Below are 94,646 nucleotides of genomic sequence, written 5' to 3'. Positions count from 1 at the left end.
GATTCATATTAAGCTTTACGAGGGCGTTGTATCGTCTGACGAGACGTGTATCAAGATGGGAGATATTAAATTGAAGAGCATGCTCTTCAATTTAACCCAAAACTTGGGATTTGTGTAGATACCTATGCCCAATGGGAGAGGGAGCTTTCAAAGTGAATAAATACTTAAACGATTTTTTGGATATCCCCCCTCTCCTTTTAGGAGATAAGCAGCAGTGCTGCGCAAGGGAGAGGTAAATATTTAACTTTTTAAAGCTATGTGAAAAACACCAAAGTCATTAATAATTGATAGCATCTAGCCTACTAAACTCATCATAATTTGAACTATAACCATCTATAACTTTTATAAATCCAGATAAAAATATACAACTAAAGAATTTACAGCCTGCTTAAAACTGTCATTCCAATATGCTAAGGTAAATGAAAAATTGATATAAATCATATTTCAACAGAGGGTTACATCATGTCAAAACAAATTCTTATGCTCGTGGGCGACTATGCTGAAGACTACGAAACAATGGTACCTTTTCAATTTTTAGTTGGTCTTGGTTATACCGTTCATGCCGTTTGTCCTGACAAAAAAGCTGGCGACAGCATTGCCACAGCCATTCATGATTTTGAAGGTGAACAAACTTATAGCGAAAAACGCGGTCATAACTTTGCGATTAACTATGACTTTGATGCAGTTAACTCAGAAAACTATGTCGGCTTAGTGATCCCGGGCGGTCGTGCGCCTGAATATTTACGTATGAATGCACGTGTGATTGAAATCGTACGCGAATTTGACGCGGCGAAAAAACCTATTGCAGCGGTTTGTCATGGTGCGCAAATTTTGGCAGCAGCCGATGTACTGAAAGGCCGTACCTGTTCGGCTTACCCAGCATGTGCAGCCGAAGTTAAACTGGCTGGTGGTCAATATGCAGATATTGCAGTCACGGATGCAGTGACCGATGGTCATTTAGTTACTGCACCTGCATGGCCTGCTCATCCTGCATGGATGGCGCAATTTGTTAAAGCATTAGGCGCAACGATTACCATTTAATGCTCTAGCCACCAAACTAAAGCAAATTGGATCATCATCCATTTAGGGTGAATCCATAAAAAATGCTCCTTGTATAAAAGGAGCATTTTTTATTTACTCAAAATAAAATTAACGAACCACACCTAACTTATTCCAAATTTCTGGGGTTAAAAATTTGGTCACCAATTTATTCAAATCGACATAACGCAGTACGCCCTGTAACTGTTGTTTAATTTCAGGTTTTTTTAAAATTTCATCGCCTGTAATACTACCAAGCTCTTGAAAACTTTCCCCTACCGCTTGCATGCCTTCAGCTTGAATCACGGCTTTGGTTTGTGCCGAACATTGTTCCACCAAGATGCGCTGTAAAACTTGGGCAAGATTTTTATCCAATTGTGTTTTTTGTGCCTCAGTAACATTACTGTATTGTTTTAAATCTGGATGTGCTGCCAAAGCAGAAAAGGTCCATTGTAGAACCGCCGTTTTATCTGCGGCAGTGGTCGATTTTACTAAACATTGACTAAGCTGATCGACCGCCGGACTCGCTAAACTCACTTGCGTCGTCCCAAGCATCGTGAGCGTCAATAAAGTCAAACCTGCTGGTCGTGAAAAACGTAGATGTAATTTTTTAGATAAACCGTAAGCCATAGACCAAACTCCCAAAACTTGAGTCACCTTTGTATCATGAAGTGCTGTATTTGCTGTTTGGTCTATGTAACTCAACTATTCATTTTTGCTAGTAGCTGCATAGATGAGAGGATGAATCGTTGGCCTTCTATTCCAATACCAGTAAAAATGCCCATGGATATCGAGCAAACTATGGGTGGTCAATGTCGATTTATTACTATCCCCTCGCCAGCAGGCAAGTGCTGCATTACGATTATTATGTAGGTCAATAAACTCTGGATTCGAATATTTGGGTTTCGCTGGAATGTATAAAGCATCTCCGGGATTGACCCATAAATCTGCCAAGTAAATCTTACCTAGATTTGGAAAATAACGTCCCACTGAGATGACCAGAGGCAATTGATCCTGATCTGTCGCGCTAAAAATATGCGGAAAGTCATGGTGTTCTAAATCAGTAGCCACATAAGGAAATAAGGTTTTTCCACTACAGTCAGGCTTACCGCCATCTAGATAGGCAAAACAATGACCTGCCATCATGCCGTATTCATATTGAATCTCTGACAGTCGTTTTTGATTTGAATGAATCTGAATCGCTTCACCTGCCTGAACTAAGGTGATACCAAAAGCTGCAGCGGTTTCTCTGGTCGCAACCAATGGCATAAACTCGAAGTGTTGCCCTTCAAATTCAAGCTCCGTTTGCTCCCCCCAATTGGTAATTTTAGTCGAAATTTCGGAAGGCACATCGTAGGGATTTCCCATCGTCATTTTCGCATTGGTGGCTGACTCGGTAATTAAATGAATTCCTGCCCCAAGTGATGCTAAATATGTTGGATGCCCACGATCATTCAAAAAGAAGGGTGTTTGCTCGATATTGACTGTAATCTCTGTTAATTCTCGGTCAAATAATGGTGCATTAAAATAAGTTTCATTTACTGAACTCATGGTTTTTCCTTATTATTTTTTAAAATTTTATCTGAGTACATCATTGGATCAGGATAAAAGCTTATTTCCCCAAATGGCTTTTATCCTGTTGAAGTTTATTTCATACGATTCAACATATTTTTTGCCCCTGCGTGGTTATAGTTGGTCGCTAAGTTTTGTAGGATGCCTTTTGCTCTTGCATTGGCGTTTGGATAACTTTTGCTATATGCAGGCACTGAGGTTAAGCATTTTGCAACGAGCATACCTGATTCAGCATAGGCTCTATTGGCATTTGCACCATTTAATTTGCCATAGCTATAAGCGCGCTGTGCATTATTACAAGCGGTGACTTGGTTTTTTCCTGCATTTAAGTCACGTCGTGCATTGACATATAAGCGCATTTGTATCTGTTGCGATGTTTCTGCAACTGGTTTCACTACAGGTTTATTTTCAGGCTCTTTGGCTTTTGTTTCTTTTTTAGTCTCTACTTCTTTTTTTGCTTCCTCTTTCGCATTGCTTTTTGTTGTCGTTGCTTTTGCTTTGCTTGGTGTGGCTTTTTTAGCTACAGTTTCTTCTTGTTTATTATAGTTTTTGCGACGTTCTTCGGGTCCAATAATTGCTGTATACAAACTCACTAAGCGGGTTTCAGAACGGTCATTCGATTTACGCTCTGAAACGGGTTCAATAGCAACCATCCAACGTTGTCCATCTGCCTGACTACACTGAAACACACCTGTGCTCTGTTTTATACTGCTATAGGTCGCTAATAATTTACGACTCCATGCATTTTTGACTTGGTTCAAATTGCTTTTATTCAGTTGAATAAATTTGCCATTTTTGGCTTGGCAGTAACTGCTCATATTTTGCTTGGGTATAACTGATTCTGCTTCCATATTTTTCTTTTGTGGCCCCCAATCATAGACGTATTCTTTCGCCTTCCCATTTGAGCTATTTAGCCCTTTTTGATTAATCACTTCTTGTGGTGATGCATAATGATTAAATGAATTTGGGTTTAAACTCTGCATGGTTGTACAACCATGTAATGCAAATCCAATACTCCCCACCCATAAAATTGCCTTTAAATTCACAGCAAAAATCTCAAAAAATTCACCCTTAAAAAATAGCGTAATTTAGTGCCTTTCACAATTTTATAATCTTGATTTTATTTATTATTTTTATAAATTTAATCACTAAAATCGTACACGTTTGAGATGTGTGCATATGTTGTTAATTTTAATTTGATGAATTTCACATTTTATTTAAGTGTATTTGTTTATCCTTGGTGAACGGTCATCATCGTTCCCTTTTAGGTTATTTCGCAAGCATTTATGTATCGCTATGTGCTTATCAAATCTGCCATCAGAACAAGCCTCTATTATTAATAATAATATAAAGCTGGGCCTATCCATGATTCGAGCGACAATATGGAATCGAGTAAAAAAACAGCTCATCTAAAAATATTAATCTATTGATTTTATTGAAATATATTAACTTAAAATTAAAGTCATAAAAAAACCTGCATTTTAGTGCAGGTCTATTTTAAACTTATAAAATCAATTATTAATTTTTTCTTCAAATGCTCTTAAACGCTTATAAATAGAAATCAGTTCGATAATGGTTGTCCATGAGGAAATCAGGTATTGGAAGGAATCACGTACACGCCCAAAGACATTTAAAATTTGCATTAATATACCGAGCGTAATTGTTCCCGCAGCAATACTTGGAAACAAAATAAAATATCCATAAATATTATCCAGTTGCATGTACCAAATACGAACCAGATTGAAATAAGCGTAGTGGAAATACAGTCTAAAATAATTAAAACGAACTTTAGTAAATAATTCTTTTAATGTGAAAGGGTCTGCTCGATCTGCATGATCTTCACCATAAACTAACTCTTTACGATATGCCGCTTCGACTTTCTGATTATTAAACTCCAAACCCGGTAGTTTATAACCCACCAGCATTAAAATAACCGTCCCTAAAACCGCCCAAAGGACTGCCGCCCAAACCAATGCATAGGCGATTTCCCCCACGACAGGTAATTTCTTTACATGTGTTGATAAAGTTAGCAGCACAGGTAGAAATGCAATTAAGGTCATCACCGATTCAACTAAGCTAACCCCAAGTCCTTCTGTGGTTTTTGCAAAGCGCATCGTGTCTTCTTGAATACGCTGTGAGGCACCTTCGATGGTTCTCAGTTTTTCCCAATGCGCAGTATAAAAGTCATTCATTGCAGTACGCCAACGAAAAACATAATGACTGACGAAAAACAGGTTCAATACAGCCAGTGTGACATACACCATGGCCACATAGAGAAAAGTCAGTATCTCAGAATATAGCATCGTCACTTCGCCCCCACCACCTGAAAGCATTTTCTGGATCAGGTCATAGAATGGGTTATACCAAGCATTGATCACGACATTACATTCCACACTAAACCAAACATTAAATAGAATAAGTGCGGTTCCCCACACTGACCATCGCTGCCAAGGATTATCTGATTTAATCTTCCAAAAGGCTGCAAAAAGCGCCGTTGCTACAAAAAACCAAACATAGAACCATAAAAATTTGGGACTCCAAAATCGGCTGACAGCAATTGGCAACTCTGCAAGATGATAATTTGCAGGTAAACCGAACATCGTCCCCCAACTATGACCACCGCTATACCATAAGGCGATATTAATTATGAACCATATAAGGAATGATCCAAAAAACCATTTTGGATTTGGAAAAAAAGATTTAAACATTAGTCCTACATTTCCCTGAATCTTTGTTTTTAGTTTGAGTTGCTGATGATAAGTTTTATTTCATTAATTTTCTTGTTCAGATTGAATATTTAACGCTGTTTAATCTGAAATTTAACAATCAAATACAAGACGACACATCATTCTGTTAGCTTAAGCATGAAAACTGAAGTTCACCTTAAATTCATTATTAATCATGCCCTTTTGATGATCTGGTCATTGTTTGTGGAACAAAAGACGCATCTTAGGACATATAATTACAGTTAAAAAGATTGTCATATTTTAAAATTATTTTTGATATCAATAGATTAAAAAACCATAATTTATTTAACCATTATTTAAACTTAAGTTATGGAATTCTCTAAAATATTTTCTGCGATGTAGCTCACGTCATTTACAAAACATGTTTCTTCACCAATAATATGCTAAGTTCAATTAACAACCTATGCTTGGGGAAGTAAAATGGAAAGTGCAATTGTTGAATTACTCAAACCAATTACATTAAATAAAGAAAATTGCAGTCCTTTGGTTTTTGAAACTGGTACCGTTCTAAAAGTGATTATGCAAACGCCAGAAGGCCTTTTGGTAAGTAATGATGACAAATTTAACTTTGTGATTTCATTGAAAGATAAGAATGAAGTTTGGCGCGAAATTTAATTTTCGCCTCACTTTGTGATTTGTTTTTAAATCATATTTATTCTAAGAAATTTAATCATACAATTATTGAATAAACAGGATAAGGTTCTTAAATTCCATAAAAAAAGAATCCTCCTTTTAAGCAAATATTTTTCATAACTTAGCTTAACGTTTAAATCCGTAAATCATATTTTTCTAAAATCGCATTGGTTTTCTGATGCAATCCCTCAAAATAGACTTTACTCACCAGTGCTGAAGGCTTGTTTTTTGGCAATGGACGAATTTCATGTGCGTGCGGAAAACGTTCAGTAAAATCAAATCGTTTAACCACTTTTTTAAACTCATCAATCACAAGATTTTCATCTTTACAAAAAACATCGTAGGCTTGCTGTTTTTCTGCATCCCAAAACTGCTTAAATGCATCTTGAACACTTTGGCCATTCAGCATTCGTGGCATTTGTTCATCAATAAATTTCTGAATCAAATCCATTTTTTTATACATTTTTCGGTCATTACTGAGTAAAGATTGGAGTTGTTGCTGCTGTTTCGCTCTTTGAATCGAGGACGGTGGCGCAGCAGCAATCATATTTAATAATGTATAAATATAATCCTGATTTACATAATCACTAATAATAAAATCTAAAGCAAAATTCACGTCACGTAGCACTGAATCTTTTTCAACTGCTGTACCTTTATTTATTCTGTCATATAAATCTTTATATTTAGATTTATAGTCTTCAAGTTCTTGCGGCACTATAACTGCGTTATCAACATCAAAGTCTGTATACATTTTCAGTTGTGAATGTAGACGAATCACATCACGAAAAGCTTGAATAAACTGCAACTGCTGACTTTCGAGTTTTAGATCATCTACTGACTGACACTCAGGTGTTATTTTTCTTAATTCACTAACACACTTATTAAATTCTGCTAATTGTTGATCCAACGGTGGCACAATCACTTGCTCAAAATTTTGGTCGTCTGCAAAAGTAGAAAGAGCTTTATCTGTTGCCTGCTTTAAATTTCTAAAACACACGACATTGCCAAAAGCTTTTGTTGGCTTATAAATACGGTTTGTACGCGAAAAAGCCTGAATTAAACCGTGATATTTTAAGTTCTTGTCGACATAAATCGTATTAAGTGGCAATGAGTCAAAACCTGTCAGGAACATATTCACCACCAACAGCAAATCAATTGGTGGCCCTTTAAGCTCCCCAACTTCTTTAGGTGGTTTAGGTACTTTGAAGTACTTAACTCGATCACCTAGATTTTTATAATATTCATAAAATCCTTCGTCACAGTTATAGCTAGTCAGATGGCGCGTATTGAATTCTGCAATGATCCGTTCAAGTTGTGCTTTACGCCCCATATCAACTTGACTCGGCTGTTCTAGTTCTTCTTCAGAAATCGTACCTGTTGTGGAGTCATTAGCGTCGTTTGTCGTATCCTGCGCTCCAAAAGAAAAAATCGTACCAATCACTAAAGGGGTATAAATTTCTTCCTTCTTGTCCGCTTCTGCAACCAACTCTGCTTGGACTCTGGTAAATATTTCATAATATTGAAGTAGGACATCTACTGAGCTGACACAAAACATTGAACAAAATTCGCGTTTTGCCGTTTTTTTGTCATGATTTTTTAAAATATAACGTACAATTTTTTCTAAGCGCTCAGGGTTGTCATACAGCTCTTTAGTATCGATGCCTTGTATTTTTTCATCACCTGCATTCACCTGATGAGCGGTAAATTGTCCTACGTAATCAATTTGAAATGGTAAAACATTTTTATCTGCTATCGCATCGACAATCACATATTTATGCAGTCGTTTAGGGAATAGATATTCTGTGGTGTATTTCACGCCACCAATGCTTTGACAGTTCACAGGAAAAATAGGCGTGCCTGTAAAACCGAACATTTGCGCCTGTTTAAAGAAGCGTTTGATATTTTGGTGAGTATCACCAAATTGACTGCGGTGGCATTCATCAAAAATAAATACGACTTTTTTATCTGCCAAATCAGCGATCAATTCTCTGAATTTAGGGAGTGTAATTGCGTTATTCAGCTTTTGAATGGTCGTCACGACCAATTTATCTGTAAGTAAATTGCTTTCATTTTTTCGTGAGTTCAGCCGTTTACCGATGAGCTGTTCGACCAATGTTTTGGTGTTGGTCGTTTGGTCTACGCAGTCGGGAACAAAGGCATTGAACTCTTTAGTGGTTTGATTATCGAGGTCTTTGCGGTCCACAACAAAAATTACTTTTTCTATTTCTGGCAACTGACGCATGATTTCACTGGCTTTAAATGCCGTGAGTGTTTTCCCCGAACCCGTTGTATGCCAAATATAGGCATGATCGGTTGAGGTTTTCACATGCTGAATCATGTTTTCAACTGCATAGACTTGATAAGGTCGCAGCACCATTAAGCATTCATTGGTTTGATGCTGAACGATGTATTTACTGATCATTTTCGTAATATGTGCGGCGTTTAAAAATGCTTCGGTAAATTTACTCAAATCATTAATTGCTTTGTTGTTTTCATCGGCCCATGGAAATGTAAAATCAAACAGTGGCGTACCGTGTGAATAATATAAGCAATTTACGCTGTTGCTAATGACAAAGAGCTGGATGTATCCAAACAGACCTTGTCCAGATGTATAGGCGTCTTTACTGTAGTTATGCACTTGGTGAAACGCTTGTGCGATTTCTACGCCACTACGCTTAAGTTCAACTTGTACCAACGGAAAGCCGTTGATCAATAGCGTGACATCAAAACGGCTGGTTTCTGTACCGTCATCGCCATATTGAACAGTCACTTGATTGGTGACCTGAAAGATGTTTTTTGTTGCGTCATCGCTTAAAAAACGCAGTGTTTGGGTCGTACCATCATCATGTTTAAGCTGATATGAACCACGCAATAGTTTGGCTTTGCCGAAAATCGTATGTTCGCTGCTCAGGTAATTCCACACCTGTTCCCATTGCTCATATGTGAGTGGTGCAGTCAGTGCGTTAAATTTTTCTATTTGATTTTTTAAGTTTGCGAGTAACGCTGTTTCGTTTCTGTACTGAACACGTTCGTACCCTAAAGTTGTTAAGTGCGCTATAAATTGGTTTTCGAGTTCAAGTTCTTTTTGGGTCGACATTTATAATACTGCTCAGTTTTTAACTATTGGTATGTATATCTTTTGATTCTAATAGATTTATTATATTTTTCAATCTCTTAAATTCATCAAATAAATATCTAAACTGATGATACAGATCACTGTTTTTTCTTTTAGGAATCCTTCAGTACTTTCTTAAATAAAAAAATTCCCACCTATGAATAAATGCAGGAATTTTATGAAGCAATATAAACAATCAGACAAACATTTGCTGTAACAAGCCTTTTTTCCACTGTTTGACTTGTTCAATTTGCTGTGCAACAGTTTCAATTTTTTGGTCAATGGCAGATAAGAAATCTGCGATTTTGGTTTGTTCTTCTAGGCAAGGAAGTTGAATCATACAAAAACCAATTTCACCCAAATTAATCTTCTTAGGAAATGCTACATGAATAGTTCTTTCATGCAGTTCTCTTTGAAAATTTTGCGATTTAATGTACTGATCAATAAACGAAGAATTATCTCCATGTTTTATCTTAATGAGTGCTAAGCTTACATAAAAAGAAGCCCTTACATCCCAATCTATCAATCGACTCGTACCAATATCACCAATGCGAGTCATTAGAATGTCACCTTTTTGTAAACTTACGCGCTTTAACTCAGATTGATATACATCTTCAGCAATAAATTTCGTATTTGAGAAATCATTCGCTGTTACATGCTCAACACTATAAAAAGGCACACCTTGTTCAACATAATTTGGAGTTTGATGTGTACCATCATAAACATCAGCAATATCTTTGAGCTGATAATTCTTGCATTCCCCAAATTCACTCCCATCATCCGCTTTAAAACGAATCTGCTGGCTAAACAGCTTTTGCATCATGCCCTGTTTATATTGGCTCAGCAGTTCATGTTTTTGGCTCAGTTGACCAATCCTTTCATCCACGACGGAAAGGAAAGAAGCGATTTTGGTTTGTTCTTCAGCAGTTGGTAAATCAATCTTTAATTCTGCAAAATTTGATTGCCCAAGAGTTTTGTTTCGACCTGCACCACCTGGTGAAGCAAATTCTAAATAACTTTGCCCTTTATCTGTTATAAACATATAGCGTAAAAAATTAACATCAGATAAGCCATCTTTGGGTGCATACATTGGAAAACGATGTGAAGCAATTAATCCATTTTCTTTATCTGATGTAACAGCGATAGCTCTTTCCCAAGCGAATACAATGTTTACTACAAGAGCATTTGGCACTACCCAAAAAACTCTTTTATTACCAAGTTCTTTACCTGTTACTGACTCTTTATGAAAAATACCTTTACCATGGGAGCGAATTCCGATTTGTATATAATTTTGAGTACCTACCACATTAACTGGATTAGATATACGCTCAAGAAAAGAATCTAATCTTTTCTTGCTCCAATTCCCCTCAAACTCTTTAAACCGTAACTTAGGCGAAGCCATTACTTCACCTCCGCAAACGGAGAATCAATCCCTAACTCTTTACAAAAACCTGCAATCACCGCATCAGTTTTTAGACTTTCAACTTCTAAGGCTTGAAGCTGTTTCGCTAATGCATCTAAATCAATTTCAGCTTCCGCTTCAAAAGTATCGACATAACGCGGAATATTCAAATTGTAATCATTGTCAGCAACTTCTTGCAGACTCGCTACATATGCATATTTTTCAATATTTTGACGGTTTTCAAATGCACCAACAATATTATCTAAATGCTCTGGCAAGAGCTTGTTTTGATTCTTTTGCTTATCAAACTCGTTGCTCGCATCAATAAATAAAATATTGTCGCTATGCTCACGGTTTTTCTTCAACACCAACACACAAGTTGGAATAGTCGTGCCATAGAAAATATTAGCAGGCAAACCAATAATCGTATCAATCACATTTAACTTTTCAATTAGATGCTTACGAATATGCCCTTCACTCGAGCCACGGAACAAAACCCCATGCGGCAGTACGATGGCCAAAGTGCCATTTTCATCTAACTGATAAAGCATGTGCTGTAAAAACGCCATATCGGCCTTAGAACTTGGGGCTAGCTTGCCAAAATCACGAAAACGCGGATCACTTAAGTATGACTCACTCGCAGACCATTTAGCCGAAAATGGTGGATTCGCTACAATCGCATCAAATTTCAGTTCCATATGCTGTGGACGTTTTAAAGTATCTTCCTGCTTAATTTCAAACTTTGAATAATGCACATCATGCAAAATCATGTTCATACGTGCCAAGTTATAGGTCGTACGATTCATTTCTTGACCGTAAATCGCATCCACATCGCCGACTTCACGCTTTACACGTAGCAATAAAGATCCTGAACCACAAGTCGGGTCATATACACTGCGTAGACGTTCTTTACCTAAGGTGACAAGTTTTGCAAGCAAAGTCGAAACCATTTGCGGTGTATAAAACTCACCTGCTTTTTTACCAGCACCTGAAGCAAATTCACCAATGAGAAACTCATAAGCATCGCCTAAAATATCAGACTCAGTATTCGACAAATCAAAATTAATATCGTCTAAATGTACGATCACACGGCTAATCAGCTCATTGCGGTCATCAGGCGTATTTCCTAACTTGGTCGAACTTAAATCCATGTCTTCAAACAAATGCGAAAAATCATCTGCCGCATCTGTACGCAGCGTACTTTGCTCAATTGCCTTAAGGGTTTTAATTACATCATCCAAAATGTATTTTTTTGCTCGAGCCAATGTTGCCATACTATGGAACAATTCTTGTGGCGCTAAGAAATAGCCCATACTGGCAAGACATTCTTCACGAACAGCACTCAAATATGCTTGATTAATTTCAGTATCTTCAACCAATTCTGCAAACTTAATTTGATCAGGCGCCAAAATGTCGTTGGCATTATTTTGAATTTTTTCAGACAAATATTTGTAGAAGATCAAGCCCAAAATGTAATCACGGAATTCATCTGCCCCCATTTTACCGCGCAAAGTATTGGCAATATTCCAGAGTTGTTTTTGCAGTTCTTGAAGCTGGACTTGAGTCATTGTTGTACCAAAAAATGTTTTTAATTAATCATAAAAAAAGCCGAACCCGAAGGTTCGACTTTTTAGAATTTTGGTGGAGATGGCGGGAGTTGAACCCGCGTCCGCCAGCACTACGCTCGAGAATACTACATGCTTAGATATCGTCTATTGATTTAGCTCTTTGTGACCCGACGAACAGGGTACAAATCGCGATCCTTTAAGATTTAGTATAAGACCCCAAGGCTTGATCTTATACGGACTTGTGTGCGTTCGCTTCAGTCGGGACCCCTAACCACAAGTATTCAGGGATGCGGACAAGCTGCCCTTAGGCAGCTAGAGCGTAAGTTTCGTCGTTTGCGACTAAAATATGCAAATTTGATTTACGAGAGAAAATGCGCTCTCGACATGTATCTATGAGTTTCATCACCAGCGTCGAAGCCAGAAACATCCCCAAAGTAGCGTCATCATAGCATAACTGCAAAAAATTGCGATGCAATTTCGAAACAATTACACATTGATCTGCGCTTAATTACATAATTGCGCTAATATTTTATTTTTCAAGACCGCAAAAGAAAAATATATGAGCTATTTATTGGCACTCGATCAAGGAACGACTTCAAGTCGTGCGATCATTTTTAACGAACATGGACAAGTTCAAGCTACAGCTCAACGGGAAACCCATATTCAAACCCCACATTCGGGTTGGGTGGAGCAAGATGCTCAGGAAATTTGGAGTACCCAAATTGCCGTCGTACAACAAGCGCTCGCCTCTGCTCGCATCCTCGCCAAAGACATCAAAGCCATTGGCCTGACCAATCAGCGTGAGACCACTGTGGTTTGGGATAACCGAACAGGTCAACCACTTGCTCCTGCAATTGTTTGGCAAGACCGCCGTGCAACCGAGTGGTGTGGGCAACTAACTCAACAAAACCTCAATGACCTCATTCACAAAAAGACCGGTTTACGTATCGACCCCTATTTTAGTGCTGGGAAATTGGTCTGGTTATTAGAACACACTCAAGGTCTACGTGAACTCGCTGAGCAAGGTCATGTGGCTTTCGGCACAATTGATAGTTGGTTGGTGTGGAATCTGACGCAAGGTGCAGAGCATGTGATTGAAGCCAGCAACGCCTCACGAACCATGCTAATGAACTTGCAGCAACAAGCATGGGATGAAGAACTCTTAGAATTATTCGATATTCCCCTTTCGGTCCTTCCTAAAATCATCAGTTCAGATGAATATATTGCAGATACCGCGACAGGTTTACTTGGCGCAAACATTCCCATTACCGGCATTTTAGGTGATCAGCAATCTGCGTTATTTGGACAATCATGCTTTGAAGCAGGAACAGCAAAAAACACCTATGGTACCGGCTGTTTCATGCTCTTTAACACCGGCACTGAAGCTCAATATAGCCACAATAAATTACTCTCGACACTTGCATGGCAAGCTCAAGGTCAAACCCATTATGCACTAGAAGGCAGTGTATTTATGGCTGGCGCAATCGTGCAATGGCTAAGAGACGGTTTAGGGATTATTCAAAAAAGCAGTGATGTTGAAAAACTCGCGTGCCAAGTGGAGCATACCGATGGCGTGGTTTTGGTTCCTGCCTTTACTGGGCTAGGCGCTCCGCATTGGGATAGTGATGCCCGTGCCCTCCTCTGTGGAATGTCACGTGGTACAAATAAATCCCACATAGCTCGTGCCGCCTTAGAGGCCATTGCCTTTCAAGTGTCGGATGTATTGACCGCCATGCAGTCAGACCTGTCTAGTCCACTTAAAGAACTCAGGGTCGATGGCGGTGCCAGTAGCAATGATATGCTGATGCAATTTCAGGCCGATATTTTAAATGTGCCTGTACTGCGTCCTAAACTTTTAGAATCAACAGCATGGGGCGCTGCCGCAATGGCCGGACTCAAAGCGGGTGTGTTTTCAAATCTTGATGAAATTGCTGCATCATGGCAATTAGAACGTGCTTTTGAACCAAAAATGAATGCTGATCAACGTGAATTTCATTTGGCTCAGTGGCAGTCTGCACTCAAACGGGCGCGCTCGGACCTTTAATTTTTTTCAATCAACACCGTATGCAATAAAAAAAACCGCTCATTTGAGCGGTTTTTTTATACTTGATAATATTTAATGTGCATGACCACCACCCACACCTGCTTTAGGTCGCGGACAGAGCCAAATGATCAGTGCAGCGAATATAAAGACACCCGTCAAGACTAAAAACACATGATTGGCTGAAAGCGTTAAGGCTTCTTTATCCACCAAACTGGAGATATATCCCAAAGCAGCTTCTGAACTCATTCCATGATTCACCAAGGTGTTTTGTACCTCAGTAACATGTAAATTACTGACCATTTCACTGCGTGCGACTTTGGTGTGATCATCCCAAATGGTAACAGCAATCGATGCGCCAATAGCCCCAGCCATGGTTCTTAAGAAGTTCATCAAACCTGCCGCAGATGCCATGTCTTGTGGCAGTACAGATGCTAAGGCCATATTTGACAAGGGAATGAAGAAAAATGGCACGGCAAAACCTTGTAATATTTGCGGTAAAGCCAAAGCCATAAAGTCCGCATCCGTGGTCCAAAAGGCGCGCATAAGGGTTACACCGCCCAAGATACTTAAACCAAAACTCGCTAAAGCACGTTGATCGTATTTGGTTGCAAGCTTCGCAACAATTGGCGACATGGTCAGACTACCGACGCCCATCGTTGCAGTGAGATAGCCTGCCCACGTTGCGGTATAGCCCAAGTTGATCTGTAACCACTGCGGAATCAGGACAATACTCCCGAAGAAGGCACCAAAACCAAAGGCCAAAGCCAAGACCGAAATGGTAAAGCTTCGGTACTTAAACAGCAGTATATTCACCACAGGATGCCGCTCAGTCAGCTCCCAAATCGTAAAAACGATCAACCCGACAAATGCCGTCAGTGCCAGTACCACGATAAATGGATTATTAAACCAATCTCGTTCATGACCCAAGTCCAACATCAATTGCAAGGCACCGATCCACAACACCAACAGCAGTAAGCCACCGCGGTCTATTTTCAATTTCTGCGTTGGAGTTTCAGCCGTTTTCAGTAAGCGCATCGCTGCGATAGCACAACCGATCCCGACAGGAATATTGATAAAGAAAATCCAATGCCAAGATAAATTATCACTGATCGTACCACCCAAAATTGGACCTAAAATGGGACCAACGACGGTAGTCATTGCCCACATCCCCATGGCTTGGGATTGCTTTTCAGGAGGGAAAATGCGCATTAACAACGTTTGGCTCAGTGGCATAATCGGGCCACCAAACAAGCCTTGCCCAATTCGGCAAAACACCAACATTTCCAAACTGGTCGATAAACCACACAGTATCGAAAATACTGTAAAGCCAAACAGGCTGATCACAAAAACCCGTACAGAACCAAAGCGTCCAGCGAGCCAACCGGTTAATGGCACACAAATCGCTTCTGCCACAGCATAGGAGGTAATGACCCATGTCCCTTGGGATGCCGATACTGCAAGGCTACCGGTAATATGCGGCACAGATACATTGGCAATGGTCATGTCGAGCACAACCATAAAGTTCGCCAATGCCAAGACCAAGGCAGCGAGAATCAGACGACCACCTTTTAGGTCAGTCATTTGCATTTGCTGATTCATAGGCAATTACTTCGATTTCAGGTCAATCGTCGCTTCCATAGACAGCCCCACACGGAGTGGATGTTCTGCCAACTCTTTTGGATCTAAACGAATCCTCACAGGTAAACGCTGAACCACTTTAATCCAGTTCCCTGTGGCATTTTGCGCAGGAATCAAGGCAAATGCTGAACCTGTACCACCAGAAAAACCAGTGACTATGCCATTAAATTTAACTTTGTCACCATACAGATCAGACGTCAGTTCAACTTTTTGACCCGCTTGCACCCCTGCCAATTGGCTTTCTTTAAAGTTGGCATCGACATATAACTGAGAGACTGGCACCACCATCATTAATGACGTTCCCGGTGCAATGCGTTGCCCAACTTGAATATTACGACGTGTCACCACACCATCAAAAGGTGCTTTGATTTGTGTACGTTCTAAGTCCAACTGAGCTTGTTGTAGACGTGCTTGTGCAACTAAAACATCTGGGGTTGAGTTTTCATTGCTATCTTGAATTAATGCATCATTCGCCGCTTTATTACTTTGTGCCGCTTTTTGACTAGATTTGGCTTGAGCGAGTCCTGCTTGAGCCACATCAAAACTGGCTTTAGCCGTATTCACAGCACTCTGCGCTGTGCTTAATTCTTCTTTAGAAATCGCACCTGAAGCTGCCAATTGTTGACGACGTTGTAATTCATCTTGAGCTTTATTCAGATCGGCTTGTGCCTTGGCGACTTGTGCGCTTGCACTTTGAATTGCATCATTACTGACAAAGATTTGCGAGTTTAAAGAACTACTATTCGCCGCAGTTTGTTTGTATTGGCGTTTTGCTTTAAGTAATTCAGCCTGTGCCTGAGCTAAGGCAATTTCAGCATCACGAGCATCAATGCGAACAAGCACATCGCCTTTTTTCACTTGCTGCGTATCACTCACCAAAACATCTGCCACTTGCCCCGTGACCATCGAGGTAATCGACGCTGTTTCTGCACCGACATAGGCATTATCGGTACTGACGGAATGATTTAGAAATATTGACCAAATCAAATACATCACCAAAGCAATCACGATCAATACAGCCACTATACCAAGGCCTTTTTTTCTGCGTGCTTTTAATTCCTGATCGGTGGGCTGCTCTGTAGATGGGGTTTCTGGCAGGTTACTAACGGTATCTGTCATAGATTTGTCCTAAATCTAGCAGACTTGGTCATGGCATCATGAGCTTTGCAAAGCATGTCAACTTTGCTGTCAGATAATGGTGTCGTGAGAAAGTCTATCTTCTTCAATTTTCCGGCATTTTAAAGCTAAAAAATCATATCCTGAGAATAGAAAATGTAACTCGTCAGTCTTTTTTTCGTCGGCAACAGGATAAAATCATGCCCTGCTGCCAATACTGGACTTTATTTTTTCATCATTTTGAATGTGTTAACTTAAAAATGGCTTAATAAGCATACGATGCAATCGCCGTTGCAATCGCTTTACCTTCATCATTGACCATGGTCATACGCATAGTGCAACCCTTACGGCCTAAACGTAAGGTTTCAGCTCGTGCAACGAAATACTGTCCACGTCCTGGCGCCAAATAATCCACACGCATATCGACGGTCGCTAAGCGAGATACCTTTTTACTCGTTTCTGCTAGATCTTCAGCTGTGGCCTTTTTATACAATTCTGCCATTGCAGAGATACCACCGATACTGTCGAGTAAAGTTGCCGCAACACCACCATGTAAAATTTGGAATGCGACATTTCCTATTAGATTACTGGCCATGTCCACACGTGCTTCGATCTGACCATCGATCACCGTCATTTTCATTGCATTGTGTACAAAAAATGGGGAGCTGTTAAATGCTTGAGCAATGTTATTTAATAAAGTATCGATTTCATTCTTCGAGTTTAGGTCAATATTACCGGTCCAACTCTTATTTACATCTGTCATAGCCTACTCGAATCGCTGTCATTGAATAAAAAAATAATACGGGGTGCGCCAAACCCTCATTATGCGTCTACAATAGTCAAAGTTTAATACTGATCAATGAGATTGTTATGACCTATACGTTCAATCGTCCAGCTTTTCCTGCCACTCGCATGCGTCGCATTCGTAAAAATGACCAGCTTCGCGCTATGGTGCGTGAAACTCAACTGACGACTGATCATCTCATTTATCCAGTATTTGTGTTGCCAGGCCAGCAACAAACTCAAGATATTCCAAGCATGCCAAACGTACAGCGTCTATCTGCTGACTTGTTACTAAAAAAGGCAGAACGTTTACTCGAATTGGGTATTTCAAAATTAGCTTTGTTCCCAGTTACACCACAGGAAGATAAAAGCTTAACGGCTGAAGCAGCTTGGCATGAAGATGGCTTAGTCCAAAGCACCATCCGTTTATTAAAAAAAGAACTACCAGAAATGGTTCTCATCACTGATGGTGCTCTCGATCCATACACCACACATGGTCAAGACGGTATCATTGATGATACCGGCTATGTACTGAATGATGAAACCGTTGAATGCTTAATTAAACAAGCACTCAGCCATGCCGAAGCGGGTGCAGATGTGGTTGCACCAAGTGACATGATGGATGGTCGTATCGGCGCAATCCGCCAAGCGCTTGAAGCCAATGGCCATATCTATACCAATATCATGGCCTATTCTGCAAAATATGCGTCTAGCTTTTACGGTCCATTCCGTGATGCGGTAGGTTCTTCAAGCAACCTCAAAGGTGGCAATAAATACAATTACCAAATGGACATCGGTAACCGTGCAGAAGCTCTACATGAAATCGCACTCGATATTCAAGAAGGCGCCGACATGGTGATTGTAAAACCAGGTATGCCGTATTTAGACATCGTCCGTGAAGTTAAAGATAACTTCGGTGTTCCAACCTTTGTCTATCAAGTAAGTGGTGAATACGCCATGTTGGCAGGTGCCATTCAAAATGGTTGGTTGTCTGATAGCGTGATTATCGAGTCGCTTATGAGCTGCCGCCGTGCAGGTGCAGATGGGATCTGGACTTACTTTGCTGAAGATGCAGCACTCATGTTGAAAGACATGAAATAACCTGCAAAGCCTTCCTGAAATGGTGACGTTCAGGAAGGCTTTTTATATCTGTAAAAGTCAAAAACAGTCATGGAAGAAAAACTTCGGCATAGCTGAAGTTTAGATCAAACTTATACATTCATCGGTTAAAAGAACATGAATATTGCCATTATTGGGGCGGGTGTAAGTGGTTTACTCACCGCATTGGAATTGGTCGAACGTGGTTGTACGGTGACAATTTTCGACAAACAACGCACAGGTTCTGCTGCATCATGGGCCGGTGGTGGCATCCTCTCCCCGATGTATCCTTGGCGATATCCCAATGAAGTCAATGCGCTCGCACGTTATGGCAAGCAGAGCTACCAAAAATGGAATGAAAAATTAAAACCTATGACTGGGATTGATTTTGAAATTCATGAAACTGGCATGTTGATTTTTGATGAAGATGATTTTGAAATCGGTTTAGATTATGCCCGTTTGCACCAAGACCCAATGCAACAGGCGGAATATTTACAATCCGAGCAAATTGAGCAGATTAATCCTCACATTTCAGCACGCTTTGCACATGGCATTTATTTTTCGCAATTAGCCAACATCCGTAATCCGCGACTTTTGCAGTCATTAACGGCTTATTTACAGCAGCATCCTAAAGTTCAGATTTATGAACATTGCCCGATCCACCAATTAAACCGTTCGGACAATCGTATCCAGTCCATCACCACCGCAGATGGTACACAACATACAGCTGATCAATTCGTTATTGCCACGGGCGCTTGGTCAGCCGCATGGAGTGAACAACTAGACATTGAGATACCCGTACAACCCGTACAAGGACAAATGCTTCTCTTTAAAACTCCGCAGAACTGGTTGCCGACCATGTGCATGAATAAGGTCATGTACTTAATTCCACGCCAAGACGGTCATGTGGTTTGCGGCTCAAGTATGCGCCAATGTGGTTTTGATACTCAGACCACAGATGCAACCTTACAGCATATTCAAGAATCTTGCTTTGACATGGTGCCAGAGCTTGCCAACTTTCCGATTGTGAAGTCTTGGGCTGGCCTGCGTCCATCTTCCCCTGAAGGGATTCCGTATATTGGGCAGATGCCAAATTACGACAATCTATGGGCAAATTTTGGGCATTTTAGAAATGGTTTATGCATGGGACCAGCTTCAGCTCAGTTATTGGCTGAACTGATGACTGGGGAAACGCCTTCATTCAATGCAGACCACTATAGTCCGACTCGCCTGTTTCAAGATGCGTTATTAAGCGTCGACTAATGGTCAATAGGCCAATTTCAATTAAGCCAATAAATCCTGTAAGGCTTCTTTTAACGTCGGAAATTTAAACTCAAAGCCTTGCTGTAATAAAGCAACTGGCTGAACCAATTGACCATTTAAAATTAATTGCGATTGCTCACCCAATAAAATTTTAAAGATAGTTGCAGGCACATTGAGCCACGGCTTTTTGGCTAATTGACGTGCTGCAATCTGCGCAAACTGAGCCTGCGTCGTTTTTTCAGGCGCAACCAAATTGAAAATATGCGGATCGATTGGCGTGGGTTCAAGCAATGCATGTTTTTTCTCTGCTTGTTTCATTAAAAACAGCATACTTCGGATCACATCTTGTATATGTATCCACACAAAAGGCTGCCGACCGGAACCTATTTTGTTGACCAAATTGAGCTGAATCGGTCGCAGCATTTGCGGTAAGATTCCGCCACCTTCAGCCAAGACCACACCTAGTCGTGTGATAATGGTATTTTGTTCAGGAAATTGGCGTGTGACTTGCTCCCAACTTTGGCATAGCTCTGACATAAAAATGGCTTGTGGTGCAGCATTTTCATCGCACACTTTTGTCCATTGTTCTTCAATATCAATACCATAATAGCCAACAGCCGAACCTGAAATAATGCATTTCGGAAAAATTTTACGTTTACGTAAATATTGATACAGCGCTTCTGTGGTTTTGACCCGACTTTCTAATAATTGCTGTTTACGCGTCTCTGTCCAGCGACCTTTGCCGATACTTTCACCTGCAAGATTAATCACATAATCAATTCTGTCATGAGGAATTTGATCGAGCTGCTGTACCCAAGTTAAATGTGGTGATTTAGAAATACGCCCAGCCTTACGACTGAGCCCAATCACTTTATAATCCGCAGCTAAAAGTGCCTTGATGAGATGTGTGCCAATAAAACCGCTGCCACCCGTCAGCAGTACTGTGGGCTGATGCATAATTTGTTCTTATCTATAATGAAATAATACTGTTATCTATAGAACAAGATCACCAGATGATCAAGCTTTATGCGCCAAACTTTTGAGAAGCCATCCGCTGTGCTTGCGGACCATAAAACCAATAGGTGATTAAATACAAAGGGATAGCCATCAGTAATAACATGATCACCATTAAACTCATAAACTGAGGATGTTGAACATAGAGCATTAAATTTTGCCAAATTTCAGGATCTTTTCTTGAAAAAATTGCGATACCCAAAAGTACAAAACCAAAATTATATAACCAAAAAATCAGGCTAAAACCTAGGGTAAATTTTTTACGTTCTGCCTGTGTCGGTGCTCTCTGATTTTTATTTAAAAACCGAAATAACACCACGATCATGGCAATCAGATAGGGTACGACCGTTAAAATAGCACCCACACCCTGTGGCAATAATGCTGCGATCACACCGCAAATACAGGTCATGATTAAACAAATGAAAAAAAACAAGAAAAAATAACGTGTTAAAGACACCATGACCCTAACCCAAGAAGAAGTTGACACCTAGTATAAAAAAAAATGCATTTTTTTTCATTTTCATGTCAACCAATCTGTAATCAGCTACGTTATATAGGGTACAAGGTCTGTAGCAACCGATGATTTGGACGGCATCCACAATGTTTCGGTGACCTTTTTAAAAGCAATAAGTTTCATTTTGAATTTAAGTATGAACAGCAGCCATCACTTAAATTTGAAATCGATTTTTTGACCGACGATTTCATCATCACTCGAATCGTCGGTCTTTTATTTTGTGCCTTATGTATTCAGCATTTAATTTTTATATTCTACACCCAAAAAAATCAGCCGATAAAATATCGACTGACTAAAAACTTGCTGCAACTTTAAAATAAGTCACAACAGCAAAGCCATGTTATGCAGCACAATAGCGATTACGCCCCTGTCTTTTCGCTACATAGAGGTTTTTATCGACCTGATCCAAAAATTGCATTCGATTATCTAGATCTGATGGAATAATGGTTTTTACCCCCATGCTGAGTGTGACGAGTTCAGACACCGCTGAAGCTTTATGCGGTAATCGTGCAGCACGCACGGCCTCCATAATTCTATCGGCCATCACTGCTGCTGCTGCCTCATTGGTTTCTGGTAAAATCCAAGCAAATTCCTCACCACCAAAACGCGCGACTAAATCACGAGGTCGTGTACAACAAGATTCCAAACTTTTCGCAATTTGACGCAGACATGTATCCCCAATCACATGACCATTCAAGTCGTTGTATTGTTTAAAATAATCCAAATCGATCAGAATTAAACTCAGTGGCTTTTGTGTGCGTATCGCGTTCAACCATTCGCGTTGATAAAAGTCATCAAACAAACGTCGATTGGCAATACCGGTTAAGCCATCTTTATATGAATATTCTTCGAGCTGACGTTGCAATTTTTGTAACTGTTCTTCTTGTTTTTTACGTTCGGAAATATCAAACATAAATCCAACGAGGCAATCTACATCACCATTTGGTTTACGCACGACATGCACAACATCACGTATCCAAAGATATGAACCATCCTCTTTAAGTGCGCGATAATCTGCCTCATGATCTATACCAGCCATCGACTGCGAAACACAATAATTCAGCACAAAATCACGGTCTTCCTCATGCATACGTGATGCCCAGTCCTGAACGGTGCGCCAAGTATTTTGCTTCCAACCGAGCAACTTTTCAATTTGCGGTCCAATATAGCTGAATGTTTTACTGTCCCAATCAATACACCAAGGAATGGCTAATGTAGACTCTAATAAAGTCTTATACACCATACTATTTGCAAGTTTTTCTTCATCAAAAGGATTATTTGGCATGTTGCATCTCCTGCTACCCCAAATGCAGGTAATACACCTGCTGTACAACAATTGATCTATATACAGGATTAGAACAACATTTTATATTCCTAGTTCTTGGTATTTTTTAGCCTAATTTCAAATCTCTGCTATTTGAAATGTGCAATCCATCAAACAAAGAGTAATAACAATGAACCAGCTCTGCTATTTTGAAATTCAAAGCTCCGATCCAAAGCGTGAAGTTGCCTTTTATTCTGCGGTTTTCGGTTGGTCATTTATCCCAGTTGAAGGGCTACCGATTCAATACTTCCGTATTGAAACTCAAGGCATTCATGGTGGCCTGTTAGAGCGCCCTGCTCAGACTCCACCAACGCACTGCGGCACCAATGCATTTACCTGTAGTTTTGAAGTTGAAGATTTCGACCATATCGCTGAGAAAATTTTGGCGCAGGGTGGTCAAATTGCCATGGAAAAATTTGCGATTCCTGGTCAATGTTGGCAAGGCTATTTCTTAGACCCAGACCACAATACCTTTGGCCTCGTACAAGTCGATTCAAATGCACAGTAACAGCTTAGATTGATGACCTTGTAACTGTCGAGAACGACTTAGTTTGACGTATGAATGATTAATCACCCTCGAAAATGTGAACATCTGTGATACTTTAGACCCCAATCAATTTTTTTGATTTTTGGGGGCTTGCATGACTGTTCGTTTTTTTCATACTTCTGATTGGCATTTAGGACAATTCTTCTATAACCACTCACGTGACTACGAACACGAACAGTTTCTTCATTGGTTACTCGAACAAATAGAACAAAAGCAGCCGCATGCCCTGCTGATAGCTGGCGATATTTTTGATGTCATCAACCCAGCTTCCAAAGCGCAAAAACAGCTCTATCAATTTTTAGCCGATGCGCATGTGCGTGCCCCGCACATGCAAACCCTGATGATCGCAGGCAATCATGACTCAGGTTACCGTATTGAACAAGTTGAGCCATTATTAGAAAAATACCATGCCAAAGCTGTTGGCGTGGTCCATAAAAATACTGAAGGTCAGCTCGATTTAGACCGATTACTCGTGCCTATTTATGATGAACACAAAAATATTGTGGCATGGTGTCTAACCTTACCTTTTTTACGGGCTGCCGAGATCACCGGATTCAATGATCAAACCACCAATAGCCAAAACGCTATTACCTATGTGCATCAGCAATTAATTGCGGAAGCCAAAGCACGTAAAACTTCAGATCAAGCCTTAATTTTAATGTCACATGCCCACATGCAAGGCGGTGAAACGTCGGACTCAGAGCGCCCGATTATTATTGGCAATGAAGAAGCGCTTTCGACTGCCCTATTTGATGATGTAATTGACTATGTCGCACTTGGGCATTTGCATAAACCGCAAAAAGTCGCACAGACCCATATCCGTTATAGCGGCTCACCGATTCCCCTGTCATTTAGTGAAATTAATTATAAGCACCAAGTGCTTGAGATCAGTATTGATCCAACTCAAACAGATGAATCACGCTTTCAAATGGGGTCCTTAGCAATTCCGCGCAGTGTGCAATTGCATCGCATCAAAGGCACAATTCCAGAAGTTTTGGCACAATTATCTGCTTTGGCGAACGGTGAAATTGAAGATATTGATCAGCGTGAATATGTCGAAATTGAATACCATACCGACACCCCGCCTGCACCTAATTTAAGACAGCAGTTTGAAGAGGCTTTAGCACCGAACCGTTATCGGTTGGTGCGCATCAGCCGCCGTTATTTAAACTCAGATCAAAATAATCAGCAACAAGCCGCAATCAACCTTGATCCACCTACGCCTGAAAAATTATTCCAAAACCTTTGGGAAAAACAAGGCTATGGTGCTGATGACACCGTAATGAAAGATTTTTTAAGTTTGGTCGATGAAGCACAAAAATCACTTGAAGATGATGTGAACGCTTAAGGAATTGCCATGAAAATTTTATCTATACGTATTAAAAACTTGGCATCTTTAGCGGGTGAACATTTTATTGATTTTGAATCTGAGCCTTTAGCCAGTGCAGGCTTAGTAGCAATTATTGGCAAAACTGGTGCAGGTAAATCAACCATTTTAGATGCCATGTGTTTGGCGCTGTTTAATCGTGTGCCACGTTTAAAAGACAGCGATGGTAAACTGATCGATATCGATGGTTCAGAGTTGCCAACCAACTCACCGCAAACCGTATTACGCCGTGGCACAGGTCAAGGCTTTGCCGAGCTCAGCTTTGTTGCCCAAGACCAAAAAGTCTATTCAGCGCGTTGGGAAATTAAACGTGCCCGTGAAAACCCAAATGGCAAATTGCAAAGCGTACAGCGTTCACTGAAATGCTTAACGGATGGCAGTGTCGTTGCAGATAAAACTAAAGCGGTTGAGAGCCAAATTTTACGCATTACTCAACTCAGTTTTGAGCAATTTACTCGTGCTGTTTTACTGGCTCAGTCAGAAGTGACCGCTTTTTTAAAAGCGCGTGATAATGAACGTGGCGAGCTATTGGAGTATCTAACCAATTCCAGTATTTTCGGGAAAATTGGTCAATTGGCCTTTGAAAAAACCAAGCAAATTGCCAATCAGCGTAAGGCTTTGGAAGTTCGACTCGGTGATATTGAAATTTTATCGGATGAAGATCTTGCCTTATACACGGCGAATTTTCAAAGTCATACAGAGTCTTACCAAAAATTCGAAAGTGAAAAGCAGCAATTGCTCAAACAGCAGCAATGGTTTCAACACAAAAATAAACTGATTGCGGATATTCAGCAACGTGAGCAATATTTGGCTGTTCAACAGCAGCAACTCGATGCACTGCAGCCGCAGAAGCAGCAATTGCAGCAACTGGAAAAATTCGCCTCAATCCGTCCAAGCATCATTCAACGCAAGAATTTAAGTACTGAAATAGCAACGCTGCAGCCTCAATTGGCTCAAGCACAGCAGCAGTTCAGCGCAATTGAAATTAAGTTTAATCATGAAAAAACTCAATTTAAACAACTTGATCTACAGCAAAAACAGCAGCACCAATTTGAAGTTGATCATCAAGATCAAATTGATTTAGTACGTGCGCGAATTGCCGACCGCCGAGTGCTAGGCGATCAGCTAATTGCTGTAAAAGATGAACTCAAAAAACTGCAAGATCAGCATGCCCCGCTGCTTCAAGCCGAACAGCAATTGTTACAAGTACAGCAGCAGTTAGAACAAAATATAGCGCAGCAAAATACCCTACTCTCGCAAACAGCACATTTTCAAATTTTGGATGAAGCACTGTCTGCACATCTCAGCCCTTTACAGCGTTTTATTCAAAGTTATGTGCAATTTGAGCAGCAATATGGTGATGTCGCTCAAGCCACGCAACAAGTGGCACAAAAACAACAGCAACTTGACCAGCTCATTCAGCAATTTGGGCAAGACCAAGCACTTAACTCGAAAATTACGGGCTTGCGTACAGCGCGTGAAGACTTATTAAATCGCATCAATCAATTAGATATCACCAAGAGTCATTGGCAGCATTACCACGCCATTCATGTTGAACATCAGCAAAAATTGCAAGACCAGCACCAACTGCAAAGTGATCTCACACAGAATCAGCAGCAATGCAGCATGGCTGAAACTGAATTTCATGCACAAAAAGCAGCTCGAGAGAATTTGCAAACTGTACTGCAGCAGCAGCGATTACTGCATGCAGAAAATATTGAACAGCTCAGAGCAAATCTGGTTGCAGGTGAAGCATGTTTGGTCTGCGGCAGCACCGAGCACCCTTATACATATAACCAAGATGTGCTTTCCCATGAACTATTGAAACTGCAAGTACAGCAGGAACAGCAAGCACTAGCGCAGGAAAAAATAACGTTTGATCTGTGGCAGCAACTGCAAAAAAAATACACACAGCAGTCCACTGCCTTTGAAGCCAATGCACAGCAACTCACCGCAATCAGCACGCAACAGAGCAATACCCAAACCCAGCTTGAGCAATCACTTAATGCACTGAATATTCCATACGATTTGCACTCAGATTTGAGCTTGCTTGAAACGGCTATAACGCATCATATTGCACAAACACAGCAATCTTTGCAGCAAACAGAAGCTGATTTAAAAACCCATGAACAGGCGCAGCAAAACAGCTATACTTTGACTCAATACATTCAGCACACGACAAAGCAGCTAACAGAAATACAGCATGCGGAACAAAATATTCAACCTATTTTGTCTTTATTGGATGACACTGAAAAATACGCATGGCAGCAGTCAACCCGCACCGCTGCTGAAGAAATTTATATTCAATTACAGCAACGTCTTAACACCTTAAAACAACGTAATGAACTAAATGCTCAGCTGAATCAAATAACACAGCAGCTGGAACAGGCAAAACAGCGCAGTAAATTCAGTCTAGAGAATATTGCTGCAACTGAAAAACGCATTTCGACACTGTTAGAAGAAGGTAAACAAAATAGCGATCTTGCAATCCAAGCTATTTTTACCATGACTCAAGTAACTGTTGAAAAACCGCATGAATGGTTATTACAGTTTGAGCAAAACCGACAACAGCTGCAGACTCAGTTTAATACGGTACGTCAACAATTTGAGCAGCGACGCCAAGCCTTTGATACGGCACAAGCAACACTGCAAAAATATCAGGCACAGCAACTACAGTTGCAAACTCAACAAAATGCAGCCGCGTTGAGTATTCAACAGTGGTTAGCGCTGCATATTGATTTTAATGACGCCTTGTTACAGCAGCTCAGTGAAATTACACATGAGCAAGAGCTGCAACTGAAACAGCAAATTAGCTCGGCTGAACGTGCATATAGCGATGCTCAATCTGCTAAGAAAACATTGGATGAGCAACTACAGCAGCACTTAGTGCTGCAGCCTGAAATCGAATTTGAAGCACTACTCTCACAATTACAAAGTTTGGTTGAACAAATAACCCAAGTGATGGAACAGCGTGATGAAGTGAAACTCAAACTCGAAGTACATCAACGCAATGTAGCAAAACAGCAGCAATTTACCGATCAGATTCAACAGATACAATCTGAGGAACATCGTTGGAATAAGATTTCTAGCTTAATGGGCGATGCAACGGGCAAGAAATTCCGTGATTTGGCACAGCAATATAACCTCGAAATTTTAATTGAATATGCCAATCAGCAATTGGCGATGCTTTCACAGCGCTATACCTTAAAGCGCCTTGAAAACTCATTAAGCCTAGCCATTGTCGATCATGATATGGATGGTGAAACCCGCTCGGTCTCTTCGCTTTCAGGTGGTGAGTCGTTCTTAACAGCACTCGCTTTATCCTTAGCCATTGCAAGCATGGCATCAGGAACAACGAAAATCGAAAGCCTATTTATTGACGAAGGATTTGGCACGCTAGACGCTTCAAGTCTGCACATGGTGATGAATGCTCTGGATCAGCTACAAAACCAAGGGCGTAAAGTCGTGCTAATTTCTCACATTCAAGAAATGCACGAACGAATCCCTGTGCAAATTCAAGTCAATCCTGTCGGAGCAGGTGCAAGCACCATCCAAATCGTATCTTAAAAAAAGCCTGCTTAAAGCAGGCTTTATAATTTTTGATTCTCTAGATCATTACGTCCCGAGTGGACGTAGCGTTAAAATCTGTTCACTACGCCCAAATGGGCCATGGACATCATGCAATACAGAACTACTCAAACCAACACCATCCGCTCCATACTGCTGCACGGTTTCCAGACCTAACCACTGTCCCTGTGGTAAACGGTGCAAATGGATTTGTAGATCCAGATTTGGAAAGCCCCAGCCAAATGGCCAATCCTGACGCGGAACAATACCATTGGCGGTATCAACCATGCCCATTAAACGGACAAAATCAGCAGTCGGCTCACCTTCAACCATGTCATGCTGTGTTCTCAGCCACACAATACCTTTACCAGCTCGTCGCTCATGACTTCGAGCTTCAATCGACTGAATAAACCCGCCCGGCCATTGGTGTATCTCTTCCCAAATGGGCGCATTTTCTGGCCCCCAAACCTGATGATCTTCAACTCCAGAAATATCTATTGAGTTTTGCGTCATCATTCGCCATGTCCTTGCGACAATACAGCTTTTGCCCTGCGCCCGCATTTCAGATTCAATCAACTCAATAGTTTTTCCAGGACGGATCACTTGCGTAATTATTTGAAACTCTCCAGCAGGAATTAAGCCCAAAATATCTAGGCTGATGCGCCCGATTCGCATGCCTTCACGTGGCGAAAATTGATTTAATTCAGCACAAATAATTCCTGTAGCAGGCGCCATGTGCTGTTCATGTGCATTCCATGCACCTTGTGCTAAATCGGTCGAACGGTAATGTGCCGTGACACAGCCTTGCGCATCTACTTCGCGTTGAATCAACTGATAATATGCCGTCATGAACTTCCCTATTTGTCCTAGTGTTGAATTACTTCAAAATCAAAAACATCCTGATTATTTTGTACTCAACTTTAATGGAAAGTTCAAATTAAAAGGCTCACTTTGAACCCATAGGTTTCATCCATTGTGAAAACTTATCTGCTGTGCTTACACTTTATAAGCTTGGTTTTTGAAAGCAGGCTGAATCTTCTGTCCTATTTCGAATAATCACGTGCACCAAACAATGCTGTTCCCACGCGAACCATGGTGGATCCCGCAGCAATCGCATCCACCATATCACCTGACATCCCCATACTTAAGGTATCCCAATCTTCAGGTTTCACATGCTGTGCTTTGACGTGTTCAAAGAGCGCTTTGGCATCAGCAAACGCTTGCGGATTGTTGGGTGCAGGAATCACCATCAATCCACGTAAGCGTAAATTCGGTAGTGCAGAAATCTGAGCGACCAAATCTGCAACTTCATTCGGCTGACAGCCATCCTTCGTATCTTGCGCATCAATATTGACTTGTAGGCAAATATTCAAAGGTGCTTGGCTTGCGTCTCGCTGGCTTGATAAACGCTCCGCAATAATCAAACGGTCTACCCCATGCACCCACGCAAATTTTTCAGCCAAATGTTTGGTTTTATTGCGCTGCACATGGCCTATAAAATGCCACTCAATTTCTAAATCTGCCAAAGCCTCAATTTTTTCAAGCGCTTCTTGCAGATAGTTTTCACCAAATGATCGTTGCCCCGTTGCATACATTTCTCTTAGCATTTCAGCAGGATGCGTCTTTGATACAGCCAATAATTCAACCGACTGCTGTGGGCGACCCGCAAGTTGGCAAGCCTGCTCAATTTGCTGCAAAACTTGATTTCGTGCTTCTTGAAGTTTATTCATTGACGGGGTTCTCATTTCATTCATCTTTTTTTGCATTGCCCTGCAACTAAGTGTTGGTTAAGCTGTGGGAAAGCCTTATTATTCTATCAAAATAATTAAGATTTAATTTTTATCTCGGGGATTTTATGGACATTACAGAACTATTGGCCTTTGCTGCCAAAAATAACGCTTCGGATTTACATTTATCTTCTGGTATGCCACCAATGATTCGTGTGGATGGTGAAGTTCGTCGTATCAACCTTCCTGCTCTTGAACACAAAGAAGTGCACAAATTGGTTTACGACATCATGAACGATAAACAGCGTCGTGATTACGAAGAAAAATTAGAAACTGACTTTTCATTTGAAGTCCCTGGTGTGGCTCGTTTCCGTGTGAACGCATTTAACCAAAACCGTGGTGCTGGTGCCGTATTCCGTACCATTCCTTCAAAAGTACTAACCATTGAAGATCTTGGCATGGGCCAAATCTTCAAAGATATTTGTGAATATCCACGTGGCATCGTATTGGTGACCGGTCCAACAGGTTCGGGTAAATCAACCACGCTTGCTGCGATGGTTGATTACATTAACGACAACCGTTATGACCATATTTTAACGGTCGAAGACCCGATAGAATTTGTACACGAATCTAAAAAATGTTTGGTCAACCAACGTGAAGTACACCGTGATACCCACGGCTTTAACGAAGCACTTCGTTCCGCACTGCGTGAAGACCCGGATATTATCTTAGTCGGTGAGATGCGTGACCTTGAAACCATTCGTTTGGCACTGACAGCCGCTGAAACAGGTCACTTGGTCTTCGGTACACTCCATACAACCTCTGCGGCAAAAACCATTGACCGTGTGATTGACGTATTCCCTGCTGAAGAAAAAGACATGGTTCGTGCCATGTTATCTGAATCACTTCAAGCCGTAATTTCACAAACCCTACTCAAGAAAAATGGCGGTGGTCGTGTAGCTGCGCATGAAATCATGATCGGTATTCCTGCGATCCGTAACTTGATTCGTGAAAACAAAGTTGCGCAAATGTATTCAGCGATTCAAACGGGTGCCAACTACGGTATGACCACACTCGATCAAAGCTTAAAAAACCTTGTCGCAAAAGGCATTATTAGTACGCAAACTGCACGGACTGCAGCAAAACAACCCGAATCTTTCTTGTAATTTTTTTATTTTTCTGGGGCGATCGTTATGGATTTTAACGGCTTACTTGATTATATGGTGGAGAAAAAAGCATCGGATTTGTTTATTACAGCCGATGTTGAACCCTCGATTAAGATCAATGGGCAAATTTTGCCAATTGGCTCGACTAAGTTACCGGGCCCGACTGTCGGTCAAATCTTACATTCGATTATGTCTGACAAACAGCGTAAGGAATTTGCCGATACGCGCGAATGTAACTTTGCCATTAGTAATACCAGTAAATCTGCTCGTTTTCGTGTCAGCGCCTTTCAACAACGTGACCAGCCAGGTATGGTTCTGCGTCGTATCGAAACCGTTATTCCAACGATGGATGAGTTGAAATTACCGCCGATTTTAAAAGAATTAGCGATGACCAAGCGTGGCATTATCATTTTCGTAGGTGCAACGGGTACAGGTAAATCAACCTCTTTGGCATCTTTGATTGGCTATCGTAATGAAAATAGCAAAGGTCATATCATTACAATTGAAGACCCGATTGAATTTGTACACCAACACCGAGGCTGTATCATTACCCAACGTGAAGTGGGTATTGATACCGACTCCTTCGAAGTTGCCTTAAAGAATACGCTACGTCAGGCACCTGACGTGATTCTGATTGGTGAGATTCGTTCACGTGAAACCATGGACTATGCGATTGCCTTTGCTGAAACCGGTCACTTGGTTTTTGCAACACTGCATGCCAACAACGCCAACCAGGCCATCGATCGTATCATTCACTTCTTTGAAGCAGATCGTCATAGTCAGCTATTCATGGACTTATCTTTGAACTTAAAAGCAATGGTTGCGCAGCAGTTGATTCCAACCATTGATGGTAATTCACGTCGTGCTGCCATTGAGATTTTGATCAACTCACCTTTAATTTCAGACTTAATCCGTAAGGGTGAAGTGCATGAAATTAAAGACCTGATGAAGCGTTCTCGTGAACTAGGTATGCAAACCTTTGACCAAGCCTTATATGACCTTTATAAAGCCAAGCAAATTAGCTACAAAGATGCGCTCAAACATGCCGACTCACCGAACGACCTGCGTCTACAAATTAAATTGTCTGAAGAAGGCGGTGAGCATTTACTGCGTGCAAATTCAAATATTACCTTTGATGGTCAACATTAATTTTGCTTAAACGCTTTCGGAAATAAAAAACAGACTTCACATGAAGTCTGTTTTTTATTCATTCTCATCCGCATCGGATTATTTTTTACGATATGCTTCTTGGCATTCAGGCGCATCACAATAGCCATAAAGATTTAATGAGTGACCTGTAAGTTGGAAACCAAATTTTTCTGCCACTTGATGTTGCTCATGCTCAATCACATCATTAGTAAATTCCACCACTTTATTGCAGTTTTGACACACAATATGGTCATGGTGATCTTCTTGCATAATCTCAAAAACAGAATGATTGTTTTCAAAATGATGGCGTTGAATAATACCTGCAGCTTCAAACTGTGTTAACACGCGATACACAGTTGCTAAACCCACATCTTCACCCTGTTCAAGTAAAGTCTTATAAATATCTTCTGCGCTTAAGTGATGTTGTCTTGAATTTTCAAGCAATTCCAATATTTTAATTCGTGGAAGTGTAACTTTAAGTCCAGCTTTACGTAAATCTTGATTTGAAATAGGCATGAAAAAAGGTCTCTCAACAAAATTAAAGTTGGAATATGCAACAAAGTTTAGATGCAGTATGATCTATCCTTGGATCAAATGCATCATAATTAATTTGGGATAGTTTAGCAAAATGCAAAAAATCATGCTGACGTTATTTGTCACTTCATTGCTCGTAGGCTGTTCAACCTTGGGCGTTTATAAAGTTGATATTCCACAAGGTACACCTTTAACTCAAGCACAAGCGGCTAAAATTCAAGTGGGAATGAGCCACCAACAAGTTCGCTTTTTGCTAGGTAGTCCAACTGTTGCCGATCCAATGAATCCGTTACGTTGGGACTACATTTATAAGTATACCCCAGGAACATATGCTAAAAAAGCCAAGATTCCTGCTGCACATGGTCAACACTTAAAAATCTTCTTTGACCAAAACGGTATCGTTCAAAAAATTGAAGGCTTAGAAACCATTCCAGAGTCTCAACCTGGCTTACCAGGTTCTAAAGAAGCGATTTTAACTGCGCCACCACTATAGTCGCTTTCAGATAAAAATAAACCCCTAAATTTAGGGGTTTTTTTTATAAGTACAATTGCTTGAAACGATTGCCTCGACAATAACGACCAACGGGATTTTTCTTGGCGCGATTACGACGAATATCTTTCGGATTAATGGTTAATGCACGATAGATTTCGACACGATCACCTGCTTCAAGTAACTGAGATGAATCGCTTACACGCGCCCCGAAGATTCCTAGTGTTAATACTTCTGGTAAATCTACTTGTTTTCGAATGCCACTTTGCACAATAGCATCTTCAACCGTCATACCGGGATTAAAGATTAGAGGAATTAATATCTGCTGTTCCACGCTCGCATAAGCCACCCACACTTGTAACTGAGCTGTCATTAGAATAACTGCCCAATCACAGCCACCAATGCCAATATTATTGACAAGGGCACTACGATACGTACAGCAATACGCCAAATATTATAAAAGGTTTCATGACTGAAGTTCATTGACTTACGTAGATGACTAATCTTCATAATCCAACCTGCGAAAATCGCATAAATCAGACAAATAATTAAGCCCCAAATCAACAAGGCAATATTAAATACTGGAACAACAGTGCTCAGTGCCCATACAAAAACCGCAACCAATAAAATCGCCCATTGCACCACTATGGCCAATTGGCGTTGTTGTAATTGTTCACGTGCCATTTGAATCAGCAATGCTGAAGCTGCGACTAAACCCACAACCAGTGCTAAAGCAGATACTTGTGCTTTTGCTGCGAAAAAGGCAAAAGCAACCACTGCCAAAAGTTGAGCGATCCAAATCGGAAATACCGTTTTGCTTGCAATCTCTTGTTGCTTCACGGCTGGTAAACTTGACTGCCAATACAAGCCCATCCCCAAACCACTTGCTACGAGCGCCAAGACAGTTGCATTGCCCCACTCACTAAATTCGAGCGCAGTCATTTTCCACTCTGGTAAGGCAGTTCCCATAACATTCGCTAAAACTACTGCAGCAATCACACCAATAGCGGTCAAAATCACTAAAAATTGGCGTGGTACAAACGACAATGCAAATGCAATGACCGCAAGGACAGCCAAAATAATGCTATAGGCAAAGCCATTAGCTGTAAAAATTGCCACATATTGCGACGCGGCTGAAAGCATGGCACCTGCTAAAAATGGAATAAATACTACGGCAAGCCAACCGACTATACGCCATTTGGGTGAAGCATCCGCATCACGTGTTAGCGAAGACAGTGCTTGAACTGCTGTAATTTTTGAACGTTTTGCTAAAGCAATTTCCAAATAACATAGCGGTAAAGCTAAAATAAGCATTGTACCTAGCCACAACAGCCAGAAATCTAGCTGACGTTCAATTTGAATACCTGTTACCGGTGCTAAAGTTGCAATAATGATAAAAGATAAACAGAACGCCATCAGTGGCGATAACCATTTCGACATCGCATTGTCCTGCATGACAAATTCCTTTGAAAATTCTAGCGCTATTTTGCCTTGCTGTGCCTTGAAAATCAAAAACAAAAAGCAAATCACCTTAAAGGTGATTTGCTGCGCAAATGATATTATTAGAATTTAATTGTTTTTATTTCATTTTTTGAGGTTATGAAAAGAAACGTGCAAACCAATTTTTGCCTTTTTTCTTTTCTTTTTCTTTGATGATACCCATCATATTTTCTTTAACCGCACCGACATAATCAGCATCATCGTGCTGAATATGGTTAATCAGCCATTTTGAAAGCACTTCATGTAATTCATTTTCAATCGCATGCCCCATTTCAAAACGGTCACGGTAAGATTCAATTTTTTTAATAAATAAATCATGTACGCGTTTATGTGGCACACGATATTTATAACCCGCTTCTTCTTGTAAAGATTCTTCGAAGGTAAAATGTGATTGCGTGTAATCAATAATGTTTTCCAGAATTTGTTTTACACGATCACGATCTGTATTTGCGTCAATGCCATCAATTTCATTGATGTAGTCAAGAATCCGTTTGTGTTGATCGTCAATCACATCGATACCAGTATTGTATTCTGGAACCCATTTCATTTTCATTACGACCACCTATAAATATGAAGGACTTATCACGTAAATTTCATCATATAATTAAAGAACTTAAATAAAAATGAAGTAAAAAGGTTGGTTTTAATTGAAATACTGCCATTTATATTGTAATCAATTGTTTTTATTATGTTAATTTATTTAATCCCGAGTATAAAGCTAAGATATTTTTTAATCAATTCAATATCTTAGAAAACACCCTTAATTCAATAAAGTGTAAGATATTCATTTTTATAATGAATATCTTTCATTCAAAATTAATACTGATCTGCACGTGTGACACGTTTTAAAGATGGGTCCAGCCGCTCACGTTCTAAACGTTCAACAACCGTCTTTGCAGCACGAATTGGACGACCATGTTGAAATAAAATCATTTCACCCGGCTCAAATGCTGTCCAAACTTCGTTTTGCGTTAGGGGTTCAGTGGTAATCACGGCAACACGGTCTTCAGGCGTAGTGACTTCACTAAAATCGACTTCAACATCAATATCAATCAACTGTGCAGGCTGAAATGGAAACTCTCGAACCAGCCAATGCAGCTTGGTAATCGCATAACTAAATAGCGCCTGCCCATTCGACAAACAAAAATTAAAGGTGCCATGTTCTGCAATTTTAGGAGAAATTTCTAATAACAGATCAAACACCTGATCGAGTGTAGGTTCGGTATAACCAAAACGTTTCACCATTTGCTCGAGCAAATAGCAAAAGGCCAATTCACTGTCGGTATTGCCGACGGGGCTGAAGCGCCCTGTGAGCTCAGGCTGAAAGCCATGTAGGTCGCCATTATGTGCAAAAATCCACTGTCTGCCCCACAATTCACGACTAAATGGATGTGAGTTTTCAAGATTAATTTTGCCTTGTGTCGCTTTACGAATGTGTGCAATCACATTGCGAGATTTAATCGGGTAGTTTCGGATCAGCTCAGCAATCGGAGACTCTACAGCAGATTGATTGTCGACAAATAAACGACATGCTTTATCTTCAAAAAAAGCGATACCAAAGCCATCACAATGATCTGAGGTAATTCCTGCTCGCTGCGAAAATCCCCGAAACGAAAAAGTTATATCGGTAGGAGTCGCACAATTCATTCCGAGCAGCTGGCACATATCGATCATTTCAGCAGTAAATCTATGATTTCTCTATTGTGCATGACAGTTTTAGTTGTTGTAAATCTAAAATCGGCGCCATTGTAAGAGTTTTTATAATCCAACAGGGCAAATACATTATTTGATCTTTTCAAAAGTTACTTAGCCAACTGATAAATAATAAAAAAGCCTCAAAAGAGGCTTTTTTATATCAAAAAATGCTAAGTATCTTAAGCTTTTTTCACATTGGTTCGATTGGTGATTAATGTACCCACACCATGATCCGTAAAGATTTCAAGTAATGTTGCATGAGGTACACGACCATCAACAATATGTGCGCTGATTACGCCGCCTTTGACTGCATCTAATGCACAGCCAACTTTCGGAATCATGCCGCCATAGATCACGCCAGTTTCAATCAAACGATCGACTTCTTGGGTGGTTAACCCAGTCAGCAGATTTTTATTTTCGTCTAAAACACCCGTGATATTGGTCAATAAAATTAGCTTTTCCGCACCCAATGCTTCAGCCACTTTACCTGCAACCAAGTCAGCATTGATGTTATAGGTGTTGCCGTCTTCGTCTACACCTAATGGTGCAATCACAGGAATAAAATCGCTTTGGGTAAACATTTCAAGTACGTCAGTTTTCACACCAACCACTTCGCCAACTAGACCTAAATCAATCTGTTTTACTGAACCATCTTCGGCTGTTTTTTCCATCAATAATTTTTGCGCACGGATCAAATTACCATCTTTACCCGTTAAACCAATTGCACGGCCACCGTGTTTATTGATTAAGTTCACAATCGATTTGTTCACGCTGCCGCCCAAGACCATCTCGACAACTTCCATCGTTGCAGGATCAGTCACGCGCATACCGTCGATACGATCAGACTCACGGCCTAATTGTTTGAGGAATGAATCCACTTGTGGACCACCGCCATGAACCACAATCGGATTTAAACCAACCGTTTTCAGCAGCACGATATCACGTGCAAATGAGCTCTCAAGCTCAGGATCGGTCATGGCATTACCACCATACTTCACTACCAGCGTCTTACCCGCAAAACGTTGAATATACGGCAAAGCTTCCGTCAGGATTTGTGCTTTGTCGATGCCAGTATGTTGATGTGGCATTTGCCTCTCCTTATTGAGCATCTGGAATGTCATGAGCAATGTCTGGATAGTGCTCAACTAACATGGAAACAAACAGATCTCGTATTTCTTTTAAGCGTGCTGATGAGTTGGCATCAAAGCGTAAAGTGAAATACTCACCTGTATTCGATGCTCGAATGATGCCAAATCCATCATCAAAATCAAGGCGTATTCCATCAATTTTACTGATTTGTGCCAGAATTCGCGTAGAATTGGCTTCAACCTGCTTTAAAACTTCCGCTGGATCATGCTGATGCGTACTGACATATAAATCTTCGGTACTAAAGCGCTCTGGATATTTCGCCAAAGCTTCTGACAATGTCAGCCCCTGAGTTTGAATATATTCTAAGACCCTTAAGGCAGCATATAGACCGTCGTCATAGCCACCACCACGACCGTCATTAAAAACATAATGCCCTGCGTATTCACCACCAAAAACCGCTTTGCCTTTAGATTGGGAAATATATTTTCGCAAGAAACTACTGCCCGTTCGAATCATGACAGGCTGCGCATCTAAATCGCACACGGTATCCCGAATCATTGTTGAACATTTCACATCAAATACCACCTCTGCATGTGGTTTTTGAGTCAAACAAATTTCAGCAAATAAACACAATAATCGATCTGCAGAAACGACTTTGCCAGTTTCATCAATCAGCACTAAACGATCACCATCACCATCTAAAGCAATGCCAATATCGGCTTTTTGTAGCTGTATGGCTTGGCGGAGATGGGTTAAATGTTTGAGCTGTGATGGATCTGGAGCATGATCAGGGAAATGTCCATCAGCTTGGCAACGTAATGCCAAAACTTCACAGCCTAATTTATTTAATAATAAGGCTGCACAATGCCCAGCTGAACCATGCATGCCATCGATCACAACTTTAAGTGGTTGCTGTAAATGAATGTCATCTAAAATAAATTTCTGATAGGCCAAACAATATTCAGGCTTGATTTCGTGTGGCTCAATTTCAGTCATCAAATGCACACGTTCCGATGAAAAACAATTTCGTGCTTCGACTGCAACGTGTTGAATCATCTCTGGACAAGGTGGCTCACCTTTGATAATCCACTTGATACCATTATCTGATTTTGGATTATGGCTCGCCGTCACCATAATGCCATTGCCTTGAAATTGTCCCGCAATAAAATACAACATCGGGCTTGAGCAGCAGCCAATAATTTCCGCTTCAAGGCCAGCCTCATGGCAGACTTTTTGAATTATTTTTGCATAGGTTGGACTGGTTAAACGCGCATCATAGCCAATGGCAAGTCTCTTTTGCCCTACATCTAAATATTGTTTGACTAAGCCACAAGCAATTGACTGAACTAAATCAGCATTTAAGAGCGATATTTTCCCGCGAATGTCATATGCACGAAAAATATGTTGCGGAAAGTGACTAAACAGTGAACCCATACTATGTTCTTCTAATTACATCTTTATTAATTAAAAAATCTTAAATTCTATTTAGAATTTAAGCTTTTAATTAAAGGATAAAATCCTGAAAAAAAGTGTAACTTTTTTATAACAATTTTAGTTAATAATCAATTAATAATATTTAAACACTGATCAAAAACTTAAAATCAATCCAAAAACACCTATTATCTCTAAATTATTTTTTTAAATAAATCAAGACTTTACAATTTATAAAATATCAAACCACGCGTTCATCTATATTTATTTTACTTTTCAAACATTTTTAAACCCCTCTTCCACTCTGTACAAATATAGTAAATTGATTAAATTTAAATCAACAAACAAGGCTCAATTTATTCTTCTCTATTAAAATATAAACCGAGTAATTTCATCAGAATTAAATTTTTCGAGATAAGCCTATAAACGATATTGATAAAAGCCTAAACACTCTAAATATAGGTTTGATTTTTAATAAATTAAAATGATATAAATAAAAACCATCACGAGGATGGTTTTTATTAGCTACTTGATTGTAGGCATTTACTTGTCAACACACTGGATCAAAAGTCTTGCGCTGATTAGTTTTTACCTGTATGACCAAAACCGCCTGCTCCTCGTTCAGTGGCTTCAAACTCATCCACAATATCAAACTGAGCTTGTACAACTGGCACTAAAACATATTGTGCTAAACGCTCACCCGGCTCTAGGCTAAATGCCGTTTGGCTACGGTTCCAAACAGATACCATCAATTCACCTTGGTAGTCTGAGTCAATCAAACCGACCAAGTTACCCAACACGATTCCGTGTTTATGACCTAAGCCTGAACGTGGCAGAATTAAACCTGCAAAGTTAGTATCTTCGATATAAATCGATAGGCCTGTTTTTACCAGAACAGTTTGACCCGGTTCAATTACGGTGGTTTCTTCTACACATGCACGGAGATCAAGACCTGCCGAACCTGCTGTGGCATAAGTTGGCATTGGCCATTCCGTACCTAAACGTGTGTCGAGAACTTTAACTTGAACTTTCATGGTTCATTCCTGTTTCAATAAAACGAATTTCAAAAAATAAATAAAATATTCTACGCTTTAAGCTTTAACGCTTAATCAGCGCGCGTAAATTTTCTAAATAATGCTGTGCTTGCTGTTTAGGATCGATATCCCCTGCCAGCTTTTTCTTGCGGCCTAACCACTCCAATTCATCTTGTGGCAGTTCGTCCAAGAAACGGCTTGGTGTCATTTGTCGCATTTGACCACCGGCTTTACGTTGCTCTGCTAGAGTCATAGTTAAGCCTTGACGTGCACGAGTAATCCCCACGTACATCAAACGTCGTTCTTCCTCGACCGTGTCAGCAGCAATGGAGTTTTTATGCGGTAGAATTTCTTCTTCCAGACCAATCAAATAAACGAATGGAAATTCCAGACCTTTCGACGCATGAAGTGTTAACAAATTGACTTTATCGGTGTCTTCTTCTTCTTGTTGCTGTTCTAACATATCGAGCAGCACCATTTTACGAATCACACTTTCAATGTTCTTTTCATCTACATCTTCAGCGCGGTTTATCAAACTTTGAATACTGCTATATAGCACTTCAATATTATCCAGTTTGGTTTTTTCCTGCGCAGGTGTAGCTGCAGATTCTTTAACATAGTCGATATAACCCGCTTCAATCATCATGCGACGAATGATCGGAACAGGTTCATCATCTTCTAATAATTCACGAGTAAAGGTCGAAATAAAGTCCGCAAATTCGGCCAATTGGGTTGTGGCTTTTTTCGGAATCGCCATGCTTAAGCGCTGGTCACCTGCTGCACTGAGTAAGGATAAATTACTTTCCTGCGCAAATAAGCCAAGCTTTTCCAAAGTCACAGGACCAATCGCACGTTTTGGCGTATTGATAATTCGTAAAAATGCACTGTCATCTTCAGGGTTGATGATCAAACGTAAGTAGCTCATCAAGTCCTTAATTTCAGCACGAGCGAAGAAAGACTGACCACCCGATAATTTATACGGGATCTGCATTTGGCGTAGCTGTGTCTCTAGAGCACGCGCTTGGAAATTACCACGGTATAAAATGGCGTAGTCTTTCCAATTTTTACCGTTCATCAGCTTGTGCGTAATCAAGTCTTTTACGACGCGTTCTGATTCATCATCGTCATTACGACAAGTAATCACGCGGATCACTTCACCATGGCCTTTATCTGACCAAAGCTTTTTATCGAAAATATGTGGGTTATTGCCAATAACTGTATTGGCAGCTTTTAAAATACGACTGGTCGAGCGATAGTTTTGCTCAAGCTTAATCACTTTCAGATTACGGAAATCTTCCTTCAATAAAGCCATATTCTCAGGCTTAGCACCACGCCATGCATAAATCGATTGGTCATCATCACCTACCGCGGTGAACTGTCCCATAACACCCACGAGTAATTTCACCAAAATATATTGCGCGGTGTTGGTATCTTGATATTCGTCGACCAATAAATAGCGGATTCGATTCTGCCAACGATCACGCACTTCTGCATTTTCTTGTAATAAGCGCGTCGGCATGACAATCAAATCATCAAAATCCACAGCATTGTAGGCACGTAAATTACGCTCATACAGTTGATACAGATGTGCAAACTGAACGTCTTCTGCTGTTTCACAGGTGGTATGCGCTTGCTCAGGTGGAATCAGATCGTTTTTCCAATCTGAAATCATTTTCATGGCTTTGGCAATCAGCTCTTTACTTTCTGCACCGGATAAATTGTCGCGATGCATTAAGTCCATCAAAATGCGTTTGCAGTCATCTGCATCTAAAATTGAAAAGTTATTTTTCAGTGGTGTATTTTTTAATTCCAAACGGAGCATGTTTAGCCCGAAGTTATGGAATGTAGAAACCGACAGCCCTTTTGCCTCTTCACGACTCATCAGCTTCGTCACACGCTCTTTCATTTCACGCGCAGCTTTGTTGGTAAAGGTCATTGCGGTGATACGGTGCGCAGGAATACCACAATGCTTCACCAGATAGGCAATTTTACGGGTAATCACCGATGTTTTGCCTGAACCTGCCCCTGCAAGTACTAACAAGGGTCCTTGAGTGTATTTCATTGCTTCAAGTTGCTTGTCGTTCAACTGACTTGCCAGTGACATAGTCTTTCCTCTTATTAATTCGAGGATGATTATAGTCATCTGAAACGATCTTGCCTAATGCAAAATGTATTTTATCGGTCATTAAAAATGCCATAAAAAAAGCCACCCGAGGGTGGCCTTTCGTTTCGAACTAAAACTTATTTAGTTTCGTAAACTGAGATTTCTACGCGACGGTTTTGTTCACGACCTGCAGCAGTTGAGTTATCCGCTACTGGAGAAGTTGAACCGTAACCACGTGCAGTAATACGAGTTGAAGAAATACCTTGAGATGCTAGGTAGTTTTTCACTGAGTTTGCACGGTTTTGAGAAAGTGGGTTGTTGATCGCATCAGAACCAGTGTTGTCTGTGTGACCGTGTACAACGATTGCAAGTTTGTTTGCAGTACCGTCTTCACGCAATACTTTAGCAACGTCATTCAACGCAGATTGGAACTGAGATTGAATAGTTGAAGAGTTAGTTGCGAAAGTTACTGATGGCATAACAAGGTTGATCGAACCATCTGGATTACGACCTACGTCAACACCAGTACCAGCCAATTCTTGTTTAAGACGTTGTTCTTTCTTATCAAGAAGAAGACCAGCACCCGCGCCAACTACAGCACCAATTGCAGCTGCTTGACCCATTTTGTCTTTATCAGCATTAGAATAAGCAATACCAGCGCCTAAAAGAGCACCTAAACCAGTACCGATTGCTGCTTTGTCATATTCCATGTTTTGACAACCAGTAAGTGCCATTGCCCCAACTACTGCCGAAATTACTAGTGCACGCATTGCATGCCTCCTTCTTTGTGTTTTGTTGTATGGTTGAAATGATGAAGTAAAACAAATGGCTGAACCATTGATTTTTTGTTAATAATAAAACGTTTAGTTACAATTTGTAATATGAATACGAGATTTATTTGTTAATTCCATCACAATTTCTTCACAGTTCTGCAGATGCCCTTTTTTATTTAATCAACTCGAACTATATTTATTAGAATCAATCATTATTTGGACAATTTCCGCTAGGACTTTTTATATGTCATCTCAAACAAATAAGCAACCGACACTAAAAAAAATTAGCAAAGGACTTACCGTCGGTTCAGTTATGACAGGCAGTACTTTTTTCCATGGTCCTCCTGTACTAGCCCTTGGTCTAACCAAACTCTTTAAAAAATCAAAAAAGGTTGATGAAACCAACATAAAAATTACCAACAGTTGGCTCACGGTCAATAACTGGTTAATTGATCACGTTTTACCCAACACAAAATGGGATATCACCATCGATGAAGGCCTCGACTTAAATTTGCATGGTCGCTATCTCATGACCTGTAACCATCAGAGTTGGGTCGATACAACAGTTAACCAATATTTTGGTTTAACCCGTATGCCACTGACGCGTTTCTTTACCAAATGGGAACTCATTTTCATTCCATTTGTTGGACAAGCTTTTAAAATTTTAGGCTTCCCAATGATGAAACGTCATAGCAAAGAACAAATCGCGAAAAATCCTGAACTTAAATATCGAGATATGGAAGAAGCGCGTAAATCTTGTGAACAGTTATTGAGCCAGCCTTTTACCCTGCTGAACTATTTGGAAGGCACTCGCTTTACCCCTGAAAAGCATGTGCAGCAGCAATCACCGTATCAAAACCTTCTTAAGCCAAAAGCGGGTGGTTTAGCACTGGCACTCAATATTTTAGGGGATCAAGTTGATGCTCTCGTAGATATGACCATCGTCTATCCAAATGGTGCACCAGGTTATGGCGAATTTTGGCTAGGTGAAGTTCCACGTATCGCCGTGGATTTACGTAAAATTGAAATTCCAACGTGGGTGCATGGCGGCAACTATGAAGATGATGCAGAATTCCGTGAAAAATTTCAGCATTGGGTGGATGAGCTGTGGACGGAGAAAGACCAACTCATTACTCGTATGAAAGCTAAATACTCAGTTACTGAATAATTAAGAAGAAGTTTTATGTCGCAGAACAGCATGCCGCAAAACAAGAAATCTAAATATCATCATGTCAATCCAAACAGTTGGTCATTCAAACTGTTTTTGATTTATGACATATTCATGGTGTTTATTATTGTTTTTAACTTGTTCTGCCTGTGCATGAACTTTTTCCTCATGAGCAATCTTGGCAGTTGGTTCTTTAACAGTATCCACCTGCCCGATGTGCTGAGTTTTTACCGTGAACATTTACATCCATGGGTGATTACTACCGAAGCGTGGTTCATTATCTTTTTGATTGTAGAATTGTTGGTGCGCTGGGCGATTGCCATCATCAACAAGCACCATCAGCGCTGGTTCTTCTTCCCGTTTATACATTGGTACGAAATTTTAGCTATTGTGCCGCATTTACGTTTCCTGCGTTTATTTCGTGCGGGCGTGATTGCTTATCGACTGTATGAAATGGGCTATCAAATCGTGCCTTCTGCATGGCAGAAAAAGGCATTGTTCTACTATCGAGTCGTGATGGAAGAACTGTCAGATCGTGTGGTACTTACCGTGTTAGATGGTGTTAAGCATGAGCTCAATACCAGTACCACACATAAAGATTTGATTAGCAATGTCGTCCAGCATCACCGAGAGTTATTTACCCAAGTCTTGGCCGAAATTTTGCAAGAAAATTTAAGCAAAGAGCTGTGTGCTGAACGTGAATTGATCGCCAAAAATGTCGGACAGATCGTCAGTCAGGCCATCGAAGATACCCCAGAACTCACGCAGCTATTGCGTTTAGTGCCGATCGTTGGCAGCCGTATTGAACAGCAGATTCAAAGTATCGGGCAACGCTTAGGTGAAAATATTACCCATGGGTTAATTTCCCCATTGGCTTATCCCAATACATCGACGGCTCAAAAACCCAATCTATATTTAGACATTTCACAGCGTGTTAGCCGTATTGAAATCGAAAATAATGCCCAGCTGGATGAGTTGGTTCGCTCTGCGGTTTTTGAAAGTCTAGAGGCTATTCGTAAGCAAGTGAAAGTAAAACAGTGGCAGCAGATTATGCAGGAACAGGACCAAGCTACAGAATAAACACTTAGTCAAAAATAATTGCGAACTCCGCTAGAGTATTCATGCAAATTGTTCTAGGATTTGCTCTATTTACAACATAACTACTTCGGCACAAAAGTAATAGTTAGAAGTCTCAAGGATTCAATATGGCTGATATACGGATAAAAGGCAAAATGGTCAATGCGATTCGCATTCACCTCGATACCAATGATCATGATGCGATCCGCCAGCAACTTACTCCAATGTTCCAAAAGGCTTTTCCACCCGGAACATTAGCCGTGATTGAAAGTACGGTTGATCAAGAACTAATTGCACTGATTCAACTACTTATTAGTATTGAAATTCAACCGATTGGTGTCACTGAAGGTCCGCTATCGGACCAAGCACGTGCTATCCAATTTCCCGTAGTTCCTGCGGATCGCAAACTACAACAAGTTAAACCGACACGCGAACAAGTGGTTGAAGAACCCGCGCCTGCAGAAGAAAAAACCGAAGATAAAATTGCTGCAGTCGAAGTACCGACCATTCGTCATGCTACGTCGTATCACAATGAAATCTTGCGTACAGGTCAATGTTTAGTCCAAGACCATGGCGATATCATTATTAATGCTGGTATTAATAGCGGTTCAGAAGTAATTGCTTCAGGAAATATACATATTTATGGTAGTGCTCGTGGTAGAGTCATTGCCGGAGCTGGTGGGAACACGGCTGCACGTATTTTCTGCCATTCATTAGAAGCTGAATTGGTTTCAATTGCAGGGACTTACTGTGTCGCTGATGACATTCCACCTCATGTGGTCAAACAGCCAGTACATATTTATTTGAATGACCAGCAAGAGCTAGTATTTGAAGCTTTGCAATTTTAATGTATAAATAATCACCAAACCCCTAATTAAAAAAGGGGATTTAAACCATAACAGGAGTGGATTCGGTGGCGAAAATTGTTGTCGTAACATCAGGTAAAGGTGGCGTAGGTAAAACAACTACAAGCGCATCTTTTGCAACAGGTTTAGCCCTTCGCGGCCACAAAACTGTTGTGATCGACTTTGATGTGGGTTTACGTAACCTTGACTTGATCATGGGCTGTGAACGCCGCGTTGTATATGACTTTGTAAACGTATTGAATAACGAAGCTCGATTACAACAAGCGCTTATTCGCGATAAAGATATTGAAAATCTCTACATTTTGCCAGCATCTCAAACACGTGATAAAGACGCGTTAACAGATGAAGGTGTAGCACGTGTAATGGACGAACTTTCTCAAGAGTTCGATTACATTATTTGTGACTCACCTGCGGGTATCGAACGTGGTGCAATTTTAGCAATGTATCATGCTGATGAAGCGATTATTGTAACGAACCCAGAAATTTCTTCGGTACGTGACTCTGACCGTATTATTGGTATGCTCGACAGCAAAACCAAAAAAGTAGAACAAAACGAAGGTCGTATCCGTAAGCATCTATGTATTACACGTTTCAATCCAGAACGTGCGGATAAACAAGAGATGTTGACGATTGATGACATTTCAAAAGATATTTTACGCGTACCGACTTTAGGTGTTATTCCTGAATGTAAAAGCGTTCTACAAGCATCAAACGAAGGTAAACCAGTGATTCTGTTTACAGAAGAAGCGGCTGGCCAAGCGTATGATGACCTTGTTGCACGTTTCCTTGGTGAAGAGCGCCCTTACCGTCACATTACGGTAAAACCTAAGGGTTGGTTAGCACGTCTATTTGGAGCGTAATCATGGCAGGATTTTGGAGCAAACTTTTTAGCAGCGACGAGAAACCCTCAAGCGCACAAACGGCAAAAGACCGTTTAAAAGTCATCGTGGCATCTGAAAATGGTTTAGGTAAACGCCTCAGCCAAGACAAGATTGACATGATGAAAAAAGAAATCATGCAAGTAGTAAACCGCTATGTTCGTGGTGTAGATGAGCAACATATTCAAATGTCTGTTCGTTCTGAAGCGAATATTGAAATGCTTGAAATGAATATCAATTTGCCTGAAGAACGTTAATCTGAATTCTGATTAGCCAAGTAAATTGAATCAAGGCAAAATGTGAGGCTGGATCAGTAAAGCGCTGCTTTACCCAGCCGCAAGATGAGAAGCTTTGCTTCGAGTGGGCTGGATTAGTTTTATTCCTTTGTTAGATCAAAAGCTTTGCTTCGAGTAAACGGGATAAAAAAAATAACTTTTGATCCAACCATAAAATGAGTCGCTTAACTTAGAGACGGCGAATAAAACTATTTTACTTGCGTACTCATATTTGCCTTTTTGTATTTTTAAACCAGCAAGGAGATTGCGATGGCATTATCTCAGCCAGCAACGTTCAACGAAGAATGGTCAGATGAGCGTGTATTTGCCTACCTTACTCAGCTTCCTCCTGAAGGAGTGAATGGCGACTTTCACGTGCTTTACCATGCTTTCAAACATATGCGTCCAAATGACTATGAGCGTCTTTTGACTCAATTCGTTGCCGATGGCCGTGATGTGAACGCAACTAATCCTGAAGGTCAGCGTATTCATGACGTGATTGCTCAATACCCACGTCAAAGCGCAGGTTTCCTCGAAGTATTGGCAAAATTTGCTTAATTTCGAGTAACAAAAAAAGCCCGCATCATGCGGGCTTTTTTTTATCTTATTTAAAATCAGCGTGATAGTATTTCAGCATGATTAATGCACGATCAACATGAGCAATGGAAACATCAAGCCAAAACCAATGGTTTGTACACTAATAATGGCCGCCATCAGTTGTGAATCACCTTGATAATAGCGTGTCAAAATATAAGACGAAGATGCAGTTGGCAAAGCAAAAAAGACCACTAAAATCATTCGCTCAAAATCAGTCAGACCCATCCAAGTACTCAATAGATAAGCAATACATGGCATTAACATGAGACGCCCTATCGTATTTAAACTTAAACGACGTAGATCGGCGCGCATTTGCTGAAACTGTAATGCTGCCCCAACAGAAAGTAGTCCGAGCGGTAAACTCATGGCTGCCAAGATTTTTAATAGTTCAGGTAAGCCTTCAAACAGACTCAAGCCTGATAAATTAAACAATACCCCTGCAACACAGCCTAAAATTAAGGGATTTTTTGCGATTGACTGACAGGTCTGCCTCAATTGCTTCACACTTAAATTTGAAAACGCCAAGACTGAAATAATATTGACTAAGGGCACTGCAACGGCAATTAACATGGCAAACATCTGCATGCCTGTGGAGCCAAATAAAGCGCCCATAAGGGATAAACCAATATAGGTATTAAAACGGATATGACTTTGGATATACACGCCAAAACGCTGCACGGGGATATGCATAAACTGCTTGATCCCCCACAACACAATGCTGATCAAACAGGTGCCCGCAACCAGTACTGTCAACATTCGTGAAACGGTGTTCATATCCAATTGCACGGCTGATACATTCAAAAAAAGCAGCACAGGAAATAAAACGTAGTAATTAAGTTTTTCTGAATTTACCCAAAATTCATCCTGAACAAACTGTGTGTATTTAAGCACATAGCCCATCGCGATTAATGCAACGAGGGGAAACAATGCGACGACGATATTCATGCTGTACGCCTTGAAATAAAGTAGCTATTTCATCTTTAACCATTTATGTAGCACAATATAATCCTCATCTAGACTCATAACAAAATGAGTAATTACTCATGGCAATGACATTTTCTCAGCTTGAAATCTTTATTAAAGTCGCAGAACAACAAAGCTTTACTCTCGCTGCTCGACAGCTGGGAATTACTCAGTCAGCTATCTCTCATGCCCTAAAGTGTTTAGAACAACATTGGAATGTCAGCTTATTTAGCCGTGAACAAGGCGAAATTAGCCTGACTCATATTGGTCAGCAGTTATTACTGCATGCTAAAGAAGTCATCAATACCGCACAAATCATGCAACAAGAAGTGCATGCCGCACATGGTATTCAACAAGGAACGCTGAGAATTGGCTCTTTTGGTTCTTCTAGTTCGATTCATCTGCTTCCAGAGCTATTAAAGGCATATAGAGAGCGCTATCCGCACATTGAGATCTATGTCGAAGAAGGTACCGATGCAGAAGTGTCTCGTTGGATTTCTGAACGTCAGATTGATGTGGGTTTTGCCGTACTCCCTAAGCCGCAGCTGTTCACCTTCCCGTTAATTCAAGACATTTTCATTGCCTTGATTCCAGATAGTTATTCAGTTTCCAAACACAGTCATTTAAATATCCAAGACCTGCAAAATTACCCCTTTATTATGACCCGTGCGGGCAGCCAGTCCCATGTCGAAAAACTGCTTAAACAACACCACATACAACCTAAAATCACCTATCAAATGTCGCAACTGTTAACCATTTTAAATATGGTGAATTTACAGGAAGGGATTGCTATCGTTGCAGATATGGCGATGCCTGCTGAGCTGTTGGCATTGCATCCACATGTGGTCAAACGTCCACTCTTTCCAAATACCCAACGGCAAATTGGACTCGCCGTAAAAAATCAAAAACTCATGAGCCCTGCCTGCAAAGCCTTTATCGAACTGGCCCAGTCCATGTTCTACCAAGATGAGTTCTCAATCTAAAAATAAAAAAAAACCTGCCGAAGCAGGTTTTTTGTTTTAGAACTTAGACCAAGATATCTCGTTTGCCATTTGGCCCCATCCCACTGACGATGCCATTTTCTTCCATCTGATCAATAATCCGTGCTGCACGGTTATAGCCGAGACTGAATTTACGCTGTAAAGATGAGGTCGATGCTTTACGTGTTTCCAAAACGAAACTAACACATTGATCATACAGCGCATCACGGTCTGATCCGCCATCACCATCTTCAAAACCGCGAGATGTCGGCTCTTCATCATAAGGCGTGAGGATTTCATCGACATAATTCGGTTCACCGCGCTCACGCCATGCATCACAAATACGGTTCACTTCATCGTCTGAAATAAACGCGCCATGCACCCGCTCAGGTTCAATTTTACCCGGTCCGAGGAACAACATATCACCATGACCCAGTAAGTCTTCTGCACCACCAGCATCTAAGATAGTACGTGAATCCAGTTTACTGTTGACACGTAGCGCAGCACGGGTTGGAATATTGGCTTTGATCAAACCTGTTACTACATCTACGGTTGGACGCTGTGTCGCCAACAGCAAATGAATCCCTGCCGCACGTGATTTTTGTGCAAGACGGGTAATCATTTCTTCAGCTTTTTTACCCACTTGCATGATCATGTCGGCAAATTCATCGGCAACAATTACGATCAACGGCATCGGCTGTAAACGTGGCGCACGACTTTGGGTTGCAGAGTCATCTGGCTTCCAAGTTGGATCGATGAGATCTTCACCATTGGCCATTGCTTCTTCAATTTTGCGGTTAAAGTCAGTCAGCTTACGCACTTTCATCAAAGACATCAGCTTATAACGACGCTCCATTTCATTGACACACCAGTTCAATGCACTCACCGCATCTTTCATGTCAGTTACAACAGGCGTTAATAAATGTGGAATATCGTTATAGTTGGCAAGTTCCAACTGTTTCGGGTCAATCATAATAAGTCGCAGTTGCTCAGGTGTATATTTCAACAACATCGACAACAACATGGCATTAACTGCGACTGACTTACCAGAACCCGTGGTACCTGCCACCAACATATGCGGTGCTTTCGCCAAATCGGCCAAGACAGGATTACCCGAAATATCTTTACCCATCGCCATACTAAGTAAGGCATTTGGATCACGGTATGCCGGCGTTTCTAACAGCTCAATAAGACGAACCATTTCACGTGAACTATTTGGGACTTCAATCCCGATATACGGTTTACCCGGAATGACTTCCACCACACGTACAGAGGCCATAGACATCGAACGTGCCAAGTCACGTGAAATATTGGTCACTTTCGACGCTTTCACACCAGGTGCTAAATCAAGTTCAAAACGTGTTACGACTGGTCCCGGCTGCGCCTCTACAACTTTGGCTTTGACATTAAACTCTTGCAGTTTAATTTCTAAAAGTTCAGACAAGCGAGACAATTGCTCTGCAGTGAAATTGACTTTCTTGTTCGGATCAACCGGATCTAAGATTTCCAAGCCCGGCAAAGTCGGTAAATCCAAGCGTTTTTGTGCCACTTGCATCGCACGTGACATTGGACGACCAGAGGCATCGGTTAAAGGCGCATCAAAGTCAAAATCATCTTCGAGATCTAAATCGATGTCTTCAGGCTTACCTGCTGTTTCTTGCCACACTTCACGGAAAGCATCTTTATTCGAGCTGATTAAGGCTTTTTCATCGTCAGATACAAAAGTCTGTGGCTGCGTATTGATTTCAGCACGAACCAAAGGCGTTGATTGCGCATAACTACTGGTTGTACGAACCGGTTGTGACTGTTCTATCGCTCGCTCTGCTTCTTCAACCAGCAAATCATCGAGATCATTAAATTCAGTTTCAGCACTGATATTTTTTTGTGTGGTCAGCGGTGTAATCTGTGCAGCAGCTACACCTAAACCTGCAAGTGTGGCAGCAGCACCTGTAGCAAAGTCATTTGAATGCGTTGCAGGACTTTCACTTTGCGCTGTATTAAATGGGCTATGCACATCAGTCGCTGTTTTACCATTTGGAACAGCGGCTAACAGCTCATCGAAGATCTCATCATCATCCCAATCCACTGATTTTTTAGCAGGTTGCACCGCTTCTGTCGGAGAAGTCGAATGCACATCCGCTGCTTTGTTGAAATATTCAGTTTGATTGGCAGGCTGCTCTTCTTCTGCAGCTTTCAGTAAAGCATCAATATCTTGTTTGTGGCGTTGGTCATCATTGGAATGTAATGCGCGCCAAACTTCACCTGTTGCAACAACACGTTGTTGATCTTGTTCAAGCTGATGCACTTTCGCCAAGGTATGTTCAAAATCTTCATCAGATGGCGTAGCAGTCTCTGCCAAATCTACCGCAGATGAATGCTGTGCGTTCCATTCTTTGTCTGCCCATTCTTTATCGGCAATATCATCAAATAAACGTTCAGCGACGCGATCACGTACCACAGGATCGACATCGACCGCATGATGTTCGTCGGCTGGTGTTACTGGTGCAACCACTTTTGATGCATGCGCAGCAGCACTATCTTTTTTAGTCGTTGGTACTGTACGGTCAAATGCGGTGTCGCCTTCAGGCACATTGCGATAGAACAAATCTTGCAGATAAGCTGGTGTGGATTTCATGGTTGCCCATGTCTTATTCCACTTGATGCCAAAGGCCAAAGTGAACAACATGATCCAAAATGCAATAAGAAATATTGCTGCACCATAGACCGTTAATATTTGTTCAAGACTTTGACCCAGTTCATAGCCAATGATCCCGCCCGATGCATTTTCTAAAGTATCTTCAGGGACATTCCAAAACAGGAAAAGTAAACTTGAAGTTGCCAGTAAAATAAAGAACTGAGCGGCATAGCGAAATGGACGGTTTAGAAAACTACGTGGCCACCACACTTGAATTGCTTCGAGAAATAAATAGACAGGTATCAGCAGACTTGCCCAACCTAAAAATCCATAGAGTAAATCAGCGATCCATGCACCTGCGACGCCGCTGGCATTTGAAACTTGCTGAGTATCACTGGATAAATGCATCCATCCCGGATCAAATGGCGTATATGTGACTGTTGCAAGGAACAGATATATCCCAAATGAAACAAGGAATAAAGTCATTATTAAGCGCTGTGCATATGCACCCGACACCGCTGTCATATACGTTCCTGTAACCAATTCTTCATGAATGTTTTTGTCATTACCCACAACAAAAATGGGCTGAATCTAAACCTGTTATTATGCACCTGTTCAATAAAAAAGATGCAAGATAATTTAAGTATAGTTGTTAACTTTCTTCTATATAGCTCAAAACGATTTCGATGATCAATAATATCGACTTTAATCTCACACAATCGTTTCAAACTTTGACGTATAATTCCACAAATTATCATATAAAAAAAGGATTCTACGGATGAGCGCTCGTCACTCACGTCTAATTATTTTAGGTTCTGGTCCTGCAGGTTATAGCGCTGCGGTATACGCTGCCCGTGCGAACCTGAAACCGACACTCATCGCAGGTATTCAATTAGGCGGTCAATTGACTACAACGACAGAAGTAGACAACTGGCCAGGTGGTGCAGAAGGCTTAACTGGCCCTGCCCTAATGGAACAAATGCAATCACATGCTGAGCGTTTTGGCACAGAAATCGTGTATGACCATATCAATGAAGTTGACCTTAATGTTCGTCCGTTCGTACTTAAAGGCGATATGGAAGAGTTCACTTGTGATGCATTGATTATTTGTACAGGTGCAACTGCACAATATTTAGGTCTTGAATCAGAAGCTGCTTTCATGGGTCAAGGCGTGAGTGCATGTGCAACATGTGACGGGTTCTTCTACAAAAACCAAAAAGTTATGGTTGTCGGCGGCGGTAATACTGCTGTGGAAGAAGCACTTTATCTTTCAAACATTGCTTCTCATGTCACTTTAGTACACCGTCGTGACTCTTTACGTTCAGAGAAGATTCTGCAAGATCATCTTTTTGCAAAAGAAAAAGAAGGTAAAATCAGCATCATCTGGAATCACCAAGTGGATGAAGTGATTGGTGATACGACGGGTGTGACTTCTGTACGTATTAAATCTACGCAAGATGATTCAACTCAAAATGTTGATGTCACTGGTATGTTTGTGGCTATTGGTCACAAACCAAACAGCGGTATTTTTGAAGGTCAATTGAACTTACGTGATGGCTACATCCAAGTTCAAAGTGGCACAGCGGGTAACGCAACACAAACGTCTATTCCGGGTGTATTTGCTGCGGGTGATATTGCCGATAGTATCTACCGTCAAGCGATTACTTCTGCAGGTTCAGGCTGTATGGCTGCACTCGATGCTGAAAAATACCTTGATGCACTCGGCGAATAATCTTTTGCTTAAGTCATTTGCTTAGCTAAATAGTTTTAAAAATTAGCCGACCTGATGGTCGGCTTTTTTATGTATGATAAATATCCGTGTACCTCAATAAGAAGCTTGGCATGCCGATACTCCCTCCTTCTGAATTTACTTTCCCCGATCCAGTTGAATGCGATCCTGATGGTGAAGGCTTAATTTGCATCGGTGCTGACCTCTCTCCTTCCACATTGTTTGAAGCCTATAGCCATGGTCTTTTCCCGTGGTTTAGTGAAGGTGATCCGATTTGTTGGTGGTGTCCTGAACCCCGCTGCATTATTCGACCGCAGGACTATCGTCCGAGCAAATCCTTATTACGCACAATGAAAAAAATGGACTATAAGATCACCATTAATCGTGCGTTTGAAACTGTGATTCTCTCATGTTCACTGCCACGTAGTTATGTCAATGAAACATGGATTTCAGAAGATATCATTCAGGGATATTCTTCGCTATTTGAAGCAGGCTATGCTTATAGCATTGAAGTTTGGGAAAATGAGACTGTTGTCGGAGGCCTCTATGGCGTCAATATTGGCCATGGCTGCTTTGGTGAGTCTATGTTCAGTACACGAACAGATGTCTCTAAAATGGCGTTTTACACCTTAATGCTCATCGGGCAAGAGAATCAGTTGCCATGGATTGATTGCCAATTGGTCAACGATCACCTCTTAAGCTTAGGTGCGAGTACACTTTCTCGCCAACAATACCTTAATTCGTTACAAGATGTTGTTAAACAACCCTCTATCGATTGGAAAAAGTATCAGGACAGTGTATTTTCAAGTAAAACAATAGCGCAATGGGCGAGTCTCAGCGCATGACAATAAAAGAGGGATATTACGATGAATTCCTATCAACCAAAGTCCCTGTTGAACGAATTACAGTACTACATCACGCCTCCGCATGATTGTAGCTACTTAGAAAATAAATCTGCTCGGATGGTCTTTTTGGACCCGGTCCATCGTATTGATGTGGTCACGTTATCCGAACTTTCCCGCATGGGTTTTCGTCGTAGTGGTGATTTTGTCTATCGCCCTGAATGTCATCTTTGTCGCCAATGTTTGTCCTCTCGCGTTCCTGTTCATGAATTTCAAATGAACAGCGTGCAAAAAAAAGCGTGGAAACGGAATCAAGATTTAACGGTGAAAATTAGCCGCCCTCAAGATGCCGATGCAAAGCATTATGCGCTGTACGAACGCTACATTAATGAGCGGCATGCTGATGGTGATATGTACCCACCTAGCCAAGATCAATTTGAAAAATTTTTAATTAATAGCTGTACTGACAGTTTCTTTTTAGAGCTGTGGTTAGATGAGCAACTGATCAGCGTATCTACCTGTGATCCACTCGATGATGGTATTTCAGCGGTATATACCTTTTTTGATCCTGATGAAAGCCGTCGCTCACTAGGTACTTTTGCCATTCTGAAACAAATCGAGCATGCGCAAAAGCTTGGACTGCAATATGTCTACTTGGGCTATTGGGTACCCGATTCGAAAAAAATGAATTATAAATCTCAGTATATTCCACTGGAACTTCTGCTTGATGGACAATGGCGTCGACTCAACCGACCACTGACCCAAGAAGAAATCAGCCAACTGGGGGATTCCCTGATGACCACCTTACCTTCCGGCTGGAACAATCCTATTATTAAATAAAAGGGATCAAACAAAAGATATTCAATAAAATAGCATCCGTTTATTCACGAATGCTTACTTTAAATCTGATTACGCTTCACCGCTTTTATTTAAATAAAGCTGCAAAATCATCACTACAAGCCTTCACCATAATAATGGCGTGCTCACGAGTTCCATCGGCATTTGGATAATAATTCTTTCGCAAATCGATTTGGTGAAAATCAGCTTTTTCATATAAACGGATTGCAGGTTGATTACCTTCACGAACTTCCAAGAAGATTTGAATGGGATTATTTTTGAGTAAGGCTATAGATTCATCGAGTAATTGAAAACCTAATCCTTTGCCTTGCTGGCTCGGATCGATCGCCATTAACAATAAATTTGCTTCATCTAAAACGGGTTGTAAAATGCAAAATCCAACAACTTTTCCTTGTCGCTCAATCACCGTACTTTGATAGGCAGCAATCGATTCTTGAAATTGTTTTAAGGTCCAAGGATGGCTTTGTACGCGGCGCTCGATATCGTAAACCTGCTGTACATCAGCGTCTTGCATCAAACGAATCATCTTCGTTTATCTTTCTATAGCTAGGGTATGCGCATTATAAAAAGTTTGCTTCTAAAGTTGAATAAAAAAAAGAGCGATTTACATCGCCCTTCTCAAAAAGTCACCACAGCGCTGTGATTAGAGACCCAAATATGCTTTCCACGTTTTTAACAAACCTGAAGTATCTAAATCATTCGGGTGAAAACCTGGTTTAAAATACATCAACATTTCTTTACCCATACCAGTGATGATGCCTTTTGAAGGGCTATAACCATAGGTATAAATATCTTTTAATGCTTCAAAATTAAGCTTGTTATCTTCTTTTAATAAACGAGCAACAAAGTAGCTTTGTACGAAGAATAAAGTCACCATTGCGCCAATCAATGAACCTGTACGGAGTGCGTAGGCCTTAATTCCCTGACCAAAGACACCTTCAAAAACATCATAAGCCACGGCTTTATGTTCATTTTCTTCAATCGCATGCCACAACCACATATTTTTCATGGTTTCATCTGTCATTAAGGCTTGAATATGTGGGTTAACCAATAACTGTGAAGCGATGGTTGCAGTGAAATGCTCAAGTGCCGTAGTTGCGGTTAGATCCACCATTTCTTGAGTGATACCAACAGGTTTACCAATACGTGCAAAGACTTTGCGCACGCCTTGGATAACTCGACCCGTTGCCTTATCAAGCGTTTCGACATCATGACCGTATTTTTGTGCAGAAGCATTGAAGCCTTCATGCTCTTGCGTATGCATCGCTTCCTGACCAATGAAAGCACTAATTTCTTTCTGTAGGGCTTCATTATTTGCGATCGCGGGGTGTTTACGTACTGCACGCACACTATCAATAAAGAACATTTCACCCGCTGGAAATAAAGCAGATAATGCGGTCATAAAATGTGTCAAACCAGCTGAGCCGTTCATCCAGTACTCTGGTACTGCATCAAATTCAAAATTCATGCGACGTACAGGGAAACTTGCACCTGCTCGATTAGTAATCTTTACTTTAGCGTTCATGCCTAACTCCTTTTTTGAGTTATTAAATACTCAAACTTTTTATTGGTTTTCTTGAGTTCATATTACGGTTTTATTGAATTGTTATTATTTCAGTTAAGGACAGTGAATTATCACTAAAGGACAGCTTTCAAAAATATTGTCAGACAATTTTCCTATCATATTGAATAAGCAAAAAAAAGCGCCTCAAAGAGGCGCTTTTTTCACACATTTAGTGATTATGCAGTTACTTTAGAAACTACACCAGCACCAACTGTACGACCACCTTCACGGATCGCGAAGCGTAAGCCAGCGTCCATTGCGATTGGGTGGATTAATTCTACTGACATTTCTACGTTGTCACCAGGCATAACCATTTCTACGCCTTCTTTAAGCGCGATCGCACCAGTTACGTCAGTTGTACGGAAGTAGAACTGTGGACGGTAACCGTTAAGGAATGGAGTGTGACGACCACCTTCGTCTTTAGAAAGTACGTATACTTCTGCGTCGAATTTAGTATGCGGTTTGATTGTACCTGGTTTAGCAAGTACTTGACCACGTTGAACGTCTTCACGTTTAGTACCACGTAGAAGAACACCACAGTTCTCGCCCGCACGACCTTCGTCAAGAAGTTTACGGAACATTTCTACGCCAGTTACAGTTGTTTTAACTGTATCTTTAATACCAACGATTTCAACTTCTTCGCCTACTTTCACGATACCAGTTTCAACACGGCCAGTTACTACTGTACCACGACCTGAAATTGAGAATACGTCTTCGATTGGCATAAGGAATGCTTGGTCGATAGCACGTTCTGGCTCTGGGATGTAAGAGTCAAGAGCTTCAACAAGAGCAACTACAGCATCTTCGCCGTATTGACCAGCTTCACCATTAAGCGCTGCAAGAGCAGAACCACGGATTACTGGAGTATCGTCGCCTGGGAAGTCATAAGTAGAAAGAAGTTCACGAACTTCCATTTCTACTAATTCAAGAAGTTCTTCGTCGTCAACAAGGTCGCATTTGTTTAAGAATACAACGATGTAAGGTACACCTACCTGACGAGAAAGAAGGATGTGTTCACGAGTTTGTGGCATTGGACCATCAGTCGCAGCACATACAAGGATTGCACCATCCATTTGCGCAGCACCAGTAATCATGTTTTTAACATAATCGGCGTGACCTGGGCAGTCTACGTGAGCGTAGTGACGGATTGGAGAATCGTATTCTACGTGTGAAGTATTAATTGTAATACCACGTGCTTTTTCTTCTGGTGCAGAGTCGATTGCAGCGTAATCTTTCGCTTCACCACCGAATTTTTTTGCACATACAGTTGCAATTGCAGCTGTTAAAGTAGTTTTACCGTGGTCGACGTGACCAATTGTACCCACGTTAACGTGTGGCTTATTACGTTCGAACTTAGCCTTAGCCATGAGATCTTCCTTTTTAAACTACTCATGCAGGGATACTGCATGAGCATTTGGTTTTTAACTATGAATTAGTTTGGGCTTATAGTAATCGAAAGATTACTCGTCGTCACCTTTTTTACCGCCAGATTGGAACTTAGCGATGATGCCTTCAGCCACGTTACGTGGTGTTTCAGCGTATTTAGCGAATTCCATAGAATAAGTCGCACGACCTTGAGACATAGAACGCATATGAGTTGCGTAACCAAACATCTCAGAAAGTGGAACTTCTGCACGGATAGCTTTAGTACCACCAGGTAAATCGTCCATACCTTGAACAAGACCACGACGACGGTTTAAGTCACCCATGATATCGCCCATGTAGTCTTCTGGAGTTTCTACTTCAACTTTCATGATTGGTTCAAGCAAGATAGGATCTGCTTTCATGAAACCGTCACGGAATGCGTAAGAACCCGCCATTTTGAACGATAATTCGTCAGAGTCGACGTCATGGTAAGAACCATCGAACAATGTCGCTTTGATGCCAACCACTGGATAACCAGCTAGGACACCATTCTTCATACGTTCTTGGATACCTTTGTCAACCGCACCGAAGAATTCTTTAGGTACTACACCACCTACAACTTCTTCAGCGAACTCGTAATCTTTGCCAGCATCTTCAGCAAGTGGTTCTAAACGTACGTATACGTGACCAAACTTACCTTTACCACCAGTTTGACGTACAAACTTACCTTCTTGTTCAACTGATTTTTTGATCGTTTCACGGTAAGCTACCATTGGTTTACCAATGTTCGCTTCAACGTTGAATTCACGCTTCATACGGTCAACAATAATGTCAAGGTGAAGCTCACCCATACCAGCAATAATTGTTTGACCAGATTCTTCGTCAGTACGTACGCGGAATGAAGGGTCTTCTTTCGCCAAACGACCTAAAGCAACAGACATTTTTTCTTGGTCAGCTTTAGTTTTAGGCTCAACCGCAAGCGCAATTACTGGCTCTGGGAATTCCATACGCTCTAGTGTAATTACATTGTTTTCATCACATAATGTATCACCAGTCGTAGTATCTTTAAGACCTACACATGCTGCGATATCACCCGCACGAATTTCTTCAATATCGTGACGGTCATTTGCGTGCATCTGTACGATACGGCCAACACGTTCGCGCTTCATTTTAACTGGGTTATAGCAAGGGCTACCTGCTTTAAGCACACCAGAGTAAACACGTACGAATGTTAAGTTACCTACAAATTTGTCGTTCATGATTTTGAACGCAAGCGCAGAGAACGGAGCATCATCAGACGCTTCACGAGAACCTTCAGTTTCGTCTTTGTCGTCAAGGATACCTTTAATCGCCTCGACATCAGTCGGCGCAGGTAAGAATTCAATTACAGCATCCAACATACGTTGAACACCTTTGTTTTTGAACGCTGAACCACAAAGCATTGGTTGAATTTCATTCAACAATGTACGTGCACGTAAACCTGAAACGATTTCTTCTTTAGTTAACTCACCTTCTTCAAGGTACTTGTCCATGAGTTCTTCTGATGCTTCCGCAGCAGCTTCAACCATGTTAGTACGCCATTCGTTAGCTAGTTCAACTAATTCAGCAGGGATTTCGCCATATTCAAACTTCATACCTTGAGACGCTTCGTCCCAGATAATCGCTTTCATTTCGATTAGGTCAACAACACCCTGGAAGTTTTCTTCTGCACCGATTGGAACAACGATTGGCACTGGATTACCACCAAGACGTGTTTTAACTTGTTCAACAGCACGGAAGAAGTTCGCACCAGTACGGTCCATTTTGTTCACGAATGCAATACGTGGAACTTTATATTTATTTGCTTGACGCCATACAGTTTCAGACTGAGGTTGTACACCACCTACAGCACAGTAAACCATGCATGCACCGTCAAGAACACGCATAGAACGTTCAACTTCAATAGTGAAGTCTACGTGTCCTGGGGTATCAATTACGTTAATACGGTGCTGTTCGAATTGGTTACCCATCCCTTTCCAGAAGCATGTTACTGCCGCTGAGGTAATAGTAATACCACGTTCTTGCTCTTGTTCCATCCAGTCTGTAGTTGCAGAACCTTCGTGAGTTTCACCAAGTTTGTGGCTCTCACCTGTGTAGAACAAAATACGTTCTGAAGTGGTAGTTTTACCAGCATCAATGTGCGCAGAGATACCAATGTTACGATAACGAGAAATTGGGGTTTGACGAGCCATGATTTCTAGCATTCCTAAATTTTGTTGTTTAAAACAGGACGCTTTAAGCTGCATAGCAACTTAAAGCGATTCGATGACAAAACAGTGACAACTGATTTGTCACCCTCCTGAATAGGGGCTGTTTTATCCGCTTAGAAACGGTAATGAGAGAAGGCTTTGTTGGCTTCAGCCATACGATGCACATCTTCACGTTTTTTGATCGCTGCGCCTTTACCTTCAGCTGCATCAAGCAACTCACCAGCAAGACGTAAAGCCATAGTTTTTTCAGAACGCTTAGCAGCAGCATCTACTAACCAACGCATAGCCAAGGCAGTACGACGGGATGGGCGTACTTCCATAGGCACTTGGTATGTAGCACCACCAACACGGCGTGCTTTTACTTCGACCATAGGACGAACTTTTTCAAGAGTAGTCTCGAAAAATTCAACTGGGTCTACTTTAGATTTTTCTTGAACGCGGTCTAAAGCACCGTAAACGATACTTTCAGCAATAGATTTTTTACCATCTTGCATTACGTGGTTCATGAATTTAGCGATTGTTTGGCTGCTGAACTTAGGATCCGGAAGGATTTCACGGGCAGCAACTACGCGACGTCTTGGCATTTTAATACACCTAATAAATATGACACTTCAGGTTATTCCAGCAGGTGCACAAAGTGTCATGTGCTTTCGCTGGCCTTACTATACGTCGCTTGGAATTTTCACAAAAAATGCAGAAATCAGACAAGCGAGACGATAAAGGATTGCAGTTCTAACGAACTAAGAAGCCAATCTTTTCAGATTATTTCTTAGGACGTTTAGCACCGTATTTAGAACGAGACTGGTTACGATCTTTAACACCAGCACAGTCTAAAGAACCACGAACGGTATGGTAACGTACACCTGGTAAATCTTTAACACGACCACCACGGATAAGAACAACACTGTGCTCTTGTAGGTTATGGCCTTCACCACCGATGTAGCTAGAAACTTCGAAACCTGAAGTTAAGCGAACACGGCAAACTTTACGCATTGCTGAGTTAGGTTTTTTAGGTGTAGTTGTGTAAACACGTGTACAAACACCACGACGTTGTGGACAAGCCTTCAACGCAGGAACTTTAGATTTTTCAACTAAAGTTGTACGACCCTTACGGATCAACTGATTTGTTGTTGCCATTTGGCAATTCTCCCGTTAATAAAAAGCCCCAAAAAATACTACTTTTTGAGGGCATGCAATTGTAAGCGAAGACTTAAAATTGGTCAACAATATACGATCATCGAAAACATTTATTCATCGTGAGTTGCGCAAATTTTCACCCACAAATAAATAGGTTATTTTTCAGAAGAATCTGCTGATTTTTTTGTAACTTTATCTACGGCTGCTGTTTTGGCTTTACGCGGCTTAGCTTTGGGTGCAGCTTTCGCCACAGGGACATCATCATCCTGTACAGCTTCCAACACATCAAACTCATCCGTTTCAGCTAAAGCAGGTTTTTGCGCAGCCACGGGTGCATGAGGCTCAACAACTTTTTCTGCGAGTGCCTCCAAACCTTCTGAGACTTTTTGTTCCTGCGCTACCGCCACTTCGGCTGCATCAGCGGTTTTAGCTTGTGCTTTTTTAGTGACTTTTACTGCGCGGATACTCTCGTGACCTGCAACATCTATGGTTTGATCTAGTACAGGTTCAGCCAAATCGATATCTTTCGCCTTAATGCCTTCTAGTAATTTAGGTGTTGCTTGAGCAAGCAACTCAAGAGAGCGCTCATAGGCATGTAATGGTGACAAGGTGATATCTTGATGCTGCAAAATATATTGGCGCGCATTTGAAAAGACTTGCTGTGCCTTCTGATTCACTTCATCCACCAAACGGCGACTATACACCACACTTACACCAGCACTCGCCACAGGAGATAACCGTGATAGCTGATTTAAAAGTGAAACTTTTGGCATTTGATTGAGCCATGCCCACTTGAACTGACCATTTTCATCCAGTACATATTTTTTCAATGCTGCTGCATCGGTGTCTGAACCCACCAATTGCTGCAACTGATGCAAATCACTATTTTGCAGTGTACTACTCAGGGCTTTAATCGCCATAAGCAAAGTTTGTTTTTCTGCAATTAAACTCAGGTCGACCTGTTTAAAAATAAACTGAACGATATCTTGATCACTTTCTTTACTTAAGTCGAAACCATAAGAACGTCCAACTTGATAAATCACTCGTAAAGTCATAATCAGTGAAGCAGGGATATCAATACTTGAACCGATAACACCTGTCGCACCTGTTAAAGCCCCTTGAATTGAAGCAATCCATTTATTTTGCTCGCCTAAGGCCTGACTAATGCGGCGTGACCGATCGACATCTTGTGTCAACTCTTCTAAATCACGTACCCCAGCTTCATCAAGCACTGCATCTACAGATGAAATATCCGAACTAAAATGATTCAATCGATCAAAAAGATAGTCAGAAATCTTGTCGCTAAATTGAGGGGCAACAAAATTAGCTACATTATTTACGGTATTAAAATGTCGACCGAATAATTGTCTAGAAACATTCGGAACATGTTCACGCAGAATTTGCTGCGGATTATCATATTTTTTCACATCAAATACGCTCATCTGACGTGACTGACCTTCCAAGGTTTGACCATTCTTTTGTGGCTGAATGACCTTAGTTACAGATTCGGGTGCAACATGATTGATAATAGACACCCCTGTAGAACTGAGCTTTTTAGCCACTCCAAAGGCGTTTGAGAGCAGACCAGCCGTTGGTTTATTATTCGTTTTCGCCATTCCCTACCCCATTCAGACTATTCTTGAAATTCTTGATAAATACTAGGTGTAGTCAAACTTTATCACAACTTGAATATGTATCTTTAAGTTAAGTTTTTTGCTGCATCGTTGCAAATTAGCTCAGTCAAAAATAGGCATAGGATTTGCCATAAGAATTCAAAAAGCTTTCTGCTATCATTATTCCAATCAAATTATATGAGTTCGTCTATTTAGAAAGTTTCCTTCGTATACTTTCAATAGCTTGCTCACACACTACCTATAAAGGATCTGTAGATGAAACGTGTTGTAATCACTGGTATGGGCATCAACTCATGCATTGGTAATACATTAGAAGATGTCACTCATTCTTTGCAAAACGGGATTTCTGGAACACGTTTCAACCCAAGTTATGCTGAACTTAATTTCAAAAGTCATGTCAGTGCGGCTGCAGAACAAAACTTTGACGGTATTGACCGCCGCTTAAAACGCTTTATGGGCGTATGCGCAATGTATGCATACAACTCAGCTTTGGCTGCAGTAGAAAATGCAGGCTTAACAGCAGAACAAATTGGTGGTAATCCACGTTACGGTATTGCTGGTGGTTCAGGTGGTGGTTCAACTGCATCTGTTGTTGAAATGAAAGAACTTCTAGACACTAAAGGTGCACGTAAAGTTGGTCCATTCTTTGTACCACGTAACATGACCAACACCATTACTGCAAACGTGGGTGTTGCATTTAAAATGCAAGGTATTGCACACACGATTACTAGCGCATGTGCAACATCTGCCGATGCCATTGGTTATGCATACAACCTGATTCAATTGGGCAAACAGGACTTAATGCTTGCCGGTGGTGGTGAAGAGGACCATTGGTCACAAAGTCTTTTATTTGATGCAATGGGCGCACTTTGTTCAAAATATAATGACACACCAGCGACTGCTTCACGCCCTTACTCTGCTGACCGTGACGGTTTCGTGATCGCAGGTGGTGGTGGCTTCGTTGTACTAGAATCTCTTGAACATGCTCAAGCACGTGGCGCAAACATTTTGGCTGAAGTTGTCGGCTATGCAGCAAACTCAGATGGCGCAGACATGGTTGCACCATCAGGTGAAGGTGCGACTCGTTGTGTCCTGATGGCGCTTGAAGAAGCAAAACAACACGGCGTAGACAAAATTGACTATGTTAATACACATGGTACATCTACTCCGGCTGGTGATGTTACTGAACTTAAAGCGATGGAACGTGCTTTCGGCGAAGGACAAGTTCCTCCGCTCAGCTCGACTAAATCAATGACAGGTCACAGCCTCGGTGCTGCAGGTGTACAAGAAGCGATTTACTCTATTTTGATGATGCAAAATGACTTTATTGCACCAAACATCAACGTGACTGAACTTGATGAAGGTGCAAAACCTTTTGATATCGTACTTGAAAAACGTGATGCAAAATTGAATACTGTGATGAGTAACAGTTTTGGTTTTGGCGGTGTAAACGCTTGCCTCGTTTTCAAAAAATGGGAAGCTTAATATAAAGTTTGCTGCTTTGGCGCTTCGGTGCCAAAGCACACACCCACCGCCCTTTTAAGGGTCAATATATGGATGCTCCATCAGATGCTTTCCTCTGGGTCAAAGCATTGCATATCATCGCAGTTGTTTGCTGGTTCGCAGCGCTATTTTATCTCCCTCGCCTTTTTGTCTACCATGCTATGAGTGAAGATACTACCAGTCATCAGCGCTTTCAAATCATGGAACGCAAGCTATATCGCGGCATTATGTGGCCCGCAATGATTGCTACACTGATCACGGCGCACTTCCTCGTCGATTGGGGTGATGCAACTCGACACTACCATGAAGCGCTTTGGTTCTACCTAAAAGTTGGATTAGTTGGACTATTGGTGATTTATCATTTTGTATGTGGTTATTACCGTAAAAAGCTTATCGAAAATGCACATTATAAATCGCATAAGTTCTGGCGTTATTTTAATGAAATGCCCACTTTGATTTTATTTGCAGTGATCATTTTAGTGGTCGTGAAGCCAAGCTTCTAAACGACTGTAAAAAAGCCCCTACTCATTGGGGCTTTTTTATTTCTATACCAAAATGTTTATATACAAAAACTACAACTGCACACAGCTATCTAAAATATTCCAATTGTGTGCTCTAAATTGCTCACGCGGATACGGCACCTCAGCACACAGCATACCCTCCTTCTTAAAGAAACGTCGGCCGTGGCTATTTTGATTCAACTGCGTTAAATCAGTCGCACCCTGATTCAACAAATTAAAAATCATAATTCGATCATTCAAAATGTGCCCTGCAAGCACATAGCGCTCCCAAGGCACCCCCTCTATATTGGACAAAGTATTGCCCAAATAGTTTTTGATATGCCAAGATGAATACTGTCCCTGTTTTTGACCAGCCTGCATCCTAAACGAATCATAAGAAAGCTCAGATAGCTGTGCCGCCTCTTCATATTGCTTAAACAATTGATTTGCAGTTTGATTTGGCAAATACAACCAATACATAAACGAGGTATTCCAGTCCGATAATTGCTGCACCTGCTTCAACACCGCATATACGCCATAGGCTTCCAATTGCGCTGCTGAGCGCAAACTTAACTGACTGGCACTTAAAGGCTCTAAATAAACAACTTGTCCAGTCTTTAATTGCTCATTACGTATAATTCGAACATAACGTGCCAGCCAGCTTTGAATCAGCATCCTTTCAACCAATGAGATCGGGCGCTCAAGCATCTGCTGCAATCTTTGATATTCAGCCATATATGCATCCAGCTTATCCTCTTTATTTAACGCAATATTGATCTGATAAAGGATCGCCAACTGATTTAAATATTTAAAGTCTGGATATGCGGAATTGCTCGGCATACTTAAACTGCGGTATTGGTCTGCATGCTGCAACCATGTGTTAAAGCGCTGCAACGGCACCTTTTCTTGCTGTATCAGCGCACCGAGCACCTGATGATGCTCAACAACAAATGCGCTAGCTGCCTTAGGATCATCGACCAGCAATTGCTGAAACTCCGCAACTAAATTCGTCTGTTCTTCTGACCACTTTTCACGTGTTAGCTTCGCATTCAATGGCTGGCCCAATACATTCTGATGCTCTTGCCCCAACAAACTAAATGCCCAATCTTGATGATAACGATAGCGCCCAACATTCAATGCCGAAAACCGATCTGCGGCATTCAGCCCAAGCAAGTTAAAATACGGCTCTTGTGTGTAATTTGAATGATAAGAAATTTCAGACTGCTGCCACTTGAGCACCCGAGGATCAATACGCTCATCCCACCGCAGCCAAAGACAAAAACACACAACAACTGCAAGCAACAGCAAGAAAATAAAGATGATTTTTTGTTTCATTGATTTCTTATTTTGAATTATTTCAGCCGCATTATATTCAACTTCACCATTCACGCATACAAAAAAAAGCCATCACAAGATGGCTTTTTTTACTTTAAACACAAATATTTATGCAGGAATACGAAGCACCTGACCTGGGAAAATGTCATCGGCATTTTTTAGCAAAGGACGGTTTGCTTCAAAAATTTTATTGTATTGATTTGCATCACCATAAAATTCTTTAGAAATCTTAGAAAGATTATCGCCTGATTTAACTGTATAAAATTTACTTTCAGGTTCTGGCGTTGCTACAGTCAACTGATCATCCACTTGCGCCACATGATCAATATTCCCTACCGCCAAGATAATCTTTTCACGATCTGCTTGGCTTTGCACCTGACCTTTCACTGTTGCTAGATCTGAAGTCCCGTTATAACTCACAGACAAGCCAGTTACAGGTAAGCCCAGTGCTTTGATATGACCCAATAACTTATTGGCAATTTCTTGTGCAGATGGTTCAGAAGGTGTTGCTGGCGCTGCCTGAGGTTCTGCAGGCGCTGTATTTTTTTTACCAATTCCTTTTACAAAATCAAAAAGACCCATGTTTTTCTCCGTTGTTTTTACTGTTTTAAATAATTTAACTATTGTTCAAACTCTATTTTTATAGCTAAAAAATAACCGCTTTTGAGTTGTTGTTGGTGACAGAAACGTAAGCTAATGTAAAAACAAAATATTCAGCATAAAAAAAGCCACCGAATGGTGGCTTTTTAAATCAGCATCGCTGAAATCTAAAATTAACCTAGTTTCTTAGAAACGTAGTCAATTGCAGATTGTACAGTAGTGATTTCGTTTGAATCTTCATCAGGAATAGTGATGTCGAAATCGTTTTCGAAAGACATAACTAATTCAACTAGGTCTAGAGAGTCTGCACCTAAGTCATCCATGAAAGAAGCTTCATTTTTGATCTCGTCTGCTTTAAGACCAAGTTGTTCAGCTACTGCTTGTTTTACGCGTTGTTCGATATCGCTCACAGGAATTCTCCTCATTGCTTGTGGCGTTTTTAATGCCGTTAGTTTAATTGAATCTAAATCGTTTTGAAAGTTTATACTTGAGCGCTTAGCTCATGTATAAACCACCATTTACATGTATTACAGTTCCGGTTATGTAACTTGCCTTTTCAGAAGCAAGAAAACTTACGGCATTTGCGATATCTTGCGGCTCACCTAAACGGTTTAAAGCCACTTGATCACTCATCTTTTTACGAATTTCTTCGCTTAACTGTTCTGTCATTTCTGTTGCAATAAAGCCCGGAGCCACTGCATTTACAGTGATTTGGCGGCTTCCCATCTCTTTTGCAAGGCTGCGACCAAAGGCCTCAATCCCTGCTTTTGCAGCAGAATAGTTTGCTTGTCCTGGGTTAGCAAAATGTGCAACCACAGAACTAATATTAATAATTCGGCCAAAACGTGCTTTGGTCATACCCTTTAAAACACGTTTAGAAAGTCGATAAACGGCTTTCAAATGAATGTTGAGAATGTCATCCCAATCATCTTCTGACATACGAAGTAACAAATTATCTTTGGTAATACCCGCATTGTTCACTAAAACCAATACAGAACCAAAGTTTTGCTCAATGTCTGATACCAATGCATCAATTGCAGTTGCATCACGTACATCTAAAACTTTACCCGCACCATTTTCAGCAAAAGCTGCAGATAATTTTTCTGCACCCGCTTCTGAAGTTGCAGTACCTACAACAAAATAACCGTCTTGAATCAATTGCTGAGCAATTGCTGCTCCAATCCCTCGGCTCGCACCTGTTACTAAAGCAACTTTGCGTTCTTGTGTCATGCAATTTTCCCTTCTGCCACTAAAATGGCATTCAGTGCATCTTCCATACGACCTTTCGTGTCGAGTGGGAATGCTTTTTCAATATTTGGCAAACGTTTTGCGAGATTCGCAAGGACATTACCCGGACCACATTCAGCAATGTACTGAATACCTTGGTCTTGCAAATACTGCATGGTCTTTGTCCACTGTACAGATTGGTATAACTGTGCAGTTAACGCCTGACGTAATTGCGCTACATCAGTCGCGATTTCAGCGCCTACATTTTGTATTACAGGTATAGTAGGCAGCTCAATGGCAGTTTGTTCCAATGCTGTCGCAAACTGTTCAGCAGCAGGTTTCATCAATGCACAATGCGATGGCACAGAAACCGGAAGTGCGATTGCCTTACCGCCATTTTCTTTAGCAGCAGCCATAACCGCTTCAACCATGGCTTTATCGCCCGCAATGACAACTTGACCTTGTGCATTGTAGTTTGCAGCATCTACTGAACCTTGGCCTTCTGCTTGAGCACAAAGTTCAATGACTTTGGCATCATCTAGACCCAAAATTGCCGCCATTGCACCTTGACCTTCAGGTACAGCACTTTGCATTAACTGACCACGTAGGTTCACCAGTTTAACGGCATCACCTAGGCTCATCGCTCCCGCAGCAACCAAGGCGCTGTATTCACCTAATGAGTGACCTGCAAGGTATTTCGGTGCAACACCACCTAACTCTAACCACACACGCCATAAAGCAATACTGGCAGTCAGTAGTACAGGTTGAGTAAATTCTGTTTGGTTTAACCCTTCACCACTTTGCGCAATTTGCCAAAGATCAAAGCCAACTACTTCTGATGCTTCTGCAAATGTTGCTTGCACACTACTAAACTGTTCTGCAAGTTCAGCGAGCATGCCGACTTTCTGTGACCCTTGACCCGGGAACACGAATGCAGTTTTAGTAGCTTGAGCTGCTTGCTCGAGTTGTTTAGCAGACATAAAAAAATCCTTTATCAAGACTGGTGAATTTATGCTATTTGGACATTTATTCAACACAATCCCATGTAAGCTTGTTTCAGGGACGGAAATTTAACACTTAATTTTTGTCTTGGTAATTGCCAAATGCAACAAAAAATCGGTACAAAAAAAGGGAGCTTAACGCTCCCATTTTTTCTACTAAGCTTGACGCTTAATACATCACCAATTATTCAGCAGATGCTTTAGCGAATAATTGACGACCACGGTAGATACCATCTTTAGATACGTGGTGACGACGGTGAGTCTCGCCAGTAGCTTGGTCTACAGTTAATGCATTCTCGGTTAAAGCGTCATGTGAACGGCGCATGTCACGGCGAGAGCGACTTTTACGGTTTTGCTGAACGGCCATGATGGCTCCTTACAAAGATCGAAAAAATGGATCAGAACAAATTCGATTGTCTTATACTCAAGAGTATAACACAAAAATTAGTTAAGTTTACCCTTCAAACCTGCCAAAACATCAAACGGGTTATCCCGTTTTTCTTCAACAAGCTCTTCAGCGGCAGGTTGATGCTTATGTTCACAAGCGTCGTGCTTAGGTGACAAAGGCATCAACAATAACAATTCATCCTCTATCAGTGAGAGTAAATCAGCAGTCGCAGGTGCATCATATGAACCTTTGGTTGTTGCTTCACTTTCACCTAAAACGATGAAATCAGCATCCTCATCCAAGCGCTCTATCAGTGACTCGTCATCTACAAGAGCTAGATGAAAACTTAAAACAAGTGGGATCTCAACAGTATCCAGACAACGCTGGCATTCCATTGAAACATTTGTTTCAACATGACCATCCAGCCATACAATGCGATGATAAGCATCCATTGATAGCTTACAGTCTATGTTAATCAATTGATCATCAATTGATCCAACAGCTTCACGAGCAATACGAACAAAGCGAGATAATGGCAGTGTTCCTGACCATTTAAAGCCCTGTTCAGCCCATTTAAACGGCTCAATCTGTGCCGGAAAGGTATTTGCTGACATAATTAAGGCGGCAATTCTACAAATTCATCAGTACTCTGTCAAAGATTAAGATACAATTTTGTACTTATTTAGACAGACCATTTGGGTAACTTAAGTTATGCATCTGTTGCAGCCGCAAACAGAAGTGAATGTTTCATCACTTATGAGCACAATTTCAACGCTTGATTCTGACATTTCAACCGACCAAGTGCAACTCTCGGCTTGGGAGAAACTTTCCACAGAAACAGAACACGTCGCATGGCTCATCTTACACTTTAATCATTGGTTTTCCCACCTGAATGTGAGCTTAGTGAAAGGTGACTTTGAGCCCGAATACTTTCCTGCTGATTCAAACGGCCCTGCCCGTATTCAATTTGCTCATGGTTATTTCAATAGCGCCTTGCATGAAATTAGTCATTGGACTATTGCTGGTGATCAACGTCGTTTACTTCCCGATTTAGGCTATTGGTATGCACCTGATGGTCGTAGTAAAGAGCAACAAGCCCTCTTTGAACAGGTAGAAATTAAGCCGCAAGCGATCGAATGGTTATTTGCAAAAGCCTTTGGGCGCAAGTTTCGTGTCTCACTTGATAACCTCACTGGTGAAGGAGGAGATGGCAGTAGCTTTAAAGATAATGTCTACGCACAATTACAGGCTTATTTTAAGGGCGATGCCAAACTTCCACGCGATGCTTGGCGCTTTATCCAATGCATTTGTCACTGTACACGTGCTGGCAAAATGTTACAGGCGAATGAATTTCAACGTGAAATGCTTGATTAAATTATACAATTTGACTGCATTTCACATTGCACAAAGCAAATAGACCGCGACATAATGTCTAGAGCTTTTAATAATAAGAGGAAAACGACATGTTGCATTTAAGAATACATCCGGAAAATCCTCAACCCCGTTTAATTACGCAAGCCGTTGAACGGATTCGTGCCGGCGATGTGGTGGTTTATCCCACAGATGCCGCCTATGCCATCGGTTGCCAGATTGGGAACAAAAATGCCATGGAACGCATTGCCCAAATTCGTCAGCTCGATGCTAAACATCAATATGCGATTATTTGTGCAGATTTATCTGACATTGCCACGTATGCCAAAGTCGACAATGCCATGTATCGTTTATTGAAAAATAACACCCCTGCGGTCACTACCTTTATTTTGCCTGCGACCAGTGAAGTTCCTCGCCGTTTAATGCATCCTAAAAAGAAAACCATTGGACTGCGTATTCCGAGCAACCCGATTTGCCAATTGTTACTCAAAGAACTCGGTGAACCTTTATTAACATCGACCTTAATTTTACCGGGCCAAAAAGAACCGATTGATGATCCTTACGAAATTGAACTGCAAATCGGCAAACGAATAGATGTATTAATAGATGGTGGTTTAGGTACTTTAAATACCACTAGCGTTGTAAACCTTGCAGGTGAATACCCAGAAGTGATTCGCCGTGGTGTCGGTGATGTCAGTGCATTTGAATAACATGTCCTGTTAAACACATGCTGTCGATTAGAGGCACAGCATGTAAAGGTCATCTGCTCAAAGCGCGGTTAAATTACCTTTCGATAAAGGAATCGACCTGATGACTTTATTTCAGATTTTACTCAAGCTCCAAAATGCGACAGACCTCAATGTCTCCGAGCAAAACCGTCTCAATCATCTCGCCATTTATGCCACTGAGCCTTGGACTTTAGAATCCACGGCTCAACTAAGGGCAATAGATAAAAATTTAATTTTACCAACAGCGACAACACAGCCGCAGGCTTTTTCTTACTTTCTGCATGCATCAACGGTCAAATCACTATTTAAACACCGATCAAGTCAAAATCTCTGCTCGCAAGCGCAGTGCCAGCACATCATCGAATTTGCACTTGAAAAAACATATGACTAACAGGCTCAAAGTATTGATAGTTGGCTTTTGCTCAAGCGCGATAAAGCTGCATAAATTCTTTTAAATGAATTTTTTGTTGCCCTTGCTCATCAAAATTATTTGTATTGAGCCAAGCTGCATAAGCTTGAGACAACATTGGCCAATCCTGATCTAACATCGCAAACCAAGCGGTATCACGGTTACGACCTTTCACAATCACATGTTGACGAAACAACCCTTCAAATTGAAAGCCAAAACGCAAAGCAGCGTTTTTCGAAGGCGTGTTCAAGTCATCACACTTCCACTCCACCCGTCTATATCCCGCTGAAAAGCATGCTTTTAACAATAGATAAATGGTTTCTGTTGCGGCGGTTGATCGCTTCATTAAACTTGAAAAAAAGACATTGCCAATTTCGATGACAGCATGTGCTGGGCGTACATTGAGCAATCCAATCCACCCTACAATGGCATCACCTACCTCAATGACATAATGCATCGAACCGGTAAAATGAAAGGATTGCTGAAAATAATCACGCAATTGCTGCATGCTTTGAATTTGAGAATAAGGCAAATACGTCCAACAGCGTTCATCAGGTTCTTGTTGTACTGTCTGCCATAGCCGCTGTAAAAGACTATCATCAAGCTGATCTGGCAGCATTGGAATAAGCCGAACAGATTGCCCCATTTCGGTTTTACATCTGAACTGGCAAGGTTCAAACTGCGCCAACGTCATCCCTACGGCCTGACCCCATTGATTATATTGTTGTGGCATAGCTAATATTCTTTTAGTCATTTCATGCTGGACGCCCATCACCCAGATATCACAGCTTAAATGAGTTCATGGATTGATGAGTGTATTTTTTACAATTAACACAAGATGTGATCGATATCACAACTTTAAAATTTTACATGTGTATAAATAAAGCCTATTCCCTATAAATTTTAAGTTTTTTACCCAATTCAACCGTTCAGTAATTTCTTTAAACGCATTTTTCCATTACACTATTCCCTATAACTTTTGTGCTTTTACTTTCGATGTGAGATCGAAGCGAAAGCTGTCTGCATGCCTTTGAAAATTCGCGTGGCCTATAATTGCAATGAACCAAACTGTCCATAATTCTATGGAAGATGCTCCACACATTCGTGTTTTGGATGAGTGGCAAGAAGCTATTCCAGAAGATTTGTACATTCCACCCGCTGCATTTGAAATTCTATTAGAGCATTTCGAAGGACCACTCGACTTTCTGATTTACCTGATTCAAAAAAATGGCTTCGACTTATTACAAGTCGATATTGCCCCGATTGCATCCCAATATTTGTCCTATATGGATGCAATGAAATCTCTAGATATTGAATTAACCGCAGACTATATGGTGATGGCAGCCCTATTGGCCGATTTAAAATCGCGTCTATTATTGCCAAAACCTAAATCGACCGCAGCACATGAACAAGATCCTAAACAAGAATTGATTGACCGTTTAGAAACCTATTTGCGCATTAAACAAGCTGCGGAAAGATTAGGTCAAATGTCGGTATTGGATCGAGATACTTTCGATACCAATGTCAGTTTAGGAACGATTGTCGAAACCAATGATGGCTATGACATTCAATTACTTCGTGATGCCATACTCTGTGTTTTTAATCGACCAGAACCAGTTACCCACCAAATTTTGCAAGAGCCTGTCTTACTCGAAGAACGTATTGCTTATATTGAAACTAAGCTTGAGTCAGGTGAAGTATTAGACTTTGCGGACTTACTCAAACCAAGCCAAGGCCGCATGGGTGTTGTCGTGACATTTATGGCCGTGTTGGAACTGACACGCCAACAAAAAGTTCAAATTGTCGCATCAGGTGTAGAAGCACCGCTTGCAATTCAGGGAGCACGTGCATGAACACTGAACTTAAACAAATGACTGCGGTGACTTCAGAAGATAATCTGCATGAAATTTTGATGCAGCTTGAAGCCATTATTTTTGCCAGTGAAGCGGCAGTGAGTATTGCCCGTTTAAAAGAGGCTTTCCAAGACCGTTTCAGTAAAACTGAATTACGCCAATATTTGCAGCAACTTTCAATGCTGCAACACGGCAGATCAATTGAACTTGTTGAAACCGCTCAAGGTTTCCGTTTTCAAGTACGTGCAAAATATCGTAATATTATTGCACAGACCTGGCCTGAACGACCAACTCGTTTATCGCCATCCTTGCTCGAAACTCTTTCTGTCATTGCTTACCATCAACCGGTAACCCGCGCAGATATTGAGCAAATCCGTGGGGTGACCAACAATAGTCAAATTTTACGTACGTTATTTGACTGGAACTGGATTAAAGAATCTGGTTTTCGTGAACTCCCAGGACGACCCGCGTTGTTAGTTACAACGCCTCAATTTTTAAATGCTTTTGGTCTAACCTCTTTGGGCCAATTGCCTCCCCTGCAGGATGCCAAGGAAGCTTTTATGGCCCTCGATGCGAATGCACCGAAGTCATAAATAGGTGAACTGTTGATGATAATTTCTAAGGTTATGCTGTCATGAGTGAAAAATTGCAAAAGGTGCTCGCACGCGTTGGTTTGGGTTCTCGCCGTTATATGGAAGAAGTCATTGCCGCTGGTCGTGTGAGCGTAAATGGGCAAGTTGCCCAAGTGGGTGAACGTATTGAACCGGGTGATGAGCTTCGCATCGATGGTCGTAAAGTTCAGTTCCAAATTGAAGACGAAATTCGTCGCCGTGTGTTGATTTACTATAAACCAGAAGGCGAAATTTGTTCACGCAATGACCCTGAAAACCGTCCAACGGTATTTGAACAATTACCTCAAATTACCGGTGATCGCTGGGTAATGGTAGGTCGTCTAGATATCAACTCTACAGGTCTATTGCTGTTCACAAATGATGGTGAACTGGCGAACCGTTTAATGCACCCTTCTAGCGAAATCGAACGTGAATATGCCGTTCGTGTCATGGGTGAAGTCACTCCTCAGTTAAAAAACAACATGTTACAAGGCGTTGTTTTAGATGATGGCCCTGCAAAATTTGAGTCATTCTCTGAAATTGGTGGTGACGGTATTAACCGTTGGTATCAAGTGGTCGTAAAAGAAGGTCGTAACCGCGAAGTTCGTCGTATTTTCGAATCTCAAGGCTTAAAAGTGAGCCGTCTTTTACGTACACGTTATGGTTCAGTAATTCTGCCACGCGAACTACGTACTGGTCGCTGGATCGAGCTAGATAAACAAGATATCGACAACTTAACCAAGTCCGTTGAGCTTAAACCACGTCAAGGTACTGGCCTGTTTGGTATGGCGAAACGTCGTACTGAACGTATGCAAGATAAACCAATGGCAGCACGTCGTGGTGGTTACTTACGCCAACAACGTCGTGACAGTGACGAAAACCAGCCACAACAAAGCAATGGTTATCAAGACAACCGTGGCGAACGTCGTACTGGTCGTACTGAAGGTGTTTTCCAAGGCAATGGATTTAACCGTTCAGAGCGTCGCAACGAAGGGTTCAACAATAACCGTAATGATCGCAACAGTGAAAACTTCGGTAACCGTGAACGTCGTAACGACAATTTTGGCAATCGTGAGCGTCGTAATGACTCTGTGCCAAGTCGCGCATTTAGCGGAAACAACAAAGGCTTTAAGAAATTTTAATTTCTTAAGTATAAAAAAACCGCTCATTTGAGCGGTTTTTTGTTTCTTTATACTGACGGAATCAACACTGACGGAATCACTGGAACATCAATCCATAACGCCTCTGGAAAGTGTTTGGCTAAATATGCTTTTAAATATTCAGCAGTATCTTTAGAAATCAATACATCTTGCGATTCATCATTTAAATTATAAGCCAGTGCATAAAGCGCCAAGCCACGACTTTTTAGTGCTTCCAAACTTAAAATCGTATGGTTAATGCTGCCCAAACGCCCCGAAGTCACCAAAATAACGGGATATTGCTTCTCTACAACATAGTCGATGGTTAAAAGGTCCGTAGTCAATGGCACCATCAACCCTCCCGCACCTTCGAGTAAAACGTTGTCATATTTTTCAGTTAAACGTTTTGTCGCGTATTCAATTTTAGCAAAATCAATGTCACGTCCATCGAGTTTGGTGGCGAGATGTGGCGACGCAGGATAACTAAATATTTCAGGCATCGTAAGTTTGGTTTCATCTTCGACCAACAACCTCGTACCCATAATTTGACGATGTTGTTCTATATCCTCAGAAATATCGACATTGCCCGTTTGGATCAACTTTTGGGTAATAGTTTTTTGGCCCTGCTCATTCCACAATTTCGCTAAATAACCCGTCGCATAAGTTTTACCGATGCCTGTGTCTATTCCACTGATAAAGTAAATTTGAGCCACTTATTTTTTCCTTACAATACATTGGATGGGATGATAGGTCAGCGGATACTGAAAATCCTCTGAATCAGGAGCATGTACAAACTGTGCATAATCCAGATAAAACTGTTGCAAAGTGCTTTTTGTCCAGCGATGTTGTGCCGTTGCAGTCACTCCCGTTGCCTTAATATGCTGAAGCACATCGCGGGGATGCTCAAAATACAATTGCTGTACCTCTTGCTTCATCATGACAAATTCAAAACCACAATCCATCAAAAACCGTTGCAGCAGATGAATTTCAAAATAATCCAAACCGCAGCCCGTCAGTTGCTTCATTTCACGCAAATTTTCCGTACCAAAACTGCTGAATACAAAATATCCTTGTGGCTTTAAAGCTTCATATATTTTGCTAAACAACTGCGGTAAATCGGACATCCACTGCAAAGCAGAACTTGAAATAACCAAGTCTAAGTTTTGCGGAAGCGCCTGCTTTTCAATATCACCCATCAGCAGATGGGTATGGGTCTTTTGCAAAAAGGTAGCATCTTGCAAAGTGACGATATTTTCAGACAAGTCATTCAAATATAAAGTATCAATTGAACAATGCTTTAACACTTCCTGCGTGAACATTCCTGTACCGCAACCAATTTCCAAAGCCTGATGCCAATGTTTTTTCCCGACATACTGATCCATCAGTCCTGCCAGCTCTGTGCAGATTCTTTTTTGAACCACAGCCTGCTGATCATAGGTCAACACAGCTTTAGAAAAGCGCTGCTTAATTTGAGATTTATCCAGCATCTTACTCTGCCATTAGTTGCTTGATTAATGTATGCAGCTCTTCTTGACCAATGTTGGAAGTCAAAGAGATGCGTAAGCGCGAACTATGCTGCGGCACAGTGGGTGGACGTACAGGCATGATATAAAAACCTGCTGCTTGCAAAGCTTGAGCCTTTGCTACAGTTTTATTCGACTCGCCAATAATGACGGGCACAATATGTGATGTAGATGGACAATCAAAACCTTTGTCTTGCACAGCTCGCTGCAAACTTTGACTGATTTGCTGTAAATATTGACGCTCTGCTTTTAAATTTAAAACATTCTTGAAGATAAAATCTGTCCACGCCATACAGATCGGGGGCTGTGCGGTACTAAAAATCAACGGTCGCATCGAGTTAATCAAATAGTCACGAATAATCGAATGACAGATGAGATACCCCCCTATTGAAGCCAGTGCTTTACCAAATGTCCCGACTAAAAGATCAATATCATCCATCACTTGATATTGTTCAGCACAACCTAAACCTCGCTCACCGCGCACACCAATGGCATGCGCTTCATCGACATACAGCATGACTTTGCTAAATTGCCTTTTGATCCGTACCAGTTCAGCTAAATCTGTTTCATCACCATCCATACTGAAAATCGATTCAGTCACTACAATGATCCGCTCAAAAGCCTCATTTTCATGATATCTGCATAAAAGCTGAGATAAATGTGCCAAATCATTATGGCGATAGCGCACATATTTCGCAGTTGATAAGCGGATGCCATCAATCATACTGGCATGAATCAGCTTATCCGCCAATATCAAGGTTTTACTGTCTGCCAGTGCAGGTAAAATCCCGATATTCATGTGATAGCCGCTGTTAAATAACAGTGCTGATCGGCCATGAAAGGCATCACTTAATGTTGATTCAAGTTGCTCATATTCTGGAAAATTCCCCGTCAGCAACCGCGAAGAGGATGAACTCATCCAACGCTGTGCGTTCGGGGTTTCATCAAAAAATTGTTCACGTAGATGTTGGTTTGAAGCCAAACCTAAATAGTCATTTGACGCTAAATTCAACATGTTGTGATCGTGAATACTAATGTAACGATCGTGCTGATGATTTGAAGTGAACTGACGTAAGTTGCCTTGCTGTTTTAGTTGATCAAGTTGATCTGAAAAATGGTTGAGCAGATTCATGCTGGCTGCTCCATGTTTTTCACCACCTCAACCATTTGTTCTAGCAAAATTTTTAATTCATGCTCAGAAATAATATATGGCGGCATCACATAAACTAGCTTACCGAATGGACGAATCCAAATGCCACGACGGACAAACTCCTGTTGTAGCATTTTCATATCTACATTGAAGGTCAATTCCACCACACCAATAGCACCAAGTATTCGCACATCTTTGACATGTTCAAGCGATGAAAGTGCTAGTAAATGAAACTTCAATTGAGTTTCGATACGTCGAATATTGGCTTGCCAATCTTGAGAAAGCAGCAGTTCGGTACTTTTTACAGCCACAGCGCAAGCCAAAGGATTTGCCATAAAGGTTGGGCCATGCATAAACACGCCGGCTTCGCCTTGGCTAATCGTATTTGCGACTTTCTGCGTAGTCAGGGTTGCAGACAAGGTCATATAACCGCCTGTCAGCCCTTTACCAATACACATAATATCTGGCTCGACTGCAGCCCATTCCCAAGCAAAGAGTTTTCCTGTTCGCCCAAAGCCAGTCGCAATCTCATCAAAGATCAGCAAGATATTGTATTGCTTGCAGAGTAATTTAGCTTGACGCAAATATTCAGGATGATAGAAACGCATACCTCCTGCGCCTTGTACAATCGGCTCAAGAATCAATCCCGCAATATTTTCATGCTGTTCAATCAGAGTCTTTTCTAGTTCAGCAATATCCGCTGAATTCCACGCTTGGTCAAAGCCAATTTGCGGCGCAGGAACAAAAATTCGATTTGGCAAACTTGGGCCAAAAATTTGATGCATCCCTGTCACGGGATCACACACAGACATCGCATTCCAAGTGTCGCCATGATAGCCAGAACGTGGAGTGACAAAATTGGTTTTATTCGGTTGATGCAAAGACGCCCAATACTGCACTGCCATTTTCAAGGCTACTTCGACAGCAACCGAACCTGAATCGGCAAAGAAGATTTTATCTAAACTGGGCGGGGTGATTTTTAACAGTAATTTAGCCAATTGAATCGCGGGATCATGCGTCAATCCACCAAACATGATATGAGACATCTGTTGCAGTTGATCGATCACAGCCTGATTTAGCTCGGGATGGTTATAACCATGAATCGCACACCACCATGAAGACATACCATCAATCAATTGACGACCATCTTCAAGCTCAATCATCACCCCTTGCGCACGTTTCACTTTAAACGTTGGAAGGGGCTGAGTCATGGATGTATAGGGATGCCAAATATGCTGCTGATCAAATTGTAGATCGGTTAAATTGGCCATCCCTCACTCCATGTATCAGGCTAAAACATCAATGTGGCAAGATGTTAAACCCACGGCAAGGAAAAATAAATTGCCATAAAGCCCAGCTAGTCAGAGATTTGTTCTATTTTCTTTAAATATTGGCAGATTTTGCAACTTATGACCTCAGATTGAAACAATGGAAAGCCATGTGAGCCAGAAACCAATTCTGTCTCCAAAAACTTTACAGCTAAATTACGCAGTAAGCGTTCAACTTTGTAACTAACCAAATAATCTTGCTTAGCAAAAATATGGTATTGATGACCTGTGTAGTTTTTCAAGATACTGACATTATTAAGCTTCTCCAAACAGTTTAATCCTGCTCGAAGCACATCTAAATTTTGCGCTTGAATCAAACTTTGCAAGATGATGAAATCTTGCTTGGTGCTATAAGTACCCTGACAAACCATATAACCAAACTTTTTTAGGGTCGAAATTGCATCCTGCTCGAAAGATTGTTTGAAGCTTTGAAAAGTCGCTTGATCCATCGCAGCAGACCACTTTTCATGAGCCACAAAACTTGGATTTGAGCCAAGTGTGATCAGCACTTTTTGTTGTTGATATTTTTTTTGAATTTCATCTACCAAAATCGTCGCCAATTGACCACCAAGTGACCAGCCAATAATCACATCAAATTGCTGCGCCAATTCAACTTTCTGTTCGAGCACTTCTAGATTTAAGGCATCAAAAATATTCCATAATTCGACCTGATAACCTTGTGTGATCAATGCCTGCTGTAAAGGAGTAAGTAATTTACGACCGCCGCCCCAGCCAGTAATAAGTAAAATATGTTGATTCAATGCAAACTCTAAAATTAACCGATTCCAAATAGTATAAAAGTTCAAAGTAAGTTTGATAGTGGCATTTCAGCACATCAACCGATTTGCAAAATACATTTGGAATCAATTTCAATAGATATAAAATCTGACTGCCTACATCGCTTTAAAATTTGCTAAGATCAGATAAAGAACAATATAAACTGATGCTCTATGAAAGTTTCTTCATTCCTTAAAATCTGTTTCATGACATATGCTTTAATAGCAACTACCCAAATCACAGTTGCCGAAACATCAATACTCAGCACCAGTCAAAACAAACAAAAACAATGGGTAGGCACACCCGCACCCAACTTTAAATTGCAAGATCAAAATGGAAAATGGCACGAACTGAAGCAATATCAAGGGAAATGGCTCGTTCTGTACTTTTATCCCAAAGACAACTCACCCGGTTGTACAGAAGAAGCCAATCAATTTAAAACCCTATATCCACAATTTTTAAAAAGTAATGCGGTTGTTTTGGGTGCAAGCTTAGATGATGTTGCATCACATCAAAAGTTCTCTAAAGCACTCGGACTTCCCTTTCCAATTCTTGCCGACCAACAGCATAAGCTGGCGACTCAGCTAGGTATTGTACGAAACTTAGGGATTTTGAAAGTTGCCAAACGTGAAACCTTTCTGATTGATCCGAAAGGCATTATTGTGTATCACTACACCAGCGTGAATGCACAGACACACGCGACGAAGGTCTTGGCAGATATTAAAAAACTACAACAATAGTTTTCATGGTCCAATAAAAAACCCAGCAGAAGCTGGGTTTTTTATATTTTATTAATTACATTTGAGACTGAATATAGTTTGGTAGACCAATAAGTTCGATCAAACGCATTTGCTTTTCAAGCCAGTAGGTATGATCTTCTTCAGTATCTGACATTTGCTGACGGAGCATATCACGGGTCACATAGTCACCCTTTTCTTCACACAATTTTACGCCTTGTGCAAGTTTCTCACGCACATGATATTCAAGCGCCAAATCTGCTTTTAAACAGGTCACAACGTCTGTACCGACTTCAATATCATCACGATTCATATTCGGTGTTCCTTCAAGGAACAATACGCGACGAATCAATGCATCTGCATGTGAGCCTTCTTCTTGGCTTTCATGATCGATACGTTCAAAGATTTTGCTCAGGCCCCAATCTTCATACATACGGGAATGAATTAAGTATTGATCACGAGCAGCCAGTTCGCCACCGATCAGCATATTTAAGTAGTCTACGACTTCTGGATTGCCACGCATTTTCTTCACTCCATACCCTTTTCAAATATTATGGACAAGTTTCAAAATGAATGCAAAATATAATTTTTGTAAGTTTATGATTTATATAAAATTTAAATGATAAGCATACGCATTTTCAGTTCAATTCAGCGCATTTTTCACATATAAAAGAAGCCCTTGCAGAATATTCAATGCATTTAGAACACGAAATAATCAAAAATCGCTGGATGCTGTTTTTTGTAACAATTAACAATGCGTCTTGTTTAGCAAAAATATCTCCTGATTGATTCAACACATGGTGCTTATCGATATGGGAAACTTTATATCGATACCCTATGCATTGCAGTCAAGAGCAAGGTGAACATTTCCAAATAAGACAGGCTTAAGCTGAAGTCCAACGTGCATTCTTCCACGCTTGCTGCTGCTTTGAATCTAAAAAAGTCCAAGCGACAAAACGGCTTTCTTTTTGTCCCTGCGTCATTTTAATGGTTTTCACATCCACTGCGCCGCTCTTCGCTAAGGCCTTTAAAAGCACTGGCAATGTTGTTTTCTTGGAAACTAGTGTACTAAACCAAAGGCATTGCTCAGCAAAATGAATACTCTCTTGCACCATTTGGCAGACAAATCGTTCTTCGCCGCCATCACACCAGAGTTCGTTTTTTTGACCGCCAAAATTTAACACCACCTTAGTCCTATCAACTGGCTTGCCTAGTTTTCTTAATTTTTGCGTTGCGGTCGTGTTGGCTTCATCTTGTGAGGCATGAAATGGCGGATTACACATGGTCAAATCAAAACGATCTGAAGGTTTAATCACACCATTGAAAATATTGCTCGCTACTTTCTGCAATCGAATCTGAATGCCTTTACGCAGATTCGGGTTGGCCTCCACAATAAATTGAGCACTTTTAACCGATGCAGCATGTATGTCTGAGCCTACAAATTTCCAGCCATAGCTGCGATGACCAATAATCGGATAAATACAGTTCGCGCCCACCCCAATATCTAAGACTTGAACGTTGTGTCCTGTTGGAATCTGCCCTTTGTTGTTGGCACTCAACAAGTCAGCCAAATAGTGAATATAGTCCGCTCGCCCCGGAATAGGCGGACAAAGATAATCTTGAGGAATATCCCAATATTGAATGCCATAAAAATGCTTGAGCAATGCTTTATTCAACATTTTCACAGCGTGCGGATCAGAAAAATCTACCGATAAATCGTTATATTTATTTGGGCTGACAAAAGGTGCAAGTTCCTTACAGCTCTTGATTAACTGAGGAAAATCGTAACGACTACGGTGCAGATTTCGTGCATGTAATTCCGACTTTTGCTGCGGAAAAGATTTCTTTGCTTGCGCCATATGTATGCCAATATTCAACGGGAGAACAGAATCATCTGATAAGGCAGGATATCTACCTGCAAATTAGTTGATATTGTACGTGAATTTGACCATCAATGACGCCCCAATCCTTTTATTTGTCTATCTGCAAATCAATAACCACGTGGACATCTATTCTTATTTAATCTGTACATTTTTGGTTGCTATAGCATTAGATTTCATTAAAAAAACCGTGGAAGATGAAGAATCAACAAAAAAGCCCAATCTGTGATGATAGGGCTTTTCATATCAGCATAAAATAATGATTTATATGAAATAAAAGTTTAGTTAGAACAGGAAGCCTAGACCTAAGATCTAGGCTTTAAATTAAAGCTCACAAGTTAGATATGACTCTTTGTCCATTTATTTATGAGATTTTGCGCCCATAATCATAAGAATATGCATCTATCCAACACTCATCCCATCTGAGCATTTTTAAGATCAATAAAAAATCACTTTTGTAGCGCTCTCATGAGATTTCTGCTGAATTTAGAGCACATTAAACTCAATAATAAAAATATATTTTTTCAAATTAATCAAAGACAAAACTAAATATTCTCAATATGATAAAAAATGCGTCAATTAAAGTTGAAGAACATGAATACCAAGACAACACCGATACTCGTTACAGGCGCCACAGGCTATATTGCCAGCTGGGTCATTAAAAATCTGCTTGAACAAGGACATACAGTTCACGCCACCGTACGCGATCTGAATAAGAAAAAAAGCTTTGCTCACTTAGAGAATATCGCAAACCAAAGTACTGGCACATTCAAACTGTTTGAAGCCAATTTACTTACACCGCATGCCTTTGATGAAGCCATGCAAGGCTGTGAAATTGTGATCCATATGGCATCCCCTTTTGTAGTGACCAACTATAAAGATGCAGTAAAAGATATTATTGAGCCTGCGGTAATAGGCACAGAAAATGTATTAAACAGCGTCAACCAAACAGAATCTGTAAAACGCGTGGTGGTGACATCCAGTATTGCTTCAACTTATGGCGATGCGATCGACATTAAGCAAACAGCAAATAACCAATTTGATGAGTCTCACTGGAACACCACCAGCTCTGAAACCCATCAGCCCTATCCATATTCAAAAGTCATGGCGGAGCGCAAAGCTTGGGATATGCAAAAAGCACAAAACCGCTGGGAACTGGTTTGTGTCAACCCAGCGCTGGTTCTTGGCCCTTCACTAACTGCGATGACCAAGTCTGGCAGCGTTGAAGTGCTTGAGCAGTTTGCTAACGGTATGACCCTCGCAGGTGTACCGCCGATGTGGAATGGCATTGTAGATGTCCGTGATGTTGCGGATGCACACTTGCAAGCAGCCTTTAACCCAAATGCAAAAGGCCGTTATATTATCAGCGGCGGCACGCTCAGCCTGCTGGAAATGGGCAAAATTCTGCGCCAGCACTTTGGTCCAAAATTCCCCTTCCCGCGCAACCAGTTGCCTAAAGCCGCATTTAAATTGTTTGGCCCTCTTGCAGGTTTCCCACGAAAGTTTGTTGAACTGAATATGGGTTACCCAATTTACTTTAATGCTGAAAAAAGTAAAAAAGAATTGGGCATTGAGTACCGAAATATTCAACAAAGTGTGGTTGAACATTTCCAACAACTCCTCGATGACGGTGTGGTTAAGCAATATATTCCGTAAATCATTCATTTGCAAAAAAGCCACCTGACGGTGGCTTTTTATATAAAAAAACTAAACTAACTTAGAAATCAAAAGTCACGCCAACTTTATAGGTACGTGGACCACCCACTAAGGCATAACCTGAGTTGAATGTACCTTCCCAATATTGCTCATCAGTCATGTTATCAACATTGGCTAAGAATGTAGTATTTACACCACCCAAATTGGTTTTATAACGCGCACCTAAATCTAAAATTGTATAGTCTGGCAGTTTAAGTGTATTGGTTTCATTTAAGTACTGTTCACTCACGTAGTTTGCACGCGCATTAACATTCAAACCATCCACATACGGCACTGCATAATCCAAGCCGAGTGTAGCAGTAAAGTCAGGAATACCATACACCGTATTACCTTGATTGGTTACGCCACTTTTCACCGCTGCTTTGGTATATTCAGCGTCAATATAAGCCAAGCTACCCATCAGATTTAGTCCAGTATAAATCTCCCCAGAAAATACCCACTCGACGCCACGTGAACGTGTTTCTGCATCATCTGTTGTGATTTGGTTGACACTACTACCTGTATTTCCATCAGAATAATCAGAAGACATCGTCGATGGTTTTTCAATTTGATACAGTGCAAATGTATTTAACCAACTACCTGTTTGATATTTAGCACCCAATTCATATTGTTTGGTTTGGAATGGCGCAAAGGTGACATTATTGTTGGCATCTGCAACATTATTCACCGTTACACCTTCAGAAAGACCTTCAACATAGTTTGCATAAATAGAAAGATTCTCACCAAATGGTTTAACCACAACACCTAAGCTTGGGGATATTTTATCGTCTTGATAGCCTGTATTTTTCTGTAAATTCTTTGTGTCGATATCTTGATAACGTGCACCAACAATAAATTGCAACTTATCATCCAACATTGAAATCTGATCAGATACCGTATAGCTAGTATATTTATTATCTAAATTCGGTTTAACCACTGGGTACGCAGAAGGCATCCCTACAGTCGTATCAGGATCATACAAATTAGTTGAATTAATTTTCTCTTGTGTTGCCGCAACATGCTGATCTGTTTCTTTGGTCAAATAATCAGCTCGAACATTTACAGCATGTTTTACAGCACCCGTATTAAACTTATATTGAATACCTGTATTTGCTGATGTAATCGACTCTGATGACCCCGTACGATAGTACTGAGATGTGGCATGACCATCTGCTTGGCCAACGACAAGACGCGTACCAAAAATATGGCCACTATAGGCCTTTTCAATATGTCCTACACCTGCATAAACATTTAAGTCAGGTGTAAATGCATATTCACCACTTAAGCCTACAAACTCACTATCAGTATGGCCTTCCAAATTTTTAAAATAGTTGGTATCGCCTTTAGGTGCAGCAAGCACGCCATTATAGGTATGGCCACGAGCATCTTTGACACCAAATGCCACCATCGCAGGCGAACCACCATTACGGTCATCACGTACAGCATACGCATCAAAATTCAGTTTCAATTTATCTGTTGTATAATCAGCAGCAATTGCACCTGAAGCATGTTTATCATCCATGCCTTCTATGATGTGCTCACCTTGACCATAAGCACCATTCACACGTAAGCCAAACTCTTTTTCAACACCAAAACGACGTGAAACATCAAAGCCTGATTGATAAAAGCCACCTTCTTCCATTGAAGCTGAAACTTGAGTTTTTTCTTTATCTGCACGCTTAGTTTTGGCAATGACAACACCACCCACTCCACCTGCAGGCGACATACCTGCAACCAATGCATTCGGACCTTTTAAAACCGTTACCGAATCTAAAAATTCAGTTGGTACACGCCCATAAGGTGCCATACCATACATACCATTCAATGCAATATCATCATGATTAACATCAAAACCACGTAGGTTAAAGTTTTCATTCAAGTGGCCTTGATTGGTGGTAATGCGGATACTTGCATCATTTCTCAGCACTTCACCCACGGTGGTCGCTTGCTGTTCTTCAATTAATTTTTCACTATATGCAGCAACGCTAAATGGCGTATCAACAATTTTTTTATTTCCCAAAGCACCAAGGTCTGTCTGCGCTTTCAACTTACCATTTGCAAGTTGCTTTTCTGCAGGCACCTCAACCTCAATCGTCTCAAGTACCGTTGTATCCGCTGCAAGCGCAGATGTTGCCCCTCCAACACCGAGCAGCACCATAGTTATAGAACGTACTAAGTATGTTTTTGCAAAATTATTCATCATTTCAAGATTAGTTTTATTTGAATAAGAGTGATTATAATATTTAGAATAATTCTTAACTGCATCATGAATCCCGATGATTATATTTTTTTAATGAGAAATATAAATATTAATTTTTTATAAATTATCGACAACACAAATGTAAATATTTGTTTTTAATTATTTTTATAAAAAATAAAAACACAAACTGTGTATGTTCAATTAAAGCTCTTACGCAAACAAATGATTAATTAACATACAAATAGTTTGAACTTTTACATGCGTTATTGCCCCTTTGAATAGATTTATCCATTTACATCCAATGATTATTCAAAAGTTAACACCTTAATTGTATTAGAGCTTTTCCCTATTTAAGAATGCTTTTTTTAATTTTTTGACATAAAAAAAAGCGACTCAAAAGAGCCGCTTTTTTCTAACCGAAGTTAAACTCAAATTATTGAGCTTGACCAGGTTGAGCCACTACAGTACGGCTACCAGAAATCGTAGCGAATACGCGACGGTTCATAGCACGGCCTTCTTTAGTGTTGTTGTCAGCGATCGGTTGATCCCACGCGAAACCTTGAGTAGATAAACGAGCTGGGTCAACGTTGTATTCGTTAACAAGTGAAGATTTAACAGAGTTAGCACGGGCTAGTGATAAACGTTCGTTTAGAGCACGTGGACCAGTGTTATCTGTGTGACCTTCGATGTTAGCTGTAGCATTAGGGTATTCGCCTAATTTTTCAGCTACTTTAGCAATTTCAGGTTTGTATTGATCTTTGATGTTTGATTTGTTTGTATCAAAGAACACACGAAGTTCCATGTTAAGATCTTCAGTCAACTCTTGAGGAGCTGGAGCAACTGGAGCAACTGGAGTTACAGGAGCAACTTCAACTACAGGAGCAGCAGGTTTCAAGTGACCGCCAAGAACTACGTTAAGACCAGCTAAAGCTGTGTAGTTCCAGAAATCTTCATCGATGTTGTAAGTAGCACGAGCTTCAGTACGTAGAGATAAAGCATCGTTTAAGCGCCAGAAAGCACCTAAACCAGCATTACCCAAAGTACCTTCTTCAGTAGTACCACGAGCTTGTGCAGATGGAGCTAAACCACGAGCAGCAGCTTCGTCAAATTTGTATTTGTAGTGACCAGCACCCAACAATACATATGGCTTAACTTTGCTGTCATAGTTTTTAGTGATCAAATCAGAAGTAGCATAGAAGTTACCATTGATTTGAGTTTGTTTGTATTCGCCGAAATCAACGTCTACATCACCTTTAACTTGGTTATATTCAGCTTCGAAACCTAACCATGGAGTTAATTCAACACCAAGTGCTGCACCAACAAACAAGTCATCTTGTAGCTCAGGACTTTCAGTTAAGTTACCACGGCTGTTGTTGTGTTGAGAATCTTGGAAAGTGTAACCAAGCATTAATGGAGTAACAGTTACGCCTGCGTTTGCAGCTGCTAAAGGAGCAGCTACGAGCATTGCTAATGCAATACGACTCATTTTCATGGATTTATCCTCCAGAGATAACAATTGTTGTTAAAGCTCAAGCCGAAAAATTGGCTATCCTGAGATAGGCTTTCTTATACCCCAGTTTTTTTTTTAAGCTATTCACACTGAATCATACAAACACTTTTTTCTTTTTCCAAGTGCTTGATTAATCTAATCAAGTAAATTATTGACAAAATTACTTACAATTTCCGTTGTAATTCGGTAAATTTTTACTCAATTTTGAGCAGTGAATCGCCTATTGTCACTTGCTATTTTCATTTTAACAGCTTTATCTAAAATTGAGTAATAAAATTCTATACTCAAAATTAATATCGCCATTAAAAACACATATAACACTAAACATATAAAAATAATATTAAATTTTGGATTAAATCAATGTCTTACAACAAAGAAACTGGCTTTACTTTATTTGAACTTTTGGTCTCAATTGCGATTATTGTCATTATCGTGACGATAGCTTTACCACATTTCAACAATTTAATGGCGCAGCGAGAAGCGAATAACATCAAATCGACTATTCAAAATCACAATGCATTCGCACGGGCTCATGCCACTATTTATCATTCCAATATTGTGATTTGTCCTAGTCTTGACTTTAAACTTTGCCAACCTAACAACTGGAACAGTGGTCTGATTATATTTATTGACAGTAATAAAAACCGCCAAGTCGACGCAAATGAAAAAATATTACTACAAGACAAACTTAACTTAAAATATGGGGACCTCTCTTGGCGTGGGACTTTACACATTCCGAGCCTAACCTTTCAGGCCAGCTCCGGTTTACCCAATGGTTCAAATGGTAGTTTCTACTACTGTTCGAAATCAACACTTCAACCGATCCGAGCAGTCTTAAGTCGAATGGGACATTTACGATTTGAAAACCCAACCAGTTGCTAATTTGAGAACCGGTGAGTCCAAAGCAGCCTTTTAAATTTGCTTTATTCCTGTTCAATTTTACTTATACTGCTGACGTATTCAAAAATTAATGTATAAGAAAATGGAGATATGTAATGACTGATATCGTCATCGTGAATGGTGCCCGTACAGCAATGGGTGGTTTTCAAGGGAGTTTAGCCGCTGTCACTGCACCTGAATTAGGCGCAGTCACAATTAAAGCAGCCATCGAACGCGCGGGTTTACAACCAACAGATGTTGAAGAAGTCATTATGGGCTGTGTGCTTCCAGCTGGTCTGAAACAAGGTCCTGCCCGTCAAGCGATGCGTCAGGCTGGTCTTCCAGATTCAACTGGTGCCGTAACCATCAACAAGCTGTGTGGTTCGGGGATGAAGGCCGTGATGCAAGCGGCAGATATGATTAAAGCAGGTTCAGCTCAAGTCGTGGTTGCAGGTGGTATGGAATCAATGACCAATGCGCCGTATGTATTGACCAAAGCACGAGCTGGCTACCGTATGGGCCACGGTGACGTTAAAGATCACATGTTCTTAGATGGCCTAGAAGATGCAGAAACAGGCCGACTCATGGGGTCTTTTGCGCAGGATATGGCAAATACCAAAGGCTATACACGTGAACAAATGGATGACTTCGCCATTCGCTCGCTTAAACGTGCACAAACTGCAATTACTGAGGGTTATTTTGCTGACGAAATCGTGCCTGTCACTGTTTCGAGTCGTAAAGGCGATGTGATTGTCGATAAAGACGAACAGCCTTTTAACGCTAATATCGAAAAAATTTCAACGCTGCGCCCTGCTTTTGCTAAAGATGGAACGATTACCGCTGCCAATGCCAGTTCTATTTCTGATGGCGCATCTGCTTTAGTTTTAACATCAGCAGATCAAGCTTCAGCAAAAGGTTTAAATCCGCTCGCAAAAATTGTGGCTTATGCATCAAATTCTCAGCATCCATCCGAGTTTACCATTGCACCTGTAGGCGCAATTCAAAAAGTTCTAGATAAATCGGGTTGGAATGTTGCTGATGTAGATTTATGGGAAATCAATGAAGCCTTTGCGATGGTCACGATGTGCCCTATTGATGAATTTAAATTAGATGCTGAAAAAGTAAATATCAATGGTGGTGCTTGTGCGCTTGGACATCCTGTTGGTTCTACCGGTTCACGCATTATCTTAACGCTGATCCATGCATTAAAACGTACAGGTGGTAAGCGTGGTATTGCAGCACTATGTATCGGTGGTGGTGAAGCGACTGCTGTGGCGATTGAATTGCTTTAATCCTCTGCTGACTCCCTTCACAAAGGACGATTTAGAGGGAATATTCTTTAATCCTCCCCTAACCCCTCCTTTAATAAAGGAGGGAGACTGAAAACCCCTCTGTAAGAGGGTTTTTTTATGCTTACATTTTAGACATAAATTATTCACATACAGCTCAGCAAAGGCTCTTAAAATAAATGTCTAAATAATAAAAATGGATGACCTTTATGCAGCTCAATCACTACTTGAATTTTCAAGGCAATACCGAGGCAGCCTTTAATTTTTATCGTTCTGTATTTGGTGGAGAATTCCTCAATGTGATGCGTTATGGTGATATGCCTGCTGAGGAAGGCATTTCATTATCCGATGCAGATCAGCAAAAGATTCTGCATATTTCCTTGCCAATCAATGAATTTACAGTGCTGATGGCCTCTGATGTCAACGAACAATTTTGTGCACAAACCAATCAACCCTTTACCGTAGGCAGCAATCACTATATTTCGATTAATTTAGACAGTAGTGAACAAGCTGAAGCCAAACGACTGTTTGATGCATTGTCCAAAGGTGGCTCTATAGAAATGCCTCTCGAAAAGACCTTTTGGGGGGCACTCTATGGCGCATTTACCGATCAGTTCGGTATTAAATGGATGGTCAATTGCCAGCTTGAAAACGAATAATCACTCATTAAAAGTATTTCGATCAATAAAAAAGCCTCCAAACGGAGGCTTTTTTTATCAATAACGGCACTTAAGCACCTGTTTGATAATGCGCTTGCGGCACAGCAGTTGAAGCTTGGTATGAATTGGTAAAATCACCTAAGCCAGCAGCAGCTTCAGCTATATCTTTACCTTCTTTCACCACAAAAGTATCGAAACCTGAACGCTTCATGTAGTTCAACACGTCTTTGAATACATCACCTGTCGCACGTAGTTCTCCTTGGAAACCTTGGCGACGTAACAATGCAGCAAATGAGTAACCTCGACCATCGTTAAAACCGGCAAATTCGATGAAAATAGCATCTAACTGGTCAAGCGGGAATTCATTGGTTTCAGGTGAAGCATCCACCGTTACGAAAAGTGCTTTTTTACCAGACACATTCGCAAGTTGATCTAACTGCTCAACTGTTAAAACCACGTCACCTTGTGGCAACACACCATCTTCACCAATGACTTGGTAAGTATTGTCTGCAATCGAGCCATCTTTAGAGAGGACTTGTAGTGCTGTATTAAGCATATGCACGCTCCTTAAATGGTTGGATGCCAACACGGCGGTAAGTATCAATAAACTCTTCGCCTTCAGCACGAAGGTCTAGATAAGTATTTAAGATCTCTTCGATGATGTCAGGTACAACTTCAGCTGCAAATGATGGACCTAAGATGTCACCAATCGATGCATCATGGTCGGCATTACCACCCAAAGTAATTTGATAAAACTCAGCACCCTTTTTGTCTACACCCAAAATACCGATGTTACCCACATGATGGTGACCACACGCATTCATACAGCCAGAGATGTTCAGATCCAATTTACCCAAATTGTAAATGGTGTCTAAGTCATCAAAACGACGAGAGATCGCTTCAGAAATTGGAATCGATTTCGCATTTGCCAATGAACAGAAGTCACCGCCCGGGCAGCAAATAATGTCGGTTAAGAAGCCAATATGTGCACGTGCAAGATTGTGTTGATCTAGGATTTTCCAAAGATCAAACAAATCTTTTTGCGGTACATCTACAAGCGCAATGTTTTGCTCATGTGTGGTACGGAACTCACCAAAGGTATATTTGTCAGCCAAGTCAGCAATCAGGTTCATTTCTTCAACAGTCATATCGCCCGGTGCAATACCCACACGTTTCAAAGAAATCGTAACGATGCGGTAACCTTTGACTTTATGTGCATTGGTGTTGATGTTGAACCATTGTTTAAATTTCGGCTCTGCGGCAAATTGCTCTGCGAAATCTTCATCCGCATAATCTTGGTAATCAAATGGTGTGAAGTTCTCATCCATTTTCGCCAAGGTATCAGCATCAATTTTTAATGTTTTGATGGTATGTGCAAATTCAGCTTCCACTTTCTCTGCAAATACTTCTGGTGTTAATGCTTTCACCAAAATTTTGATACGCGCTTTATATTTGTTATCACGACGACCGTGTAAGTTGTATACACGAAGTACCGCTTCTAAATAAGCAATCAAATCTTCACGTGGCAAGAAGTCACGAATAAAACTACCAATCACTGGTGTACGGCCTAAACCACCACCAACTTTGATTTTATAGCCAATCTCGCCTGCTTCATTTTTCACGATATACACACCGATATCATGGAAAGACGTTGCCGCACGATCAGTTTCTTCCAGTGCTGAAACTGCAATTTTGAACTTACGTGGCAAGAAAGCGAATTCTGGGTGGAAAGTTGACCATTGACGAATCAATTCACACGTTGGACGTGGGTCAGCAATTTCACCTGCAACTACACCTGCATATTGGTCAGTTGTGGTGTTACGAATACAGTTACCCGAAGTTTGAATCGCATGCATTTGAACAGATGCGAGCTCTTGTAACATGTCAGGCACATTTTCTAGTGCAGGCCAGTTAAACTGAATGTTTTGACGAGTAGATACGTGCGCATAACCACGGTCATAGTCCTGAGCCAATGACGCAATTTTACGTAATTGTTTAGAATTCATCAGGCCATAAGGTACTGCAATACGTAGCATCGGTGCATAACGTTGTACATAAAGGCCGTTTTGAAGACGCAGTGGACGGTATTCATCTTCCGTCAATTTACCTGCTAAATAACGTTCCGTTTGATCACGGAACTGTGCAACACGTTCATTAACCAGTTGCTGGTCAAAATCAGTATATAAATACATGGCGTACAGCTAGTAATTTCTATTATAACAATGCACAGCATAACGAGATTTTATCTATCAAGAAAATGCGTTTTTTACATATTTAATAGCGATTTTATTGATAAGACTGTCGCAATTTCACTGATATAGCGGATTCCGGTCATTTACTTTTTATTTATAGGACTTACGCACTATCATTTATAGATTCTCTGTGGTAGCAGATGATTTTTATCGAGAATAAAGTCATCAATGAAGTTTTTGATAATTGGTCTAAATAATTTCTTCTGCCAACGATATATATTTT

87 protein-coding genes, 1 other RNA gene and 1 pseudogene are annotated in these 94,646 nt (G+C 40.9%); 34 read left to right on the top strand and 55 right to left on the bottom strand.

Features of this window, described 5'->3' with window-relative positions:
• The first annotated feature begins 462 nt into the window (after nt 1–462).
• Nucleotides 463–1,041 (top strand): DJ-1/PfpI family protein, encoded by a 579-nt coding sequence (locus FTU83_RS04205; RefSeq protein ID WP_180105727.1) that lies wholly within the window; start codon nt 463–465, stop codon nt 1,039–1,041.
• 108 nt (nt 1,042–1,149) lie between these two features.
• Here the strand turns inward: FTU83_RS04205 and FTU83_RS04200 are convergent, their stop codons facing one another.
• The 4 genes from FTU83_RS04200 to sbmA form a co-directional block, all read right to left on the bottom strand.
• Nucleotides 1,150–1,593 carry a hypothetical protein gene (locus FTU83_RS04200; RefSeq protein WP_257222521.1) on the bottom strand — a complete coding sequence of 148 codons (444 nt, stop codon included), beginning with the start codon at nt 1,591–1,593 and terminating at the stop codon, nt 1,150–1,152.
• 150 nt (nt 1,594–1,743) lie between these two features.
• The gene (locus FTU83_RS04195) at nt 1,744–2,589 is read right to left on the bottom strand and encodes a hypothetical protein (protein WP_168379044.1); all 846 of its coding nucleotides are present in this window, start codon (nt 2,587–2,589) and stop codon (nt 1,744–1,746) included.
• Between the two features lie 95 nt (nt 2,590–2,684).
• Nucleotides 2,685–3,656 carry a hypothetical protein gene (locus FTU83_RS04190; protein ID WP_180105725.1) on the bottom strand — a complete coding sequence of 324 codons (972 nt, stop codon included), beginning with the start codon at nt 3,654–3,656 and terminating at the stop codon, nt 2,685–2,687.
• Nucleotides 3,657–4,121: 465 nt separating this feature from the next.
• Nucleotides 4,122–5,318 (bottom strand): peptide antibiotic transporter SbmA, encoded by a 1,197-nt coding sequence (gene sbmA, locus FTU83_RS04185; RefSeq protein WP_180105724.1) that lies wholly within the window; start codon nt 5,316–5,318, stop codon nt 4,122–4,124.
• Nucleotides 5,319–5,777: 459 nt separating this feature from the next.
• On the opposite strand from sbmA, the gene FTU83_RS04180 reads away from it, so the two are divergent.
• A complete protein-coding gene (locus tag FTU83_RS04180; protein ID WP_180004283.1) occupies nt 5,778–5,972 on the top strand; it encodes a hypothetical protein in 195 nt (64 codons plus the stop codon).
• A gap of 151 nt (nt 5,973–6,123) precedes the next feature.
• Here FTU83_RS04180 and FTU83_RS04175 read toward each other — a convergent pair whose 3' ends face one another.
• The 4 genes from FTU83_RS04175 to ssrA form a co-directional block, all read right to left on the bottom strand.
• Complete coding sequence (locus FTU83_RS04175) at nt 6,124–9,087, bottom strand: type I restriction endonuclease subunit R (RefSeq protein ID WP_180105723.1); 2,964 nt, start codon at nt 9,085–9,087, stop codon at nt 6,124–6,126.
• A gap of 214 nt (nt 9,088–9,301) precedes the next feature.
• Nucleotides 9,302–10,507: a restriction endonuclease subunit S gene (locus FTU83_RS04170; protein ID WP_180105722.1), complete on the bottom strand. Its 1,206-nt coding sequence runs from the start codon at nt 10,505–10,507 to the stop codon at nt 9,302–9,304.
• The gene (locus FTU83_RS04165; protein ID WP_180105721.1) at nt 10,507–12,075 is read right to left on the bottom strand and encodes a type I restriction-modification system subunit M; all 1,569 of its coding nucleotides are present in this window, start codon (nt 12,073–12,075) and stop codon (nt 10,507–10,509) included. Before FTU83_RS04165 ends, FTU83_RS04170 begins: the two co-directional genes overlap by 1 nt.
• A 71-nt stretch (nt 12,076–12,146) precedes the next feature.
• Nucleotides 12,147–12,506, bottom strand: a transfer-messenger RNA (tmRNA) gene (gene ssrA, locus FTU83_RS04160).
• A 128-nt stretch (nt 12,507–12,634) separates the two neighbouring features.
• Between ssrA and glpK the strand changes: the two genes are divergently transcribed.
• Nucleotides 12,635–14,119: a glycerol kinase GlpK gene (gene glpK / locus FTU83_RS04155; protein WP_180105720.1), complete on the top strand. Its 1,485-nt coding sequence runs from the start codon at nt 12,635–12,637 to the stop codon at nt 14,117–14,119.
• A gap of 72 nt (nt 14,120–14,191) precedes the next feature.
• Here glpK and FTU83_RS04150 read toward each other — a convergent pair whose 3' ends face one another.
• From FTU83_RS04150 to FTU83_RS04140, 3 genes are all read right to left on the bottom strand, one after another.
• Entirely contained in the window at nt 14,192–15,718 is a 1,527-nt protein-coding gene (locus FTU83_RS04150; protein WP_180105719.1) for a DHA2 family efflux MFS transporter permease subunit, read from the bottom strand.
• Between the two features lie 6 nt (nt 15,719–15,724).
• Nucleotides 15,725–16,876, bottom strand: a complete 1,152-nt coding sequence (locus FTU83_RS04145; protein WP_180105718.1) for an efflux RND transporter periplasmic adaptor subunit — start codon at nt 16,874–16,876, stop codon at nt 15,725–15,727.
• Between the two features lie 262 nt (nt 16,877–17,138).
• Nucleotides 17,139–17,636 carry a thioesterase family protein gene (locus FTU83_RS04140; protein ID WP_180102395.1) on the bottom strand — a complete coding sequence of 166 codons (498 nt, stop codon included), beginning with the start codon at nt 17,634–17,636 and terminating at the stop codon, nt 17,139–17,141.
• A 107-nt stretch (nt 17,637–17,743) separates the two neighbouring features.
• On the opposite strand from FTU83_RS04140, the gene hemB reads away from it, so the two are divergent.
• Together hemB and thiO are read left to right on the top strand one after the other, a co-directional pair.
• Entirely contained in the window at nt 17,744–18,757 is a 1,014-nt protein-coding gene (gene hemB / locus FTU83_RS04135) for a porphobilinogen synthase (protein ID WP_180105717.1), read from the top strand.
• Between the two features lie 135 nt (nt 18,758–18,892).
• Nucleotides 18,893–20,017, top strand: a complete 1,125-nt coding sequence (gene thiO, locus FTU83_RS04130; protein ID WP_180105716.1) for a glycine oxidase ThiO — start codon at nt 18,893–18,895, stop codon at nt 20,015–20,017.
• Nucleotides 20,018–20,038: 21 nt separating this feature from the next.
• Here thiO and FTU83_RS04125 read toward each other — a convergent pair whose 3' ends face one another.
• From FTU83_RS04125 to FTU83_RS04115, 3 genes are all read right to left on the bottom strand, one after another.
• Nucleotides 20,039–20,974, bottom strand: a complete 936-nt coding sequence (locus FTU83_RS04125) for a TIGR01777 family oxidoreductase (protein WP_180105715.1) — start codon at nt 20,972–20,974, stop codon at nt 20,039–20,041.
• Nucleotides 20,975–21,041: 67 nt separating this feature from the next.
• Nucleotides 21,042–21,491 carry an ABZJ_00895 family protein gene (locus FTU83_RS04120; protein WP_180105714.1) on the bottom strand — a complete coding sequence of 150 codons (450 nt, stop codon included), beginning with the start codon at nt 21,489–21,491 and terminating at the stop codon, nt 21,042–21,044.
• Between the two features lie 394 nt (nt 21,492–21,885).
• A complete protein-coding gene (locus tag FTU83_RS04115; protein WP_180004261.1) occupies nt 21,886–22,830 on the bottom strand; it encodes a GGDEF domain-containing protein in 945 nt (314 codons plus the stop codon).
• Between the two features lie 169 nt (nt 22,831–22,999).
• On the opposite strand from FTU83_RS04115, the gene FTU83_RS04110 reads away from it, so the two are divergent.
• From FTU83_RS04110 to FTU83_RS04100, 3 genes are all read left to right on the top strand, one after another.
• Complete coding sequence (locus FTU83_RS04110; RefSeq protein ID WP_180004259.1) at nt 23,000–23,377, top strand: VOC family protein; 378 nt, start codon at nt 23,000–23,002, stop codon at nt 23,375–23,377.
• A gap of 133 nt (nt 23,378–23,510) precedes the next feature.
• The gene (locus FTU83_RS04105; protein WP_373683884.1) at nt 23,511–24,764 is read left to right on the top strand and encodes an exonuclease SbcCD subunit D C-terminal domain-containing protein; all 1,254 of its coding nucleotides are present in this window, start codon (nt 23,511–23,513) and stop codon (nt 24,762–24,764) included.
• A 9-nt stretch (nt 24,765–24,773) separates the two neighbouring features.
• Nucleotides 24,774–28,370, top strand: coding sequence for an AAA family ATPase (locus FTU83_RS04100; protein WP_180105713.1), 3,597 nt, complete (start codon nt 24,774–24,776; stop codon nt 28,368–28,370).
• 48 nt (nt 28,371–28,418) lie between these two features.
• Here the strand turns inward: FTU83_RS04100 and FTU83_RS04095 are convergent, their stop codons facing one another.
• Nucleotides 28,419–29,219 carry a thioesterase family protein gene (locus FTU83_RS04095; RefSeq protein ID WP_180105712.1) on the bottom strand — a complete coding sequence of 267 codons (801 nt, stop codon included), beginning with the start codon at nt 29,217–29,219 and terminating at the stop codon, nt 28,419–28,421.
• A 194-nt stretch (nt 29,220–29,413) separates the two neighbouring features.
• The gene (locus tag FTU83_RS04090) at nt 29,414–30,100 is read right to left on the bottom strand and encodes a YggS family pyridoxal phosphate-dependent enzyme (protein WP_180105711.1); all 687 of its coding nucleotides are present in this window, start codon (nt 30,098–30,100) and stop codon (nt 29,414–29,416) included.
• 125 nt (nt 30,101–30,225) lie between these two features.
• Here FTU83_RS04090 and FTU83_RS04085 point away from each other — a divergent pair, with 125 nt between their 5' ends.
• Together FTU83_RS04085 and FTU83_RS04080 are read left to right on the top strand one after the other, a co-directional pair.
• Entirely contained in the window at nt 30,226–31,263 is a 1,038-nt protein-coding gene (locus FTU83_RS04085; RefSeq protein ID WP_078190026.1) for a type IV pilus twitching motility protein PilT, read from the top strand.
• A gap of 27 nt (nt 31,264–31,290) precedes the next feature.
• Nucleotides 31,291–32,412 carry a PilT/PilU family type 4a pilus ATPase gene (locus FTU83_RS04080; protein ID WP_168379063.1) on the top strand — a complete coding sequence of 374 codons (1,122 nt, stop codon included), beginning with the start codon at nt 31,291–31,293 and terminating at the stop codon, nt 32,410–32,412.
• Between the two features lie 78 nt (nt 32,413–32,490).
• On the opposite strand, the gene fur is transcribed toward FTU83_RS04080, so the two are convergent.
• A complete protein-coding gene (gene fur / locus FTU83_RS04075; RefSeq protein ID WP_078193101.1) occupies nt 32,491–32,928 on the bottom strand; it encodes a ferric iron uptake transcriptional regulator in 438 nt (145 codons plus the stop codon).
• A 112-nt stretch (nt 32,929–33,040) separates the two neighbouring features.
• Here fur and FTU83_RS04070 point away from each other — a divergent pair, with 112 nt between their 5' ends.
• Nucleotides 33,041–33,439: an outer membrane protein assembly factor BamE gene (locus FTU83_RS04070; RefSeq protein WP_078193102.1), complete on the top strand. Its 399-nt coding sequence runs from the start codon at nt 33,041–33,043 to the stop codon at nt 33,437–33,439.
• A gap of 43 nt (nt 33,440–33,482) precedes the next feature.
• On the opposite strand, the gene FTU83_RS04065 is transcribed toward FTU83_RS04070, so the two are convergent.
• From FTU83_RS04065 to FTU83_RS04025, 9 genes are all read right to left on the bottom strand, one after another.
• Nucleotides 33,483–33,809, bottom strand: coding sequence for an RnfH family protein (locus tag FTU83_RS04065; RefSeq protein WP_180004252.1), 327 nt, complete (start codon nt 33,807–33,809; stop codon nt 33,483–33,485).
• Nucleotides 33,809–34,891, bottom strand: a complete 1,083-nt coding sequence (locus tag FTU83_RS04060) for a hypothetical protein (RefSeq protein WP_180004250.1) — start codon at nt 34,889–34,891, stop codon at nt 33,809–33,811. The genes FTU83_RS04065 and FTU83_RS04060 overlap by 1 nt, the downstream gene beginning before the upstream one ends.
• 142 nt (nt 34,892–35,033) lie before the next feature.
• Nucleotides 35,034–35,489 carry a bacteriohemerythrin gene (locus FTU83_RS04055; protein ID WP_078190032.1) on the bottom strand — a complete coding sequence of 152 codons (456 nt, stop codon included), beginning with the start codon at nt 35,487–35,489 and terminating at the stop codon, nt 35,034–35,036.
• Nucleotides 35,490–35,752: 263 nt separating this feature from the next.
• Nucleotides 35,753–36,601: a class II glutamine amidotransferase gene (locus FTU83_RS04050; RefSeq protein WP_111885279.1), complete on the bottom strand. Its 849-nt coding sequence runs from the start codon at nt 36,599–36,601 to the stop codon at nt 35,753–35,755.
• Nucleotides 36,602–36,810: 209 nt separating this feature from the next.
• Nucleotides 36,811–37,719 (bottom strand): acetylglutamate kinase, encoded by a 909-nt coding sequence (gene argB, locus FTU83_RS04045; protein WP_078190033.1) that lies wholly within the window; start codon nt 37,717–37,719, stop codon nt 36,811–36,813.
• Between the two features lie 10 nt (nt 37,720–37,729).
• Nucleotides 37,730–39,154 carry a phosphomannomutase/phosphoglucomutase gene (locus FTU83_RS04040; RefSeq protein WP_180050362.1) on the bottom strand — a complete coding sequence of 475 codons (1,425 nt, stop codon included), beginning with the start codon at nt 39,152–39,154 and terminating at the stop codon, nt 37,730–37,732.
• Between the two features lie 578 nt (nt 39,155–39,732).
• The gene (gene dut, locus FTU83_RS04035) at nt 39,733–40,185 is read right to left on the bottom strand and encodes a dUTP diphosphatase (RefSeq protein ID WP_111885270.1); all 453 of its coding nucleotides are present in this window, start codon (nt 40,183–40,185) and stop codon (nt 39,733–39,735) included.
• A gap of 64 nt (nt 40,186–40,249) precedes the next feature.
• Nucleotides 40,250–42,289 (bottom strand): UvrD-helicase domain-containing protein, encoded by a 2,040-nt coding sequence (locus tag FTU83_RS04030; protein ID WP_078193107.1) that lies wholly within the window; start codon nt 42,287–42,289, stop codon nt 40,250–40,252.
• 137 nt (nt 42,290–42,426) lie between these two features.
• Nucleotides 42,427–43,059: an OmpA family protein gene (locus FTU83_RS04025; RefSeq protein ID WP_078190036.1), complete on the bottom strand. Its 633-nt coding sequence runs from the start codon at nt 43,057–43,059 to the stop codon at nt 42,427–42,429.
• 247 nt (nt 43,060–43,306) lie between these two features.
• Here FTU83_RS04025 and FTU83_RS04020 point away from each other — a divergent pair, with 247 nt between their 5' ends.
• The 6 genes from FTU83_RS04020 (at nt 43,307) to FTU83_RS03995 (ending at nt 47,884) form a co-directional block, all read left to right on the top strand.
• Complete coding sequence (locus tag FTU83_RS04020; RefSeq protein WP_180105710.1) at nt 43,307–44,230, top strand: acyltransferase; 924 nt, start codon at nt 43,307–43,309, stop codon at nt 44,228–44,230.
• 15 nt (nt 44,231–44,245) lie between these two features.
• Nucleotides 44,246–45,310, top strand: coding sequence for a preprotein translocase subunit SecA (locus tag FTU83_RS04015; protein WP_373685355.1), 1,065 nt, complete (start codon nt 44,246–44,248; stop codon nt 45,308–45,310).
• 125 nt (nt 45,311–45,435) lie between these two features.
• Entirely contained in the window at nt 45,436–46,155 is a 720-nt protein-coding gene (gene minC, locus FTU83_RS04010) for a septum site-determining protein MinC (RefSeq protein ID WP_078193110.1), read from the top strand.
• A gap of 65 nt (nt 46,156–46,220) precedes the next feature.
• Complete coding sequence (minD, locus tag FTU83_RS04005) at nt 46,221–47,033, top strand: septum site-determining protein MinD (RefSeq protein WP_067670152.1); 813 nt, start codon at nt 46,221–46,223, stop codon at nt 47,031–47,033.
• A gap of 2 nt (nt 47,034–47,035) precedes the next feature.
• Nucleotides 47,036–47,308 carry a cell division topological specificity factor MinE gene (gene minE / locus FTU83_RS04000; RefSeq protein ID WP_078190039.1) on the top strand — a complete coding sequence of 91 codons (273 nt, stop codon included), beginning with the start codon at nt 47,036–47,038 and terminating at the stop codon, nt 47,306–47,308.
• A 288-nt stretch (nt 47,309–47,596) separates the two neighbouring features.
• Complete coding sequence (locus FTU83_RS03995) at nt 47,597–47,884, top strand: PA4642 family protein (protein ID WP_067766167.1); 288 nt, start codon at nt 47,597–47,599, stop codon at nt 47,882–47,884.
• An 81-nt stretch (nt 47,885–47,965) separates the two neighbouring features.
• Here FTU83_RS03995 and FTU83_RS03990 read toward each other — a convergent pair whose 3' ends face one another.
• On the bottom strand, nt 47,966–48,868 hold the full coding sequence (locus FTU83_RS03990; protein ID WP_180105709.1) for an AEC family transporter: 903 nt from the start codon (nt 48,866–48,868) through the stop codon (nt 47,966–47,968).
• A 104-nt stretch (nt 48,869–48,972) separates the two neighbouring features.
• Between FTU83_RS03990 and FTU83_RS03985 the strand changes: the two genes are divergently transcribed.
• Entirely contained in the window at nt 48,973–49,869 is an 897-nt protein-coding gene (locus tag FTU83_RS03985; protein WP_180105730.1) for a LysR family transcriptional regulator, read from the top strand.
• Between the two features lie 43 nt (nt 49,870–49,912).
• Here FTU83_RS03985 and FTU83_RS03980 read toward each other — a convergent pair whose 3' ends face one another.
• A complete protein-coding gene (locus FTU83_RS03980) occupies nt 49,913–53,026 on the bottom strand; it encodes a DNA translocase FtsK (protein WP_180105708.1) in 3,114 nt (1,037 codons plus the stop codon).
• Between the two features lie 253 nt (nt 53,027–53,279).
• Here FTU83_RS03980 and trxB point away from each other — a divergent pair, with 253 nt between their 5' ends.
• The 3 genes from trxB to FTU83_RS03965 all read left to right on the top strand — a co-directional run bounded on the left by trxB (nt 53,280) and on the right by FTU83_RS03965 (nt 55,912).
• The gene (gene trxB, locus FTU83_RS03975; protein ID WP_180105707.1) at nt 53,280–54,233 is read left to right on the top strand and encodes a thioredoxin-disulfide reductase; all 954 of its coding nucleotides are present in this window, start codon (nt 53,280–53,282) and stop codon (nt 54,231–54,233) included.
• A 110-nt stretch (nt 54,234–54,343) separates the two neighbouring features.
• Entirely contained in the window at nt 54,344–55,075 is a 732-nt protein-coding gene (aat, locus tag FTU83_RS03970; RefSeq protein WP_180105706.1) for a leucyl/phenylalanyl-tRNA--protein transferase, read from the top strand.
• 21 nt (nt 55,076–55,096) lie between these two features.
• Nucleotides 55,097–55,912 (top strand): arginyltransferase, encoded by an 816-nt coding sequence (locus tag FTU83_RS03965; RefSeq protein ID WP_180105705.1) that lies wholly within the window; start codon nt 55,097–55,099, stop codon nt 55,910–55,912.
• A gap of 85 nt (nt 55,913–55,997) precedes the next feature.
• Here FTU83_RS03965 and rimI read toward each other — a convergent pair whose 3' ends face one another.
• From rimI to FTU83_RS03930, 7 genes are all read right to left on the bottom strand, one after another.
• On the bottom strand, nt 55,998–56,456 hold the full coding sequence (gene rimI, locus FTU83_RS03960) for a ribosomal protein S18-alanine N-acetyltransferase (protein WP_180008207.1): 459 nt from the start codon (nt 56,454–56,456) through the stop codon (nt 55,998–56,000).
• Between the two features lie 117 nt (nt 56,457–56,573).
• Nucleotides 56,574–57,455, bottom strand: a complete 882-nt coding sequence (locus FTU83_RS03955) for a metal-dependent hydrolase (protein ID WP_180063871.1) — start codon at nt 57,453–57,455, stop codon at nt 56,574–56,576.
• Between the two features lie 215 nt (nt 57,456–57,670).
• Nucleotides 57,671–58,861, bottom strand: a complete 1,191-nt coding sequence (gene tuf / locus FTU83_RS03950; RefSeq protein WP_180002848.1) for an elongation factor Tu — start codon at nt 58,859–58,861, stop codon at nt 57,671–57,673.
• Between the two features lie 93 nt (nt 58,862–58,954).
• The gene (fusA, locus tag FTU83_RS03945) at nt 58,955–61,090 is read right to left on the bottom strand and encodes an elongation factor G (RefSeq protein ID WP_180004228.1); all 2,136 of its coding nucleotides are present in this window, start codon (nt 61,088–61,090) and stop codon (nt 58,955–58,957) included.
• Nucleotides 61,091–61,221: 131 nt separating this feature from the next.
• Entirely contained in the window at nt 61,222–61,692 is a 471-nt protein-coding gene (rpsG, locus tag FTU83_RS03940) for a 30S ribosomal protein S7 (RefSeq protein ID WP_005011815.1), read from the bottom strand.
• A gap of 178 nt (nt 61,693–61,870) precedes the next feature.
• On the bottom strand, nt 61,871–62,245 hold the full coding sequence (gene rpsL, locus FTU83_RS03935; protein ID WP_000246374.1) for a 30S ribosomal protein S12: 375 nt from the start codon (nt 62,243–62,245) through the stop codon (nt 61,871–61,873).
• 155 nt (nt 62,246–62,400) lie between these two features.
• Nucleotides 62,401–63,861 carry an EcsC family protein gene (locus FTU83_RS03930; RefSeq protein ID WP_180105704.1) on the bottom strand — a complete coding sequence of 487 codons (1,461 nt, stop codon included), beginning with the start codon at nt 63,859–63,861 and terminating at the stop codon, nt 62,401–62,403.
• A gap of 273 nt (nt 63,862–64,134) precedes the next feature.
• Here FTU83_RS03930 and FTU83_RS03925 point away from each other — a divergent pair, with 273 nt between their 5' ends.
• Both FTU83_RS03925 and hemJ read left to right on the top strand, forming a co-directional pair.
• Nucleotides 64,135–65,364: a beta-ketoacyl synthase N-terminal-like domain-containing protein gene (locus FTU83_RS03925; RefSeq protein ID WP_180105703.1), complete on the top strand. Its 1,230-nt coding sequence runs from the start codon at nt 64,135–64,137 to the stop codon at nt 65,362–65,364.
• Between the two features lie 68 nt (nt 65,365–65,432).
• Nucleotides 65,433–65,885, top strand: coding sequence for a protoporphyrinogen oxidase HemJ (gene hemJ / locus FTU83_RS03920; protein WP_180105702.1), 453 nt, complete (start codon nt 65,433–65,435; stop codon nt 65,883–65,885).
• A gap of 69 nt (nt 65,886–65,954) precedes the next feature.
• Here the strand turns inward: hemJ and FTU83_RS03915 are convergent, their stop codons facing one another.
• From FTU83_RS03915 to FTU83_RS03885, 7 genes are all read right to left on the bottom strand, one after another.
• On the bottom strand, nt 65,955–67,217 hold the full coding sequence (locus FTU83_RS03915) for a hypothetical protein (RefSeq protein WP_180105701.1): 1,263 nt from the start codon (nt 67,215–67,217) through the stop codon (nt 65,955–65,957).
• Between the two features lie 108 nt (nt 67,218–67,325).
• Nucleotides 67,326–67,799 carry a peptidoglycan-binding protein LysM gene (lysM, locus tag FTU83_RS03910; RefSeq protein WP_180008199.1) on the bottom strand — a complete coding sequence of 158 codons (474 nt, stop codon included), beginning with the start codon at nt 67,797–67,799 and terminating at the stop codon, nt 67,326–67,328.
• A 191-nt stretch (nt 67,800–67,990) separates the two neighbouring features.
• The gene (gene acpP, locus FTU83_RS03905) at nt 67,991–68,227 is read right to left on the bottom strand and encodes an acyl carrier protein (protein ID WP_078190054.1); all 237 of its coding nucleotides are present in this window, start codon (nt 68,225–68,227) and stop codon (nt 67,991–67,993) included.
• An 85-nt stretch (nt 68,228–68,312) separates the two neighbouring features.
• The gene (fabG, locus tag FTU83_RS03900; RefSeq protein ID WP_180105700.1) at nt 68,313–69,047 is read right to left on the bottom strand and encodes a 3-oxoacyl-ACP reductase FabG; all 735 of its coding nucleotides are present in this window, start codon (nt 69,045–69,047) and stop codon (nt 68,313–68,315) included.
• The gene (fabD, locus tag FTU83_RS03895) at nt 69,044–70,024 is read right to left on the bottom strand and encodes an ACP S-malonyltransferase (RefSeq protein WP_180008195.1); all 981 of its coding nucleotides are present in this window, start codon (nt 70,022–70,024) and stop codon (nt 69,044–69,046) included. The genes fabG and fabD overlap by 4 nt, the downstream gene beginning before the upstream one ends.
• A gap of 205 nt (nt 70,025–70,229) precedes the next feature.
• Nucleotides 70,230–70,412, bottom strand: coding sequence for a 50S ribosomal protein L32 (gene rpmF / locus FTU83_RS03890; RefSeq protein ID WP_004279227.1), 183 nt, complete (start codon nt 70,410–70,412; stop codon nt 70,230–70,232).
• A 77-nt stretch (nt 70,413–70,489) separates the two neighbouring features.
• Nucleotides 70,490–71,047, bottom strand: coding sequence for a DUF177 domain-containing protein (locus tag FTU83_RS03885; RefSeq protein WP_180105699.1), 558 nt, complete (start codon nt 71,045–71,047; stop codon nt 70,490–70,492).
• A 97-nt stretch (nt 71,048–71,144) separates the two neighbouring features.
• On the opposite strand from FTU83_RS03885, the gene FTU83_RS03880 reads away from it, so the two are divergent.
• The 3 genes from FTU83_RS03880 (at nt 71,145) to FTU83_RS03870 (ending at nt 72,923) form a co-directional block, all read left to right on the top strand.
• Nucleotides 71,145–71,807 carry an elongation factor P hydroxylase gene (locus FTU83_RS03880; RefSeq protein WP_180055291.1) on the top strand — a complete coding sequence of 221 codons (663 nt, stop codon included), beginning with the start codon at nt 71,145–71,147 and terminating at the stop codon, nt 71,805–71,807.
• Between the two features lie 89 nt (nt 71,808–71,896).
• Nucleotides 71,897–72,514 carry an L-threonylcarbamoyladenylate synthase gene (locus tag FTU83_RS03875; protein ID WP_078190059.1) on the top strand — a complete coding sequence of 206 codons (618 nt, stop codon included), beginning with the start codon at nt 71,897–71,899 and terminating at the stop codon, nt 72,512–72,514.
• Between the two features lie 100 nt (nt 72,515–72,614).
• Nucleotides 72,615–72,923, top strand: coding sequence for a hypothetical protein (locus FTU83_RS03870; RefSeq protein ID WP_180105698.1), 309 nt, complete (start codon nt 72,615–72,617; stop codon nt 72,921–72,923).
• Nucleotides 72,924–72,954: 31 nt separating this feature from the next.
• On the opposite strand, the gene FTU83_RS03865 is transcribed toward FTU83_RS03870, so the two are convergent.
• On the bottom strand, nt 72,955–73,674 hold the full coding sequence (locus FTU83_RS03865) for a GNAT family N-acetyltransferase (RefSeq protein WP_180005436.1): 720 nt from the start codon (nt 73,672–73,674) through the stop codon (nt 72,955–72,957).
• A gap of 325 nt (nt 73,675–73,999) precedes the next feature.
• Between FTU83_RS03865 and FTU83_RS03860 the strand changes: the two genes are divergently transcribed.
• From FTU83_RS03860 to rluB, 3 genes are read left to right on the top strand one after another with little or no spacing between them, the layout of a single operon-like run.
• Nucleotides 74,000–74,794 carry a ScpA family protein gene (locus FTU83_RS03860; protein ID WP_078190062.1) on the top strand — a complete coding sequence of 265 codons (795 nt, stop codon included), beginning with the start codon at nt 74,000–74,002 and terminating at the stop codon, nt 74,792–74,794.
• Nucleotides 74,791–75,387, top strand: coding sequence for an SMC-Scp complex subunit ScpB (scpB, locus tag FTU83_RS03855; protein ID WP_168379583.1), 597 nt, complete (start codon nt 74,791–74,793; stop codon nt 75,385–75,387). Before FTU83_RS03860 ends, scpB begins: the two co-directional genes overlap by 4 nt.
• Before the next feature lie 41 nt (nt 75,388–75,428).
• A complete protein-coding gene (gene rluB / locus FTU83_RS03850) occupies nt 75,429–76,547 on the top strand; it encodes a 23S rRNA pseudouridine(2605) synthase RluB (RefSeq protein ID WP_180005438.1) in 1,119 nt (372 codons plus the stop codon).
• A gap of 47 nt (nt 76,548–76,594) precedes the next feature.
• Here the strand turns inward: rluB and bioD are convergent, their stop codons facing one another.
• From bioD to FTU83_RS03825, 5 genes are all read right to left on the bottom strand, one after another.
• Nucleotides 76,595–77,257 (bottom strand): dethiobiotin synthase, encoded by a 663-nt coding sequence (gene bioD / locus FTU83_RS03845; protein ID WP_180005439.1) that lies wholly within the window; start codon nt 77,255–77,257, stop codon nt 76,595–76,597.
• Complete coding sequence (gene bioC, locus FTU83_RS03840; RefSeq protein ID WP_180005440.1) at nt 77,258–78,031, bottom strand: malonyl-ACP O-methyltransferase BioC; 774 nt, start codon at nt 78,029–78,031, stop codon at nt 77,258–77,260.
• Nucleotide 78,032: 1 nt separating this feature from the next.
• The gene (locus tag FTU83_RS03835; RefSeq protein WP_180105697.1) at nt 78,033–79,199 is read right to left on the bottom strand and encodes an 8-amino-7-oxononanoate synthase; all 1,167 of its coding nucleotides are present in this window, start codon (nt 79,197–79,199) and stop codon (nt 78,033–78,035) included.
• Nucleotides 79,196–80,488 carry an adenosylmethionine--8-amino-7-oxononanoate transaminase gene (bioA, locus tag FTU83_RS03830; protein WP_180055261.1) on the bottom strand — a complete coding sequence of 431 codons (1,293 nt, stop codon included), beginning with the start codon at nt 80,486–80,488 and terminating at the stop codon, nt 79,196–79,198. Before bioA ends, FTU83_RS03835 begins: the two co-directional genes overlap by 4 nt.
• Before the next feature lie 86 nt (nt 80,489–80,574).
• Nucleotides 80,575–81,306 (bottom strand): YqiA/YcfP family alpha/beta fold hydrolase, encoded by a 732-nt coding sequence (locus FTU83_RS03825; RefSeq protein ID WP_180105696.1) that lies wholly within the window; start codon nt 81,304–81,306, stop codon nt 80,575–80,577.
• Nucleotides 81,307–81,528: 222 nt separating this feature from the next.
• Here FTU83_RS03825 and FTU83_RS03820 point away from each other — a divergent pair, with 222 nt between their 5' ends.
• Complete coding sequence (locus FTU83_RS03820; RefSeq protein ID WP_257222520.1) at nt 81,529–82,062, top strand: peroxiredoxin; 534 nt, start codon at nt 81,529–81,531, stop codon at nt 82,060–82,062.
• A 55-nt stretch (nt 82,063–82,117) separates the two neighbouring features.
• Here FTU83_RS03820 and bfr read toward each other — a convergent pair whose 3' ends face one another.
• Both bfr and rlmF read right to left on the bottom strand, forming a co-directional pair.
• A complete protein-coding gene (bfr, locus tag FTU83_RS03815) occupies nt 82,118–82,582 on the bottom strand; it encodes a bacterioferritin (protein WP_067762676.1) in 465 nt (154 codons plus the stop codon).
• A 361-nt stretch (nt 82,583–82,943) separates the two neighbouring features.
• Nucleotides 82,944–83,918: a 23S rRNA (adenine(1618)-N(6))-methyltransferase RlmF gene (rlmF, locus tag FTU83_RS03810; protein ID WP_180105694.1), complete on the bottom strand. Its 975-nt coding sequence runs from the start codon at nt 83,916–83,918 to the stop codon at nt 82,944–82,946.
• Between the two features lie 615 nt (nt 83,919–84,533).
• Here rlmF and FTU83_RS03805 point away from each other — a divergent pair.
• The gene (locus FTU83_RS03805; RefSeq protein WP_373684055.1) at nt 84,534–85,595 is read left to right on the top strand and encodes an SDR family oxidoreductase; all 1,062 of its coding nucleotides are present in this window, start codon (nt 84,534–84,536) and stop codon (nt 85,593–85,595) included.
• A 61-nt stretch (nt 85,596–85,656) separates the two neighbouring features.
• On the opposite strand, the gene FTU83_RS03800 is transcribed toward FTU83_RS03805, so the two are convergent.
• Both FTU83_RS03800 and omp38 read right to left on the bottom strand, forming a co-directional pair.
• Entirely contained in the window at nt 85,657–87,834 is a 2,178-nt protein-coding gene (locus tag FTU83_RS03800) for a TonB-dependent siderophore receptor (protein ID WP_180105728.1), read from the bottom strand.
• Between the two features lie 433 nt (nt 87,835–88,267).
• A complete protein-coding gene (gene omp38 / locus FTU83_RS03795; protein ID WP_180077451.1) occupies nt 88,268–89,326 on the bottom strand; it encodes an outer membrane protein Omp38 in 1,059 nt (352 codons plus the stop codon).
• Between the two features lie 378 nt (nt 89,327–89,704).
• Here omp38 and FTU83_RS03790 point away from each other — a divergent pair, with 378 nt between their 5' ends.
• The 3 genes from FTU83_RS03790 (at nt 89,705) to FTU83_RS03780 (ending at nt 92,171) form a co-directional block, all read left to right on the top strand.
• On the top strand, nt 89,705–90,226 hold the full coding sequence (locus tag FTU83_RS03790) for a GspH/FimT family protein (protein WP_168379539.1): 522 nt from the start codon (nt 89,705–89,707) through the stop codon (nt 90,224–90,226).
• A 113-nt stretch (nt 90,227–90,339) separates the two neighbouring features.
• On the top strand, nt 90,340–91,515 hold the full coding sequence (locus FTU83_RS03785) for a thiolase family protein (protein WP_180105693.1): 1,176 nt from the start codon (nt 90,340–90,342) through the stop codon (nt 91,513–91,515).
• 206 nt (nt 91,516–91,721) lie between these two features.
• The gene (locus tag FTU83_RS03780; protein WP_180105692.1) at nt 91,722–92,171 is read left to right on the top strand and encodes a VOC family protein; all 450 of its coding nucleotides are present in this window, start codon (nt 91,722–91,724) and stop codon (nt 92,169–92,171) included.
• A 70-nt stretch (nt 92,172–92,241) separates the two neighbouring features.
• Here FTU83_RS03780 and FTU83_RS03775 read toward each other — a convergent pair whose 3' ends face one another.
• The 3 genes and pseudogenes from FTU83_RS03775 to FTU83_RS03765 form a co-directional block, all read right to left on the bottom strand.
• A complete protein-coding gene (locus FTU83_RS03775; protein WP_180105691.1) occupies nt 92,242–92,727 on the bottom strand; it encodes a DUF934 domain-containing protein in 486 nt (161 codons plus the stop codon).
• Nucleotides 92,720–94,363 carry a nitrite/sulfite reductase gene (locus FTU83_RS03770; RefSeq protein ID WP_180105690.1) on the bottom strand — a complete coding sequence of 548 codons (1,644 nt, stop codon included), beginning with the start codon at nt 94,361–94,363 and terminating at the stop codon, nt 92,720–92,722. The genes FTU83_RS03775 and FTU83_RS03770 overlap by 8 nt, the downstream gene beginning before the upstream one ends.
• 173 nt (nt 94,364–94,536) lie before the next feature.
• Nucleotides 94,537–94,646: pseudogene (locus FTU83_RS03765) on the bottom strand (IS701 family transposase); the annotation flags it as partial.

Source organism: Acinetobacter sp. YH12152, assembly GCF_013418285.1.
Classification (GTDB): Bacteria; Pseudomonadota; Gammaproteobacteria; order Pseudomonadales; family Moraxellaceae; genus Acinetobacter; species Acinetobacter amyesii.
Note: the sequence above shows the minus strand (reverse complement) of the source record. Positions and strands in the feature narration are given on the sequence as shown.

What these genes read in the sequence shown, in the direction of transcription:
- trxB (WP_180105707.1), top strand. Translation starts at nt 53,280, where the DNA reads ATGAGCGCTCGTCACTCACGTCTAATTATTTTAGGTTCTGGTCCTGCA.
- rpsG (WP_005011815.1), bottom strand. Translation starts at nt 61,692, where the DNA reads ATGCCAAGACGTCGCGTAGTTGCTGCCCGTGAAATCCTTCCGGATCCT.
- FTU83_RS03860 (WP_078190062.1), top strand. Translation starts at nt 74,000, where the DNA reads ATGAACCAAACTGTCCATAATTCTATGGAAGATGCTCCACACATTCGT.
- thiO (WP_180105716.1), top strand. Translation starts at nt 18,893, where the DNA reads ATGAATATTGCCATTATTGGGGCGGGTGTAAGTGGTTTACTCACCGCA.
- FTU83_RS04110 (WP_180004259.1), top strand. Translation starts at nt 23,000, where the DNA reads ATGAACCAGCTCTGCTATTTTGAAATTCAAAGCTCCGATCCAAAGCGT.
- FTU83_RS03880 (WP_180055291.1), top strand. Translation starts at nt 71,145, where the DNA reads ATGCATCTGTTGCAGCCGCAAACAGAAGTGAATGTTTCATCACTTATG.
- rluB (WP_180005438.1), top strand. Translation starts at nt 75,429, where the DNA reads ATGAGTGAAAAATTGCAAAAGGTGCTCGCACGCGTTGGTTTGGGTTCT.
- FTU83_RS04115 (WP_180004261.1), bottom strand. Translation starts at nt 22,830, where the DNA reads ATGCCAAATAATCCTTTTGATGAAGAAAAACTTGCAAATAGTATGGTG.
- FTU83_RS04205 (WP_180105727.1), top strand. Translation starts at nt 463, where the DNA reads ATGTCAAAACAAATTCTTATGCTCGTGGGCGACTATGCTGAAGACTAC.
- FTU83_RS03835 (WP_180105697.1), bottom strand. Translation starts at nt 79,199, where the DNA reads ATGAATCTGCTCAACCATTTTTCAGATCAACTTGATCAACTAAAACAG.
- FTU83_RS03780 (WP_180105692.1), top strand. Translation starts at nt 91,722, where the DNA reads ATGCAGCTCAATCACTACTTGAATTTTCAAGGCAATACCGAGGCAGCC.
- FTU83_RS04170 (WP_180105722.1), bottom strand. Translation starts at nt 10,507, where the DNA reads ATGGCTTCGCCTAAGTTACGGTTTAAAGAGTTTGAGGGGAATTGGAGC.
- FTU83_RS03800 (WP_180105728.1), bottom strand. Translation starts at nt 87,834, where the DNA reads ATGAATAATTTTGCAAAAACATACTTAGTACGTTCTATAACTATGGTG.
- FTU83_RS04030 (WP_078193107.1), bottom strand. Translation starts at nt 42,289, where the DNA reads ATGTCACTGGCAAGTCAGTTGAACGACAAGCAACTTGAAGCAATGAAA.
- minE (WP_078190039.1), top strand. Translation starts at nt 47,036, where the DNA reads ATGGCAGGATTTTGGAGCAAACTTTTTAGCAGCGACGAGAAACCCTCA.
- FTU83_RS03805 (WP_373684055.1), top strand. Translation starts at nt 84,534, where the DNA reads ATGAATACCAAGACAACACCGATACTCGTTACAGGCGCCACAGGCTAT.
- FTU83_RS03875 (WP_078190059.1), top strand. Translation starts at nt 71,897, where the DNA reads ATGTTGCATTTAAGAATACATCCGGAAAATCCTCAACCCCGTTTAATT.
- FTU83_RS03785 (WP_180105693.1), top strand. Translation starts at nt 90,340, where the DNA reads ATGACTGATATCGTCATCGTGAATGGTGCCCGTACAGCAATGGGTGGT.
- scpB (WP_168379583.1), top strand. Translation starts at nt 74,791, where the DNA reads ATGAACACTGAACTTAAACAAATGACTGCGGTGACTTCAGAAGATAAT.
- FTU83_RS03925 (WP_180105703.1), top strand. Translation starts at nt 64,135, where the DNA reads ATGAAACGTGTTGTAATCACTGGTATGGGCATCAACTCATGCATTGGT.
- FTU83_RS04080 (WP_168379063.1), top strand. Translation starts at nt 31,291, where the DNA reads ATGGATTTTAACGGCTTACTTGATTATATGGTGGAGAAAAAAGCATCG.
- FTU83_RS03775 (WP_180105691.1), bottom strand. Translation starts at nt 92,727, where the DNA reads ATGCTTAATACAGCACTACAAGTCCTCTCTAAAGATGGCTCGATTGCA.
- omp38 (WP_180077451.1), bottom strand. Translation starts at nt 89,326, where the DNA reads ATGAAAATGAGTCGTATTGCATTAGCAATGCTCGTAGCTGCTCCTTTA.
- hemJ (WP_180105702.1), top strand. Translation starts at nt 65,433, where the DNA reads ATGGATGCTCCATCAGATGCTTTCCTCTGGGTCAAAGCATTGCATATC.
- rpsL (WP_000246374.1), bottom strand. Translation starts at nt 62,245, where the DNA reads ATGGCAACAACAAATCAGTTGATCCGTAAGGGTCGTACAACTTTAGTT.
- FTU83_RS04125 (WP_180105715.1), bottom strand. Translation starts at nt 20,974, where the DNA reads ATGCATCAGCCCACAGTACTGCTGACGGGTGGCAGCGGTTTTATTGGC.
- FTU83_RS03870 (WP_180105698.1), top strand. Translation starts at nt 72,615, where the DNA reads ATGACTTTATTTCAGATTTTACTCAAGCTCCAAAATGCGACAGACCTC.
- FTU83_RS04060 (WP_180004250.1), bottom strand. Translation starts at nt 34,891, where the DNA reads ATGCAGGACAATGCGATGTCGAAATGGTTATCGCCACTGATGGCGTTC.
- bioC (WP_180005440.1), bottom strand. Translation starts at nt 78,031, where the DNA reads ATGCTGGATAAATCTCAAATTAAGCAGCGCTTTTCTAAAGCTGTGTTG.
- argB (WP_078190033.1), bottom strand. Translation starts at nt 37,719, where the DNA reads ATGCCACATCAACATACTGGCATCGACAAAGCACAAATCCTGACGGAA.
- glpK (WP_180105720.1), top strand. Translation starts at nt 12,635, where the DNA reads ATGAGCTATTTATTGGCACTCGATCAAGGAACGACTTCAAGTCGTGCG.
- FTU83_RS03980 (WP_180105708.1), bottom strand. Translation starts at nt 53,026, where the DNA reads ATGACAGCGGTGTCGGGTGCATATGCACAGCGCTTAATAATGACTTTA.
- FTU83_RS04100 (WP_180105713.1), top strand. Translation starts at nt 24,774, where the DNA reads ATGAAAATTTTATCTATACGTATTAAAAACTTGGCATCTTTAGCGGGT.
- FTU83_RS04020 (WP_180105710.1), top strand. Translation starts at nt 43,307, where the DNA reads ATGTCATCTCAAACAAATAAGCAACCGACACTAAAAAAAATTAGCAAA.
- rlmF (WP_180105694.1), bottom strand. Translation starts at nt 83,918, where the DNA reads ATGGCGCAAGCAAAGAAATCTTTTCCGCAGCAAAAGTCGGAATTACAT.
- rimI (WP_180008207.1), bottom strand. Translation starts at nt 56,456, where the DNA reads ATGATTCGTTTGATGCAAGACGCTGATGTACAGCAGGTTTACGATATC.
- rpmF (WP_004279227.1), bottom strand. Translation starts at nt 70,412, where the DNA reads ATGGCCGTTCAGCAAAACCGTAAAAGTCGCTCTCGCCGTGACATGCGC.
- FTU83_RS04140 (WP_180102395.1), bottom strand. Translation starts at nt 17,636, where the DNA reads ATGACAGATGTAAATAAGAGTTGGACCGGTAATATTGACCTAAACTCG.
- fur (WP_078193101.1), bottom strand. Translation starts at nt 32,928, where the DNA reads ATGCCTATTTCAAATCAAGATTTACGTAAAGCTGGACTTAAAGTTACA.
- FTU83_RS04200 (WP_257222521.1), bottom strand. Translation starts at nt 1,593, where the DNA reads ATGCTTGGGACGACGCAAGTGAGTTTAGCGAGTCCGGCGGTCGATCAG.
- FTU83_RS04095 (WP_180105712.1), bottom strand. Translation starts at nt 29,219, where the DNA reads ATGACGGCATATTATCAGTTGATTCAACGCGAAGTAGATGCGCAAGGC.
- FTU83_RS03770 (WP_180105690.1), bottom strand. Translation starts at nt 94,363, where the DNA reads ATGTATTTATATACTGATTTTGACCAGCAACTGGTTAATGAACGTGTT.
- FTU83_RS04070 (WP_078193102.1), top strand. Translation starts at nt 33,041, where the DNA reads ATGCAAAAAATCATGCTGACGTTATTTGTCACTTCATTGCTCGTAGGC.
- FTU83_RS04145 (WP_180105718.1), bottom strand. Translation starts at nt 16,876, where the DNA reads ATGACAGATACCGTTAGTAACCTGCCAGAAACCCCATCTACAGAGCAG.
- FTU83_RS03955 (WP_180063871.1), bottom strand. Translation starts at nt 57,455, where the DNA reads ATGAACGCTAAAGTAAAGATTACTAATCGAGCAGGTGCAAGTTTCCCT.
- FTU83_RS04195 (WP_168379044.1), bottom strand. Translation starts at nt 2,589, where the DNA reads ATGAGTTCAGTAAATGAAACTTATTTTAATGCACCATTATTTGACCGA.
- FTU83_RS03885 (WP_180105699.1), bottom strand. Translation starts at nt 71,047, where the DNA reads ATGTCAGCAAATACCTTTCCGGCACAGATTGAGCCGTTTAAATGGGCT.
- lysM (WP_180008199.1), bottom strand. Translation starts at nt 67,799, where the DNA reads ATGGGTCTTTTTGATTTTGTAAAAGGAATTGGTAAAAAAAATACAGCG.
- FTU83_RS04180 (WP_180004283.1), top strand. Translation starts at nt 5,778, where the DNA reads ATGGAAAGTGCAATTGTTGAATTACTCAAACCAATTACATTAAATAAA.
- fabD (WP_180008195.1), bottom strand. Translation starts at nt 70,024, where the DNA reads ATGTCTGCTAAACAACTCGAGCAAGCAGCTCAAGCTACTAAAACTGCA.
- FTU83_RS03930 (WP_180105704.1), bottom strand. Translation starts at nt 63,861, where the DNA reads ATGGCGAAAACGAATAATAAACCAACGGCTGGTCTGCTCTCAAACGCC.
- FTU83_RS03965 (WP_180105705.1), top strand. Translation starts at nt 55,097, where the DNA reads ATGAATTCCTATCAACCAAAGTCCCTGTTGAACGAATTACAGTACTAC.
- dut (WP_111885270.1), bottom strand. Translation starts at nt 40,185, where the DNA reads ATGAAAGTTCAAGTTAAAGTTCTCGACACACGTTTAGGTACGGAATGG.
- FTU83_RS04175 (WP_180105723.1), bottom strand. Translation starts at nt 9,087, where the DNA reads ATGTCGACCCAAAAAGAACTTGAACTCGAAAACCAATTTATAGCGCAC.
- FTU83_RS03820 (WP_257222520.1), top strand. Translation starts at nt 81,529, where the DNA reads ATGACATATGCTTTAATAGCAACTACCCAAATCACAGTTGCCGAAACA.
- hemB (WP_180105717.1), top strand. Translation starts at nt 17,744, where the DNA reads ATGACCTATACGTTCAATCGTCCAGCTTTTCCTGCCACTCGCATGCGT.
- FTU83_RS04085 (WP_078190026.1), top strand. Translation starts at nt 30,226, where the DNA reads ATGGACATTACAGAACTATTGGCCTTTGCTGCCAAAAATAACGCTTCG.
- FTU83_RS03790 (WP_168379539.1), top strand. Translation starts at nt 89,705, where the DNA reads ATGTCTTACAACAAAGAAACTGGCTTTACTTTATTTGAACTTTTGGTC.
- tuf (WP_180002848.1), bottom strand. Translation starts at nt 58,861, where the DNA reads ATGGCTAAGGCTAAGTTCGAACGTAATAAGCCACACGTTAACGTGGGT.
- fusA (WP_180004228.1), bottom strand. Translation starts at nt 61,090, where the DNA reads ATGGCTCGTCAAACCCCAATTTCTCGTTATCGTAACATTGGTATCTCT.
- FTU83_RS04025 (WP_078190036.1), bottom strand. Translation starts at nt 43,059, where the DNA reads ATGCGTGCACTAGTAATTTCGGCAGTAGTTGGGGCAATGGCACTTACT.
- bfr (WP_067762676.1), bottom strand. Translation starts at nt 82,582, where the DNA reads ATGCGTGGCAATCCAGAAGTCGTAGACTACTTAAATATGCTGATCGGT.
- fabG (WP_180105700.1), bottom strand. Translation starts at nt 69,047, where the DNA reads ATGACACAAGAACGCAAAGTTGCTTTAGTAACAGGTGCGAGCCGAGGG.
- FTU83_RS03915 (WP_180105701.1), bottom strand. Translation starts at nt 67,217, where the DNA reads ATGAAACAAAAAATCATCTTTATTTTCTTGCTGTTGCTTGCAGTTGTT.
- FTU83_RS04055 (WP_078190032.1), bottom strand. Translation starts at nt 35,489, where the DNA reads ATGAAAATGAAATGGGTTCCAGAATACAATACTGGTATCGATGTGATT.
- FTU83_RS04105 (WP_373683884.1), top strand. Translation starts at nt 23,511, where the DNA reads ATGACTGTTCGTTTTTTTCATACTTCTGATTGGCATTTAGGACAATTC.
- FTU83_RS04150 (WP_180105719.1), bottom strand. Translation starts at nt 15,718, where the DNA reads ATGAATCAGCAAATGCAAATGACTGACCTAAAAGGTGGTCGTCTGATT.
- FTU83_RS04165 (WP_180105721.1), bottom strand. Translation starts at nt 12,075, where the DNA reads ATGACTCAAGTCCAGCTTCAAGAACTGCAAAAACAACTCTGGAATATT.
- FTU83_RS04120 (WP_180105714.1), bottom strand. Translation starts at nt 21,491, where the DNA reads ATGGTGTCTTTAACACGTTATTTTTTCTTGTTTTTTTTCATTTGTTTA.
- bioA (WP_180055261.1), bottom strand. Translation starts at nt 80,488, where the DNA reads ATGGCCAATTTAACCGATCTACAATTTGATCAGCAGCATATTTGGCAT.
- aat (WP_180105706.1), top strand. Translation starts at nt 54,344, where the DNA reads ATGCCGATACTCCCTCCTTCTGAATTTACTTTCCCCGATCCAGTTGAA.
- FTU83_RS03985 (WP_180105730.1), top strand. Translation starts at nt 48,973, where the DNA reads ATGACATTTTCTCAGCTTGAAATCTTTATTAAAGTCGCAGAACAACAA.
- FTU83_RS03995 (WP_067766167.1), top strand. Translation starts at nt 47,597, where the DNA reads ATGGCATTATCTCAGCCAGCAACGTTCAACGAAGAATGGTCAGATGAG.
- FTU83_RS03990 (WP_180105709.1), bottom strand. Translation starts at nt 48,868, where the DNA reads ATGAATATCGTCGTCGCATTGTTTCCCCTCGTTGCATTAATCGCGATG.
- FTU83_RS04040 (WP_180050362.1), bottom strand. Translation starts at nt 39,154, where the DNA reads ATGGGTTCACTGTTTAGTCACTTTCCGCAACATATTTTTCGTGCATAT.
- FTU83_RS04090 (WP_180105711.1), bottom strand. Translation starts at nt 30,100, where the DNA reads ATGAATAAACTTCAAGAAGCACGAAATCAAGTTTTGCAGCAAATTGAG.
- FTU83_RS04065 (WP_180004252.1), bottom strand. Translation starts at nt 33,809, where the DNA reads ATGACAGCTCAGTTACAAGTGTGGGTGGCTTATGCGAGCGTGGAACAG.
- sbmA (WP_180105724.1), bottom strand. Translation starts at nt 5,318, where the DNA reads ATGTTTAAATCTTTTTTTCCAAATCCAAAATGGTTTTTTGGATCATTC.
- minC (WP_078193110.1), top strand. Translation starts at nt 45,436, where the DNA reads ATGGCTGATATACGGATAAAAGGCAAAATGGTCAATGCGATTCGCATT.
- FTU83_RS03865 (WP_180005436.1), bottom strand. Translation starts at nt 73,674, where the DNA reads ATGCCACAACAATATAATCAATGGGGTCAGGCCGTAGGGATGACGTTG.
- FTU83_RS04050 (WP_111885279.1), bottom strand. Translation starts at nt 36,601, where the DNA reads ATGTGCCAGCTGCTCGGAATGAATTGTGCGACTCCTACCGATATAACT.
- FTU83_RS04015 (WP_373685355.1), top strand. Translation starts at nt 44,246, where the DNA reads ATGTCGCAGAACAGCATGCCGCAAAACAAGAAATCTAAATATCATCAT.